The organism is Paracoccus alkanivorans (assembly GCF_003697785.1).
GTDB lineage: Bacteria > Pseudomonadota > Alphaproteobacteria > Rhodobacterales > Rhodobacteraceae > Paracoccus > Paracoccus alkanivorans.
The window spans coordinates 165,779-280,022 of sequence record NZ_QOKZ01000002.1 but is presented as its reverse complement, the minus strand read 5'-3'; the positions used below and the strand labels follow the sequence as shown (position 1 = coordinate 280,022).

Here is a 114,244-nt window from a genome sequence, read left to right as displayed (position 1 = left end):
CACGGCCTGACCGTCAGCGGGAGCGGACAGATTGGCACGCTCCAGCGCCGAGATATGCAGGAACACGTCCCGCTTGCCGTTTTCCGGTGCGATAAAACCATAACCTTTGGTGGCGTTGAACCATTTCACGGTGCCGTTGGCCATCGTGAGATCTCCTATAGTAATGTCGTCCGCTTGAGTGCGACGAACCCGGCCTTGTCAGTTCAAACTCTAAGACTGAAGCCAGATGAAGGAGACAGGTCGAAGAAGCGATAACGTAGCGCCTCCCGTCTAAGCTGTTTTCTCCGGGATCGCAAGAAAATTCGCCGAGCGGCGCGCCGCCCCCGGATCAGCGACCGCCGTCATCGCTGCCGAACAGGCCCCGCAATCCGCGCGCGACCAGATTGCCGACCTTGGGACGGGGTTGGGCGAGGAAGGGCAGGGGGCGGCAGACCTCCATCGCGGCGATGCCGACGCGGGCGGTCAGTGCGCCATTGACCACGCCTTCGCCGAAACGGCGCGACAGCTTGGCAAGCACACCGCCGCCGGCAACGGTGTGGATCAGGTCGTCACCGGCCGCGACGGCGCCTGTGGCGACCAGATGGGTCATCACGGTGCGCGCCAGCCGCCAGCTTCCCACCGTTCCCGCGCGGCCGCCATAAATCTCGGCCATGCGGCGGATCATCCGCAGATTGGCGGCCAGCGCCGCCGCGACATCGGCCAGTGCCAGCGGGATCAGCGCGGTGGCGGCGGCTACGGTCCGGGCGGCGGCCTCGATCTCGCGGCGGGCTTCCTGGTCCAGTTGCGCCATCAGCTCGGTCTCGGCCATGGTGATCAGACTGCGGGCGTCATAGGCTTCGCCACGCGCCTCGGTCACGCGCTGATGACCCCATTTCAGGTCAGGGCGCGGGCGATACAGCGACAGCAATTGATCGATCACGCGCCGCGCCTTGTCGGTGCTGTTCTCGGCCAGCGCCTGCCCGGCCTGCCGCTGGATCGCGTCGATCCGGGCAAAGCGTGCCCATGCGCGGTACTCCCGCCATGCCATCCCAAGACTGGCCAGCGTGAACAAGCCCAGCAACCCGATGCCGATCCAGCCAAGCAGCGGATAGCTGTCCAGCAGCCCGCCGATGAAATCCAGCGCCGCCATGGTCAGCAGGAACACGAACAGCGCCACGCCGGAATTGATGAACAACCGGGTCATGGGCGAGGGCGGGCGGCCCACCAGCCGCGTCACCATCTCCATCGTGCGCGGGCGGGGCAGCGGAGCGTCCGGGTCGCCGATCGGCGGAGCGTCGGCGGGGTTGGGTTGGGCATGGCCCGCCTCGTCGCGGGTCTCGTGCCGGGGGCCGGCCGCGGAATCGGCGGGCGCGGGGCTCTCCAGTTCGATCAGCACGGGGCTGCGCTTGGGATTGTCGCTCACAGCATGTCTCCGATCAGGAATTCGGCGGCGCGGTCCAGCCGGATATGGGGCGGACCGTCCCCGGGACGGCGGGTCATCGGTGCGGGGGCGAAATTCATCACGGCATAATCGGCATCCAGCCAGTCCCTTGCCCCGTCGCGGGCCGGGTTCAGCAATTGCGACGGGTCGGAGGGCAATTCGCCGGGATAGAATGCCGCCTGCCGCCCGTCGGTCAGCCGCCCACGCACGGCGGGCAATTCCTCGCCCTCCTGCCGGATCACGTCCTCGGTCGTGGCGCGCAGGGCGGCGATGGCCATGGCCTCGGTCCGCGCGCCCGAGAAATCGGCGCGGTCGCGGGCCTCGCGCAGCGTGGCCGACAGGATCGCGGTCAGCCGGTTATGCTGAATATGATGCAGATGATCGGCCTTGGTCGCGGCAAACAGGATCCGTTCGACCCGCCGCGTGCCAAGCAGCTGCGCCAGCCATCCCGCGCGTCCGGGGCGGAAGGCGGTCAGGATATCGGCCATCGCGCGGCGCATATCCTCGACCGCCTGCGGACCCTGGTGAATTGCCCCCAGCACATCGACCAGCACCACCTGCCGGTCGATCCGGGCGAAATGATCGCGGAAGAAGGGCTTGACCACCCGGGATTTGTAGGCATCGAAGCGGCGCCGGAACTCCTTGTAAAGCTTGCCGCCCTGCAAACCCTCGGGCAGGGGCGCGAATGTCAGTGCCGGAGAGCCCGCCAGTTCGCCGGGGATCAGGAAGCGGCCGGGGGTGCAGTCGGACCAGCCCGCCGCGCGCGCGGCTTGAAGATGGGCGGTATAGGCTTCGGCAAGGCGCTGCGCGGTCGGCTCGTCGAGCCGGTCGACGGGATCGAGGCCGGATAGCGCATCCAGATATTCCCCCGCGCCGGGGCGGCCATCGATCCGCGAGAGGACTTCGGCGGACCAGTCCCCGAAATCCTTCTCCATCAGCCGCAGGTCCAGCAGCCACTCACCCGGGTAATCGACGATATCCAGATGCACGGTCTGCGGTCCGCGCAAGCCGGAAAAGAGCCCCCGTGGCTCGATCCGCAGCGACAGGCGAAGCTGGCTGACATGGCGCGTGCTGTCGGGCCAATGCGGGTCAGGGCCGGTCAGCGCAGCGAGATGACGCTCGAAATCGAAACGCGGCACGGTGTCGTCGGGCTGGGGCTGCAGCCACGCGGTCTTGAGGCTGCCATCGGCGGCGGCGCGCAGGGCATGCATCCGCCCGCGATCCATCAGGTTCGCCACCAGCGAGGTGATGAACACTGTCTTGCCCGCCCGCGACAGGCCGGTGACGCCCAAGCGGATCACCGGATCGCCAAAGCCGAGCCCGCGCATCAGATCACTGCCGATTCCCATTCCGCCCGTTATCCTTGCCCCGTTTTACCGGAAGATATGTCGGCCATGCGGCTTTGCATAGGTCGCGACCGTCTTTCGCGTCATTCGCGCTTCTGTCATAACGCCGCAAATGCTTGAAAAGTTGCCCATAGACGATGCAATTCCCGCCCTGTGCCGTGCCATGTCCGCGCATGGCCGGGCGGTGCTGGTCGCGCCGCCGGGGGCGGGCAAGACGACGCGGGTGCCATTGGCCCTGATGGACCAGACCCTTGGCAAGATCGTGATGCTGGAGCCGCGGCGGCTGGCTGCACGGGCGGCGGCGGAACGGCTGGCCTCGGGATTGGGAGAGGAACCCGGCGGTCAGGTCGGCTACCGCATCCGGGGTGAGGCGGTGCCGGGCAGCCGGATCGAGGTCGTCACCGAGGGAATCCTGACCCGGATGATTCAGTCGGATCCGTCGCTGGAGGGTATCGGCTGCGTGATCTTCGATGAGTTTCACGAACGCAGCCTGAACGCCGATCTGGGCCTTGCGCTGGTCTGGGAGGCGCGGGGCGCGCTGCGCGAGGATCTGGCGGTGCTGGTGATGTCGGCCACGCTGGAGGCCGAACCGGTCGCGGCGCTATTGGACGATGCGCCGGTGCTGCGATCCGAAGGGCGGGCCTTCGAGGTCGAAACCCGCTGGCTGGAGCGGCCCTTGCCTGCGCGGGTGCGGCTGGCCGACGAGGCGGCGCGGCTGATCCTGCGGGCCGAAGAGGAGACGCGCGAGACTGGCGGCACGGTCCTCGCCTTCCTGCCGGGAGAGGGAGAGATCCGGCGTGTGTCCGGCATGCTGGGGACAACGGGCTGCGAGGTGCTGCCGCTTTACGGGGCGCTGGATGCCAGGGCGCAGCGGGCGGCGCTTGCCCCGCCGGGGGGCAGGCGGCGGATCGTGCTGGCGACGGCGATTGCCGAGACCTCGCTAACCATCCCCGAGGTGCGGGTGGTGGTGGATGCCGGCCGGGCGCGGCGGGCGCGTTTCGATCCCGGCAGCGGCATGTCCCGGCTGGTGACCGAGCGTGTCAGCCGCGCCGAGGCGGACCAGCGCCGGGGGCGCGCGGGGCGCGTGGCTCCGGGGATCTGCTATCGCATGTGGGCGCGGGCCGAGGAGGGGGCACTGCCCGCCTTCGCCCCGCCCGAGATCATGGTCGCCGATCTGGCCGGTTTGGCGCTGGAACTGGCCGCTTGGGGGGCGGAGCCCTCCGATCTGGCCTTTCTGACGCCGCCGCCCGAAGCGGCCTTGGCCGAGGCGCGGACGTTGCTGACGGAACTCGGGGCGCTGGACCGGGCAGGGCGGATTACCGGCCATGGCAAGGCGCTGGCCCGGCTGCCCCTGCATCCGAGGCTGGCGCATATGCTGCTGCGAGCCGGGCGCGGAGCGGCGGATCTGGCGGCGCTTTTGTCGGATCGCGATCCCCTGCGCGGCGCGCCCTCGGACCTGGCGCTGCGGCTGGCGGCGATCCGCGACTCCAAGGCATTTTCGGACCGCTACCCCCATGACCTGAATCGCCCCGGATTGCAGCGCATCCGCGAGGAGGCGCGGCGGCTTCGGAAACTGGTTCCCGAATCCGAGGTGATGACGGCGGGAGCGATGGCCGCATTGGCCTATCCCGACCGGATAGGACTGCGCCGCAAGGGCGAGGCGCCGCGCTTCGTGCTGTCGGGGGGCAAGGGGGCGGTGCTGGAAGAGGGCGATACCCTTGCCGGACAAAACCTGATGGTGGCGGTGGATCTGGACGGCGATCAGCGCGAGGCGCGGATTCGCATGGCCGCCGCGCTGGACGGGGCCGAATTGCGGGCGCTTTACGGTGGGCAGATCGAAGAGGTCGCGATCTGCGAATGGTCCCGGCGCGAGGCCCGCGTATTGGCCCGTCGGCAAGAGCGTTTCGGGGCGCTGGTGCTGTCGGACCGGATCTGGAAGGACGCGCCGGAGGATGCCGTGGCGTGCGCGGCGCTGGAGGGGTTGCGGCAGGACGGCTTGCCATGGACTCCCGCCGCCGCCCGCCTGCGCGCCCGTATCGCACTGGTCGAGGGGTTGGGGCCGGTGGATGATGCCAGCCTGCTGGCCGATGGGGATTGGCTGCTGCCATGGCTGGGGCGGTGCAGGACTCTGGCCGATCTGCGCGCACTGGATCTGACCGAACCCCTGAAGGTGCGGATAGGCTGGGACGGTCAGCAACGCCTTGCCACAGAGGTGCCGGGGCATTTCATCACCCCGCTTGGCCGCAAGATACCGATCGATTACGACCACGAGACGCCTTCGATCGAGCTGCGCCTGCAGGAACTCTTTGGCGTGACCCGTCATCCGGTGGTGGGCGGACGCCCGCTGCGCATCTCGCTCCTGTCGCCGGGAGGGAAGCCCGTGCAGGTAACGACGGACCTGCCCGGTTTCTGGGCGTCCTCCTATGGCGATGTCCGCAAGGACATGCGTGGCCGCTATCCCCGTCACCCTTGGCCGGAGGATCCGACCGAGGCCGCTCCCACGATGCGTGCCAAGCCGCGCGGGACCTGAGCGGTTTCCGGATCAGGCGGAATTGCCGCCGGTTCGGGAATTGCCAGGAATCCATCGCGCCGGGCCGGAAGCCCTCGCACGCTCTCTGCCTGCGGGTTCGTCGCTTTGATGTCAGACCGGCAGGGCGGTGGTATGTTTCACCCGCCGCAGCACGAAGATGCTGGATGTGGCCGCCACGCTGTCGTGATCCAGCACATGCCCCATCAGGATGCGCTCGTAATCCTGCATGTCGTGAACGATCAGGTGAAGCAGGTAGTCCCACTCGCCCGAGATCGTGTAGGCCTCGAGTATGGTCGGCTCGGCCTCCAGCGCCTGCTGGAAGCTCGCCCGGGCCCCGGCCCCCTGCGACTTCATCCTGACATGGCAGAACACGTCCAGCGCCCGGCCGATCGCCGCCGGATTGACCAATCGGACATTCGAACCCAGCACCCCCGCCTCTTCCAGCGCGCGGATGCGGCGCCAGCACGAACTGGCCGAGGCGTTCACATGTTCCGCAAGGGCGTTCGTGCCCTGTGACCCGTCTTTTTGAAGTATGGTCAGGATCCGCCGGTCCAGATCATCAAGCTGAAATGTATCATTCATGAATCGAATTTTCTCGAATAGTTTTCATCATATTCATAATCACTTCCGGATATTCTGGTCAAATCATATCGGCCGCGATGGTGTATACTGTGAATGGGTCAACCACGCCGTGTGCGGCCGGAGCGGGGGCCGCTGCGGAAACGCAGCTGAGAGGAGGAGTTCGATGACTCGGAATATCGTCCGGAACATCCGTCATAACGCACCCGATCCGGGCATTGACTGGTCCCGGACCCTTTCCACGATGGCCTTGTCCCGCGCGCTCGACGCGATGGAGGAAGAGCGGCTCGTCCCGGAAAGGAAGGTGCTTTACCAATTCTCGGCCCGCGGCCACGATATGGCGCAGATCCTGCTGGGCCAGCAACTGACCGGGCGGCATGACGCGATCTGCGGCTATTACCGCTCGCGCCCGATCCTTCTGTCGCTCGGGGTCGATCCGGCCGAGGCGCTGGCCTCGTCGATGGGCCGGGCCGGAGGGTATTCCGATGGCCGCGATATCGGCGTGGTCTTCAACCATCCCAATCCGGAGGGCGCGACGGCGCTGCCCATGTGCGGCGGCGTGGGGGCACAGTTCACACCAACCGCCGGTTGGGCGCAGGCGCTTGACTATTATGCCCGGCGCATGGGGTCCGGGGATCACGGCAGCTCTATCGCCGTGGCCCTGGGCGGAGACGGTTCGGTCGCGACCAACGGCTTCTGGTCGGCGCTGACGATCGCCACCACGCAGGCCCTACCGATGCTGTTCTATATCGAGGATAACGGCTTCGGCATCTCGGTTCCGTCCTCCTTCAACACCCCCGGCGGGGATATTGCCTCGAATCTTGCTGCGTGGTCAGGATTGACGGTCTTTTCGGGCGACGGGACCGATCCCGCCACCGCCGCCCATCTAACAGCCGAGGCCGTCTCCCATGTCCGTGGCACCCGCACTCCCGCCCTGCTGCGGCTGACCGTTCCGCGCCTGCAGGGTCACAGTTTCCAGGACACGCAGGCATATAAATCCGACGAGGTCATTGCCGCCGAACATGCCCGCGATCCGTGGAACAAGCTGAAATCCCATCTCGTCCCCGCCCATATCGAAGCGGGCGAGTGGACAGGTCTGGTCGAAGCAGCGCGGGCGCGGGCCGAAGCCGCGCGCGAGGCGGCAGAGGCGCGCGCCACCCCGGATCCCGAAACGATGACGCGGCACGTGTTTTTCGAGGGTGAGATGCAGCGGATGGGCGGTCAGCATATCCATGGCTTTGTCCCGCCCGAAACCACCGATAAGCCCGAGCCGCAGGGGCAGCGGCTTAACATGGTGACGGCGATCCGCCGGGTGCTGGATCAGGAGATGGCCCTGAACGAGCGTGTGGTCCTGTTCGGCGAGGATATCGGCCCCAAGGGCGGCGTGCATGCGGTGACGCTTGGCTTGCAGGAGAAATACGGGACCGACCGGGTTTTCGACACCAGCCTGTCCGAGGAGGGAATCGTCGGCCGCGCCGTCGGCATGGCCGTGGCCGGGCTGATGCCGGTGCCCGAGATCCAGTTCCGCAAATATGCGGAGCCCGCGACCGAGCAGATCAACGATTGCGGCACGATGCGCTGGCGCACCGCCAACGCCTTTGCCGCGCCCATGGTGCTGCGCATGCCCGGCGGTTTCTTCAAATGCGGCGATCCGTGGCACAGCCAGACCAACGAGGTGGCGTTCCTTCACAATCCCGGCTGGAAGGTCGCCGTGCCCTCGAATGCCGAGGATGCCGTCGGGCTGTTGCGCACGGCGCTTCGCGGCAATGACCCGGTGATCTTCTTCGAGCACCGGGCGATGCTGGATTTGCCGTGGGCGCGGCGGCCATGGCCGGGGGATGCCTATGCGCTGCCCTTTGGCCGGGCCAGGATTACCCGCACGGGAGGGGCGCTGACCATCGTCACCTGGGGCGCCATGGTGCCCCGCTGTGAAGAGGCCGCCGAGGGGCGCGATGCCGAGGTGATCGACCTGCGCACGCTGATGCCCTGGGATGCCGGGACGGTGCTGGACTCGGTTCGCCGGACCGGGCGCTGCCTGATCGTGCACGAGGATCTGCGGACTGCCGGTTTCGGGGCCGAGATTGCGGCCCGTGTCGCGGACGAGGCCTTCATGGATCTCGACGCTCCGGTTGCGCGCCTGACCATGCCGGACATCCCCTCGCCGCACAGCCCGGTGCTGCTGAACCATGCGGTTCCTTCGGTCGGGCGCATCGCCGCGAAAATCGACGAGTTGAAGGGGTTCTGAGCCATGCACGACGTGATCGTTCCGCTGGAGCAGGAAGGGACCGAGGCGAAAGTGCTCGACTGGTATGCAAAGCCCGGCCAGCGGGTGGCCGAGGGCGACCCGCTGGTCGAGCTGGAGACCGACAAGGTGACGATGGAAGTGCCCGCGCCTGTCGCCGGGATCCTGCGCGAGATCCTCCTGAAGCCGGGGGCGGAGGCGCATCCCGGAGAAATCCTCGCCCGGATCGATGCGGGTGCCGTAAACGATACGGGCGACGCGCCGGAGGCGGTGGAGGAGCAGGTTGCGCGGGTGGCCACCGGCAATACATCCGCCCCTAGTATCCGGCAAAAGGGAGAGACGCGGCATTCCCCCGCGGTCCGCAAGGCGCTTGCCGAGACGGGGCTGGATCCGGCAGGCATTACCGGAACCGGCAGGGATGGCCGCCTGACCCGCGACGATGTGCGCCGCGCCGCCATCGAGGGGACGACCCCGCCCACGGAAACGCCCGGCATCACGTCCCCTGCCGATATGCCCGCACAGGCCAGCGGTGAACGGGGTTCGACCTTTGTGCCGCATGACCGCATGCGGCTGCGCATCGCCGAGAACATGCTGGCATCGGTTACGCAGGCTCCGCAGGTCACTGCCGTTTTCGAGGCCGATTTCGGTCCGATCATGGCGCATCGCGCCGCCCATAAACAGGCAATCGCGGCTGACGGCGTCCCGCTCAGCTATACCGCCTATATCGTTCATGCCTGTGTCGCGGCGATGGCGGCGGTGCCTGCCGTCAACAGCAGGTGGCATGAGGACCGGCTGGAGATCTTCCGCGATGTCAATATCGGCATCGGCACGGCTTTGGGCGACAAGGGGCTGGTCGTTCCGGTGATCCGGCAGGCCCAGGCCCTGTCGCTCAGGGGGATCGCGGCGCGGCTCCACGATCTGACCGCCCGCGCCCGCGAGGGCAAGCTGGCTGCGGCAGAGATGAAGGGCGGCACCTTCACCATCTCGAATCACGGGGTTTCCGGTTCGCTATTCGCCGCGCCGATCATCATCAACCAGCCTCAATCGGCGATCCTCGGTGTCGGCAAGCTGGAAAAGCGGGTGGTCGTGCGCGAGGTGGACGGTGCCGACTCGATCCAGATCCGGCCCATGGCCTATGTTTCGCTGACCATAGATCACCGCGTTCTAGACGGGCATCAGACGAATGCCTGGCTTTCGGCATTCGTTGGCGCGCTGGAAGGATGGCGCGTCTGAGCGGGCTGGCCCGGACGCATAAAGATCGCGCGTGACCGTCAATCCAGCGTCACCATGTAGCCCAGCCTGTCCGTGCGATAGATGCTGTGCCGCCGTTCTATCGTGCGGCCAAGAATGTCACGGGCCAGCCGCTCCACCTGCAGAAGCGGCGTGCCTTCTCCGATCTCCAGGATTTTCGCCTCTTCAGGACCGGCGGCAATGGCGACGATGGTCTCGTCGGCATGCAGCACGATGCAGCCATAGGCCTGCTGATAAAGGACGTAGAGCGCGCTTGGCAAAGGCGCGCGGCGTTCGATCCCGGAAAACAGGTCCGCTGGCACGACGGCGGTTTCGATCGCGCTGGCGACGCCTTGCAGGCTGCGCACACGGTTGATCTCGATCACAGTCTGGGGGGCGCCCTGCAATGTCGCCCGCTCGATATCGGTCGCGGGCCGCTGGCAAAGCCGTTCGTCGATCAGTTCGGGCCGGATCACCTCTCCGTTCCGCTCGCGCAGGCGAAAGAAATTGAAAAGCGAACTGTCCGGTGTCCGCGCCGTGACGAAGGTGCCGCGGCCCTGTTCACGGCGGAGGATGCCATGCTGTTCCAGCATCATCAGCGCCTTGCGCGCGGTTCCCTGCGAAACGCCGGTTTCGCCCGCCAGCTGGGTCTCGCTTGGCAGCATTCCTCCGGGGAGCAGTTCGCCCGCGGCGATTCGCGCGACGATCGTGTCGATGACTTTCTGATAGAGCGGAGAACCCATTGGCGATGCCATCCCTTCTGTTTTTTCCACGTTATCACGAGCTTGCGCGGCATGACAATAAGGATATATTTATTCTTGTATAAGAGTTGATGTATATGTTACCCCTGCCGCGAGGATTTCATGCCATCATCGAAAGGGAGGGTCCTTTGAGCATTCCGCAACTTCTGGTCCACGATCACGAGGACAATGTCGGTGTCGTCGTCGTCGAGAATCTCGGCGCGGGCACCGAGATGCTATGTGTCGTTACTGCCGACAATTCCGATTTCCGCCTGACCGCGCAAGCCGATATCCCGATCGGCCACAAGGTCGCGCTCAAGCCGCTGAAGGCGGGCGATACCGTGATCAAATATGGCGAGGACATCGGAAAGATGGTCGGCGATGCCGAGGTCGGCGGCCATGTCCATACCCACAACTGCAAAACGAAACGGTGGTAAGCGATGGCTCTTGATTTCAGCAATATGGCGGTAAAGGCATGGCGCCGCGAGAATGGCCGTGTCGGCGTGCGCAACCATGTCCTGATCCTGCCGGTGGACGATATTTCGAACGCGGCCTGCGAGGCGGTCGCCAACAACGTCAAGGGCACGCTGGCTATCCCGCATGCATATGGGCGCCTGCAATTCGGCGAGGATCTGGACCTGCATTTCCGCACCATCATCGGCACGGGCGCGAATCCCAATGTCGCGGCGGTCGTGGTGATCGGCATCGAACCCGAATGGACGCAGGTGATCGTCGACGGCATCGCCAGGACGGGCAAGCCCGTCACCGGCTTCTCGATCGAGCAGAAGGGCGATTTCGAGACCATCCGGCAGGCAAGCTGGAAGGCCAAGGAATATGTCCATTGGGCGACCGAACTGCAGAAGGAGGATTGCCCGCTTTCGGATCTGTGGGTTTCGACGAAATGCGGCGAGAGCGACACCACGACCGGCCTGTCCTCCTGCCCGACGGTCGGCAACATGTATGACAAGCTGTTGCCGCATGGTCTCTATGGCTGCTTTGGCGAAACATCCGAGATCACCGGGGCCGAGCATATCTGCGAAAAACGCGCCGCTACCCCCGAGGCGGCGGCCAAGTTCAAGAAGATCTGGCAGGCCTACCAGGATGACGTGATCGAGGCCTACAAGACCTCGGATCTCTCGGACAGCCAGCCGACCAAGGGCAATATCCTGGGCGGGCTGACGACCATCGAGGAAAAGGCGCTCGGGAACCTGGAGAAGATCGGCCGGACCTCGACCTATATCGATGCGATCGGGCCGGCCGAGTCCCCTGAAAAGGGGCCGGGGCTTTATTTCATGGACAGCTCTTCGGCGGCGGCGGAATGCGTCACGCTGATGGCGGCGGGCGGCTTTGTCATCCACACCTTCCCCACGGGGCAGGGCAATGTGGTCGGCAATCCGATCGTGCCGGTCATCAAGATCTCGGGCAACCCGCGCACCCTGCGCACCATGTCGGAACATATCGACGTGGATGTGACCGGCGTGCTGACCCGCGAGATGACCATCGACGAGGCCGGCGATTCCCTGATCGACATGATCGTCCGCACCGCGAATGGGCGCGCGACGGCTGCCGAAGCCCTGGGGCATCGCGAATTCTCGATGACCAAATTGTATCGCAGCGCCTGATCGCGTTGCCGACCCGCCGCCCATGGGGAGAGGGCGGCGGGACCCGTCACGGCAACCGGGCGCCATCGTGCCCGATGCCACGCAACATGCAGGGAGGAAGACAGCATGCTTGGTAAGATGAAACTTCGTCATTGGGTGACAGCGGCGATGGTTGCCGCGACGATGTCCGGTTCTGCCGCATTGGCTTATCCCGATGGGCCGGTGAACTATATCATCCCCTTCAACGCCGGCGGTGAAAGCGATGTCACGGCGCGGTATCAGCAGCCTTATTTCAAGGAGCTCACGGGCCAGGACATGATCGTCCAGTACATGCCCGGAGCGGGCGGCGCGCAGGCATGGTCCGGGCTGAACGGCTACAACGGCGACGGGCTGACCATCATGGGCACCAATCTGCCTCATATCATCCTGCAGCCGATGCTGCAGGATCCCGGCTACGCGACCGAGGACATCACCAATATATACATGTTCCATTTCACCCCGGATGCGTTGCTCGTGCGCAAGGACAGCCCGTATCAGACGGTGCAGGATGTCATTGATGCCGCCACCCAGAACCCGGGCCTGGTCACCGCGGGCGGAAGCGGGACGAATTCGGCCAATCATGTCGCCAATCAGCGTTTCATGAATGAAACCGGCGCGGTCACGACCTATATTCCCTATAGCGGAACCGGGGCCACCGAATCCGGGCTGCTTGGTGGCGAGGTGGACATGCTCTGGGGATATACGACCGTGGCGGCCCGGCAGGCCGACGGCGTCCGCATGCTTGCCGTCGCGACCGAGGAACGCCACCCGCTGTTCCCGGATGTGCCGACCTTCAAGGAGCTTGGAATCGACATGGTCGGCGGGGCCTATAGAGGCATCGCAGTGCCGTCCTCGACGCCCGAGGAAACCCGCAAGCAGTTGTCGGACATCATTGGCCAGATCAACGCCAATCCCGAGTTCCGCAAGCGGATGGAAAACGACGGCTACGCGCTGATCGACGTTCCCTACGAAGAGATGTCCGACTTCATGGCAGAGCGCAAGGCGGCCTATGAGGAGGTTACCGGGCAGCTCAAGGCCCAGAACTGACCCGGACGGCCAGCCGGGGCGGGTTTCACCGCGCCCCGGGCGACGCGATCATTCTCGTAACATCGGGGGACTGTCATGGCTGACCCGCTCAGCATCATCTTCGCGGCCTTTAGCCCAATCAATCTTGGACTCGCGCTGGCTGGTGTGCTGGCCGGAACCATCATAGGCGCATTGCCGGGCCTGTCGGCCACGATGGCGATCGCGGTTCTGGTGCCCTTCACCTTCGTCATGGAACCTGCCTCCGGGCTGATCATGCTCGGCGCCATTTACACCGGGGCGATCTATGGCGGCGCATTCGCCGCCATCCTCGTCAATACACCCGGCACGCCCTCGGCCATCGCGACCACGTTCGACGGCTATCCGATGGCGAGGCGTGGCGACGGTGACCTGGCAGTGACGCTGGCGACGATCGCGAGCGTCTTCGGCGGGCTTGTCGGGGCGATCCTGCTGATCACGCTTTCGCCATCGCTTGCAAAACTCGCCCTCGCTTTCCAGTCGACCGAGTATTTCTGGCTGGCGATCCTGGGGCTGACCCTGATCGCCACCCTGTCGCAGGGCAATGTGCTGAAGGGGATGATCGGCGGGATGTTCGGGCTGTTCCTGTCGATGATCGGCGTTGCGGTCATCGGCGGCGATGTCCGTTTCACCGCGGGGCTTCCCGCGATGATGGGCGGCATCGACATCGTTGCCGCGCTGATCGGTCTTTACTGCATTCCGGTTCTTATCGGTATGGTTGCCGATGCGGGCAGGCATCTCGAACCCGCGCCCGCGCGCGGTTTCCGCTTTTTCGAAGCCCTGACCATTGCTTTGCGCGACTGGCTGAACCTGCTTCGCTCGTCGGTGATCGGAACGCTGGTCGGTATCCTGCCGGGAGCGGGAGGGTCGATCGCCTCGCTGATCGCCTATGCCGAGGCGCGGCGCGCCTCGCCCCGGGCGGATAATTTCGGCAAGGGAGAGCCCGGCGGCATCCTGGCCACGGAAAGCGCGAACAACGCCACCGTGGGCGGCGGGTTCATCCCGACGCTGGTGCTGGGGATCCCCGGCACGCCGCCGGATGCGGTCATCATGGGCGCGCTGATGGTGCAGGGCATCCGCACGGGGCCGGCGCTGTTCCAGGGAGGGGATGGCACGGTTTATGTCTTCATGGTGGGCCTGCTGATCGCGACATTGCTGATGCTGCCGACCGGGCTGGTCGTCGGGCGCTATGCCTTCCGGTTCATCGCCAATGTGCCCAAGGCCATGCTGGTTCCCCTGATCGCCTATATGACCATCGTCGGCAGCTTCGCGATCCATTCCAACCCGCATGACGTGCTGGTGATGGTGGTGATGGGGCTGATCGGCTGGCTCGCGGCGCGCGCGGGCTACGGAGCCTCGCCGATCGTGCTGGGGCTGGTGCTTGGCCAGATCGCCGAACAGGGTTTCATGCGGGCCTGGATGATCGGAGGCGCGCGCGGCGATTTCATGGGCCAGTTGCTGCTCGACCGGCCGATCAGCTGGGGGATCGTCGCACTGATCGCTGTAACGCTTTTCATGCCGCTGCTGCGGCTGCGAAGAGCGCGGCGGCTGGTGGTCGCCGATAGGCCCGGCGACGCCGCGATCATGGGCGGTGGGGGGGGGCATTCGCCAAGGCGGATCGATCTGCCCGGCCTGATCGGAGCCGCGTTTTTCATCCTGCTGGGGCTGGTGATCGTCCTTCAGTCGCAACAGCTCAGCACACTCGCTGCCGCGTTTCCCCTGACCGTCGGGATCGCGATGATCCTGTTGTCGGGCCTGCAGGTCCTGCGCTCGTTACGCGGTGGGGGAACCGACTCGCTGGAGGCATCGACGGATGACGGAACCGGGCGCGGGCTGGTCCTTGCGCTGACGATGCTGGCCTGGGCCGTGATCTTTCCGCATCTCGGCATGTTCACGACATCCATCGCCGCCTGTGTGATCCTGATGCTGACCGGCCAGTTCGGCCCTCTTCGGGGGCTGCGGCTGCTGGTCTACCTGCTCGGCATCCTTGTGATGGTGAGCGCATTCTATCTGCTGATGGTGCGGGTGCTGAACATTCCCATGCCTGTCGGCCTGCTGTTTTGACTTATGGAAAGGAAGCGAATGTCACGTGTCGTCATCACCGAGTTCATGGACGAAACCGCCGTCCAGCGCCTGTCCGTGGCAGCCCCGACACGGTATGAACCCGATCTGGTCGATCGCCGCGAAGAACTGATTGCGGCGGTCGCGGATGCCGAGGTGCTGGTGGTTCGCAACCGGACGCGCGTCGATGCGGCGTTGCTTGATGCGGGCAAGGGGCTTCGCGCCGTCGGGCGATTGGGCGTCGGGCTGGACAATATCGATCTGGAGGCATGCAAGGCAAGAGGCGTGCAGGTCTGGCCCGCCACCGGGGCGAATGATCTGGCGGTGGCGGAATATGTGATCACCACCGCCCTGATGCTGCTTCGCGGCGCTTATCTGAGTTCGGATCAGGTGGCGGCGGGCGACTGGCCGCGACAGCACCTTATCGGCGGGGAACTGTCCGGCCGCGTGATGGGACTGCTCGGTTTCGGCGCCATCGCGCGCGAAGTCGCGGCAAGGGCGGGTGCGCTCGGCATGACCGTTATCGCGCATGACCCGCATCTGGATAGTTCTGACCCGGCCTGGGCGAAGGCAGAGCCGGTATCTCTCGACGATCTTCTGACGCGGTCCGATGTGCTCAGCCTCCATGTTCCGCTGACATCGCAGACGCGGCACATTATCAACGCGCAAGCCCTGTCCGGAATGCGCGCCTCGGCGGTGCTGATCAACGCGGCCCGTGGTGGCGTGGTGGACGAAGATGCGCTGGCGGATGTGCTGAGATCCGGTCATCTGGCCGGTGCCGCACTGGATGTTTTCGAGACCGAGCCCCTGACGGCGGAGGCGGGGGGACGGTTTGCCGGGCTTACGAATGTCATCCTCACGCCGCATATTGCCGGGGTCACGGAGGAGTCGAATGTTCGCGTCAGCAGCCTGATCGCGGACAAGGTCCTGAACCACCTGCAGGAAAAGGTCTGATCAATGCCGCGTCTCAGCTTGTCGCAAACGCATCGGCTTGTCGCCGATACCCTGACGCGCTGCCGGACCTCGTCCGGGAATGCCGAATCCGTCGCCCGCGCGCTTGTCGCCGCGGAGGAGGCCGGGCAGGCCGGTCACGGGCTGCGGCGCGTGCCCTCCTATGCCGCTCAGGCGCTCAGCGGCAAGGTTGACGGACAGGCGATACCGGCCAGCCGTCAGGAACGGCCCGGCGTGCTTGCCGTGGATGCCTGCAACGGGTTTGCCTATCCGGCCATCGACCTGGCCGTGGACTGGCTGACCGGCACGGCCCCGAAACAGGGCATTGCCCTGGCCGGGATTACCCGTTCGCATCACTGCGGGGTCGCCGGCGTGACGGTGGAGCGTCTGGCCGATGCCGGGCTTGTCGCGATCATGTTCGCGAACTCCCCGGCGGCGATGGCGCCATGGGGCGGACGCAGGCCGTTATTCGGCACCAATCCGATCGCCTTCGCCGCGCCGCGACCCGGAGGACGGCCCGCCATCGTCGTGGATGTGTCGCTGTCGAAAGTCGCGCGCGGCAAGATCATGGCGGCCGGTCAGCGGGGTGAAGAGATCCCCGAAGGCTGGGCGCTTGACGCCGAAGGCCGGGCGACCACCGATCCCAAGGCCGCCCTGGCGGGAACGATGGTTCCGATGGGGGACGCAAAGGGCACGGCGCTTGCGCTGATGGTCGAATTGCTGTCCGCTGGTCTGGTCGGCGCGCATTTCGGTTACGAGGCCTCGTCATTCTTTACCGCCGAAGGACCGGCCCCCGGAGTCGGGCAACTGATCCTTGCCATCGACCCGGGCGCCTTTGGCTTCGCCGGCGCGGATGGGGGGCAGGGCGCGCTTGGCCGTATCGAAGAACTGGCCGCGGCGATCGAGGCCGAGCCCGGAGCGCGGCTGCCCGGCGCCCGCCGGACGGAGTTGAAACGGAAGGTTGCTGCGGACGGTGTCCCCGTCGATGATGCCTTGCTGGCCGAGATCGAAGCGCTCGGGCGCAATGAACCCGCGTAGGATCGTGATGAATACCCGGAACCTGACCGCCGCGCCACGTCGGCTGATTGCCCGTTTCGGCCTGCCCGACTCGGATTGCTTCAAGCGGTTGTTCCCGGGACTGGCCGTATCGGTGCTGATCGCGGTAACCGCCCAGTTCCTGTCGGAGCATTACGGGGCGCCGGCGATGCTGATGGCGTTGCTGCTGGGCCTCGCGCTGAACTTCCTGGCCGAAGAGGGCACCCGCACGCTGCCCGGTGTCGAATATTCCGCAAAGACGGTGCTTCGCCTTGGCGTCGCCTTGCTGGGCGCGCGCATTTCCGCGGATATGCTGGCCGAACTTGGGGCCGCGATGATCGCGCTGGTCGTTGCCGGAGTGGTAATGACGATCCTGTTCGCCCTTGTGGTGGCGCGATTTTTCGGCCGTGGCTGGAGGCTGGCGCTGCTGACCGGCGGGGCCGTGGCCATTTGCGGCGCTTCGGCTGCGATGGCCATTGCGGCGGTGCTGCCCAAGACCGATAAATCCGAGCGGAACCTTGCCTTTACCGTCTTGTCGGTCACGCTTCTCTCGACGATCGCAATGATCGCATATCCGCCCCTGTCCGGGTTTTTCGGCTTCTCATCGCTTGAATCCGGGGTGTTTCTGGGCGGCACGATCCATGATGTCGCGCAGGTGGTCGGAGCGGGATTTTCCGTCAGTCCCGAGGTGGGAGAAACCGCCACCCTGGTCAAGCTGATCCGCGTGTCGATGCTGGCGCCGGTCGTGCTGATCTTTTCGCTGTCGATCAGGGCCAGCGGATTGTCCGATCAGGTCGCCGATGGCAAGCGCCCACCGCTTTTGCCGGGATTCGTCCTGGGGTTTCTGTTGCTGGCGATACTGAATTCCTTCGGGCTGATACCCGCTATCGTCTCGGATATCGCGGAAACGCTCAGCCGTTGGGCGTTGCTGGCCGCGATCGCCGCGGTCGGGATCAAGACCTCTCTCGTGCGCATGCTGGAGGTCGGCGGCACCGCCATCGCGCTGATCGTGGTCGAGACGGTCATCCTTGCCGCCTTCATCCTGACCGGCGTCCATCTGATCAAGTGACCGGGGGCGGGATGCGCTTCCCGGGTTCAGGTTTTCGGCGGAGGGGCGGTGGATTCGCGCAGGACCAGCGAAAAATCCACCTGCTGATGCTTGATCGGCGCCTGTCCGGCCAGCAGGTCAACCAGGTATCGCCCCGCACGCACCCATATCTCGTTCGTGGGCATGTGGATGGTGGTCAGGCTGGGCAGCAGATGGCGGCTCCAGTCCAGATCGTCGAAGCCAACCACCGACAGATCGCGCGGCACGTCGCATCCCATCCGGATCGCGGCAAGCATGACGCCATAGGCAATGACGTCATTGCCACAGATGATCGCGGTTGGCCGGGATTCGCCTTGCAGCAGGATCCTGGCGGCATCTCCGGCATCGGCGAGGTTGTAATCGACCTGCAACTGCCAGCCTGGCCCTGGCGCGCATGCCTGCTGTTCGAGAACCTCGATGATTCCCCTCAGCCGGGCCTGGGCGCGGTCGTTGTTGCGCTGATGGGCCGCCACCACCGCGACCCTCCTGTGCCCGAGATCGGTGATATAGCGGGCAAGCACGCGGCCCGCCTCGTAATTGTCGACGCCGACCGACGGATAGGGCTTGGCGGGCTCGCAGAGGCCGACATTCACGAATGGAATGCCGTTGGTTTCGAGCAGGCGCCGCAGGATCGGGTGACGTTCGTCGCCGCGCAGTATCAGCGCATCGATTCCCCGTGCCACGAGGTTCCGGGCCTGCTGCAACTCGACATCGATATCATATTCGTTCGTTGCAAGAAGCAGAAGGTAATCCTTTGTCGCCAGGTAGCTTTGCAGCGCCTGAAGCCCCTGGGCGAACATGGCGTTGTCCACGGTCGGAACGATGGCCCCGATCGTGCGCGTGCGCCGCGAGGACAGGGCCCGTGCCGAGGCATGTGGTATGTAACCGGTTTCATCTATGACGCGGCTGATCTTGTCGCGCAGGTCCGCGCCGACCGATTCGGGCTTGTTCAGGAAACGCGATACCGTGGCGGTCGAGACACCGGCGCTGCGCGCGATATCCCGAATACCTATGGAGCGTGCGCCAGACGCCGATTTTTCCGATTTAAATCTGCTCATTCATACCTCCCTAGCCTTTCTACTCGGCATTTCCCCGGCAAGACAACTCTGATTGCTGCAATCCGGCCGGCATGAATCGTTGACGCCTTGTCCTGTCGATGATATGTAACCGGTTACATGCCTTGGAGGAAACGGGCAGGGAGGAGAATCATGGATATCACGCGCAAGGGAATCGCCTGCCTGATGGCGGCAGCGGTCACGGGTCTGGCGACGGCGGCGGCTGCGCAGGAATTCGACTGGAAGGCGCATTCGGGCGAGACGGTCACGTTTCTGGCCAACAGCAATCCGTTGGGGCAGTTGCTGATCGACCATGCCGACGAGTTCAAGGAACTGACCGGGATCAACCTCGTGATCGACAGCTATCAGGAGCAGCAGATGCGCCAGCGCCTGATGACCGTCATGAATGCGCGCAGCGACGAGGTGGATGTCTTCATGACGCTGCCCTCACGCGAGGGGATGCAATTCGCGGCGGCGGGCTGGTACGCGGATCTGACGCCCTATATCCAGAACAATGTTTCACCGGATTACAACGCCGACGGCCTTGGCAAGGCCCTGCTGGAGGCCGCGACCTTCGACGGCAAGCTGACCGGGGTGCCGCTGAATATCGAGGGGCCGCTGCTATACTACAGGACCGACATCTTCGAGGAATGCGGGGTCGAGGTTCCGTCCTCGCTTGAGGGTCTTTCCGACACGGCTGCCAAGCTCAAGGAATGCACGGATGCCACCCCATTCGCGTCCCGGGGCCTGGCCGCCGCCGCGCCTTATACTTTCTCCGGGTTCATGCATAATATGGGCGGACAGTATATGGTCGACGGAAAATCCGCGATGTGTTCTCGCGAGGCCAAGCAGGCGCTGAGCCTGTATTCCGATCTTCTGAAGAATTACGGGCCGCCGGGCGTGGTCAATTACAGCTTCCAGCAGTTGACTGCATTATATCGCGCCGGTCGTTCGGCGATGTCCTTCCAGTCCTCGAACGAATTCGGGGCGGTCATGGAGGGCGGGGATCGCATGGACGATACCGCCATCGTTCCGCTGCCGGAGGGTCCGGGCGGTTCGCATCCGACGGTGATCGGTTGGGGCCTGGCGATCTCGGCTCATTCGGCAAATCCCGACGCGGCCTGGTATTTCCTGCAATGGGCATCCAGTCCCGAGATGCAGGCCAAGCTGGCGCTTGAGGGGATCGCCCCGCCGCGCGAGGCCATCGCGGAATCCGCCGAATACAAGGCCTGGCTTGACGAAAGCCCGGTGCGCAAGCAATGGCACGAAGCGCTAGCCGAACTGGCAGAGACCGGCACATCCGAGATTGGCTATCCGATCATCGCCAATCCGGAATCGCGCCAGCATGTCGGCCAGGCCATCGGAGACCTGCTGCTCGGGACCGTCTCGGTCGACGAGGCCTGCGCCACGGCGGATGCCGCGCTGAACGAACTGATCGCCCGCGATTAGACAGATCACGACCGGCGGCGGGATGCCGCCGGCCATTCCCCTCGCCTTTATCGATTGAAGGGATCATCTCCGTGTCCTCGGAATCTTTCCAACTGCCGTCTGGTTTCCGCGTCGCCGTGATCGGCGGAACCGGCGGGATCGGCGCCGCCATCGTCAGGGAGTTTCTCGACCTTGGCGCGCATGTCACCGCCACCGGCGCGACCGGGGACGAACTGGCCCGATGCCCGCTGGCCGGTCACGACCGCCTGACGCTTGCCACGCTGGACGTTACGGACGAATCCGCCGTGCGGGCCTTTGCCGCGGGTTTCGACAGGCTGGATGCGCTGATCAACGCGGCTGGCATCCTGCGGCGCGATGCCGAGTTCGACATACAGGTCTTCCAGCAGGTGCTGGACGTCAACCTGACGGGTGTGATGCGGTGCTGCACGGCCTTTCGCGAGGCGCTGGCCGCAGCGGGCGGATGTATCGTCAACATCGCCTCGATGAATGCCTTCGCGGCCTTGCCGCGATTGCCGGCCTATTGCGCCTCGAAGGGTGGGGTGGTGATGCTGACCCGTGCGCTGGCCCATGCCTGGGCCGCTGACGGCATCCGCGTCAATGCCGTGGCGCCCGGATATATCGAGACGCCGCTGAACGCCGAGGGCCGCAAGGATCGCGCCCATTACGACCGGATCGCCGGACGAACCGCGTTCGGACGATGGGGGCAGCCGGAAGAGGTTGCCGGAACCGTCGCCTATCTGTGCATGCCCGCAGCCCGCTATGTGACCGGCAGCGTGGCGGCGGTCGATGGCGGCTTTCTGGCGGGCTGAAAAGGGAATGCCATGAAGGTTGAACACGATCATCGCGGACAGATGGCGGCGATGTCCATGCCGGCGCTGGTCTTCACGATCGGCATGATCGCCTTTCCGTTCCTCTACACGATCTGGATGAGCTTCCAGAGCTATTCCTCGACAGGACAGGTTACGGGGTGGGGAGGCGAAAACTATCTGCGCATGGTCGCGGACGGGGAATTCTGGAACGGCATCTGGATTACCTTTTACCTTTACGTGCTTTCGCTGGTCATGCAGCTTGTGCTTGGCACGTCACTGGCGCTTTTGCTGTTTCGGGCCAAGCGGCTGCCCGGTATCGTCCGCTCGCTGTTCATCTCGCCCTTCATGATGCCTCCGGTGGTGGCGGGGATGATGTGGCTGGTGATCCTCGATCCTTCCCTTGGGGCGGCAAACTGGATCCTGACATCCCTGGGACTGCCGCCATCTGCCTGGCTTGCCTCGCCTGTTCTCGTGGTGCCGACCCTGGCGCTGATCGATACATGGCAATGGACACCCTATGTCGCGCTGATCGTGCTGGGCGGGCTGCAATCCCTGCCGCCCTCGGTCTATGAGGCCGCCGAGATAGACGGAGCCTCGCGCAGGGCCGTGTTCTGGCGGATCACCCTGCCGTTGCTGTTGCCGACCCTCGTGACGGCGATGGTGCTGCGCTCGGTCGATCTGCTGCGCTTTTTCGACCTGATCTACATCACCACGCAGGGCGGGCCGTCGAACCATTCGATGACGTTGAACATCTATGGTTTCCGGACCGGTTTCGAGTTTTTCCAACTGGGTTATGCCGGCGCGCTGATGGTCACGTTGTCGGTTCTCGTCCTTGGCGCGGTGATGGCGTTCAACCGGCTGCGCAACGCGGTGGAGTGGTAGCATGGCGACGAAACCCTCGGATTCCCGCTGGCTCGACTGTATCAATGTGATCCTGCTGGTGCTGGCCGGTGTGATCGTGATGACGCCGACCGCCTGGATGGTCCTGTCCTCCTTCAAGCCGTCTCACGAAGTGACCGCCTATCCGCCGACGCTGATCTTTGCCCCGACGGTCGAGAACTATGTCACCCTGAGCGAGCAGACGCCGTTTCTCAGCTATGCCGTGAACTCCCTGATCGTCACGGTCGGCTCGACCCTGTTCGGTCTTCTGTTCGGCGCGCCCGCGGCCTTCGTCGCCTCATGGACCCGCATCACGTGGCCCGCCGTGGTCGCGCTGATGGCCCGCATGGCGCCGGGAACGCTGTTTCTGCTGCCGTGGTATGTGATGTTCCGGCAGGTGGACATGATCGGCAGCTATTGGGCGCTGATCCTGACCCATGCGGTCATCACCCTGCCGATCGTGATCTGGGTCCTGTTGCCCTATTTCGACAATATCCCGCGCTCGATCTTCGAGGCGGCGCAGGTCGATGGTTGCTCGCCCTTTCGCATCTTTCGGCGGATCGCCCTGCCGCTGGTGGCGTCGGGGCTGGCCGTATCGGCGATACTGGCCTTTGTTTTCTCGTGGAACTTCTTTCTCTTTTCGCTGGTGCTCAGCAACTCGCAGACGAAAACGCTGATCGCGGCCTCGTTCAATTTCATCGGCGAAGGCTCGACCAACTGGGGCGGGTTGATGGCCGCCGCGACGATTATCGCGCTGCCGCCCCTGCTGCTCGCCGCGATTGTCCAGCGCTGGCTGATTTCGGGCCTGACCCTTGGAGCGGTGAAAGGATGACCATGATACCGAACGAGAAAACCATGCAGGCCGCCGATTTCCGGGGCGGAGACCGGATCGACATCGTTTCCCGCCCGCTGCCAGAGCCCGCCGCCGGAGAGGTGCTGCTGCGCGTGGCCGCGACGGCGCTGTGCGGGTCGGACCTGAAGCCGTGGCATGCCGGTGCACAGCATATCGCCGGGCACGAGATCGCGGGATGGGTGCAGCAACCGGGCCATGATCTGGACGGGCAGCTTTGCGCCGTCTACATCCCGCTGCATTGCGGTGAGTGCGAAATTTGCCTGCGGGGCGATACGCAGAGCTGCATCACCATCTCGTCGCTGATCGGCTGGAACCGGGATGGCGGTTATGCGCAATACCTGACCGTGCCCGAGAACTGCCTGCTGCCCGTGCCCGGCGATATCGACGCAACCCTTGCGCCGCTTTTGCTGGATACGATCGGCACCTCTGCCCATGCCTTGCGCGAGGCGGCGCGCCATCTTGTCACCCGGTCGCCCTCGGTCCTGGTAACGGGGGCGGGGCCGGTCGGTCTGGGCGTGGTGCTGGCCGCACAGGCACTGGGATATGCGCAGCCGGACGTGGCCGAGCCCAATCCGGCCCGTGCAGCGATGGCCCGGCAATTCGGCGCGAATATCGTGCCCGTCGGCAGCCGCGACAGGCGCTATGACCTGATCGTCGAATGCTCCGGCAACCATGCCGCGCGCGACCTTGCCATCCATCTGGTCCTGCCCGGGGGCGTCATCGTCCTGATCGGCGAGAATGCCGCGCCGTGGAGCGTCACCGAGGACAAGGTGTTCCGGCGCAAGGATTTCGCCCTTTTGCGGACATTCTATTTCCCCAAGGGCGATTTCGCCGCCAATATCGAGTTGCTGCGCGCCAATCGCGAGAAATACGCGCAGCTTGTCGATGACGCGTTCCCGATAGGGGAGTTGCCGGGCAAGTTCGCGGCTTTCGCCGAGGGTAAATCCATCAAGCCCATTCTGTCTTTCATGGGAGAGCAATGATGGCGTCCATCACCATGCGCAACCTCGTCAAGAATTACGGCAATGTAACGGTCATTCCCGGGCTAGATCTCGAAATCGCGGACGAGGAGTTCATCGTCCTTGTCGGTCCGTCGGGCTGTGGCAAATCTACCCTGCTGCGCGTGCTGGCCGGGCTGGAGGCGATCGACGGCGGCGATCTGATGATCGGCGACCGAAGGGTGAACGAGCTTCCAGCCGCCAAGCGCGATATCGCGATGGTGTTTCAGGATTACGCGCTTTACCCGCATATGACGGTGCGCCAGAACATGGCATTTGCGCTGGAGATGCGCGGGCTTTCCGCCGCCGAAATCGCTCCCAGGATCGAAGAGGCGGCCAAGCTGCTGGACATCCAGCCCTATCTGGACCGGCGCCCCAAGGCATTGTCGGGCGGCCAGCGCCAGCGCGTCGCGATGGGGCGGGCCATCGTGCGCGACCCGCAGGTGTTCCTGTTCGACGAGCCTCTGTCGAACCTGGATGCGAAGCTGCGCGGACAGGTCCGTGCCGAGATCAAGACATTGTCGAAAAAACTGAGGACGACGATGGTCTTCGTGACCCATGACCAGATCGAGGCGATGACCATGGCCGACCGGATCGTGGTGATGAAGGCCGGGATCATCCAGCAGGTCGGCACGCCCGAAGAGGTCTATGAAAACCCGGCAAACCTGTTCGTCGCCAGTTTCATCGGCTCGCCATCGATGAACTTCCTGCCGGTGGAGGTTCAGGCCGACCAGCTTCGGCTGGTCGATGGCAGCCTGCTGCCCACCACGCTGATGGCCGGTCAAGCTGCTGGTCACAAGTCGCTGACACTGGGTATTCGCCCCGAGCATTTCGAGGTGGTCGGGGAAGGGCAGGGCATTGCCGCCGATATCCGGCTGGTCGAGCCACTGGGGTCGGACACGCTGGTCCACGCCTTTGCCGCGGGGCAAGAGGTGATCGCACGGGTATCGCCCGATCTTCGCCCCGTGACCGGACAGCGGCTCTGGCTGTCGCCCGCCTCGGGCAAGGCGCATCTTTTCGATCCGGAAACCGAAGTCCGGATCGATGGCACCGGAAAGGTGAATTGAATGACATCGGTCACGCAAGATCCGCCGTTATCTGACGCAAGGGCTTTCACCGGCTTTATCGGCCGATCCGTTCCGGGTGGCCAGGGAGTGCACACTTGCGCAAGGGAATATGCAGGGACGGAATATCCCTGCATCGCGGGATTATGAACGCGCTTCCCCCGGGATGGGCCCGAAGGGACCCGGCGGTGATCTGCCTTGGCCTGACCGCGATGGACCAGGTCTGGACGGTCGAAGCCCTGCCTGACCGCGCCGGCAAGACCCGGGCCGCCGATCATGCCTCCGGTGGCGGCGGCATGGCTGCGACGGCGGCTGTGGCCGTTGCGCATCTGGGTGGTCAGGCCCGGTTCTGGGGCCGTGCGGGCAAGGATGCCGCCGGGCTGGCCATGCGACGGGAACTGGCGCTCGAAGGGGTGGATGTCGAACAGTTCCGGCTGTTTCCCGGCGCCCGGTCATCCGTGTCCTGCGTGCTGGTCGATCCCGCCGGCGAGCGTCTGATCGTCAATTTCCGTGGCGCGGATCTGCCGAACGAGGCCGATTGGCTGCCTCTGGACCAGGTGTCCGGCGCCGGTGCGGTGCTGGCCGATCCGCGTTGGGTCGACGGTGCGGCGGCTGTCTTTGCGGCGGCACGCAAGGCGGGGGTGCCGACTGTGCTGGATGCCGATGTGGCCGAGGCCGCTGTGTTCGAAAAGCTGTTGCCGCTGACCGATCACGCGATCTTTTCCGAACAAGCGCTGCACGCCTTCGCCGGATCCGTGAACGCGTTGGAGCACGTTGCCGGGTTCGGATGCGCAGTATCGGCGGTCACGCGCGGTGCGGACGGTGTCAACTGGATAGAGGACGGGGCGCATCACCACCGCGCGGCTTTTCCCGTCGAGGTCGTCGATACCAATGGCGCGGGCGACGTGTTTCACGGTGCTTGGGCGATGGCGATCGCGGCCGGTGCGGACACCGGTTCTGCGGCCGAATTCGCCTCTGCCGCCGCGGCCCTGAAATGCACCCGCAGGGGCGGCCGTGCGGGAATACCCGATTTTACCGAGACCCTGGAATTATGGAGATCTACAAGATGACAAGCATTGGGAAACAGCGCGGACTGGCTCGGCTGGCCGATGAGGACGGACATTTCACCATGGTCGCCCTGGATCAGCGCCCACCCCTGCTGCAGGCGCTTGCCAAGGCGCGGGGGATTCCGGCCGACCGGGTGGATTTCGCCGACATGCTTGCCGCAAAGCGTATGCTGGTCGAGGCATTGGCGCATGAGGCGTCCTCGATGCTGCTGGATCCGAATTTCGCCATGCCCGCCGCGATCGACGTGCTGCCCGCGCGCACCGGGCTGATCGTGACCTTGGAGGAGCATCGGTTCGAGGACACCCCGGGCGGCCGGAAGTCGCGTTCCATCGACAATTGGAGCGTCGAGAAGATCCGTCGTCTCGGGGGGGATGCCGTCAAGGTGCTGGCATGGTATCGCCCGGATGCCTCGGACGAGGTGCTGCAGCACCAGAAGGACTATGTCCGCACCATCGGCGCCGAGTGCCGCCGTCACGATATCCCCTATGTGCTGGAACTGCTGGTTTATCCGTTCCCCGACAGCGACCGGCATACCACCGACTATGTCGAAAGCGCCGACAAGCGCGCCGATCTGGTGATCGAGAGCGTTCGTGAATTCGCGAAACCGGAATACGGTGTCGACCTCTACAAGCTGGAGACGCCGCTGCCGGCCGCATCCCTGCCGGCGATGGATGGCAGCGCCGAATCGCGGGCGGCGGCCTCGCAATTCGCCGAGATCGGCAAGATCTGCGCGGATGCCGGGATTCCCTGGGTGCTTTTGTCCGGCGGTGCCGCGCCCGAACAGTTCGAACGGGTGCTGAGCTATTCATACGCCGCGGGGGCGCAGGGTTTCCTTGCGGGCCGGACGATCTGGCTGGACGCGGTTCAGGACCATTTCCCCGATCGCGAAGCGGTGCTGACCGCCCTGAAGGGGGATGGTATGAAAATCCTGCGGAACCTTGGCCGCCTGACCCGGGAAAACGCCCAACCCTGGAGACCGGCCTTCAACCTGGGGCAGGTCAATCGGGAAGGCGCGTTCTCATGCGCCTATGCCTGAGATCGAGATGCCATATCGCGTCGCACGCATCCAGGCCTGGGCGCTTCGGGTTCCGATAAGGACGCCGGTCGCGACCTCGTTCGGGGTAATGCATAACCGGCCTGCGGTCTTCCTGCGTATCGAGGATGCGGAGGGTGCTGCCGGTTGGGGAGAGGTCTTTGCCAACTGGCCCGCCGCCGGGGCCGAGCATCGCGTCAACCTGCTGATCGACGATGTCGCCGGACTGGTCCTCGGGCGCGAATGGAGCAGCCCCACGGATATGTTCCACGAATTAAGCCGGGCGACGCATATCCGTGCGCTCCAGTGCGGCGAGCCCGGCCCGTTCAGGCAGGTCATTGCCGGGCTGGATATCGCTGCCTGGGACATGACGGCGCGGCGGGGCGGGCTGCCTCTGGCGAAGCTTGTGTCATCCGGGGCACGCGACCTCGTGCCGGTCTATGCCAGCGGGATTCACATCGACGCCGCTGGCGCGATGATTGCCGCTGCGCGCGCGGCTGGCTTTCGGGCCTTCAAGGTGAAGGTCGGTTTCGATCCCGGCGCCGATCCGGGCAAGGTGATCGAATGCTCCCGGCAATTGCTGCCGCAGGAAGCCCTTTATGCCGACGCCAACCAGGCATGGACGCGAGAGGAGGCGCGGCGGTTCCTGAAATCGGCTGCCGAAGCCCGTCTTGGCTGGATCGAGGAACCGATTGCCTGCGATGCCCCGGATGGTGACTGGCTCGATCTGGCCGGTCTGGATGTGCCGCTTGCCGCCGGCGAGAATATTGCCGGAGCGGATGGTTTCGACCACGCGCTGTCGCTTGGGGCCTTGCGCTTCGTGCAGCCGGATGTTTGCAAATGGGGCGGTGTTTCGGGCAATCTCGCGGTGGCGCAGGATGCCTTGCGACGGGGCTTCGTCTATTGCCCGCATTTCCTGGGCGGAGGCATCGGGCTGATGGCATCCGCCCATCTCCTTGCCGCGGCGGGTGGGTCCGGATTGCTGGAGGTGGACGTGAATCCGAATCCGCTGCGCGATGCTTTGGCCAGCAGCGGTGATTTCGTCCGGGACGGCAATTGGCATTTGTCCCGCGAACCGGGCCTGGGGATCAGCGGTATTCCGGCGGAACTGCGCGATCATGTGACGCTGACGCGCGAGGCAGGCTGAAATATCCGTTGCTCAGGAACCCGGGGGGCTGAGTGTCGCCAGCCAGGCTTCGTAATCCTTCTGGCTGTTCTGGATATGCGTCGTCAGCGCGGCGCGGAATTCCTCCGCTTCCGCGCTTTCAAGCAATCCGAGCAATCTCTGGTGGAAGGCGAATGACTTGTGGACGACATAAGGATCCAGAAGCCCGCGGTTCCGCAGAACGTTGATCTTGAATGAAAGGGGCCGGTAGGTTTCGGATATCAGGCTGTTGCCCGCGCCATCGATGATGGTCTGGTGAAAGTCGGAATCCAGTGAACGATAGCCCTTGTAATCCTCGTGCTCGACGGCGCGCCGCATTTGCTCGACCACGGCGCGCATCCGGAGAACGGATTGCTCCCTGTTCCTTTCGTAGAGCCGTTCGGCCGCACCGGTTTCCAGCAGGATGCGCATGTCGAACAATTCCGAGAGTTGCTGCGAGTCGGGCTTGAACACCGTGGTTCTTTTCCTGGGATCGATCTGAACCAGCCCTTCGCGGCGCAATTCCTGCAGCGCCTCGCGCACCGGTGTCTTGCTGATGCCCAACTGCTCCGAGATCCGGGTTTCCGAAATCTGCTCACCTATTTCGATGGTTCCGTCGATGATCGAGGAACGGATGCCTTCCAGGGCCATGTCATACAAAGAGACGGGACGTTTAAGTTTTTGAAGAGTCATTGTTATCCGCCATGAACCCAAGTCGATCCGAATGTCCCTGTGAACCATAACTTCACGTGGCTGTAAAGAATTGACATCTAAAATATGATGTTCAGTATATCAGATATAATTCTGTAGAAACTCGCTACAGGCTTGGGAGGAGAGAATGGGTTTGCCGAAAAGACTCGTATCCGCGGCACTGATTGCTTTCGTCGGGCTTTCCGGCACGGTGCATGCAGAGCAGGTCACATTGAAATTCGCCAACTGGGCCACCGCCGAAGGCGCGACGCGCGACGGGATGGAGCAGGTGATCAGCGCCTTCGAGGCGGAGAATCCGGATATCAAGATCGAAAGCGAGAGCATCGCATTCGCGGAAATGGCCCGCCAACTGGTCCTGCGGCTGCGCTCCGGCAATCCGCCGGATGTCGCGCAGGTCGCGGGCAATGATACATTCGCCCTGTCTTCGACCGGCGGGTTGGAGCCGTTGCAGGGCTATGCCGACAAGGCGTTTCTCGATACGCTGAAACCCGGCGCCTATGAGCCGCTGATGGTTGGCGAGGATCTGATTGCCTTTCCCTGGAACCAGGCACCGGCAGGGCTTTGGTACAACAAGAAGCTGATGGAAGATGCCGGGCTCGATCCCGAAGACCCGCCCGAAACCATCGATGAATTGAACGAAGCCATGGCGGCGATCCGGGAAGCCAACCCGGAGGTGATCGTCCTGGGGATCGATACCACCAACCGCGCTTTCGCACTTCAAGCGAACTGGCCCTGGATCCGGGCCTTCGGCGCGGATCCGGTTGCCGCCGGGGGCGCGGAAAGCGAAGAGATGCAGGCTTACCTGGGCTGGCTGCGGGATATCTCGGAAAAGGGGTATATCGATCCCGGCCGCAAGATCGGCGAATTCCGGCCTCTCTTCGCGCAGGACCAGGTGGCGTTCCTGTGGGACCAGGTGCTGGTGCAGGGCGTCATCCAGTCGACAAACGGCATGAGTGCAGAGGAGTTCAACGCGCATTACGGCGTTGTCCCGATGCCCGCCGGGCCGGGCGGAAAGGGATATTCATTCGAGGGCGGTCACCAACTGGTGATGTTCAGGGACTCGCAGCACAAGGAGGCGGCCTGGAAATTCATGAAATACCTCGCCACCAACGAGGCTGCGGTCAAGACCTACACGATCGAGACCAACCGCTCGATCCCACCGGCGAAATCCGTCGGGGATCCTGCGGTGGCGGAGCTGCTTGATACACCGGTCATCGAAGCCTTCTCGAACGATATCATCCCCACCATCTCTCCCATGCCGTTCGGGCCGGAATTCGCCGAATATGCGACGGTGATCATGGCGGGCGTTCAGGAGGCAGTCACCAGCGACCGCCCGGTCGCCGATATCGCATCGGACATCCAGAACCAGATCGGCAACTGATCCATGCCCGCTCATTCGAAACAGGCTTCCTCCCGCCGGGCCGGCGGGAAGGCGCCGTTCCTGCACTGGATGGTTCTGCCGACCCTGCTGGTTCTTCTGGCAATCATCGGTTATCCCGTGGTTTCGACGGTTTACCTGTCCTTTTTCGAGTATAATCTGCTTGACTTCACCCCTCCGGAATATCTGGGGCTGGACAATTTCGCGCAGATGGCGAGTGACCGCATATTCTGGATCTCGCTGAAGAATACCCTTTACTACACCGGCGGAACGGTTCTTGTCTCTATGCTGATCGGGACCGCGGTCGCCCTGCTTCTGGAAAATCTGAAGGGCCCCGTCTGGACCGCTGTCCGCGCCCTTGTCGTATCCCCATGGGCGGTGCCGTTCGTGGTCGTCGCGTTCCTGTTCCGCTTCATGTATATGCAGAATGGCGGGATCGTGAATGACATCCTGCTCGACCTCGGCGTGATCGGCAATCCGGTCTCGTGGCTGAACAGGGCCGACATTTCGCTTGGCGCGATCATCGTCGCCAATATCTGGGCGACGACGCCTTTCTTCTTCCTTCTGGTCTCCTCCGCGCTGTCCGGTATCCCGGACGCGGTGCTGGAAAGCGCACGGGTGGACCGGGCCGGCCTGTGGTCGACCATCTTCCATATCAAGCTGCCTTTCCTGCGCAATCCGCTGGTGGTCGGCAGCTTGCTTATGGTGATCTCCAATTTCAACGATTTCGCCAAGGTCTGGGTGATGACCCAGGGCGGTCCCGGATACGCGACGACAACGCTTGTCGTCTATGTCTACCGGATGGCGTTCGAGCGCTTCGAGATCGGCTATGCCTCGGCCCTCGGGCTGATCTGGCTGCTGCTGCTGCTTCTGGTCTCGGTTTTCTACATCCGATTGCTGTGGAACAGGCAGAATGACTGACAAATCGCATCGCACAGCCGGCAGCAGGGGCACCTTCCGCGCAATCTCGGGCAGGGCGCTGCAATATATATGCATTGCCGTTGCGCTGTTCTGGACGGTTGCACCGATCTACTGGATGATCAGCACCTCGCTCAAGAGCGAGTTGGAAGCGACCCGGCTTGAGCCGACCCTCATTCCCGAAAGCCCGACCTTCGGCAATTATGTCAGGCTGTTCCAGGGCGATCTGCCATTCGTCTCGTTCTTCATCAATTCCGTGATCACCTGCTTTCTGGCCGCGATCGTTTCGGTGGTCATCGCGGTCCCGGCGGCCTATGCCCTGTCGCGCAGGAATTTCCGGACCGCCGACCAGACGGGTTACCTGGTTCTGGTGGTGCGGATGTTTCCGATGATCGTCCTGCTGGCGCCGCTTTACCTGATCCTGCTCAATACCGGTCTTCTGGACACGATGTTCGGCCTGATCCTGGGCTACACGACCTTCGGTCTGCCTTTCGCCGTCTGGATGCTGAAGGGCTTTATCGACGCGGTGCCCGTGGAAATCGAAGAGGCCGCGCGCGTCGACGGCTATCGCCAATGGGAAATCCTGCTGAGGATCATTGTCCCGCTGATTTATCCGGGCCTCGTGACCACCGGCATCTTCGTGCTGATGGAGGCCTGGAACAACCTCATCTACCCGCTGACCTTCATCACCAGCATCGAAAAGCAGTCGCTGCCTGCCGCGCTGGTCCTGACCTTTACCGGCCAGTTCAAGACCGATTGGGGAGGGATGATGGCCGCTTCAGCCATCACCACGCTTCCCCTGATGATCGCGTTCTTCGCCGTTCAAAGGTCGATGGTGCGCGGATTGACGGCCGGTTCGGTGACGGGGACCTGAGCATGACGGACAAGACCATAAAACCAGGCGTGCTCGTCACCGGTGCAGCCGGTGGCATCGGACGGGCCGTGGCCGAGCTTTTCGCCAGTCAGGGTCATCCGGTCACACTGACCGACCGGGACGAAGCCGGGTTGGAACGTATCGGCCGCCGGTTGCGTGATCGCGGCTGCAAGGTGGACATGATCGCGCGGGACCTGCTGGATCCGGAGGCGCCCGGGGCGCTGGTCGCCCGCACCGTCGAAAGCTGGGGCGGGATCGGCATCCTCGTGAACAATGCTGCCCATCACGGTACGCGCCAGTCGGTGCTGGCCTCCGGCCCGGAAGAATGGAGGGAGGTTTTCGAGGTCAATGTCATCGCCGCTGCCGCCCTGGCGAGGCATGCCGCTCTGGACATGGCCCGCCGCAAGGAGGGAGCGATCGTCAATGTCGGCTCCATTCAACAGGCGCTGCCGGTTCCCAGCTATGCCGCCTATGCCGCAAGCAAAGGGGCGGTCGCGGGCATGACCCGTGCCCTTGCCGTGGAACTCGGGGTGCTTGGCATCCGCGTGAACAGCGTTTCCCCCGGAGTGATCGGCACCGAGAATTTCCACCGGGAACTGGAAGCACTGCACGATGGGGCACCGGTTGCCTCCTGTCCTTCGCTGCTGGGGCGGGCCGGCACGCCCGAGGATGCCGCCCGGGTCATCGCGTTCCTGGCCGGTCCGCATTCATCTCATGTGACCGGCGCGGACTACCCGGTGGATGGCGGCAGGAGCATCAGCCGCCGCAGCGATCCTTTCCTCGCCGAAATCACGCATCCAGTTTCAGGGACATAGCCGCATGGCACGCATCCGGATCTCCAATGTCGAGAAAGACTATGGCAACCTCACGGTCCTGAAGGACTGCAACATCGATATCGCGCATGGCGAATTCGTCGTTCTCGTCGGCCCGTCCGGTTCGGGCAAGACGACGCTGCTGCGCATGATCGCGGGGCTCGAGACGATCTCTCGCGGTGACATGATGTTCGATGACCTGTGGGTCAACAATGTCGATGTCGGGGACCGCAATATCGCGATGGTGTTCCAGAATTACGGGCTTTACCCCCATATGACGGTCTATGACAACATGGCCTTCGGCCTCAGGCGCCGCAGGTTGTCCAAGGCCGAGATCGACGGAAAGGTAAGGCGGATCGCCACGCTCCTCAGCCTTGACGGGCTGCTCGGGCGGCGTCCCAGGCAGCTTTCGGGCGGTCAGCGGCAACGGGTCGCGCTTGGCCGTGCGATCATCCGGGATCCGGAGGTCTTTCTGCTGGACGAACCGCTGTCGAATCTCGATGCGCAGTTGCGGGTGCAGATGCGCTCGGAAATCATGAACGTTCACCGCAGCGTGGACGCGACGGCCGTATATGTGACCCATGATCAGGTCGAGGCGATGACCATGGGCGACCGGATCGCGGTCATGAACCAGGGGCGGATCCAGCAGATCGGCACGCCGGAGGATCTGTATGACCGGCCGCGAAACCTGTTCGTGGCGACATTCATCGGCACGCCTTCCATGGGCATCCTGCGCTGCGACGTGGATCATGGCGGTTCCGGGCTGGTTGTCCGGAATACTGGGGAGGCGATCGCCCTATCCCGCGAGCAGCTTGACCGGATCGGCGGGCGGCGCGAGGTTCTGGCCGGCATCCGCCCCGAGCATCTGCACCTGCCGCGCAGGGACGCGCAATCCATCCTGAAGGGCGAAGTCGAGTTGGTCGAGATGCTGGGATCGGAGCAGTATCTATATCTCGGGAACGGAGCGGCGACTTTTACCGCGCGGATGGAGCGCGGGCATCGTTTCAGCCCCGGCGAAACGGTCGAGCTGGAAATCGATACGGAGGCGCTGCACCTCTTCGATATCGATACGGAGGAGGCGCTGTAAGATGGACAGGATCGCGGAAATCACCAGTTTCACGGTTCCGCCACGCTGGATCTTCGTTCGCGTCCGGACGGCGCAAGGGCTGGTCGGTTGGGGAGAGGCCATCATCCCCAAGCGCAAGAATGCCGTCATCGGGGCCATCGCGGATTTGACGAATGTCGTGCTGGGCATGGACCCCGCGCGGATCGAGGATATCGCCTCTTCCCTGCGCAAGGGCGGCTTTTTCAGAAATGGCCCGATCCTCGGAACGGCCACAGCCGCGCTTGAAATAGCCCTGTGGGACATCAAGGGCCAGCGGGCGGGCATGCCGGTCTTCGAGTTTCTCGGCGGCAGGGTGCGCGACAATATCCGTTCTTATACCTGGATCGGCGGGGACGATCCCGGCGATGTGGTGCGCCATGCGAAAGAGCGCGTGGAACAGGGTTTCGATGCGGTCAAGATGAACGCGACGCCTGCCGTAGCGCCATTGGAATGGCGCGAGGCGACCGAGAACCTCGTTCGGCGCATGGGCAGCCTGAGGGACGCTTTCGGCGGCAGTATCGACATCGCCCTGGATTTTCACGGCCGTGTGCCGCGTTTGGTGCTCAAGCAGATGATCCGGGAAATCGGGCAGTTCGATCCGCTCTGGATCGAGGAGCCCTTCCTGCCCGAGCATGCCGGGACCGATGACTTGCTGGCGCGGATATGTCCGCATATCCCGATTGCCACCGGCGAACGAATGCTCCACCGGTGGGATTTCCAGCGTCTGCTGGAACGTGGAGGCGTGGATGTCATCCAGCCCGACATCTCCATCACCGGCCTGTTCGAGATGGAAAAGATCGCCCGTCTGGCGGAAATATACGATGTGGGCGTTGCGCCTCATTGTCCCAATGGCCCGATCTCCCTGGCGGCCTCGCTGCAGGTGGATTTCTGCTGCGCCAACACGGTCATCCAGGAACAGGGCCTCGGGCTTCACTACAACCAGGGATATGCCGGGCTGCCCCCCGCCGACATCCTGGATTACCTCGAGGATACCGATGTTCTGACGACCAGGAATGGCAGGTTCGACTGCCCGGCAGGCCCGGGACTTGGGCTGACCCTGAAAGGCGACGCCATCGAGGCCGCCCATATGGACTGGTCCTTGCCCGATCCCGACTGGCGTCATCGCGATGGCGTTTACGCCGAATGGTGATCAGCGGCGCGAAATTCCCATGGGCCACCGTTCCCCCGGCGAGGGCTCTTTCTGAACAAGGTGGAAAAGGCATATGACAATCCAGGATAATTTCGAGAATCCGTTCCGCAAGGCATTGGCCAAAAAAGAAGTTCTGACCGGCATCTGGTCGATGCTGAACTCCACCAATGTGATCGAGGGGCTTGGCTGGGCCGGGTTCGACTGGCTGGTGATCGATGCGGAGCATTCGCCGGTCAGCCTGCATGACGCCATGGCGCATCTGCGCGCGCTCAGCGCGACCCCGACAATTCCGGTGGTGCGCCTGCCATGGAACGACAATGTGCTGATCAAGCATTACCTGGATATCGGCGCGCAGACCATCATGCTGCCCCTGGTGCAAAACGCGAAAGAGGCGCAAGCTGCCGTCAGTGCCATGCGCTATCCGCCCGGCGGGATGCGCGGCTTTGCAGCCATGCACCGCGCGAGCCGTTACGGCCATCTTCCGCGCTACGTGGAACGGGCGGAAGAGACATTGTTCGCCATCGTGCAGGTGGAAACCGTCGAGGCGTTGGAACGGCTGGACGAGATCGCATCCGTGGACGGGGTGGACGCGGTGTTCTTCGGTCCCGGGGATCTGTCCGCAAGCATGGGGCTTCTGGGCAAGCCCGATCAGGCGGAGGTGTTTGACAGAATCGTCGAGGCGTCGCGGACAGTGCAGAAGCTTGGCAAGAGCACCGGGGTTCTGGCGCCGAACACCGATCATGCCCGGCGCTATTGCGGCGCCGGTGTGAATTTCGTGTCGGTGGCGACCGACTGCGCCCTTCTGTTTCGCAATGCCGACGCGCTGGCCGCCGATTTCGCAGCCATTACAGCACCGGCGAAATAGGCATGGCGGGCGTTTCGCGCCCATCCTTTCCGGTGAAGCCCGGTCACAGGCCGGACAGCGTTATCGCATGTATTTTATGAACCGTGTCTGCTTCCCGATCCGGTCGTACAGCAGCCGGGCAGTCGCGTTGCTGTCTTCCGTCAGCCAATAGGTCTGCGCCGCCTCGTGACGGTCGGCCTCGGCATAGACCGCCTCGATCAGCGCGCGCCCGATGCCCTTGCCACGGATATCCGGATCGGCGAACAGATCCTGCAGATAGCAGCGCGGGTTCCAGTCCGAGGTGGAGGGCTGAAAGAAATAATGCGCGAACCCGCAAAGCCTGCCATCGACTTCGGCCCCGAAGCCGAAAGGCTCGCCGGTGCCGGCGGTCAGCCGGTCCCAGAGGCGCGCCGTCACCCGTTCCTCGACACTGCGCTTGTAAAACCGGTTATAGCCTTGCCAAAGCGCGCTCCAGCGTTCCCTGTCGCCCGGGGACAGACGACGGATATCAACTGCTGTCATGTCTTCACCATTTGCCCATTGATCCGGCGCCGAGGCTATCCCCGAAACGGGAACCGCGGCAAGGCCGGTTGAAACGCTCAGAAACCCTCTTTCCATCGTCGCGCCCATGTGGAAGGAATTGGGGCAAGACCCCGAACGGGCGCAGCAGGGACGACGCAATGGCGAAACGTGGAATGGATGCCGAGGCGAGACAGGGCTTTACCCTGATTGCGCCGCCATTCATTTATGCGCTGGCGATTCTCGCCGCGCCGATCCTGACGATCCTGAGCTACAGCTTCCTGACCGATGGCTATCTCGAAGTCGTCCGCGAGTTCACGCTCGACAATTACCGGCAGGTCTGGACCGATCCGATCGTGCGCACCGTCATGCTGCGCTCGCTGATGGTGTCGGCTCTGGTGACGCTGGTCACGGTCGTGCTGGCCTTTCCCGTCGCCTATTATGTCAGCTTCATGGTTAGGCCCGAGCGGAAATCCATGTGGCTGTTCCTGATTACCATTCCATTCTGGACCAGCTACCTGATCCGGGTGTTTCTGTGGAAGGTGATCCTTGGCTATAACGGCGTTATCAACTCGTCGCTGACCGGACTTGGCATTATCGACGAGCCGCTGACCTTCATCCTCTACAACGTCAACTCCATCGTGCTGACGCTGGCCCATGCCTATGCGCCCTTCGCGATCCTGCCGATCTTCGTGGCGCTGGAGAAGATCGACCGGTCGCTGCTGGAGGCGGGCAGGGACCTGGGAGAAAACCGTCTGATGACCTTCTGGCGTGTGACGTTGCCTCTGGCGATGCCGGGGGTAATCGCGGCGGTGCTGATCGTCTTTATCCCGACCATCGGTGATTACGTGACGCCCGAACTGATCGGCGGCGGCAAGATCCCGATGATCGCCAACCTGATACAGGTGCAAATGCTGGCGCTGGACAACCGGCCGCTCGGCTCGGCGCTGGCCGTGACGGCGATGCTGGTCGTGGCGGTGGTCAGCCTGCTGTTCCTGGCGCTCAACCGTCGGTTCCTGAAGGTGAAGCAATGAGTGCGGGGCGGTTCCAGGGCGGGGGGCTGCGCGCCTATACGCTGTTTTACCTGCTGTTTCTTTACGCGCCGATCCTGCTGCTGCCGTTGTTCGCCTTCAACTCCGGCACGATCATCGCCTTTCCGCTGAAGGGGTTCACCACCGACTGGTTCGTGCAGATGTGGGGCAATGCGACGCTGCGCCGGGCACTGACGAATTCCCTGACCATCGCCATGTCGGCCTCGGTGCTGGCGACCTGCTTCGGCATTTTCGCCGCCCGCGCCTCCACCCGTTTCGAATTTCCGGGCAAGACCGGCATCATGGGCTTCATCATGCTGCCGATGGTCCTGCCCGAGATCATCGTCGCCATGTCCCTGCTGGTCGTGCTGCTGGGGGTCGGGGCGGAATTGTCGATCCTGACGGTGATCATCGGTCATACGCTGATCTGCATGCCCTACGGGATCGCCATCCTCTCCACCGCCTTTGCCAGCCTCGACCGATCGCTGGAAGAGGCCGCCTATGATTTGGGCGAGACGAAATGGAGCGCCTTCCGGCTGATCACCCTGCCGCTGGTGATGCCGGGGATCATCTCATCGCTGCTGATTTCCTTCACCATCAGCCTGGACGAATTCATCATCGCCTTCTTCCTGGCGGGGAACGAGCCGACATTGCCGACCTATATCTTTAGCCAGCTGCGTTTTCCCAAGCAGATCCCGATGATCATGGCGCTCGGCACCGTGCTGGTGGCGCTGTCGATCATCCTTCTGGCGATCGGCGAATATTTCCGCCGCCGGGGCATTGCCCGGATCGGCGGCAAGGATAGCGGAGGCTTTCTGTGAGCGACGATTCAAGCCCGATGATCGAATGCCGCGAGCTGCAGAAATATTACGGCGATTACCACGCCCTGCGCGGCATCGACCTGAGCATCCGCGAGGGCGAGTTCTTTTCGCTGCTGGGACCGTCGGGCTGCGGCAAGACCACGCTTCTGCGCGTGATCGCCGGTTTCGAGGATATTTCCGCGGGCGCGGTGCTGATCGATGGCAGGCATATGGAGGATGTGCCGGCGAACAGGCGGCCCACCAACATGGTGTTCCAGTCCTACGCCATCTTTCCGCATCTGAGCGTGGCCGAGAACGTCGCCTTCGGTCTGCGCCGCGACCCCCGCCCGAAGCCCGAGAAAGCCGCGATGGTGGAAGAGGCGCTGGAGATGGTGGGCCTCAGGGGCTATGGCGGGCGGGCGGCCCATGCGCTGTCCGGGGGACAGCGGCAGCGTGTGGCGCTGGCGCGCGCGCTGATCCTCAAGCCCAAGGTCCTGCTGCTGGACGAGCCCCTGTCGGCGCTTGACCGCAAGATGCGCGAGCAGATGCAGGTGGAACTGATCAAACTGCAGCGGCAGGTCGGCATCACCTTCGTGCTGGTCACGCATGACCAGGAAGAGGCCTTGGTGATGTCGGACCGCATCGCGGTGATGTTCGAGGGCGAGATCGCCCAGCTTGACGAGCCCGAGGCGCTTTATGCCCGTCCGGCAAGCCGCCGCGTGGCGGATTTCATCGGCGTGATGAATTTCCTGCCCGCGCGGATCCTGGACGAGGCCGACGGCCGCGCGACGGCCGATATCCCGGGGCTCGGTGTCGTGGACTTGCCCGAAGGGCAGATCAGCCGCGCCGATGCCGATGACAGTGGCCCGATGATCGGTTTCCGCCCCGAGACCATGACCCTGCTGAGACCCGGTCAGACCAGCCAGCAGGCCCGTGAAACCGGCGCGGTGATCGATGAGGTCGTCTATTACGGCGACATGACCTATTACGACCTGCGCCTGGACGGTTCCGCCCGTCTGGATGGCAAGGCGAGAACCGTGCGAATCTCGATGCGCAATGTTTTTGGGCGCGATGTGCCCTGCGTCGGCACGGCCGTTCGGCTGGCATGGTCGCCCGGTTCGCTGGTGCTGTTCCGTTGACCCGGTTTCAGGCTTTTGGTGCTGCCGTCAACGATTGGCGGCAGCTATACCGAAGGCGGACTGATACGGCGTGATGCTTGCAGAGATTGCAGCCAGGCGCGAAAGCCTCGGCTTCACGGACACCGTTCCCCGTTCGCGTCACGATCCGCCGGATGTCCCGCCATGCAGCTTCTGCCATAATTGCTCGGCATAGGGCCAGCTTGTCCGCTGCATGATGCCTGACAGCTTGCGGGCGGCCTCCTGAAGGCGGACAAGGTGGAAATGCAGGTTTTCCTGTATCTCCCGCGTTTCCACGATCATGCAGAGAGAGGCGAGGATGCGGCCCTGTCCATCCACCAGCGGGCAGGCCAGCGTGGTCACCGTGCCCTCCAACCAGCCCGTCACGGTGACATAACCCTTGACCTGACCGGCTTTCATCTCGGCAAGAAAGCTTTCCCAGCTGACCGGATTTCCCGCGACATCCCGCATGTCGTCATCTGGAATATTCCGCCGGATCGTCTCTTCGGGCAGTTCTGCCAGCATCACCCGCGCCGCGGCGGTCGGCATCAGCGGCAGGCGCGCGCCCTCGATAGGGCGCAGATAACCCTGCGCCATCCGTCCCTCGCTAAGCGCGACGACATGCACCCAATCCTCGACCACGTCGATTTCGGTCAATGTTCCCGTCGCCGCGGAAAGCTCGGAGAGGATCCGGCGGGCAAGCTGTTCGAAACCATGCTGGTGCAGATAGGCGTTGCTGAGGAAACTCGCCTGCGGGCCAAGCTGCAATGCGCCGCCGCCTTCCTCCAGCCAGCCGCGCTGCAGCAAAAGATCGGTCAGGGCGTAAACGGTCGAGCGCGGCATGCCGGTCCTTTCCGTCAATTCGGCGCGGCTCATCTGGCGGTTCTCGCGGGCGAGGCATTCCAGGATATCTAGAATGCGATCAGTTCCCCTTGCGCGCTGCATGGCCGGACTCCCCCTTGGGTGGTAACGCGGGTTTTTTCTTGACAACCGGGCAGGTGCACCGGGCATAATCCATTATAGAGTACACAAATACACTATAGTGGACAACATGAACGAAAAGGCGAGCGGGAAGGGCGCGGAATTGCATGTGATCGTTCTTGGTGCCGGCATGGTCGGCGTATCCACCGCCCTGGCGTTGCAGCAGCGGGGGCATCGGGTGCTGCTGGTTGACCGCAGCGGGATCGGGCGCGAGACGAGCTATGGCAATGCCGGGGTGATCCAGACCGAGGCGGTCGAGCCTTACGCCTTTCCGCGTTCCCTGCATGCGCTGGTCAATATTGCCCTGAAACGCGGCAGCGAGGTGAACTGGCATCTTGCGGCGCTGCCGGAACATGCGCGCCCATTGCTGAGCTACTGGCGGAACTCGGCTCCCCGGAACCATGCACGGGCAACTGCGCAATACCGGCACCTCATCGCCGATGCCGACCGGTATCACGCGCCGCTGATCGAGGCGGCAAAGGCGGATCACCTGATCGAACGCAAGGGATATCGTTGCCTCTTCCGGACGGCAAAAGCCCTTGATGCGGCTTGCGCTAAAGCCGAAGCGGTGCGGCGCGACCATGGCATTGCGTTCACAGCCGAGGATGGCACCATGCTGGCGGTGGCAGAGCCCGCGATGAAGCTGCGGGCGGCCGGGGCGCTGCGATATCCGCAGGTCTGGACATGCCGCGATCCCGGCGCGCTGACGGCCAGCTATGGTCGGCTGTTCATGCAGCGCGGGGGAGAGTTCAGCCATGGCGATGCGCAGAGCCTGCGGGCCGATGGCCATGGCTGGTCGGTGCTGACCGAGGATGGCCGCCAATCGGCGGAACATGTTGTTCTGGCGCTCGGCCCATGGACGCGGCACCTGACCGAGCGGCTTGGTTATCGCATCCCGATGTTCCGAAAGCGCGGGTATCACCGGCATTTCGCCATGAAGGAGGGGCCGGCAGGCCCGATGCTGGATGCCGAGCGGGGGGTGTTCCTGGCCCCGATGGAGCGGGGGCTGCGCGTGACCACGGGGGCCGAGTTCACCGCGATGGACGCACCGGCCGACAGCCGCCAGATCCGCCGTGCCGAGGCATCGAGCCGCGAGCTTTTCGACCTTGGCGAGGCGGTCGAGGCCGCGCCCTGGTTCGGTCATCGCCCCTGCATGCCGGACATGTTGCCGGTTCTGGGTGAGGCGCCCCGCCACAAGGGGCTGTGGCTGCATTTCGGCCATGGCCATCATGGCTTCACCGCCGGGCCGGCCTCGGCGCATATCCTGGCCGAACTGATGTCCGGCAATCCGCTTGCCGTCACCCGCGCCCTGGATCCGGCGCGTTTCAACTGAATACAAAGGGGGGCCGTCAAGGAATCGCATGATCGCAGGAACCGGCATGACGCAACGGCCCGGCTGCGAAAGCGCGGGCGATGGCCGGAAGTTAATCTGACATGAAACAACAGGAAGGAACTGGAACAATGAACAATATGTCACGGATCTTCGCGATGTCGGCACTGGCCGCCCTGCTGCCGCTTTCCGCGCTGGCGAACAAGGCGGATGACACGGTTCGGATCGCCTTTGCGAAAGAGCTCGACAATGCCGACATCTATTTCAGTTCGGCGCGCGAGAGCACGATCTTCGGCTATGCGGTATTCGATTCGCTGGTCGAGCACGATCCTGAAACGGGGGAATGGGTCGGCAATCTGGCGGAAAGCTTTGAATGGGTCGACGACCTGACACTGGAATTCACGCTGCGGCAGGGCATCACCTTTCACAATGGCGAGGCGTTCGACGCAGACGACGTGGTGTTCACCTTCAATCATTTCGCCGACCCGGCAACCGGCGTGGCGATGCCCAACACCGTCGGCTGGATAAAGAGTGCCGAGAAGCTCGACCAATATACCGTCAGGGTCCATCTGAAAGAGCCATTCCCCGCCGCGCTTGCCTATGTCGACAGCGCGATGCCGATCTATCCCGACCAGTATTACCAGGAGGTCGGGTCCCAGGGTTTCGCGCAGAAACCTGTGGGCACCGGCCCCTATCAGCTTGAATCGATCACGCCGGGCACCGGTTTCACGCTGACGGCCTTTGCCGATTATCACGCCGAGGGGCCGCGCCAGAAAGCGCAGATCGGCACCGTCGAGGTGCGCAGCATCCCCGATGTGAACACGCAGATCGCCGAGCTGTTCTCGGGCTCGATCGATTTCCTCTGGCAGGTTCCCGAAGAGCAGGCGCAGAAGATCGCCGAGCAGGGGCGTTTCACCGTCACGCAAGCCCCGACGATGCGGTTCGGCTATGTCTCGCTCGATGCCTCGGGGCGAACCGGGGAGGATGTGCCGACAACCGATATCCGCGTGCGCAAGGCAATCAACCATGCCATTGACCGCAAGGCGATCCGCGACGCGTTCTTTTCGGAAAGCTCCGAGATCATCAATTCGATCTGCAATCCGCTGCAGTTCGGATGCGAGCAGGACGTGACGGCCTATGAATATGACCCGGAAAAGGCCAGGAAACTGCTGGCCGAGGCGGGCTATGCGGATGGTTTCGAAATCGAGCTTTATGCCTATCGCGACCGTCCTGCCGCCGAGGCGATCGCGCAGATGCTGGCCGAAGTCGGAATCACGGCAAGGCTGAACGTCCTGCAATACGCCGCGCTGGCCGAGAAGGTGCTGAAGCAAGAGGTGCCGACGGCATTCATGACATGGGGATCGGGATCGGTCGCCGATGTATCGGCCTCGACATCGAAGTTCTTCGACGGCTCCGAGATCGACTATGCCCGGAATCCGGACCTGACCGCCTTGCTGAAAGCCGGGGACACCACGACCGACGACGCGGCGCGGAAGGAGAGTTATTCCAAGGCGCTGAAACTGATCGCCGACGAGGCTTACTGGGTGCCGCTCTGGACCTATACCGCGAATTACGTCATGTCGCCGGAACTGGACTTCACGCCGACGCCGGACGAATTCGTCCGCTTCTTCGACATGAGATGGAAGTGAACCAACCGACCCGCAGCACCTGGAACCGGAGGAACAGGATGACCGACCCCGCTGATCTGACCGCCTGCGAGGCCCGCGCCCTTATCGGCCGCCGCGCATTGTCGCCGGTGGAACTTGCCCGAGCCTGTATAGAGAGGGTGCGCAGCCTCGATCCGGCCGTCAATGCCGTGGTGGCGATGGACGAGGAGGCGGTGATGGCCGAGGCGCGCGCCTCGGAGGCGCGGCAGATGTCGTCCGAGCCGTTGGGGGCGGTCGAGGGGCTGCCCTTTGGCGTCAAGGACATGATCGATGTCACCGGCTTGCCGACGACATTCGGTTCCTTGATCTACAAGGACAATATCGCCAGGCGTGACGATCCCATCGTGTCCGCCATGCGGCGCGGGGGGGCGGTGGTTCTGGGCAAGACGAACAATCCCGAATTCTCGCTTGGCGCCAATACCCGCAATGCCGTCTATGGCGCGACCGGCAATCCGCATGACCCGGCAAAAAGCGCCGCCGGTTCCTCGGGCGGTTCCGCCGCGGCACTGGCCTGCGGCATGGCGCCGCTTTGCACCGGCTCGGATACCGGCGGCAGCCTGCGCAATCCGGCGGCGTTCTGCGGGGTGGTGGGATACCGCCCTTCGCCGGGGCTCGTGCCGGGTAACGGGCGCGGGATCGGCATGTTCCACCTGTCGACCTCGGGACCGATGGCGCGAAGCGTGGACGATACCGCGCTGATGCTGTCGGTCATGGCCCGCCCGGACCGGAACGATCCGCTGACCCCGGTGCTGGATGGCGGCACGATCTGGAATGCGGCGGAACTCGCCCGTCCTGCACCGACCGATGCCGCGCAATGGCGGGTCGCCTTCACGGCGGATTTCGGCTTTGCCCTGACCGAAGGGATCATCCGCCGCGCCTTTACCGGGCGCATCGACTACCTGCGTTCCCATCTGGGCCGCCTTGAGGAAAGCCATCCCGATTGCAGCGATGCCGATCGAATCTTTGCCGTCCTGCGCGGGGTGGCCATGCTGGGCTCGCATCTGGACGGGGTAAGGCGGACTCCGGAAAGCTATGGCCCGAATGTGCACGCCAATATCGATGAGGGGTTGTCCTTCTCGGTCGAGGACGTGACCCGGGCGCTGACCGCGCAGACCTCTTACTATCGCCGCTGGCAAGATTTCTTCGGGACCACGGATTTCATCCTTTCCCCGGCTGTCACCATCTCGCCCCGCGACTGGCACGAGCTCTACCCGACCGAAATCGACGGCCAGCGGACCGAAAGCTATTACCACTGGCTGTCGCTGGCCTATGCCGTGACGCTTGCCGGGCATCCGGCGATTACCCTGCCGGTCGGGCGGGACGAGAAGGGCATGCCCTTCGGCCTGCAGATCATCGGACGGCGGAACGAGGACGCGAAACTGCTGAGCTTCGCCCGCGAGATCGAGGCGATCTGTGCCGCCGATCCCGCGATGGCGTTTCCCCGGGCCGATATCGCGGCGCTCGCCAAGGCGCCGCCCATCTCGGGAATGCCGGGTTTCAAGGGGTTCGAGTAGCTGCTGCGTGCTTTTCTTCTTTGTTCAAATACCTATCTGTTGCACCCGCATGCGCTCTTGCCGGTGCAACAGGCGGGCCGTGACGAAGCCGGCCTAAACCATCTCGCCGATATCCCACCACAGCCCGGCCATGACCCGCAACGCATCGCGGCATAGCGGCTTGAGCACATGCTCGTTCGGGGCGTGCTGCGAGCAGCCGCGATAGGAATGCGGCACCCAAATCGTCGGCAGGCCGAGAATATCGGTAAAGCTGTCATTGGGCAGCGACCCGGCGAGATTGGGCAGGACATGCGGCGCCTTGCCCGCCGTGCGTTCGAGCGAGGCGGCGGCAAAGCGGACCCATTCGTGATCGGGATCCAGCCGGGTAGCCCGGAAAAAGCCGCGGTCATGGGGAATGATCTGCACCGCCTCGAAACCATGCGCGTCCAGGTGGCGGCGCAGCGCGGGCAGGATGTCGTCGGGATCGGTGCCGACGACATAGCGCAGCTGGCAGGTGGCCCGTGCCCGGGCCGAGATGGCGTTCACCGGCGCCTCGGGCACGCCCGAACTCATCGCGAGGATCGCGAAACTGTTCCAGCCATAGACGCGCTCTGCCGGGGTCAGATCTTCTTCGCCCCAATCGGTATCGACCCTGGGTCCGTCTCCGTCCTCGACCGGCAGACCCCTGAGAGCCTCCCGAACCTTGGGGGTCAGGCTGTCCGGGCGCCACTCGGGGATCCGGATCTGGCCGCGCCGGTCGCAGATCGAGCTCAGCGCGTGCGACAGGATCATCGCCGGATCGGCCAGCAACCCGCCCCAATTGCCGGAGTGATGCGCACCCTCGCGCAGAACCAGCACCAGGTCGAAGCTGGTTCCGCCGCGCGATCCCATGAACAGCGTCGGGATCTCCGGCTGCAGTCGCGGCCCGTCCGACGCGATCAGCACATCCGCCTCAAGTTCCTGCCGGTGCTCGCGAAAGAATTCGGGCAGTCCGACAGAGCCGGTCTCCTCGGACATCTCGACCACGATCCTGACATTGAAGCCCAGCTTTCCGCGCGCCGCGATCACCGCTTCGAGCGCGGCGATATTGATCAGGTGCTGTCCCTTGTTGTCGGCGCTGCCGCGACCGTAAAGCCGTTCGCCCTCCTCCACCAGCCGGAAGGGATGCAACCCGTCGCGCCATTGCTCGGTCTGGGCACGGATCACATCGCCATGTCCATAGGTCAGCACGGTCTGCAGGGCGGGATCCTCGATCCGCTCGCCGATCAGCAGCGGGCCACCCTTTGGGTCGGGGTTGTCGTGGATCCGGCAGGTGAAACCCGCCGCCTCCAGTCTCGGTAACATTGCCTGTTCGAGATAGCGGTAAAGCTCGGGGCGTTGATCGGGGTTCTGGCTTTCGGTCTCATAGCCGACCAGCGCGCCAAGATCGGACTGGAACGCGCCGCTGTCAAAATAATGTTCGGCGTTGGCAAGGGCGGTCTGGCGGGTCATGCCTCGGTCTCCGGTTCGGTGATGGCGTCGCCCCATGGCGACATGATCTCGGTGCAGCCGGTATTGGTGTTTCCGTCGCGCATGACCCCGGCGGGGCAGGCGAAGGCAAAGGGGAACACGGTTCGGGGAAAGCGGGTCACGGGGTGATCGGCGGCAACCGCGTCATGGACTGGCTGGGGCAGAGCGTCGTCGATCGTCACCACATCGCCGCCCGACAGGTCGATACGGCCGTGATGGAACGCGGCATCCAGATCCATGCCGAAATCCGCCACGAAAGAGGACAGTTGCGCCACCGCGCCGACGATCTTGCGCCCGCCCGAGGCGCCAAAGGCAAAGCGGCGCGTGCCGTTTTCGCCGATGACCGGGCAGACATTCATCAGGCAGCGCTTGTCCGGAGCCAGTGAATTGGGCCGGCCGGGAACCGGATCGAACCACATGATGCCGTTGTTCAGCAACAGCCCGGTCGAGGGCGACACCACCTGCGAGCCAAAGGCCGAAAGCAATGTCTGCGTCATCGCGACCATGTTGCCGTCGCGGTCCACGATGGAGAAATGCGTGGTGCAGCCCGGCGCATCGGGGCTTTCGCCATCATCGCCCATGCTTGACAGGCGCCGCGCGTAAGCCGCCTTCAACGCTCCCGCATAGGCCGCGAAAGCCTGTGCATCGGGCGTGCCGGTCAATGGCGGCAGCGCGGCGAAAAGGTCGCAGAACGTGGGGCCTGCGGTCAGATGCGGGGTCACGTGGAAACGCGCCTTCCCGCGCCCGAAAGAAAGCGGCGTCTGGAACTCGGCCCGGTAGCTGCGCAGATCGTCATGCGAGAGGCTGCCGCCCTTGGCCTGGATATCGGCGGCAAGCGCCGCGCCGACATCGCCGTCATAGAATTCCCGCGCACCCTTTGCAGCGATCTCGGCCAATGTGGCGGCCATGCCGTCCATCGCCAGGGTTTTGCCGGTGGTGCTGGTCCAGCCCGCGATGGTTGGCCATTGCCCGTCCTCCAGGAACATCGCGGCGGCATCCGGATCGGCGGCCAGCCCGCGCGTGGCCGAGGCGATCATCAGCGCGGCATACCAGTCGACCGGCAGCCCCTCGCGGGCGAAACCGATCGCGGGGGCCAGCAGCTCGTCCCAGGGCATGCGGCCATAGCGCGCATGGGCCTGCCCGATACCGTCCACCACGCCCGGAACCGCGACTGCCGTCGCCCCGCGAATATTCCGGTCGTCCACGACCGCTTCCCACGGGAACAGGTCGCTGGCCTTGCCGGTGCCCGCCAGCGGATAATCCGCCGGATCGAGCCCTGCGGGCGAGCGCATGCCGTAATACATCGTCTCGGGGCGTTCCTCATCCGCGTGCCACAGCATCATGACGCCGCCGCCGGCCGGTCCGCTCATCCATGGCTCCAGCACGCCGATGGCGAAAGAGACCGCAACCGCCGCATCGATGGCATTTCCCCCGGCAGCCAGCACCTCGGCCCCGGCCCGGGCTGCGCGCGTGTTCTGTGCGGCGACGACGCCACCGCGTGTTTCAGGGACGGTCTTGCGCACTTTCTGCGTGCGCGAATGAGAAGAGATCATGGTCATTCCTCAGCTTGCGGCCCGTATCGGCGCGTCGTCGTAAAGATGGCATTCCACATGGCCGTCCGATGTCGCGATCGGCTTGGGTGCGATTTGCGAGCATTGCGGCATTGCGCTTGCGCAGCGCGGATGAAAGGCGCAGCCCGAGGGCGGAGAGATCGGGTTGGGATAGGCCGCGCCAAGCTGCGTATCCGGCACGCCGAGACCGGGATCGGGGGTCAGCACCGATTCCAGCAGGGCGCGGGAATAGGGATGGCGCGCCTCCTCGAACAGTGTGGCCACGCCGGCCTCTTCCACGATCCGGCCCAGATACATCACCGCCACGCGAGTCGCGAGATGCTCGACCACGGCAAGGTTGTGGCTGATGAACAGGTAGGTCAGCCCGAACTCCTGCCGCAGGTCGCCCAGCAGGTTCAGGATCTGCGACTGCACCGAGACATCCAGCGCCGAGGTCGGCTCGTCGCAGATGACGATCTCGGGATTCATGATCAATGCGCGGGCGATGGCGACGCGCTGGCGCTGGCCGCCCGACATCTGGCTTGGATAGCTGCGCGCCACCCGCGAGGGCAGGCCGACGATATCCAGAATCTCGCGCACCTTCTTTTGCTGGCTGGCGGCGTCTCCGATGCGGTGGACCCGCAGCGGCAGGCTGACGATATCCTCGATGCTCTTGCGCGGGTTCAGTGAGGAATAGGGGTCCTGGAAGATCGGCTGGATGCGCCGCGACAGGGCGATGCGGTCCTGACCCGTCATCGCCCGGCCATCGACCAGGACCTGCCCCTCTGAGGGCGCCTCCAGCCCCAGCAGGATCTTGGCGAGCGTGGATTTTCCGCAGCCGGATTCGCCGACCAGCCCCAGCACCTCGCCACGTCCGAGGCTGAGCGAGACATCGTTCACCGCGCGCAAAGGCCTGGGTTTGCCGAAGATGCCCTGCTTGACCGTATAGGTCTTGGAGACGTTCCTCAGTTCCAGAACGGGAGTATCGCTCATGCTGTCACCTCCTCATGGCGATGTCCGTCGGGATGGACGCAGCGCAGCTCATGCGTATCGTCATCAAGCTGATGCAGCGGGATCGCGTTTGCACATGCGTCCACCGCCTGATCGCAACGTCCGCGGAAGGGGCAACCGTTCACCTCGCCGACCAGAGAGGGCACGATGCCGGGAATGGTGCCGAGGCGTGCGCCCCGCTCGGTCCGGCCGGGAACGGGGATGCAGTTGATCAATCCGCGCGTATAGGGATGCGCGGGCTGGCGGAAGATCGCCTTGGCAGAGCCGGTCTCGACCAGTTCGCCCGCATACATCACCGCGACCTTGTCGGCGACGCGGGCCACCACGCCCAGGTCATGGGTGATCAGGATCATCGCCATGTTCATCTCTCGCTGAAGATCGACCAGCAGCCGCAGGATCTGCGCCTGGATGGTCACGTCGAGCGCGGTGGTGGGTTCGTCCGCGATGATCAGTTCGGGCTCGCACATCAGCGCCATGGCGATCATCACCCGCTGCCGCAACCCGCCCGAAAGCTGATGCGGGAACTGCGACAGGCGGCTTTCGGCGGCGGTGATGCCGACCTTTTCCAGCAGCTCTACCGCCCGGGCGCGGGCCTGCGCGCGGCTGACCTTGCGATGCAGCAGCAGCGTCTCGGCCAGTTGGTCGCCGATCGTGTAGGCGGGGTTGAGCGAGGTCATCGGCTCCTGGAAGATCATCGACATGCGCGCGCCCCGCAGATGTCGCAGTTGGCGGCGCGAGGCCTTCAGCAGATCGGTGCCATCGAAATCGATCCGGGCGGCGCTGCGCTGGATCTTGGGTGCCAGAAGCCCCATCAGCGCCAGCGAGGTCAGAGATTTGCCCGAGCCGGATTCACCCACGATGCACAGGGTCTCGCCCCGGTGCAGGTCGAAATCGATACCCCTGACCGCGTGCAGCGTGCCGCCCGCCGTGGGAATATCCAGCGTCAGGTCGCGAACGGAGAGTATGGGATCGTTACTCATGTCTTGCCCTCTCAGTTGCGGTTCTCGGGCGCGGTGACATCGCGCAGCCCGTCGCCCATCAGGTTGATCGCCAGCACCAGCAGGAACAGCACCGCACCGGGGATCAGCACCAGCCACGGCTCGAACAGCATCATGTTCTTGCCCTCGGATACCATCAGCCCCCAGCTTGGCGTTGGCGGCTGCACGCCCAGGCCAAGGAAGGACAGAGCCGCTTCCAGCAGGATTGCATGGGCCATTTCCAGCGTGACGACGACGATCAGGTTGTTGAAGATATTGGGCAGGATCTCGGACAGCAGGATGCGCGGGGTGGAACAGCCGATCGCTCGGGCGGCGGCGACGAATTCGCGGTTGCGGATCTGCAATGTCGAGGCGCGCATGACCACGGCGAAGCGGTCCCACAGCAGCAGGCCCAGAACCCCGATCACCACGTTCAGCGACCCGCCGAGGATCGCTACGACGGCAAGCGCGACCAGCACCACCGGCATCGCCAGCCGGACATTGATGAGAAAGGTCACCACCGCATCGACGCGCCCGCCGAAATAGCCGGCGGCGACCCCGAGCGTGGTGCCGATCAGGCCCGAGATCAGCGCCGCGACCGTGCCGATCAGCAGCGAGATCCGGGCGCCATAGATCAGTCGCGACAGGTAATCACGGCCCAGATGGTCGGTGCCGAGCGGATGTTCCCATGTCCCGCCCATGAAGACCGGCCGCACCATCCGGTCGCCAAGGCTTTGCGAATAGGGATCATGCGGGGCCAGCACCGGCGCGAGGATCGCGATCAGCACCAGGATCACAAGGAAAACCGCCCCGATCATGAAGCCCTGATGGCCGAACATGCGCTTGCGCAATTGCTGGCCGGGCGTCGGGCCGGTGATTTCGACGATGTCGGGAAGAGCCGTCATCTCAGCTGCTCCTCATCCGGGGATCCAGCCATGCGTTCAGCACATCGGCCAGAAAGGTGAATATGATATAGAAGAGCGCAAAGACGAGGATCAGCGCCTGCACTGTCGGCAGGTCGTTCCGGCCGATCGATTCCCAGGCCAGGAAACCGGCCCCGTGCAGCGCAAAGATCGACTCGACCACGATCGAGCCGCCTAGCATGAAACCCATCTGCACCGCCGCCAGCGACACGACCGGGATGATCGCGTTGCGCAGGGCGTGCTTGAACATCACGCGCCCCTCGGACGCCCCTTTGGCGCGGGCGGTGCGGATATAGTCTGCCGACAGCACCTCCAGCATTCCGGCGCGGGTCAGGCGCATGATCGCCGGCATTGCGTAATAACCCAGCACCACCGTCGGCATGATGAAATGCCGCCAGCTCGATGCGCCGGAGGCGGGCAGCCAGCCTAGCTGAATGGCAAAGACCACGATCAGGATCAGCCCGAACCAGAAGCTGGGCATCGCCTGTCCGGCGACCGACAGGAACAGGGCGATCCGGTCGATCAGCGAATTGGGACGGATTGCCGCGATCACGCCCAGGGGCACGGCGGTCAGCAGCGCAAACAGGATACCGCAGACCCCGAGGGTCATCGTGACCGACAGCCGCTCGGCGATCAGGTCGGCAACCGGCAGCCGGAAGTAATAGCTTTGCCCGAAATCGAACCGCAGGGCGTTCCACAGCCATTCGGCATATTGCACCAGCATGGGCCGGTCGAAGCCGTATAGCTCGCGGATCGCGGCGATGTCCTCGGCATTGGCGTTCTCGCCCGCGATGGCGATGGCCGGATCACCGGCCAGAAACAGCAGGCTGAAGCTGATGAAGGACACGGTGAAGGCGACGAGGATCGCCAGCCCAAGCCGCTTGAGAATAAAGCGAAGCATCTGAATTCACATCCTTGCTTGCGAAAGCCGGGCAAATCGCGCCGGGCAGGGGATGGCCGGGGCGTCCGGCCATCCGGGAAGCGGGCATTGGATGGACCCGGCTCAGTTCCAGGTCATGGCATGGAAGCGCAGAACCTCGTCCGGAGTCGGCGTGTAGGACACTTCCTTCGAATACACGTAATTGGTGTTATACGAGAACAGCGGCGCCCAATAGGCCTGATCGGCGATCCGCTGCAGCGCGGTGCGGTAGTGCTCTTTCCGCTCCTCCGGGTCTATCGAACTGTCGGCGATATTGAGCTCTGCCAGAACCTCGTCGTCGCGGGCATCGTCCAGTTCTCCATGCTTGAAGAACTGGCTGACCATCGCCGAGGCGTCGTTGATCGAGAACGAACCCCAGGTCTGGAACGAGATCGGCACCTCGCCCTTCATGTTCTGTTCCCGCAGGGCCGAATATTGCAGCATCTTGAAGTCGGTCTTGATGCCGACCGCGTTCAGGTAGCTGGCGATGGCCTCGGCATAGGGGCGGTCGCGATAGGCATAGAATTCGGTCGTGAAACCGTCCGGATAACCTGCCGCGGCCAAAAGCTCCTTGGCCTTTTCCGGGTCGTAAGGATATTCGGTCACGTCCTGATCGCAGCCGAACTGGCTGGGAAAGCAGGCGGTATGGATCGGCTTGGACTTGCCCTTGAGCAGTTCGTTGACCATCGCCTCGCGGTCGATCGCGAGGTTCACGGCCTGCCGGACCTCCAGCTTGGTAAAGGGGCTGTCCGGATCGGAGCGCCCGGCGGCGTCCATGTTCAGATAGCCCACCCGCATGGTGCTTTCATTGGTGACGGTGAACTGTCCCATTTCGCCAAGCCGCTCGGCCTGGTCCGTGGGCACCTGCCAGATCAGGTCAAGCTGGCCGCTGAACAATTCGGCCATCTGCGTGTTCACGTCCGGGATCGTGCGGATGTCGATCTTGCCGATGGCGGGCCGGCCCTTTGGTCCGTCGAAATATTCCTCGTTCTTCTCCAGCACGAAATGCTTGCCCGGCTCGACGCTGACGGCCTTGTAGGGGCCGGTGCCGACAGGCTTCAGCCCCATACCCTCGGGTCCAACCTCTTCGTAGTAATCGGAAGGATACATCGAGACCGGACCGGCCAGATATTCGATTGCGGCGGGAAACGGTTCCCTGGTGATGATGCGGACGGTATAATCGTCAACCTTCTCGGCGTGATCCATCCAGTTGACGTTGCGCTGCGTCTTGACGCCGTTTTCCTCCTTGGCGACGAAATCGACCGTGTAGACCACGTCATCGGCGGTAAAGTCGCTGCCATCGTGGAATTTCACGCCCTCGCGCAGCTTCAGCTCCAGCGTGGTGTCGTCGATCCATTTCCATTCGGTCGCCAGATTGCCGGAATATTCGCCGGTCTGCGGGTCGGCATAGATAAGCCCGTCCCAGATTGCGCGCTGCAACACGACCCCTTCGCGGGCCGAATTGAAATAGCTGTCGACGCTCTCAAGCTCCTTGGTGAATGCCACGCGCAAGGTGTCGCTGGCCTTCTCCGCATAGGCGGCACCGGCCGCCAGAACGGCAATCACGGCCACGCCGTTGCGTAATGTCTTGCATGTCATTGCAAATCTTCCCCCTTGTTGGTCCCTTTCAGGTTTATCGTATTGCATTGCGATACATGAAACCTTATTGTGATTAGGTAAGCAGATGAATCGCTCATGCGTCAAGCATTTTGACAAGGTAGAGGGTCCGGGATGTCCGATGGCGGCAAGGCAAGGCGTGATACCCTGTTCGTCGGCGCGCTTGCCAAGGGCCTGCGGGTCCTGCGCGCCTTTGACGAAAGCAAGTCGGAAATGAGCCTGGGTGAGTTGTCGCAGCGCACCGGCATGGACAAGAGCGCGATTCAACGGCTGGTCAATACGCTGCATCACGAGGGGTTTCTGGACAAGGATCCGGTCACGCGGCGGCTGCGCCCCTCGCATGCCTGGCTGGAACTGGCCTATTGCTATTACTGGTCGGATCCGCTGGTGGGGGCGGCATTGCCCAAGCTGATCGACCTGTCGCGGCAATTGGGCGAGACGATCAATCTGGCCGAGATTTCGGGCGATCACATCATCTATGTCTCGCGCCTGCCCTGCAAACGCACCTATTTCGCGGCATCCATCATCGGGCGCCGCTTGCCGGCGCTGTCCACCTCGGCCGGGCGGGCGATCCTGTCCACATGGTCCCAGGCAGAGCGTGAAGCCGCGATCGAGACCTGGCCGCTGAAGGCATTCACCCCGCGCACGACGCTGGACCGCGACCAGATCCGCCGCCATATCGACGAGACCGTGGCGAATGGTTTCGCGATGTCACGCGACCAGATGCTGTTGAACGAGGTCGCCATTGCCGCGCCGATCATCGGACCGGACGGGCGGGCCTTTGCGGGGGTGCAATGCTCGGTTTCCGCCTATACATGGGACGATGCGCGGGTGCGCGAGGAAATCCTGCCGTCGCTGCTTGACACGGCGAACTCGATTTCGCCATCGCTGCGGGGCTGATGTCATATCCGAACATCGGCAGCCGGCGCCAATACGGGATCAGCGCCGGGATAGTCATTCGCCCTTACTGACCCAGCCAGTGCCCCAGGCCAAGCAAGACCAGAAGAATCGCAAGCAGGATGAGCCAGTGAACAAGGGTTCGCCACCCGGTTGAGACATGGCCCCGGGTCCGCATGCAAATTGCGCACAGGGTTTCGGTTGCCGGAATCTCGGTCTGGCAACCCGCGCAAGCGGCAGGCGCTCGATTGGCCTTGCTCTCGGCTTCATCGGGCTTCGCCCTGTCGGGCAGGATGCCGGATGATGGCTCTGCAACCGGTGCGTTTCCGAATTGACCGCCCGGATGTGCCGGGTCTGGCCAGGCGTGACGGTTCGTTCCGCGAAGGCGCATTGGCTTCGCGGTGTTTCGTTCGACAGGTGGCGGGGTGCTCATGTCTTGTTCCCGGGCTCGGAGCCACCGTCGATCCGCGGAGGCGCTTTCTGTGGATCGGCGGTTTCGGAAACCTCACCGTCCCGCAAGCCGCGACGGAAAGCCGTCAGGCCATTGCCCAATTCCCCCATCAGGGAACTGATCTTGCCGCGCCCGAACAGCACAAGGGTTACGGCCACGATCAAAAGCAGCCCGGGAAGGCCGATATTGTTCAGCATCTTTGAAATCCTCGATTTTACGCATCGGGATGCCGCGCACCGCGAGGGTGGCCGCAAATCCCTGATTATCCGCAGTCATGCGGATGGTTCGTCGGACTATGCGATGGCAGGAGGAGCCCGCGACAAGGGGCGGAGGTGATGCCGGAATATGGCGCATGTATCGCCTGCAACCGTTTGGGACAGGCAAAGCCGCTCCGGCCGAACCACCCGGGCGATTTCAGCCGAAATCGCGGGCGGCGTATTGTCCGGTTTCGGTTCCAGCCGCAGATCCTTGTTGCGCAGGGCAATCTCGGTCTGCGGCAGGATGTGCAGAGATGGCTTTTCAGCCGCGAGAACGATCTCTCCCTTGTGCCCGGCTTCGATCCTTGGGGCAGAATGGAGAAGCAGGCCGAACACAAAAAGAAACGCGACCAGCGCCCGGAAAACTTGCGCGGAGGTTCCTTTTTGCAGATATATCGCCTGTCTGGTCATCGCGGCAATTTAGGCCGTGCCGTATGATGGTGCAAGTTCAGGTTATGAGAGCCGGGCGCGGGCCATTCGGGCTGTGAATGGCCACTGGCGAAAACCGGCATTGACCGGGCGCCGCATCATCAACTCCGTTCCAATACGAACAGCTTACGCTATTATCGGCGCATGAGCGAAACTGTTCCGCCTTCCCTGACCCGGCGCATCTGGATGCGCATATTCGCCGCAACCGGCGTGATAGCGGCGGTCGTGGCCAGCTACTGGATAAAGGTGGACAATGCGCGGCAACCCGAGGAACCGCCCGCCACGGCGTTCGGACAGCCTGTAGATACCGGGCGGGCCCTGCTGACACCCCGTGCCCTGTTCGTGCTGTCTGCGGATCCGGGCGATCCTGGCGTGGAACCGGGCACGAAACTGCTCGCCCTCACCGCGCGGATCGAGAATATCACCAGCCAGACCCAATCGGTGATATTTGCTTCTCCACCCATGGCCGCGACCGGCGATCTGGAACTTGCCGAGCCGGAGGTAATTCTCGACCGGGATGGAGAGGTCCTGCAGCAGCTTCAACCCCGTCTGCCGGAGGATGTGACAATCCTCTGGACGTTGCCCGGGACATGGGAGGCGCAGCAGGTGGAGATCACCTTCTTTGCGCAGATATTCAAGCTGCGCGACAATCTATATGGGCAGAGCAACTGGCTGGGAACCTATCCGGCAGGGTCGCTGCTTGCCACGCCCGAGATCTCGTCATGAGCCGGGGCGCCGCCCTTGCCGCCGTGCTGGCCGGAGTGGTCCTGCTGGGCGGGATGATGAACACGAAGCCTGACTATAACAGCACCTTCCAGCCTTTTGTGACCAACACGAATCCCGGTGAAGAGGGCATGGGACGGCTGTTCACCGCCCGCATCACCGAAGCCCATATCGCCAGTCAGATCGAGTTTGACCATTGGGGCGAGCAGCTCCGCCGCGACAGTGCCGGCGTTTTCCTGATCGTGCGGCTTTCGGCCTCGGGAACCGCGAGATCGACACGGCTGACTGCCATATGGCTGGGGGCGAGCGGCCGGCAATATTCCGTATCCAGCCGGGTCGAGCTTCCGTCGAGCGGGATCGAATACAAATGGTTTCAGCCCGGGCTCTTCCAACGGGCCGTCGCCGTTTTCGAACTGCCCGAGGACGAGATCAAGGGTGGCAGGCTCGCACTGATGGCAGCAGGGGATGCAAGGCTCGATAGTGCGGTCCAGATTCCGCTGCAGACGCTTGGCCCGAAACAGGACGTGACGCGGATCGGACCATGACACGCTTGGCCTGGATCGCCATCACCTTGCTGCTTTTGCTCGCAACCGTGGGCTTGGACAGCCATCTCGATATCCGCGAGGTCATGCGTGATCGCGAATGGTTCCTGACCCGGACCGGCCCCGAGGGCGCAGAGTTGCAGGGCGTCAGGGGCGAGGTGAAGGCAATTACGGCGATTATCGCGCAAGACGCGCCAGACCGGGCGCTGGTGCATGTCCGCCTTGGCCTTGCCGGCCCGAAAGAAGCCCGGGAGGCATGGGTGGATTGCCGGGTTTCCCTGCGTGACGGGCAGAACCGCGTCTGGCTTCCCCTGCATGCCAATGCGGCAGACAAGATGATCGAAATGCTGGCCCCCGATGGCGTCAATAACCGGCTATGCGGTCCGGGGCTGGAGGTTGCGCAAGCCGACAGGACGATTGTTTCCGATCAGCTTTTCCTCGTTCCGGTTGCGGTGACAGAGGAATTGACCGTGCATGTCTCGGGCTTCGGCACCCGACCTGAGGCGCTGGCCATGAAGGTCGCCCCCAGCATCCGCATGCTTCCCTAGGCGGGTCTGGCCGCGGCGCTTTGCGCCCGGCTGGCGAGTTCCAGACCGGCGACGAGGACGCAGAACTGCATCACGCAGACGACCACCCCGGTCTGCGGCTGTCCCGGCGTTCCGAACAGCAGGCTCAGCGGAACGGCCAGGACGCGCCAGATGAGCGGATCCTGCGGGCCGATCAGTTCCGAGGCGAATATCCAGCTCCACCGTCCAAGCCAATCGGCGAACCGCCAGAGCAACAGCACCGAAACGGTCAGCGCAAAACCCGCCGAGGCGGCCAGCCAGATCCCGTTCACAATCGCATGCCAGCGCTTGGCCAGCCCGATCCAGCCTGCCCAGAATTTGGTGATGAAATCGATCACGGGCTTGGGCAGGGCCTGATATCGATCCAGCACGCGCCCGGCCGCGCGTTTCGTCGGCTCGCCCATCAGGTCGAGATCGTGGCCATAGACAATGGCCCCCAGGTTGAACCAGATCAGCGGCAGCACGGCATACCAGAACAGCGAGTTCAGCCATGGCCAGAGCGAAAATCCGGGCGGCCAGTCTACCGGGTGCCGCGCGGCATCGGTGACGGCCGCCTCGGCCGGTTTGAAAATGCCGCGGATGAGTTCCTGCGGGCCGGGAAACTGGGCCAGCCAGTTGACGAATTCGCCCTGCAGCCCGGTAATTACATGCAGCGCCAGCAATGCCCATGTCGCATCGCAGGCGACGACGACCATGGGCCATGTTCCGCCCTCGATCCGGGCATGCCTGGCCTTTGCCCTGCGGCGGATTGCCCAGATGACCAGCACGGCGGCAAGAACCCAGATGGTGCTGCCGACCTCCAGGGCCGACGGGCCGAGATCGGGGTTCAGGAAATCGATCCGGCTCCACTGGGTATCGAGGAAGATCTTCGAATAATCCCGCAGCGTATTCGACAGCAGGCCCCAACCGGCGTAATAGCCGTAAAAGGGAATCAGAACCGCCAGCAATGCGCCCGCCAGCGCTCCGGTCGGCGGCTGTTCCGGGGCGCTGGCGGCCTCGATCGCCTCCTGTCGCCTGATCCGCAGCCGGATACTGGGCAGCCCGTCACGCGGGATGACGAACATCACGACGAATACCAGAAGCTGCAGCAGGATGACGGGGGAGAGAGCGATCAGACCGGCCATGCGGTTCAGCAGCCCGATCTCGACCGCCAGTTTCATCAGGACGAGGTTGAGAAATATCCCTGCCATCCAGATAGCCGACATCGCCGCTCCATAGCGCCACAAGAGGCTGGCGCTGAGCTGTGCATGTTGACCAATGATGCGCACACTGTCCCGCATATGACCGAAATTGCGGGATGTCATTTATTTTGACAAGATCGGAACATCGGGCGCATGCCCGCGATACCGGTCAGGTGCGCGGATGTCGATGGATTGGCGGGATCACTCCCACTCGATCGTGCCCGGGGGTTTCGAAGTGATGTCATAGGTGCAGCGGTTGATGCCCTTAACCTCGTTGATGATCCGCGTTGCGGTCTCGCCCAGGAACTCGTGGCTGAACGGATAGTAATCCGCCGTCATCCCGTCAACCGAGGTCACCGCGCGCAACGCGCAGGCATAATCATAGGTCCGCCCGTCCCCCATCACGCCGACCGTGCGCACCGGCAGGATCGCGACGAAGGCCTGCCAGATCTCGTCATAGAGGCCGTGCTTGCGGATCTGGTCGATGAAGACCGCGTCGGCCTTGCGCAGGATCTCCAGCTTGTCGCGGGTGATCTCTCCGGGGCAGCGGATGGCGAGGCCAGGGCCGGGGAAGGGGTGGCGGCCGATGAAGCTTTCGGACAGCCCCAACTCGCGGCCAAGGGCGCGGACCTCGTCCTTGAACAGTTCCCGCAAGGGCTCGACCAGTTTCAGCCCCATCTTCTCGGGCAGCCCGCCGACATTGTGATGCGACTTGATCGTGACCGAAGGACCGCCGCTGAAGGACACGCTTTCGATCACGTCCGGGTAAAGCGTGCCTTGCGCGAGGAATTCCGCCCCCTCGATCTCATTCGCGTATTTCTGGAACACGTCGATGAACAGCTTGCCGATGGTCTTGCGCTTGACCTCGGGATCCGAGACGCCTTCCAGCGCGCCCAGGAACAGCTCGCTCTCATCGGCATGGATCAGCGGGATATTGTAATTGTCGCGGAACATCGCGACGACTTCCTCGGCCTCGTTCAGCCTGAGCAGCCCGTGATCGACGAAAACGCAGGTCAGTTGATCGCCGATCGCCTCGTGGATCAGCACCGCCGCGACCGAGCTGTCCACGCCGCCCGACAGGCCGCAGATCACCTTGCGGTCGCCGACCTGTTCGCGGATCTTCGCAATGGCCTCGTCGCGATAGCTGGCCATCGTCCAGTCGCCGGTAAAGCCCGCCATGCGCACGAAGTTTTCCAGCATCCTGCGGCCATGCGGCGTGTGATGCACCTCGGGATGGAACTGCACTGCGTAAAAACGCCGCGCCTCGTCGGCGATCATCGCCATGGGCGCATTGGGCGAGGTGCCGATGATCTCGAAGCCCGGAGCCAGTTCCGTCACCCGGTCGCCATGGCTCATCCAGACTTCTTCGCGGCCGGTTTCGAACAGCCCGGCAAAGATGCCGTCACCCCTGTGCCCCTGCGCGGGAGAGATGAATGCGCGGCCATATTCGGCGTGATGCCCGGCTTCGACACGGCCGCCGAGCTGCTCCATCATCACCTGCTGGCCATAGCAGATGCCAAAGACCGGCACGCCCATCTCGAACAGCGATTGCGGGACGCGGGGGCTGCCTGCCTCGGTGACGCTGGCCGGGCTGCCCGACAGGATCACTGCCTGCGGAGCCATCTCGCGCAGCGTGTCGGCTGTCACGCTGTTGAAGGGACGGATTTCGGAATAGATGTTCAATTCACGCAGCCGGCGGGCGATCAATTGCGTCACCTGCGAGCCGAAATCGATGATGAGAAGGCGCTGATGCTGGGTCATGAATGCGCTTTAAGCGCGGATCATCAATGGTGCAAGTGGTCCGCTGCGCCTTTCCCCTCGGTGGAACCGGGCCGGTCCGTGATACGTTGGAAAACAAAAGCCGAAACAAGTCCCTGCGTTGAGGTGCGTCATGAATCTTCGTCCCGTTTTCACTTTCGCCCTGTGTCTGACCGCACTGACGGCCTGTCAGCCGAGGGGTGGTTTCCTGCCTTCGGGCGCGGATGATTCCCCGGTTGCGCAGGCCGGACAGGAGATCCCGGGTGCGATGTGCTCCGGCGATCCGGCACTGGGTCAGCGGATGATCGAAGCAGTCAACGCGGCGCGGGGGCGCGAAGGCAAGACACTGCTCGAATCGGACGAGACGCTGACATCGATCGCCCAGTCCCATGCTTGCGATATCGCGGCGACCGGGCGGGCCTCGGTGGCGGGATCGGACGGCTCTAACGTGGTGGAGCGGGCGCGGGCGGCGGGTTACCGGGCCTGCGGCGTGGCGCAGCTCGTCTCGGCCGGCGGCTCGCCCGAGGCGACTGTCGGAAGCTGGATGCTTTCGAATCCGCACCGGACACAGCTTCTGACACAGCTTACCGAACAGATCGGCGTCGGTGCCACGCGGGGAAGCGACGGCCGCATCTGGTGGAGCGTCGTTCTGGGCGAGGATTGCCGTTAAAGCATTTTCAGCAAAAGTGGATACCGTTTCGGCAGAAAAACAGTCCTCCGGACTGTTTTCGATCCTGCCTCAATGCGTCCGGAAATGGGTAAAAACAAAAACCTGCATCGTTTGGGTGTTTCAACGAAAAACCGAAACGATGTAAAGCGTCTCAGGCTGAAACCTTACGAAACAGGTTCAGCCACCGGTGCCGCATCCAGTTGCCGGCATGCCGTTTGAACCGGCAGCCCGATAACCGGCAATCCCGAGGAACATGAAAAGGATGCGGCCACATCCAGGCCGCACCCGGCCTATTTCTCGGGCACCAGTCCGCGTGGCGCGAAGCGCAGGACCGCCAGCAGCACCAGCCCCATGGCGATAAAGCGCATATGGGCGGCGCTGCCCAGAAGATGCGCTTTCAGATCGCCGTCCGGCATGGGCGAGGTCAGCACGCCGATCAGTTGCGGCCCCCAGATCTCGGCCTTGATCCACAGGAACCAGATCAGCACCGCGCCCAGCACGGCGCCCCAGTTGTTGCCGGAACCCCCGACGATCACCATCACCCAGATCAGGAAGGTATAGCGCAGCGGGTTGTAACCGACCGGAGCCATCAGTCCGTCCAGCGTGATCATCATCGCGCCCGCGATGCCGATCACCGCCGAGCCGAGGATGAACACCTGCAAGTGCCGGGCCTTGACGTCCTTGCCCATCGCCTCTGCCGCCGTCTCGTTGTCACGGATGGCGCGCATCATCCGGCCCCAGGGCGATTTCAGCGCCAGTTCTGCCAGCAGGATGATCGACAGCAGCACGACAAGGAACAGCAGCATGTAGCAAAGCTTGACCCAGACACCCGAGCCCGCCGCGGCAGTGAAGCCCCAGCTTTGCGCGAATTCTACGAATTCGGGGTTGCGCTGCAGCTGGATCTCGAAAGGGACGGGGCGGGGGATGCTGGTGACGTTCTTGACGCCACGCGCCAGCCAATCCTCGTTCTTCAGCACCGCCACGATAATCTCGCCGATGCCGAGCGTGGCGATGGCCAGATAGTCGGAACGCAATCCCAACGCGACCTTGCCCACCGCCCAAGCGGCGGCGGCGGCAAAGACACCGCCCACGGCCCATGACAGCAGCACCGGCAGGCCCAGCCCTCCGATATTGCCGTGCCGCGCGGGGTTGTTTGCCTCGATTGCCGTAACGGCCGGATCGAAAAGCCAGCGATAAAGGACAAACCCTCCGATCAGCACCAGGGTCACGGCAAGGCTGCGCCATCTGGGCAGGCGCTTGCGGGCCTGCGCCGCCAGCGCCAGGGTGCCGATGGCCACTGCCAGCGCGATCAGCACGCGTGTTCCCCCGGCCTGCCAGGCGCCTTCGACCGGCTGCGTCGAGATCAGCACCGGGGCCAGACCGCCAAGGGCGAGAAAGCCCACCACGCCGACATTGAACAGCCCGGCATAGCCCCATTGCATGTTGACGCCGAGGGCGGTGATGGCCGAGATCAGCCCCATGTTCAGCATCGCCAGCGAGGTGTTCCAGCTTCCCGAGAACATCCCGTTCCTGACCGTCCCCTCAAGGACGAAAAGTGCCGCGAGGATGGCGAAGAGCACGGGCGCGCGCCAGATGCTGGCGCTTGCGGCTTGACGGTTCGTGGACATGCGCAGGCCCTCCCTTACACCGATTTGCCGCGGAACAGCCCGGTCGGGCGGAACAGCAGCACCACGATCAGAATGACGAAGCTGACGGCGAATTTATATTCCGTTCCCAGCAATTGCAGCAGCCCGCCGGGCTGCCAGTCGGGGAAGAGATAGCCGGCGATCTTCAGCCACGGATAGGTGATCGCAACCTCCGAGAAGGCGACCAGGAAGCCGCCCGCGATCGCGCCCACCGGGTTGCCGAGACCGCCGACGATCGCGGCGGCGAAGATCGGCAGCAGGATCTGGAAATAATTGAAGGGCTTGAAAGCCTTGTCCAGCCCGTAAAGAGTTCCGGCGATGGTCGCCAGCGCGGCGGCGATGATCCAGGTCATGCGGACGACCTTTTCGGGATCGATACCCGACAGCAGCGCCAGATCCTCGTTGTCGGAATAGGCGCGCATGGCCTTGCCCGACTTGGTGCGGTTGAGGAACCAGAACAGCGCCCAGACCACGATCACCGCGATGACGATCGTCAGTCCCTGCGTGGTCTTGAGGGCGAGTCCCTCCTGCAGCCCGGTCATTTCACGGAAATCACGCACATTGATGATGAAGCGTTCGCCATCAGCAAAGCGTTGCTCGTCCACGCCGATCAGCAGGCGGGTAAAGCCGTTCATCAGGAACATCACGCCGACCGAGGCCATCACCAGGATGATCGGCTTGGCCTTTTGCGCCCGGTAGAACCGGTAGACCGTGCGGTCGGTGGCAAGGACCATGGCGGCGGTTGCGGCAATGCCCACGGGCAGGGCGAGCAGGGCGGTCGGCAGTGGCCCCAAGGTGATGCCAAGCGCTTGCAGCCCCCATGTCGCAAGGATGGTGACGGCGGTGCCGAATGCCATCGTGTCGCCATGGGCAAAATTGGAAAAGCGCAGGATGCCATAGATCAGCGTCACGCCAAGCGCGCCAAGCGCAAGCTGTGCCCCGTAGGCGGCGGCGGGAATGACGACGAAATTCAGGATCGCGACGGCGGCGTTCAGGATATCCATCTCTCAGCCCCCCAGGAATGTGCGGCGGACCTCGGGATCGGCCAAGAGCGCCTGCCCGGTGTCGGTGTAACGGTTGGCGCCCTGCACGAGAACATAGCCGATATCGGCGATCTCCAGCGCCTGCCGCGCGTTCTGTTCGACCATCAGGATCGAGATGCCGGTGCGGGCGATCTCGATGATGCGGTCGAAAAGCTCGTCCATGACGATGGGGCTGACGCCCGCGGTCGGTTCGTCCAGCATCAGCAGCCGGGGCTGGGTCATCAGGGCGCGGCCCACGGCGACCTGCTGGCGCTGTCCGCCCGAGAGCTCCCCGGCGGGCTGGCGGCGCTTGTCCTTGAGCACGGGAAAGAGGTCGAAGACCTGCTCCATCGTGGTCCTGATGTTATCCTCGCGGATGAAGGCGCCCATTTCGAGGTTTTCCTCGACCGACATCGAGGGAAAGACATTGCTGACCTGCGGCACGAAGCCCATGCCCTTCCGGACCCGGTCCTGCGGGGACAAGGTGGTGATGTCCTGGCTGTCCAGTGTCACGCGTCCCTGGCGCAGGTGAAGCATGCCGAATACCGCCTTCATCGCGGTGGATTTTCCAGCGCCGTTCGGCCCCACGATCACCGCGATCTGGCCCTTGTTCACGGTCAGGGTGCAATTGTCCAGAATATCGGCCTTGCCATAGCCGCCGCGCATATCCGTCGCGGAAAGATAGGGGCTGTCACTCATGCCTCGGCCTCTGCTTTTATCTTGTTTTTCAGGCCGGTGCCCAGGTAAGCCTCGATTACGGCCTCGTTCTGCATGATCTCGTCGGCGGCGCCCTCGGCCAGCACCTGGCCCGCGGCCATGACGATCACCGGATCGCAAAGCTTGGCGATGAAATCCATGTCATGCTCGATCACGCAGAACGTATAGCCGCGCTCGCGGTTCAGCCGCACGATGGCGTCGCCGATGGTGCTCAGCAGCGTGCGGTTCACGCCGGCGCCAACCTCGTCGAGAAACACCACCTTGGCATCGACCATCATGGTGCGGCCCAGTTCCAGCAGCTTTTTCTGTCCGCCCGACAGGTTGCCCGCCTTTTCATGCGCCAGGTGACGGATGGTCAGGAACTCCAGGACCTCGTCGGCCTTCTTGCGCAGTTCTGCCTCCTCCCGTTCGATCCGGGCGCGTTGCAGCCATGTGCTCCAGATCGTTTCGCCGGTCTGCCCGCCCGGAACCATCATCAGGTTCTCCCGCACCGTCATCGAGGCGAATTCATGGGCAAGCTGGAAGGTGCGCAGGAGGCCGCGATGGAACAGTTCGTGCGGCGACAGGCCGGTGATATCCTGCCCGTCCATGAAGACGCGCCCGGATGTAGGGGGTAAAACCCCCGCGATAACATTGAATAACGTGGATTTTCCGGCGCCGTTCGGTCCTATCAACCCGGTGATCGAACCGGTTTCGATGGTCAGGCTGGCGCCATCGACGGCACGGAAGCCGCCAAAATGCCGGTGTAGGTCCTCGACCTTTATCATTTATACATCCCTGTCTTCACACGATCGGCGAAGTTAATCGTAAAACCGGTTGACCTCCGGTTAAAATCAAATGACCCGGCACTCGCGAAGAGTACCGGGCCCGCTTGTCAGGACGGCTCAGCGATAGCCGATGACCTCCATCGTACCGTCATTGAAGGCGACCTCGCGATAGACGCCCGCAGATTCGCCGGCACCGACCAGCTCGACCGAGGTGGCGCCGACATAGTCGATATCGCCGCCGCCATTGATGATCTCCAGCCCCTTGGCGAGCTCGCCCGGCAGGATTTTCTCGCCCGGCTCGTTGGCGATATCCATGATCTTGTCCTTGTAGGTGCCCGGATCGCTGGAACCCGCAGCGGCCATGGCCAACAGCATCAGCGCAGCGGCGTCATAGGATTCGGCCGAGAATGCGCCGGTGCCGTCGAAGCCCACCTCTTCGGCCATCGCGACATAGGTATCGCGGCCCTCGCCCTCGGCTGCGGGGTTCTGGCCGAAGCTGCCGTCGATCTCGGCACCGAAATTGTCGACCAGCGCCTGACCCACCATGCCGTCAGGGAACACGAATGTGTCGAAGGCGCCGGTATCCAGCGCGGCTCGCACCACGCCCGAGCCGCCCTGGTCGACATAGCCCGCCACGACCAGCGCATCGCCTCCGGCCGCGGCCAGTGCCGCCACCTCGGCCGAATAATCGGCCTTGCCATCCTCATGGGCGCTGTTGACGGTTACCGTGCCGCCCTTTTCCTCGAACGCGGCCTGGAAACTCTCGGCAAGACCCTTGCCGTAGTCGTTGTTGGTATAGGTCACGGCGACGTTCTGGATGCCCTTGTCCATGATGATGTCGGCCATCACCTCACCCTGACGCGCATCCGAGGGCGAGGTTCGGAAGAACAGCCCGTTATCCTCGATGGTGGACAGCGCCGGCGAGGTGGCCGAGGGCGAAACCATCACGATTCCGTTGGGCACGGCCACGTTTTCCAGCGAGGCGATGGCTTCGCCCGAGCACATGCCGCCGACAATGCCCTTGACCTTTTCGGCGGTAATCAGGCGCTCTACGGTGGCGGTCGCGGCAGCGGCGTCGGCGCAGGTCGAATCGCCCTGGACCAGCGTCACGGTCGAGCCGTCCAGCAGCAGGCCGGAATCGCTGACTTCCTTGACGGCCAGTTCGGCCCCGGCCTGCATTGCAGGCGCCATGGATTCGAGCGGCCCGGTAAAGCCGAGCGATGTGCCCAGCTTGATTTCCTCGGCACTGGTTACGCCCGCCGCAAGCGCAGTCGCAGCGGTTGCAAGAAGAAGTTTTTTCATCGATTTGTCTCCCGGTTGGAACAACATCCTGCACATCAGGTTAAAAGGGCCTCGTGCAAAAGGAAAGCGGCTTGTGGCAAGGAATTTCACGCTTCTGGCAAGAATGTCGTGATGTTTCAGCGCCAACCCAACGGGTCCTGGCGGCGGTGGAAAAACAAGCCCGGCAAGCCGGATATCAGCCAGCCCAGGACCAGGCCGATGGCGGCCGCGACGAAGCCCGATCCGGTGACCGGAAGCGCCGGGCGAAAATCGCCCCAGGTGGCGGCAAGGGTTTCCGGATCGCGCAGGCGGTGGGGCAGCAGAAGCCGTTCCAGCGGATCGGCGAGGCGCAGCATCTGCAGATCGGCCCGCGCGCGTTCAAGCCGGACAAAGACCTGCTGCATATCGGCCCGATGCGCCTCGCGGAACCCGCTGCCGGACAGATCGGCAAGCGCCTGTTCGCGCGTCAGCCCGACCTCGCGGGCGCTGTCGTCGAAATCCTCTGCCACCCGGGACAGGGCATCGACCTGTCCGCCGAGGCGCTGCAGATACTGGTCGGAGAATGCCGGAAACTGCGACAGGAGGGCGGCGCTGGCAAGTGCCGCCGACAGCCGCAGGAGCCGGATCATCTGTCGACTGCCGCCGGGTCGAGCACCGGCGCATAGATCGAGACCAGCCGGGCCACGGCATCCTTGGGCGACATCTCTTCGTTTTCGCCGGTGCGGCGATTGGTCAGTTCGACCATGTTGTTGGCCAGCCCCCGCGGACCCACCGTGATCCGCCAGGGCAGGCCGATCAGGTCCATCCTGGCGAATTTCGCGCCCGCCCGCTCGTCGCGGTCATCGTAAAGCGGATCCAGCCCGCGCGCCCGAAGCTCGGCATAGATCGCTTCGCAGGCGCTGTCGGTCGAACTGTCGCCCTGTTTCAGGTTCACGATCCCGGCATGGAACGGGGTCACGCCCTCGGGCCAGATGATGCCCTTGTCGTCATGGCTGGCCTCGATGATCGCGCCCAGAAGGCGGCTGACCCCGATGCCGTGGCTGCCCATGTGAACTGGCACCCGGCTGCCGTCCGGCATCGCGACCGTCGCCCCCATCGGCTCGGAATACTTGGTGCCGAAATAGAAGATCTGGCCGACCTCGATCCCACGCGCGACGCGGCGGCGGGACTCGGGGACCTGCTGGAACAGGGCGTCGTCATGGGTCTCGTCGGTGCGGGCATAGCGGCTGGTGAATTCCTCCAGCACGGCCTGGCATTCTTCCTTGCTGTCATAGTCGATCTGCCGGTCGCCAAAGGTCAGATCGGTGATCTCGCTGTCATAAAAGACCTCGGACTCGCCGGTTTCTGCCAGCACCAGGAATTCATGCGTGTAATCCCCGCCGATCGGCCCGCCATCGGCGCGCATCGGGATCGCCTGCAGGCCCATCCGCTCATAGGTGCGCAGATAGGTCACCAGGTGCCGGTTATAGGCATGCAGCGCGTCTTCCTTGGTCAGGTCGAAATTGTAACCGTCCTTCATCAGGAACTCGCGGCCCCGCATGACACCGAAACGCGGGCGGATCTCGTCGCGGAATTTCCACTGGATGTGATACAGCGTCAGCGGCAGGTCCTTGTAGCTGCTGATATTGCTGGACCGGAAGATGTCGGTGATCATCTCCTCGTTGGTGGGGCCATAGAGCAGATCCCGCTTGTGCCGGTCGCGGATGCGCAGCATTTCCTCGCCGTAATCGTCGTAACGGCCGCTTTCCCGCCACAGATCGGCCGGCTGCAGGGTCGGCATCAGCAGCGGGATATGCCCGGCGCGCTGCTGTTCTTCATGCACGATCTGCTCGATCCGGCGCAGCACCTTGTAGCCGAGCGGCAGCCAGGAATAGATCCCCGCTGCCTGCTGCCGGATCATGCCGGCGCGCAGCATCAGCCGGTGGCTGACGATCTGGGCTTCTTTGGGGTCCTCTTTCAGGACGGGCAGGAAATAGCGCGACAGACGCATGAGGTGGTCCTTTGGGTTCGGGTCGGGCGAGGGTTAGCGGATCGGAATGCGCTTGCCAAGAACTTGCCGCGAAGCCCGGCATGATCACGAAGCCATGGCTTGCAACCACCCGCCAAGACCGCCACATTCCCCCCGTATCATTCATGCGGAGAAACGCGATGAGCGTGCCGGTGCGGAAACAGGTGATGTGGTGGGGGATCGCGGCGCTGGTGCTGTTCGTGACCATGTGGTTGCTGGGGCAGGCGATCCTGCCGTTCCTGCTGGGGGCGGGCATCGCCTATATGCTGGATCCCATCGCCGACCGGCTGGAGCGGATGGGCCTGTCGCGGACCATGGCCGTGGTGGTGATCACCGCCGGAGCGGTGCTGATGCTTGCGGCCGTCATCCTGCTGATCGTGCCGATCCTGCTGCGCCAGGCGACGGCGCTGATCGAGACCGCGCCGGAGATGTTCGACCAGGCAAGGATTTTCGTCACCTCGCGTTTCCCCGAAATGGTCCCCGAAGGCGGCACGGTCGGTTCGGCCCTCAAGGATTTGCGGGAATCGATGGGCGAGCAACTGGGCAAGCTTGCGAGCACCCTGCTTGGATCGGTTCGCGGCGTGCTCGGGGTCGTCGCGCTGTTCGTGATCGTGCCGGTGGTCACCTTCTACCTGCTGCTGGACTGGGACCGGATGGTGGCGAAGATCGATGGGCTGCTGCCGCGCGAACATGCCGCCACGATCCGCCGCCTCGCCACCGAGGTCGATGGCGCCCTGTCGGGATTCGTGCGCGGGCAGGGGCTGGTGATCCTGATCCTCGGAACATGGTATTCGCTGGCGCTGGCATTTGTCGGGCTGCCATTCGGCTTTTTCATCGGGATCATGGCGGCGGTGCTGTCATTCATCCCCTATGTCGGCGTCCTGATCGGCGGCGCCACCGCCATCGGAGTCGCCCTGTTCAGCTTTTGGGGCGATCCGGTCTGGATCGGCGCGGTTGTGGTGATCTTTGCCATCGGACAGGTGGTGGAGGGCAACTACCTGCAGCCCAAGATCGTCGGCGGCCATGTCGGGCTGCATCCGGTCTGGCTGCTGCTGGCCCTGTCGGTCTTTGGCGCGCTGTTCGGCTTTGTCGGGCTGGTCCTGGCCGTGCCCCTGGCGGCGGCGGTGGGCGTGCTGGCGCGTTTCATGACCGAGCGCTACCTGGAAAGCCCGCTCTATACCGGCAAGTCGCCACCGCCCGAGCCGGCGCCGCCGCTGCTGGTCGAGCTGGCACCGCGCGGCACATTGGCCGCCGAACTGCACGAGGCCTATCTGCGCGAGGAGGAAGAGGACGAGCGGATCGCCGATGCGCAGGGCGGCATGGCGAACAGGCAGGGCTGAGATATCGTTTTGTCCCGCCAACTGACCCTCGATCTGACCACGCAGCCTGCCTATTCACGCGCGGATTTCCTGCCCGCCGCGGCGAACCGGGCGGCGCTGGCCATGCTGGATGCGCCGCAGGAATGGCCGCAGGGGCGGATGCTGCTGATCGGGCCGGAGGGCGCGGGCAAGTCGCATATGGCGGCTTTCTGGGCGGCCGGGAACGGTGCGCGCAAGGTTGCGGCGGCCGGGCTCAATCCCGACGCCGCCGATCACCTCGTTGCCGAGGGCGGGGCGCTGGTGGTCGAGGATGCCGATCACGCGGGCTTTGCCGCCGGGGCCGAGCAGGCGCTGTTTCATCTGTGGAACATGTGCGCCGCGCGTGACTGCCTGTTCCTGCTGACCGCCCGCAGCGCCCCACGCGATTGGGGGCTGGTGCTGCCCGATCTTCGCTCGCGCATGGACGCAATGGCACAGGTCAGGCTGGGACCGCCAGACGAGGCGCTGCTGGCCGCGGTGCTGGTCAAGCTGTTCGCTGACCGGCAGTTGACCGTTTCGGCCGGGCTGATCGACTGGCTGGTGCTGCGCATGGACCGGGACCTTGGGCTTGCACGGCGGCTCGTGGCCGCGATGGACCGGGCGGCGATGGCGCGCAAGGGGCCGGTTACCCGCAGGATCGCTGCCGATCTGCTGGACAAACTGACCTTGGCCGACGCATGATCCGCCACCGAATTTTCACTCGATTCTTCTCCGGAAACCATGACACAGGCCAATTTCCTTCGAAATCCGTTCCCGGAACCCAAGGAACTGCCATCGGGCGTCCCCGTCGGCTCCGCGCGGTTCTTCAATCGCGAACTGAGTTGGCTCAGCTTCAACTGGCGGGTTCTGGACGAGGCCCGCAACGCCCGTGTCCCGTTGCTGGAACGGCTGCGCTTCGTGTCGATCAGCGCCGCCAATCTGGACGAGTTCTATACCGTCCGCGTGGCGGGCCTGCGCGAACTGGTGCGCGAAGGCAATACCACGCCTTCGGATGACGGGCTGACCCCCGCCGAGCAGCTTGGCCTGATCAATGCCGATGCCCGCCGCCTGATGAGCGCGCAGCAGGGCGTCTGGAACCGCTTGCGGCGCGAGATGGAAGAGCAGGGGATCATGATCCTGTCGCGCAGCAATATCACCCGCGCCGAAGAGCTGTTCCTGCATGATCACTTCGAGAACAACGTGCTTCCGGTGCTGTCGCCGCTGGCCATCGACCCCGCGCATCCCTTTCCCTTCATCCCGAATGCGGGCTTTTCGCTGGCGCTGGAACTGGCGCGCGAAGCGGGCGGACAGCAGATGCAGGCATTGCTGCCGATCCCGGCGCAATTGCAGCGTTTCATCCCGCTTCCCGGCGGCCAGCGTTTCCTGCGGCTCGAGGAACTGCTGCTGATGCATCTGTCCAGCCTGTTTCCCGGCTATCGCGACACCGGCCATTGCGCCTTCCGGGTGCTGCGCGACAGCGACCTGGAGGTCGAGGAAGAAGCCGAGGATCTTGTCCGCGAATTCGAGACGGCGCTGAAACGCCGCCGCCGGGGCAGTGTCATCCGGCTCAAGATCACGGCGGGCGCGCCCGACCGTCTGCGCCGCCTGATCATGGACGAGCTGGAGGTCACCCCGGACGAGGTGATCGAGGTCGAGGGGCTGCTGGGCATGGCTGACCTGGGCGAACTGGTGCTGGACAACCGCCGCGACCTGCTATGGCCCGGTTTCACCCCGCGCGTGCCCGAGCGGGTGCAGGATCACCACGGCGACATGTTCGCGGCGATCCGGCAAAAGGACATGCTGCTGCATCACCCCTACGAGACTTTCGACATGGTGGTGCGCTTTCTTCAGCAGGCAGCGCGCGATCCGAATGTGCTGGCGATCAAGCAGACGCTGTATCGCACCAGCCGTGACAGCCCCATCGTTGAGGCGCTTTGCGAGGCTGCCGAGGCGGGCAAATCCGTGACCGCCCTTGTCGAACTGAAGGCGCGTTTCGACGAGGCGGCGAATATCCGCCAGTCGCGGCGGCTGGAGCGGGCGGGGGCGCATGTGGTCTATGGCTTCGTGAACTACAAGACCCATGCCAAGATCAGCACCGTCGTGCGGCGCGAGGGCGATTCGCTGGTGACCTATACCCATTACGGCACCGGCAATTACCACCCGATCACGGCACGGATCTACACCGACCTGTCCATGTTCACCTGCGACCCCGCCTTGGGGCGGGATGCCACGAAGGTTTTCAACTACTTGTCCGGATATGTTCAACCGGACGGGCTGGAGAATCTGTCGATCTCGCCCATCGACATGAAGGAAAACCTGCTGGCCCTGATCGCCCGCGAGGCGGAGTTCGCCCGCCAGGGGCGCCCCGGAGCCATCTGGGCCAAGATGAACTCCATCATAGAAACCGATGTTATCGAAGCACTTTACGCGGCCAGCAATGCCGGGGTGAAGATCAGCCTCGTGGTGCGGGGTATTTGCGGAATAAGACCTGGAATTAAGGGATTATCAGATAATATTCGCGTAAAATCCATTGTCGGACGTTATCTCGAACATTCCCGTATCGTCTGTTTCGGCAATGGCCACGGGCTGCCGTCGAAAAAGGCGCGGGTGTTCTTTTCCTCGGCCGACTGGATGGGGCGCAACCTGTCGCGCAGGGTCGAAACGCTGGTCGAATGCCATAACGAAACCGTCAAGGCCCAGATCACCAGCCAGATCATGGCTGCGAACATGGCCGACGAGGCGCAAAGCTGGCTCTTGCAGCCGGATGGACGATTTGTCCGCTACCTGCCCGACGGGCGCGAGGATCTGTTCAACTGCCACCGCTTCTTCATGGAGAATCCGTCTCTTTCGGGGCGCGGAACTGCGGGCGCGCGTGACGTACCGGCATTAACCCATTCTGCCGATTGACGGGCCGGACGGATCACGCCATTAACGGGGCGATGCGCAAGCAGGGGGCTTTGCAATGAACGGCGTCCGCACTTCGACCGGGCAGATGGTAGAGCCTTTCGGCGACAATTTTTTTGCCAAGCTTCCCAAGCGTGCCCTGTCCCGGGTCGGGGTGGTCGATGTCGGTTCGAACTCGATCAGGCTGGTGGTGTTCGATGGTGCAGCGCGGTCCCCCGCCTATTTCTACAACGAAAAGATCATGGCCGGGCTGGGGCAGGACATGGCCACCACGGGGCGGCTGAACCCGGCCGGGGTGGAGCGCGCCTTCGCGGCGCTGCGGCGTTTCGCGGCGCTGGCGAAAGGCATGGATATCGAGCCCCTGACCTGCGTGGCCACCGCGGCCGTGCGCGAGGCCGAGGACGGGCCGGAGTTCCAGCGGCGGGTGGAGCGTGAAACCGGCCTCAAGCTGATCGTGATCGATGGCGAGGAAGAGGCACGGCTGTCGGCTCAGGGCGTGTTGCTGGGCTGGCCCGAAGCCAGGGGGCTGGTTTGCGATATCGGCGGCAACTCGATGGAACTGGCCGAGGTGGAGGGTGGCAGGGTCGGCCGCCGTGCGACTTCGCAGCTTGGCCCTTTCCGGCTGCAGCAGGTGCAGGGCGGCAAGGACGGGCTGCAAAAGCATATCCGCAAGATCATGGCGGAATTGGCCGAGCAAATGGGCACCGGTCACGAGCGCATCTACCTGGTCGGAGGCTCGTGGCGGGCCATTGCCCGGCTGGACATGGAGCGGACCGATTACCCCATGACGGTGCTGCATGAATATCGCATGACGCCCGAGGCCGTGGCCGAGACGGTGGACTGGATCGCCGAGAACGACCTGAACCAGCTTCGTGGCCGCGTCGGGATTTCATCCTCGCGCATGGAGCTGGTGCCGCTGGCATCGAAGGTGCTGTCGGAGCTGATCGCGACCTTCCGGCCCGCCGAACTGGCCGTTTCCAGCTATGGTATCCGCGAGGGTCTGCTTTACGAACAGATGTCCGACCGGCTGCGCAGGCGGGATCCGCTGATCGAGGTTGCCCGTTTCACCGAAAGGCAGATGGCGCGGATGCCCGGCTTCGGCAAGAAGCTGTATCATTTCCTCCTGCCGATCTTCGAGAATGTCCCGCCCGAGCGCGAACGCCTGATCCGCGCCGCCTGCCTGCTGCATGACACCACCTGGCGTGCCCATCCCGATTACCGCGCCGAGGTCTGTTTCGACAATGTGACCCGCGCCAACATGGCGGCGCTGAGCCATCAGGAGAGGGTCTTTCTGGGGCTGGCGCTGCTGCATCGCTACAAGAACAGCCGCTCGAAATCGCCGATGGCGCCGCTGTTCAGGCTCCTGTCCAAGGAAGAGCAGCGTGACGCCGAAATCCTCGGCAAGGCGATGCGTTTCGGGGCGATGTTCTCGATCGACGATCCGTCCGATGCCGGTGTGCTGAAATACCAGCCCGACCGGGGGCAGCTTGAACTGACGCTGACGCCCACCGGACGGCAATTGGCCGGAGAGGTGGTCGAGGTGCGGTTCCGGTCCCTGTGCAACTCGATGGGAGTGGAGCCCGTGGTCAGCGCCTGAGAGGTTCAGGCGGTATCCGCTCTCAGGGCAGGCAGGCCCACACCGGTCGACTCGAAGCCGCCATCCACGGCCAGGACCTGCCCGGTAATGTAGCTGGCTTTCTCGCTTGCCAGAAAGACGATCGCCTCGGCCAGCTCCTCTTCGGTGCCATAGCGGTTGAGCGGGATCGCATCGTGATAGGCGGCGATGATTTCCGGGCTGTGCACCGCCATGGCCAGCTTGGTGCGCACGGGGCCGGGCGCGATGCAATTGGCGCGAATCCCGTATTCGCCCAGTTCCGCCGCTTGCTGGCGGGTCAGTTGGATGACGGCGGCCTTCGAGGTGCCATAGGCGACCCGCAGGGTCGAGCCGCGCAGCCCCGAGATCGAGGCGATATTGACGATGGCGCCGCCCTGTTTCTTCAGCGCCGGAATGCAGGCCTGGCTGACAAGGAATGTTCCGTCCAGATTGGTGGCCATGACGGCGCGCCAGCGGGCGAAATCGGTTTGCCCGATGGGGCCGAAATCGGCGACCCCGGCATTGTTCACCAGCGCGTCGATACGGCCGGTCCGGGCCAGGACCCCGGCAACCATCGCCTCGACCTGACCGGGATCCGAGATGTCGCAATCGATGGCGAAACCCTGCGCGATCCCCGGTGCGGTCCTTGCCAGTTCCTCGCTGTCGCGATCCACCAATGCAACCTGCCAGCCCTGACGGGCAAACAGCCCTGCCGTCGCAAGACCGATCCCGCGTGCCGCTCCGGTGACGATTGCCGTTTTCATTGTATCTCCTCCTGCTCGATTGCTGCCATTCATAGCCCTGTCACCGCAAAAGAAAAGGGCGCCCGAAGGCGCCCTTTCCATATCTGCCAGAGGGCAGGGGGCTGATTACATCATGCCGCCCATGCCACCCATTCCGCCCATGCCATCCATGCCACCGGCACCGCCGGCGCCTTTCGGCTCGGGCTTTTCGGCGATCATGGCTTCGGTGGTGATCAGCAGGCCGGCAACAGAGGCCGCGTCTTCCAGCGCGGTGCGGACGACCTTGGCCGGGTCGATGACGCCGAACTTGAACAGGTCGCCATATTCCTCGGTCTGGGCGTTGAAGCCGAAATGCTTGTCGTCGGATTCGCGGATCTTGCCTGCAACGACGGCACCGTCGACCCCGGCATTCTCGGCGATCTGGCGCAGCGGAGCCTCGAGGGCGCGGCGCACGATGGCGATACCGGCATCCTGATCCGAGTTCTCGCCTTTCAGGCCTTCCAGCGTTTTGGCACCCTGAACCAGCGCGACGCCGCCACCGACCACGACACCTTCCTGCACGGCAGCGCGGGTCGCGTTCAGCGCGTCATCGACGCGGTCCTTGCGCTCTTTCACCTCGACCTCGGTCATGCCGCCGACGCGGATCACGGCAACACCGCCGGCCAGCTTGGCCACGCGCTCCTGCAGTTTCTCCTTGTCGTAATCCGAGGTGGTTTCCTCGATCTGCTGGCGGATCTGGGCAACGCGGGCCTCGATCTCGGACTTCTCGCCATTACCGTCGATAATGGTGGTGTTGTCCTTGTTGATCTGGACTTTCTTGGCGGTGCCGAGCATGTCGATGGTGACATTCTCCAGCTTCATGCCCAGGTCTTCGCTGATGACCTGACCGCCGGTCAGGATGGCGATGTCCTGCAGCATGGCCTTGCGGCGGTCGCCGAAGCCCGGAGCCTTGACGGCAGCGATCTTCAACCCGCCGCGCAGCTTGTTGACGACCAGCGTGGCCAGGGCCTCGCCCTCGACATCCTCGGCGATGATCAAGAGCGGCTTCTGCGACTGGATCACCGATTCCAGCAGCGGAACCATCGGCTGCAGCGAGGACAGTTTCTTCTCGTGCAGCAGGATATAGGCGTCTTCCAGCTCGGCGACCATCTTGTCGGGGTTGGTCACGAAATAGGGCGACAGGTAGCCGCGGTCGAACTGCATGCCTTCGACGACCTCGACCTCGGTCTCCATGCCCTTGTTCTCTTCGACGGTGATCACACCCTCGTTGCCGACCTTCTGCATCGCGTCGGCGATCTGGCGGCCGATCGAGGCTTCGCCATTGGCCGAGATGGTGCCGACCTGCGCGACTTCGTCGCTGTCATTCACGGGGCGCGAGGCGGCCTTGATGGCCTCGACGACCTTGGCGGTGGCGCTGTCGATGCCGCGCTTCAGATCCATCGGGTTCATGCCGGCGGCGACCGCCTTCATGCCTTCGCGAACAATGGCCTGGGCCAGGACCGTCGCGGTGGTGGTGCCGTCACCGGCCTCGTCATTGGTGCGCGAAGCGACTTCGCGGACCATCTGGGCGCCCATGTTCTCGAACTTGTCGGTCAGTTCGATTTCCTTGGCGACCGTCACACCGTCCTTGGTGATGCGCGGTGCGCCGAAGGATTTGTCGATCACCACGTTGCGGCCCTTGGGACCAAGCGTCACCTTCACCGCGTCGGCAAGGATGTTGACGCCTTTCAGCATCCGGTCGCGGGCATCAGTACTGAATTTGACTTCTTTACCAGCCATTTGATTCTCCTGGAATTTCTATCGTGAAGTTGCGTGTCCGGGGCGGCTGGATCAGCCGATGATGCCCAGGATGTCGCTTTCCTTCATGATCAGCAGCTCTTCGCCGTCGATGGTGACTTCAGTGCCCGACCACTTGCCGAACAGCACGCGGTCGCCCGCCTTGACTGCCGGTGCGATCAGCTCGCCCGAATCCTTGCGCGCGCCCTCGCCGACCGAGATGATCTCGCCCTCGGCGGGTTTTTCCTTGGCGCTGTCGGGGATGATAAGACCGCCCTTGGTCTTTTCGTCTGATTCGACGCGGCGGACCAGCACGCGGTCATGCAGCGGTTTGAATGCCATTGGTGAACACTCCGATGTTTCAGGTTGCAGTGTCATTGTTGGCACTCACTTGGTATGAGTGCCAACAGCGCTGATCTAGGCAAGTGCCGCGCGGGTGTCAACGGGGAGTTAAGACAATTTGCAGGACATTACGGTGGCGTGCGGTGTTGAAACATGCCAGCCTGTCCCGCATATCCCGTTTAACAGGTGAAAGGTGGTTTTCGGATGCGTGTTTTTCTGGCGGGAATCTTCGCTCTCTGGGCAGGGGCGGCCGGAGCGGCGATATGCGAGGGCAGGAACCTCATCGATGCCCTCCCGACGGATACGCGGACCCGGCTGGATGCGGCGGTGGCCGAAATTCCCTATCATAGCGGCATCCTCTGGCGGGCCAGCAAGGACCGGGCGCGGATCACGCTGGTCGGCACCTATCATTTTCCCGATCCCCGGCATCAGCGGATGCTGGAACGGCTGGCCGGGCCGCTGAAAGAGGCTGCCGCGCTGTTTGTCGAGGCCGGACCCGCAGAGGAGGCACGGCTGACCCGGGAACTGGCCGAAGATCCCTCGCTGATGGTCAACCAGTCCGGGCCGACCCTGCCCGAACGGCTGAGCGAGGCGGAATGGGAAACCCTTTCCAGCGCCATGACCGAACGCGGCCTGCCCCCCGTCGTTACCGCCAAGCTGCGCCCCTGGTATGTGGCCATGATGATTGGTGTTTCGCCATGCGTGCTGCGGGATGCCGGGCAAACGGGTGATCTCGATGGGCTCGACCATCTGCTGATCGAGAAGGCCGAGGAGGCGGAGCTGCCCATCCGCGCGCTTGAGCCGTGGGATACCATCCTGACCCTGTTCTCGGGCATGACACCCGAAGAAGAAGAGGACATGATCCGCTCGGCCCTGCCCGCAGCTGCCTATGCCGACGATTATGCCGTTACGCTGACGGATGCCTATTTTTCGGGCGAGGTGTGGGAGATCTGGGAATTCGGGCGCATCGATGCCTATGAGAACTCGGGGCTTACCAGGGAGGAGGTGGACCAGCAGTTCGCCTTTGCCCAGACCCGGCTGATGGATCAGCGGAACCAGGACTGGATCGGACGGCTGACCCAGGGGGCGCGGGATGCGGCCCAAGAAGGCAAGGGGATCGTTGCGGGCTTTGGCGCGCTGCACCTTCCGGGAGAGCAGGGGGTGCTGCGGCTGCTGGAAAAGCAGGGCTGGGAAATAGAGCGGCTGGACGGATAACAGGCGCTGCGCCGCGCGCGGTTTCCGGCGATTTCACCTCTTCTGCCACGACTGCTGCGTTTCGCCATGAGTGAGGCTTTGGGGCCTTTCGGCCGGGTGGCTTGAGCCGCCGGGCAGTCCGGTTCAGCGTCCGTCGGGTCGCTGCTCGCGCGAAGGGCGGGAGGGCGCTTGCCCCGGTTCCTTTTCTTCCGGTGGGGAACTGTCCGGCTCATTGGCAAAGCGGTTCATCAGCGCCGTTTCCAGGGTGCGGTTCAGTTCCTGGCTGCGCTGGATATATTCGGGGTTCTGCTCCAGCGGAACGCCGGGTTTCCATACCTCGGCCAGTTCACGCAGCGAGGCTCGGTCGAGCCGGTAGAAAATCTTTGCCAGTTCAGCGGCCTCGAACTCCGACAGGCCCGCATTCTCCAGAACGTAACGCCCCGCACGCAACGAGCTGTCGAACAGTTCGCGGATGATGTCATTCGCCCCGGCGGCATAAAGCTGATAGACATTCACCCGGTCCCGTGCGCGGGCGATGATATGCAGATCCGGGCGGCGTTCCCGGGCATAGGTGATCAGCTTGAGATTGGCGGCCGGATCGTCCAGCGCGGCGACGAGGATGCGGGCCTTGTCCAGCCCGGCGGCGGCGAGGATCTCGGGGCGCGTCGGATCGCCGAAATAGCCCTTGAAACCGAAGCGGCGCATGACCTGAATGACCTTGAGGTCGTGATCAAGGACCGTGGTCTGAAAGCCCGACATCGTGACCATGCGGTTGATGACCTGGCCAAAGCGCCCGATCCCGGCAATGATGATCGGTTGCTGTTCGTCGATATCGTCGCCGGGAATGTCCGGTTCCGCGCCCTCGCTGAGACGGCGCCTTATCTGGCTGTGGATGATGAACAGCAGCGGCGTGACCAGCATCGAAAGCGCGATGACCAGCAGGAAGCCCTGGGCGAGATCGCGGGGCAGGATCGCCAGCGCCACCGCGTAAGAGATCAGCACGAAACCGAACTCTCCCGCTTGCGCGAGCGACAGGGTGAACAGTGAACGATCCTTTCGCTCCATCTTCGTCCAGCGGGCGATCAGCCACAGCACCCCGGCCTTGGTCGCGATCAGCGCCGTCGTGATGCCGATCACCGGGACCGGCTTGTCGAACAGAAGCTGGAAATCCATCCCCGCCCCGACGGTGATGAAGAACAGCCCCAGCAGCAGCCCCTTGAAGGGTTCGATCTGCGACTCCAACTCGTGCCGGAATTCGGATCCGGCCAGCATCACGCCGGCAAGGAAGGTGCCCAATGCCGGGGACAGGCCGACAAGGATCATCAGCGAGGCGATTCCGACAACGATCAGCAGCGCCATCGCGGTCTCCATCTCGCGCAGGCGCGAAGAGACGACGAAACGGAATACCGGGCGGATCAGATATTGCCCCAGCAGGATCACGGCGCCGACTGCGGCCAGGGTGGCCAATGTCGCCGCCCATCCCGGCAGATTGGCCATCAGGGCCTCGCCGATATGCTCCTCGCCATGCTCGCCTCCTCGTGGAGTGAGAGGGGCCAGCAGGGGCATCAGCGCGATCATCGGGATGACGGCGATGTCCTGGGTCAGCAGGACCGCGAATGCCGATCGTCCGCCACCGGTCTGCATCAATCCCTTCTCGGTCAGCGTCTGCAGCACGATGGCGGTCGAACTGAGCGACAGGATCATCCCGACAGCCAGCGCCACCTGCCAGTCGAGGCCAAGGCCGACGCCGATCAGCGCCAGCAGCAGGATGGTCCCGAGGATCTGCGCGCCGCCCAGCCCAAGCAGCTTGCGGCGCATGTTCCACAGGCTGCGGGGCTCCAGTTCCAACCCGATCAGGAACAGCATCATGACCACGCCGAATTCCGCGAAATGCTGAAGATCGCTCATTTCCGAGCCGGTCAGGTTCAGGACCGGGCCGATCAGGATGCCGCAGATCAGGTAGCCCAGGACCGAGCCCAGCCCAAGCCGCGCCGACAATGGCACGGCGATCACCATCGTGATCAGATAGACGGTGGCCAGCAGCAGGAAGTTTTCCATTACTGTCCGCTTAACACCGAAAGCTGTTTCGCCTGCCCGCCTTCGACATAGGTGATCTTGCTGTTTCCGATCTCGGTGATCTGGCCGCCGTTGATCTTGTCGCCAAGGCGCAACGTGATGACCCGGCCATTGGACAGGCGCACCAGCGCGCGGCTGGCTTTGCCCGCGCCAATCGTGCCGATGATCTGGGTGCGGTTGATACGGATGCCGTCTTCTACCGTTGCGGCCGAGGCGACGGAGGCCGGGGTGCGGCCCGCCGGAACCTGGTTGGCAACCTCGGGCTCCTTCTCGGCTTCGGGCGGAACGTATCGCTGTTGCTGCGCGGCGGCGGCTCGGGCCTCGGCCTCGGCCTGCGCGCGGGCGCGGGCTTCGGCGGCGGCGCGTGCCTGCGCCTCGGCGCGCGCATCGGCGGCGGCGCGTTCGCGTGCGCGGGCCTCGGCCTGTGCCTGCAACTCGGCATCCAGGCGGCGCTGTTCGGCAAGGGCGGCTTCACGCTCCTGCTCGGCCTGCTGTTCCTTCGCGGCTTCACGCAGATCGTCTGCGGTCGGGGCGGAGGGTGTGGCGTCGCCGCGTCTTGGCGGGATCGCGGATGAAGTAAGCGCCGTCAAAGCGACGGCGCCGGGAGAGGCAGTGCTGTTATCGACGGCGGTAGCGATGGCGTCCTCTATCGCATCCCTTGACAGGCTTGGATTGCCCGGGTCGGAACCGCTTCCGGCCCGGGCGGCGACCGAACCGGGGCGCGTGGCCGGCCTGCCGGATCGTTCCAGCCCCGCGAGGCCGCCGGCGACGCTGCCGGTTGCAGTGGCATCGTCTCCGGTGCCCGCGTCGTTATCCGCACGGGGGGCGGGGCGCTCGGAACTCGACATGGCAGTGGCGACCGCCGCGCGCACCGCGTCCTCTGTGGGGCCTGCGACGGCAACGGGCCTGCGCTGTGGCCGCGCCTGAGCGAGCAGGATGACCGCGCCATGTTCCGCCTCCGATAATCCTGCCGCGCCTGCCTGCGCCGTTCGCAACTCTTGCAGCAGCCCTTCGAGGAACAGCCGTTCCGACCGGGTCAGCCGGGTCCCGGCCCCATCCTCGGAGATGCTGCCCTCTTCCAGCAGGGTCAGGTTGTCGGGACGGGAAGGCGGACGTGGCGAGGACGCGGGCGCCGCCGACCTGGCGGTGGTGGGTGTGGTGGCCGGAGCCGGTTGCGATGCCGGTTCCACGCTGGCCGGAGCCGGGGCAGCGGCGGGTGTGGTGCTGCGATTGGCGGTTGCGGGGCGTGACGGGGGGCGCCGGCCGGTCAGCCGTGGGGGTTCGGGCTCGGCTCTCTGCTCATAGGGTTGCGGATCGGTGGGCAGCACCGGGCGCCGATCGCTCGAAGCCGGGGCCTGCGTCCGCTGAGGGGCCGCGCGCGGCGGACGGGGCGAGTTGCTCAGGCCCTGCGTGTCCGACGGGGAGGCAGCGGCCTCTGTGGCCGTATCCTGTGTTGTCCCTGTCGGCTCCGGCGTTTCGGCGGGAGAGGACGCCACGGCCCGCTCGACCGCCTGTCCGGCGATGATCTGCGCGGCTTCTCCCTGCAGGACCCGCGGCGAGGTTTCAGAGGTGGTTTCCCTCTCAGCGGTGCCCGCACCCGGTTCCGCGTCAGCGGTAGCCTGTTGCGCTGCGGAGCTGTCCCGCATTGCCTCTGTCAGGGCGGCGGTCAAGGCATCCTGCGGCACATCCCCGGGTGTTGCCGACGCGCTGTTGTTGTCGGTGGGCCCATCGGCGGCCGCGGATTGCTGCGAAGCTTCTTCCGGTAATGCATCGGAATCCGTCGCCGCCCCGGCCGGGAGGTCCTGTTCCGCCGCGCCTGCCTGAGACCCGGCTGCTGCCTGAACGTCCGGAGCGGCGGGAGGCACCTGCTCCTTCGCCTCGGTATCGGCCCCGGCCATTTCATCTGTTTGGGTCCGGGGGGCGGGTGTTTCTGCGGTTTGGGGGACATGATCCTGCGATCCGCCCAGGAACAGGAATGCCGCCAGCATGATGACAACCAGCAGGCCGGTCAGGACGGTCAGGGTGCTGGGCGCGGAATCCTGCAGATTTTGCAGGGTCTGGAGCAAACCGCCGGCCTTCGCCGAACCGGTATCCCCGGAGGCTGCCTGTTTCTGGCGGGCTTCGGCGGCCCGTGTGTGAATGGCTTTCGCATGAGGGGACAGCCCCGCGGGAGCAGCTTCGCCATGACGAATGACTTTCGGGGCCACGGGGCCCGAATAGCCGCCTTTTCCCTCGGCTTCTTCCGTTTGCGGTGCGGCGGCGGCAACCTCCTGCCGGGGTTCGGGCGTGTCCGCAACTTCCGCAATTGTCGGTGCCGGTGCGAAATAATGCGGCGGAATGCGCGAAATCACCGGCTGTTGGGTCACGGGTTCGGGAATTTCTATCCGCTCCGAGGTGATCCCTACCTGCTGCAGATCGGCGCTGCTGAAGGGTGACACGGCGCGTTCCTGCCGCGCCAGTTCGGAAGCGCCGAAATCCGGCTGGCCGTCGAAACGCTCATCGCCGGGCCGGGCCAGGAAGCCGGAAGGGCGAAAGCCCTGAATGCGCGCGAAATCCTCTGCCTCCTGCAGCGTCTTGCGGGCGACGGCGGCAACGCGCAGGCTGTCGATCCGGCCATCCTCGTCAGGGCACCAGTCAAAGGCAAGCTCCTCGGCCTTGTATGGCGTCATCCCTTCCAGCGCACGGGCGATCGCGGCCGGCACATCCGAACCGGGAGATGCCGTCAGCCGGGTATAGAGGATCTGGTCGTCGGGAATCACCAGAACGGTATCCGGCTCGGACGAGGGGCCCGCATCGTCGCCGCGCAGCGCATTGAGTTTGGCGGCCACATTGCCTTCGGAAAACGGCGCCCGCCCCAGGGGCTGCCAGTCCAGACCCTCGCGCCGCTCCAGCAGCACGGCGTCCTGTGTAAAGCTCATTGCGAATTCGGGGGCGGCGTGTTTATTCATATTTCGGTTTCGTCGCTCAAATATGGTTGCGGCGTCCCTTTGCCGCGATGTGGTGGAGTCTAGCATGAACTACCCCAATTTGTAGTGTGTGAAAAGCGAAACTGGCGCATCTGTGAACGCTTTCTGCCGAACGGATTCGCCACGGGAGGCGTTACGGCATAGTCTTGCATCTGCAATAGAAGGAATATCGGATGAACCACCATTCCCCCCGTTTCGGCCGCGCCCTGATGGCCGTCACCACGGGCCTTGCCCTGACCTTTGCGACGACGGCTTTCGCTGCGCCGGGCAGCGGCCACGGCAAGGGCATGAAGGGCGGGCATCACGGTTGCCGGATGATGATGTCGCGTCTGAACGTGACGGGGCAGGGCGAGTCGCGGATCGCTCCCGATCTGGCCGAGATTCAGCTTGGCGTGACCTCGCAGGCGGATAGCGCCGCGGCGGCGATGGAGCAGAATGCCGGGCAGCAAACCGCCGTGATCGAGGCGCTGAAGGGCGCGGGAATCGCGCCCGAGGATATCCAGACCTCGGGGCTGAACCTGAGCCCGCGCATGGAATATCCCGAAAATGGCGCCCCGACCATCAATGGTTACGAGGCGACGAACATGGTCTCGGTCCGGGTTACCGACATCCCGAAACTGGGCGAGGTCCTTGATGCCATTGTCGCGGCGGGAGCCAACCAGATCAACGGCATCAGTTTCCAGCGTGAAGAGGCGGGCGAGGCCGAGGACGAGGCCCGCCGTGCCGCGGTCGAGGATGCGCGCCACAAGGCGGAAGTGCTGGCGGAGGCCGCGGGGCTGAGCCTTGGCCCGGTGATCGTGATGCGCGACGCGCCGGTGGCCGAGGGGCCGGGGCCGATGATGATGCGCGCCGAGGCCGCCAGGGATGCCTCGACCCCGGTCGAGGCGGGCGAGCTGTCGGTTTCGGCGCAGGTGCAGGTCGAATATGCGTTGCTGACCGAAGAGGGACGCAAGGCTTGCGGGGCGCATGGCGGCAAGCGTGGCGGCGATGATGCGAGTCATGAGGACGGCGAGGCTGGCGGCCAAGCCGCACCGGCAGACGGGGCCGGTGAGGCCGGTTCCGAAGCCGAGGCGGATTCCGCGGCGCAACCCGGAACCGATTCGCAATCGGGCGAGGCTCCGGCGGCCGATTGACCGGTGGTGCGGGACGAATGGGGGCTCGGGGTTTCCGGCGGGAAACCGGCTCTCATCGTCCTGAATCGCATGGGGCGACGGACCGGATCGCCGATAGCCGCCGCTTGACATCGGCGCGCGCCCAAGACGTGATCCGGTCTCTTCGTCCGGCGCCCCGCTGGCCGGGGCAGGAACTTCGTCATGATGGCCTCATTCGTGACGGGATCAGCCGGTCGGATTAAGGTTAATTCGTTGCATTAACGTTAATCGATACGGGTTGCTGCCTGATCATCCATGCCGCGGGGGAGGCCGTGATTGGGCCTTCAGAATGCCGGGCAGGCCTTCTGCGCAGGCATTCGCGGAACGGCCCGGAGCGCGGGGGATGGATTTTCTTGACCCCCGCGAAAGCTTCACGCATACCCCTCGCACATTCCAAAATCGCCGGAAAACCGGTGGCCCCGTGAATGCGGGGGTGATTTCGAGGGAGGGAATCATGGGCGGCCTTCTGGCCTTGTCGCGCGGGATAGACCGAGCGAACAGTCTCATTGGACGAAGCGTGTCCTGGCTGATCCTGCTGGCGATTTTCGTCAGCGCCGGAAACGCGATCATCCGCAAGCTGTTCAGCATTTCGTCCAATGCCTGGCTTGAATTGCAATGGTATCTTTACGGCGGGGCCTTCCTGCTGGCCGCGGCCTACACGTTGCTGGAGAACGAGCATATCCGCATCGATATCCTTTATGGCGGCCGCTCGCGGCGAACCCAGCACTGGATCGACCTGATCGGGCATGCCTTCTTCCTGTTGCCGATGGTGATCCTGTCGCTTTGGCTGATGTGGCCCTGGCTGCTGCGCAGCATCCGCCTGGGCGAAATGTCCATGAATGCCGGGGGGCTTATGCTGTGGCCCGCCAAGGCGCTGCTGTTCGCAGGCTTCGTGCTGCTGCTGTTGCAGGGGATCTCGGAAATCATCAAGAAAATCGCCGTGATGCGCGGGCTGATCGAGGACCGGCACGCTTCTTCTGGTCATCATGTCCCCCTGGAGGTCGATCCCGACCTTCTGGCGCAGGCCGGTTTCGAACTTCCGGATCGCAAGGAAGACAGCGGGAAAGACAGCCCTGAGCGGGAGACACGCAAATGATGGAACTCATCGCCCAGAACATGGCGCCGATCATGTTCCTGTCGCTGATCATTTTCCTGATTCTCGGTTATCCGGTCGCCTTTTCGCTGGCCGCCAACGGATTGCTCTTCTTCGTTATAGGCGTCGAGCTTGCGCCATTGTCGGGTGGCAGTATCCATCTCGACTGGCCGTTGCTGGGGGCGATACCCGACAGGTTCTTCAACGGGGTGGTCTCGAACGAGACATTGCTCGCGGTGCCGTTCTTCACCTTCATGGGGATCGTGCTGGAGAAATCCGGCATGGCCGAGGACCTGCTCGACACGATCGGCCAGCTTTTCGGGCCGGTGCGGGGCGGGCTGGCCTATGCGGTGGTGATCGTCGGCGCGCTGCTGGCCGCGACCACCGGCGTCGTGGCCGCCTCGGTGATCGCGATGGGGCTGATCTCGCTGCCGATCATGCTGCGCTACGGCTATGACCGCAGGATCGCGACGGGGGCGATCGCGGCATCGGGGACATTGGCGCAGATCATCCCGCCCAGTCTCGTGCTGATCGTGCTGGCCGACCAGTTGGGCCGTTCGGTCGGGGACATGTACAAGGGCGCGCTGATCCCCGGACTGGTATTGACCAGCATCTATCTGGGCTATGTCTTCGTCATGTCGATCATCCGCCCGAACGCGCTGCCCGCCCTGCCGAAAGAGGCGCGGACGCTCGGATCCGGGATCCCCTCGCTGCTGGTGGCGCTGGCGGCGGGTGTCGGGGTGTTCTACCTTGCCTGGAAATGGCTGCATCCGGCGCATGGGACCGATGCCGATATTCTCGCCGCAGCCCTGGCCGTGATCGTCGTCTATGCCGCGGCGGTGCTGGACAAGTTTCTGAAGACCGGCGTGATGTCGCGCCTGGCCCAGCAAGTCATCATCGTGCTGATCCCGCCGCTTGCGCTGATCTTCCTTGTTCTCGGCACCATCTTCCTCGGCGTTGCCACCCCGACCGAGGGCGGCGCAATGGGCGCTGTCGGCGCGCTGGTCCTTGCCGCGGGCAAAAGGCGGCTGAACATGCGTGTCATCAGCCAGGCGCTTGCGGCGACGACCCGGCTGTCATCCTTCGTGATGTTCATCCTGATCGGCGCCCGGGTCTTTTCGCTGACCTTCTACGGCGTCAACGGGCATCTGTGGGTCGAGCATCTGCTGACCTCGCTGCCGGGGGGCGAATACGGCTTCCTGATCGCCGTGTCGCTGCTGGTCTTCTTCCTCGCCTTCTTTCTCGATTTCTTCGAACTGGCCTTCATCATTGTTCCGCTGCTGGCACCCGCAGCCGAAAGCCTTGGCATAGACCTGATCTGGTTCGGCGTCATTCTGGGGGTGAACATGCAGACCAGCTTCATGCATCCGCCCTTTGGCTTCGCGCTGTTCTATTTGCGCTCCGTGGCGCCGCGAGAGACCTATACCGACCGGATCACGGGGCAGAGCATCGCGCCGGTCAAGACCAGCCAGATCTACTGGGGGGCCGTGCCGTTCGTATTCATCCAGATCCTGATGATCGCGGTGGTCATCTGCTTTCCGCAGATGGTCATGCATTACAAGGGCGCGCCGGTGGATACCTCGAATATCAGGATCGAGATTCCCTCAAGCGGATTCGGTTCCGGGGACGGGAGCGGCTTCGGCCAGCTTGGCGGTTTGGGAGGATCGCCCTTCGGGCAATCGGGTGAAAGTCAGGAGCCGTCATCAGGCGAGCCGGGTGGCCTGGACGGCCCGCCCGATTTCGGAGCATCGACAGGCGGGCCTGACGCCCCGGCAGGGGGCGAGACCTCCACGCCGCCGGCGGAGGAAAGCTCCGGCAGTGGCCTGGGCGGCGGATTGGGCCTTGGCGGCCCGCCGCCGGGACTCGATGGAAATTAGGTGGAGGGGATGACCCTCCCGTTGACGGTATGTGGATGATTCTGGTGGAGCCGAGGGGAATCGAACCCCTGGCCTCATCATTGCGAACGATGCGCTCTACCGACTGAGCTACGGCCCCACTGGACCGCTATTTGAACTCGGGAAAGCGCGATGTCAAGCAGGGGCCGGAACGCGGGAAACCCCATGCGTCCGGCACTGTCGGCATCCCTGCTCGTGGAAACACCCGTCAGGATGTTTCCTTGGGATCCAGGGTGATCGACCACAGCTCGTTATCGGCGCGATCCATCAGCCGGACCGTCATCTGGCCGCTATCGCCCGCAATATCGACAAGGCCGAAGAACTGCAGCCCTGCCGAGGGCGGCAGGTTCGCCTGCCCTTCGGGCGGAGCCTTCACGAACTTCACCTCGGGACCGAAAGTCATGTCCAGATCGTTCGGGCCAAAACTGCCTGAATGGAGCGGGCCCGACACGAATTCCCAGAATGGCTCGAACTCCTGGAACGCGGCCCGGTCGGGATGATATTCATGCGCGGCCGTATAATGAACATCGGCGGTCAGCCAGACGGTGTTCCGGATGTCTTCGTCGCGGATGAAACGCAGCAACGTGGCGAATTCCAGCTCGCGCCCTTTCGGAGCGCCGGAATCGCCATTGGCGATGGCCTCGACGAATTGCTGGTCCTCGGACACCTTGTCCCAGACACAAAGACCGATGGGCATGTCGCAGGCAATCACCTTCCATGTCGCCTTCGATGCCTTCAGTTCGGATTTCAGCCAGTCAAGCTGCGCCTTTCCCAGAATCTGCGACTGTGCCGTGACCTCGTCCTGCATTCCCTCGCTATTGGCACCGCGATAGCTGCGCAGGTCGAGGAAGAAGATATCCAGCAGCGGACCATAGGCGATCTTGCGATAGATGCGGCCCGGCTCGGTCGGGGTATAGCTGATCGGCGTCATCTCGTGGAAGGCGCGGGCGGCGCGGGCATGCAGCAGGGCGATGGATTTCTCCGTGTAGCGGTCGTCGCCGGTCAGGTCCTTGCCCGGGGACCAGTTGTTGACCACCTCGTGATCGTCCCACTGGAACAGGGTCGGGCAAACCGCGGACAGGGCCTGCACATGCCGGTCCATCTGGTTGTATTTCCAGCGGCCGCGGAATTCATCGAGTGTTTCGGCGACCTTGCGGACCTCGTCGATCAGCACGGTGTTCTTCCACAGCCCGCCCTCGATCTCGGCCTCTTCCTCCATCGGGCCGTCGGCATAGATGGTATCGCCCGAATGGATGAAGAAATCCGGCTCATGCCGGGCCATGGTGGCATAGGTCCGCATTCCCTCGTCATCGATGCCCCAGCCTTGTCCGGCGGTGTCGCCCGACCAGACAAAGCGGATGTCGCGGCGCTCGGTCGGGGCGGTGCGGAAACGGCCGGTAACGGGCTCGCTGACGGCATTCACGTCCGACAGGTCCGTCGCGGTCATGCGGTAGAAAACGCTCTGGTCCGGTGCCATGCCGTCGATCAGCGCCTTGACCGCGAAATCGCTGTCGGGCAGCGCGTTCATCCGGGCGATCAGGCGGGCATCCGCGAAATCCTCTGACGTGGCGACCTCCAGCGCGATGCTGGAGGGCCTGTCGGCGCGAGTCCAGACCATGCCGCCCTGTGCGTTGACGTCGCCCGACTGAACCCCATGACCGAAGACCGGGCGCGAGGCGGCGCGGCTGATCGCCGGCATGGCAAGGATAGAGGAGGTGGCAAGGCCCGATATCAACAGGCTGCGGCGCGTCATGCGGGGGCGGATGAGCGGCATGGTCTGGCTCCGGTATATGGCTGGATGTGGCGCTTGGGGTAGTCAGATAACATGACGATGACATGTCGCGCGCGTTTCGGTTCCGTGACAGGTCTGCTGCAACTAAGCGTGAGATCTTGGAACCCTCACGGCCATGCGGGCGTTCGCCGCTGACAGTTCCATCAGACGTGATGTGCAGTCTGAAACGAAAAGGATATTATCGGCGCCATGAACATACGCTCTATCGCACTTGCGCCCGCCCTCGTCCTTGGCCTCGCCTTCCCGGCATTGGCCGAGAAAATCCCGCTGAACGAGATTTCCAGCTATCTCAACGGCCTGAAAACGGTCACTTCCGAGTTCACGCAGGTGAATAACGACGGTTCGATCTCGACCGGGACCGTGTTCATCAGCCGTCCGGGCAAGGTGCGCTTCGAATACAACAACGATTCGACGCTGGTCCTGGCATCCGCGGGCAATGTCGCCGTTTTCGACCCCAAATCCACAGGCGGGCCGCAGCAATACCCGCTGTCGAAAACACCGCTGTCGATCATCCTGGACGCGAATGTCGATCTGGGGCGTGCGAATATGGTCACCGGATATACCGAGGCCAAGAACTCGACCGTGGTGACGGCGCAGGATCCCGCGCATCCGGAATACGGCAATATCCAGATGGTCTTTACCGGCGGACCGACCGAGTTGCGTCAATGGGTCGTCACCGACGACAGCGGCGAGAAAACCACCGTCATTCTGGGCGAGATGCGCAAGGGCGTCTCGATCCCGGACTCGCAATTCTCGATCCGGAACGAACTCGCACGCCGCAACTGATTGGCTGCCGTGTATCAACCGGGCTGTTTCATCAGCCCGGTTGATGCGTTCCATCATGAATCCGGGCTTGATCTTCTTGCCGCGAAGGGCCAACGCTGATCGCGACTTTTTGCCCTTCAGGTATTTTCATGTCGACCCAAGCCCGGATTTTCACCCCCATCCTGATCGGGGGCTCCCTGATCCTGCTGATCAATTTCGCGATGCGCGCCAGTTTCGGCGTGTTCCAGATCCCCATCGGCGAGGAATTCGGCTGGCCGAGGGCTGAATTTTCACTGGCAATCGCGATCCAGAACCTTGCCTGGGGGATCGGGCAGCCGATCTTCGGCGCCCTGGCGGAGCGTTGGGGAGACCGTATCGCTATCATTCTGGGCGCGATCCTGTATTCGGCGGGGCTGGTGCTCAGCGCCTATGCGACCACGCCGGCCACCATGCAATTGCTGGAGGTGATGGTCGGCTTTGGTATCGCGGGCACCGGTTTCGGGGTCATCCTGGCGGTCGTCGGGCGCGCCGCGAGCGACGAGAACCGCAGCCTTGCCCTTGGCATCGCCACCGCTGCGGGATCGGCGGGGCAGGTCTTTGGCGCGCCGCTGGCCGAGGTCCTGCTGGCATTTTACACGTGGCAAACGGTATTCATCATCTTTGGGGTGATCGTTCTGGCCTGCATGGTTTTCCTGCCGATGCTGGGCGATGGTAAACCCGCCACCCGGTCCGAGCTGGAAGAGAGCATGGGCAGCGTGTTGCGGCGTGCGTTCCGTGATCCATCCTATCTGATGATCTTCGCGGGGTTTTTCTCTTGCGGCTATCAGCTTGCCTTCATCACGGCACATTTTCCCGCCATGGTGACCGAGATGTGCGGACCGATCAGCCCGATGGGCACGCTCGCATCGATCGGGATCACCACGACCTCCGCGCTCGGTGCGGCGGCGATATCACTGATCGGTCTGGCCAATATCGCGGGATCGATCTTTGCCGGATGGCTGGGCAAGCGCTACAGCAAGAAATACCTTCTGGCTGGCATCTATACGCTGCGCACCATCGCTGCCGCCGCCTTCATCCTGATGCCGATCACGCCGGGCAGCGTCGTCATCTTCTCGCTGGTCATGGGTGGGCTGTGGCTGGCGACCGTTCCGCTGACCTCGGGGCTGGTCGCCTATATCTACGGGCTGCGTTACATGGGCACGCTATATGGTTTCGTATTCCTGTCGCACCAGATCGGCTCGTTCCTGGGCGTGTGGCTGGGGGGCAAGCTGTATGACATCTACGGTGACTATACGCTTGTCTGGTGGGTCGGAGTAGGTGTCGGTGCCTTCAGCGCCCTGATCCACCTGCCGGTACGCGAAGCGCCGTCGCGCCTGCCGCCGGCGGCTCCGCTGGCAGCCTGAAAACAGGGGCGGATTGCGCCGTCCACCCCTAACAATGGCAGTGGCGAAAATCTGCCAAGCGGATTCTCGGGCAATTCTCGCAGATAGCACTGTTGCCGAAATGCAGCTATCATGCCGCCAGATGGACAGGCGAATGATAAACCCGTGCCGGATGCAAACAGGTGCGGGCAGGAAAAAAGAAACATAAGGCGGAACATGATGGGCAGTGCATCAAGGGCGTGGCTCGTCTCGGGCCTGTGCGCGGGCGTGATGCTCGCGGGCTGTTCGGGCGGCGACAGCAGTCGGGGTTCTCATCGATATACACAGCGGGATGTGGAGTGCATGGAGCGCGCCATCTTCTTCGAGGCCAACAGGTCGAGCCGCGAAGGGATGATTGCGGTCGGCACGGTCGTCATGAACCGGGTCGCGTCGGACGAGTTTCCGAACACGGTCTGCGGTGTCGTGGGCCAGAAGAACCAGTTCGCGCCGGGCGTGCTGACCCGGCCCATGAACTCGAAGGCGCTTCCCGATGTAAGGGAGGCCGCGCGCGCGGTCCTGAGCGGAGAGCGCCAGGCCGGAGTTCGGAACGCCAGGTTCTTCCATACCGCAGGCTACAGTTTCCCCTATGACAACATGCATTATGTCCTCGTTGCGGGCGGCAATGCGTTTTACGAAAAGCGCAAGAGCCATCTGGTGACTCAGCGCGTTCCGCCTCCGCCAATTGACCGGTAAAAGCGACGCCTTGGCGGGCATGGGATTTTCGTTTCAGACAGACGGCGCCGCGGTGGACAGAATCGACTCGCGGTATTAGAACCCTGTCAATTCGGCGCAATGCCATGAATACTGAGGGATCGTTACGCATGCAGGTGCAGAACCGCGTCGCGAAATATTGTCTGGGACAAGTCGTCCGGCACAAGGAGCGGCCGTTCCGCGGGGTCATTTTCGACGTGGACCCGCAATTCGCAAATACCGAGGAATGGTACGATTCCATTCCCGAAGATGTGCGGCCATCCAAGGATCAGCCGTTCTATCATCTTTATGCCGAAACCGAGGCGACCTATTACATAGCCTATGTGTCAGAGCAGAATCTGGTCCCTGATTCCTCGGGCGAGCCATTGAACCACCCCGAGGTGATCGAGATGTTCGGGGATTTCGAGGATGGCCGCTATCCTTTGCAGGAATTGCTGAACTAGGCGGGCTGCGCGGAGGCAATGCTGAAGGCCAGGCAGTTCCTGTCTTCCGCGCGATGGTAATACAGTGTCTGGGTCAAGCTCTGTATCATGAACCAGCCAAACCCCCCCTCTGGCGGCCCCGAATCTTCGGAGTCCGGCAGATCATGAGGCACCAGACATCCGTTCGGCATTGATTCACCGTCATCCGTGACCGCACAGGCGAAACCATGCCTGGTGCGAAGGATGGAAAGATGAATGGACAGCGGCTTCTGCGCAGGAAGTCCGCCACTCTGCCGGGCTGCATGCTGAACGACATTGTTCAGCACTTCCGCCATTACCAGTTCGAGTCGTCCGAGCGTGTCGGGAGGGGCCGACCTCGCGAAGCGGGCGCGGACATCGCAGAGCGTGTCGCGCACGGCGAGGGGACTTGCCGGCAGGACGCGGTGAAACACGGGCGGAAGCCTGTAGCCCACAGGTCTGCCGGAATCGGCTTTCTGCCGGTCGGTAGGGTTCATTATCCGGTTTCATCCTGCTTGTGGGAGGGCAGGATCCGGAACACGGAATCCATCCGCGTCAGCTTGAAAACCCGCTGGACATTGGATGTCGCATTGCAAAGCGTCAGGGTCAGCCCGGGCGGCATTCCCTTGAGCACCGCGATCAATGCACCAAGTCCCGAGCTGTCCATGAAGTCGACCCGGCAGAGATCAAGCAGAACCGGTTTGCCGTGATCGGCGATGACTTCGCGCATCCTGTCCTTGAAATATGTCGCATTCGCCGCGTCGATCCGCGTTTCCTGCAAGGTGATCAGGGTCGTTTCCCCGTCATCCGTGGCGGCAAGTTCCATCGCATTCCCCATCAAAGAGATCCGGCAGACTGGCTAGACGGAAAAGGTTACAATCGGGTAAGCGATAACCTGACCGGCAAGGGGGAGATGATGGCTGTTCGGGAACTGTTCGTATCGGGGGCCGCACGCACCCCCATGGGAGGCTTTCAGGGCGCGCTGTCCAGCCAGAGCGCTGCGGAGCTGGGCGGCGTGGCTATCCGTGCCGCGCTGGAGCGGGCGGGGCTCGCTCCCGACAGGCCCGACGCCCTGTTCATGGGCTGCGTCCTGCCGGCGGGGCAGGGACAGGCTCCGGCGCGTCAGGCGGGGTTCAAGGCCGGATTGCCGAAATCCGTGCCCGCCACGACGCTGAACAAGATGTGCGGCTCGGGGATGCAGGCGGTGATGATGGCCGCGGACGCGATCCGCGCGGGCAGCGCCGATCTCATCGTCGCCGGTGGCATGGAGAGCATGACCAATGCTCCCTACCTGCTGCCCAAGATGCGCTCGGGCGCGCGTTTGGGACATGGGCAGGTGGTTGATCACATGTTTCTCGACGGGCTCGAGGATGCCTATGACACGGGCCGCCTGATGGGCACCTTCGCCGAGGATTGCGCCGCCGAGTTCGGTTTCGACCGCGAGGCGCAGGACGCCTATGCCTTGGCCAGCCTAGACCGCGCGAACGAGGCCATCGCCTCGGGGGCCTTCGCTGCCGAGATCGCTTCGGTTACGATCAGCGGGCGCAAGGGCGAAACGGTGGTGGATACCGACGAGCAGCCGGGCAATGCCCGTCCCGACAAGATCCCCTTGCTGAAGCCCGCCTTCCGCAAGGACGGCACGGTGACAGCCGCCAATTCCAGTTCCATCTCGGACGGGGCGGCGGCATTGGTGATCGCCGCAGACAGCACGGGCGCGATCGCCCGGATCGCAGGCTATGCCAGCCACGCGCAGGAACCGGGCCAGTTCCCCACCGCCCCGGTGCCCGCCGCCGAGAAACTGCTGGAAAAGCTGGGCTGGCCGAAAGACAGCGTCGACCTGTGGGAAGTGAACGAGGCCTTTGCCGTCGTTCCCATGGCCTTCATGGCGCGGATGTCGGTTCCGCATGACAGGGTCAATGTCAATGGCGGGGCCTGTGCGCTTGGCCATCCGATCGGCGCGTCCGGCGCCCGGATCATCGTGACGCTGATCCACGCTTTGCAAGCACGGGGCGGCAAGCGGGGCGTCGCGGCTATCTGTATCGGCGGCGGCGAGGGCTCCGCGATCGGGATCGAACTCGTCTGAAACATGTTCCGGGCGGCCTGGCCGCCAGAGCAGTTTGCAGTTGATCGGGTTCAGTTGCGAGTTACGTCCCGCGATGACAGGGGCGCTGCCCCCATCCGGCCCATACGGGCCGGATTCCTCCGGGATATTTGCATGAAGAAGAATGGGCCGGGGTGGATTCGATCAGGCGCATACTGCTCTGGCAGCCGCCCCTACCGCGTCAGGCGCGCGATCAGCGAGGAGGTGTCCCAACGCCCCCCGCCCATGGCCTGCACCTCCTTGTAGAACTGATCGACCAGCGCGGTGACCGGAAGCGAGACCCCCACCTCGTCCGCCGCCGCAAGGCAGATCGCCAGGTCCTTGCGCATCCAGTCGACCGCGAAACCATGCTCGAACTCACCCGCCGCCATGGTCTTGTGACGATTCGCCATCTGCCAGCTGCCGGCGGCGCCCTGGCTGATCACCTCGACCACCTTGTCGATATCCAGCCCGGCCCTTTGCGCGAAGGCCAACGATTCCGACAGCCCCTGCACCAGCCCGGCAATGGCAATCTGGTTGCACATCTTGGTCATCTGGCCCGCACCGACATCGCCCAAGCGACGGCAGATCTTGGCATAGGCATCGATAACCGGCGCGGCGCGGTCGAAATGCCCCTGATCGCCCCCGCACATCACCGAAAGCTGGCCGTTCTCGGCCCCCGCCTGACCACCCGAGATCGGCGCATCGACATAGCCCAACCCGGCCTGCTCCGCCGCCTCGGCCAGTTCGCGGGTCACGGCGGCGGAGACGGTGGTGTGATCGACAAAGACCGCGCCCCCGGCCATGCCGGCGAATGCTCCGTCCTCGCCCAGGCAGACCGAGCGCAGGTCGTCGTCATTGCCCACGCAGGCCATGACGAAATCGGCCCCCTCCGCCGCTTCACGCGGGGTAGCGCAGGCATTGCCGCCATGTTCGGCCACCCATTTGCGCGCCTTCCCGGCGGTCCGGTTATAGACGGTGACCTCGTGCCCCGCGGCTTTCAGATGCCCGGCCATCGGATAGCCCATCACACCCAGTCCCAGAAAAGCGAGTTTTGCCATATTCATCCCCCGTTAATGATCGCCGCGATAATGTTGCATCCGGCACTCGTTGAAATGCACACGCGGCTGGCTTATGCAGCACACCACCACCCCGGCGCATCATGGTCAAGCGCCAATGGAACAGCCTGAGCCGACCGACACGCGACCTAGATGGAACCTCCCCTCCGATGCTGACACTCTTTCGCTGGCTTCTCAGGCTGACCGTCGCGATGATCCTGCTTCTGGTAACAGGGACGGTGCTGATCTGGTATTTCGCGATACGCTCGTTGCCGGATTATGATGCCGGTTACGAGATGGCCGGTCTTTCAGCCCCGGTCGAAATCGTCCGCTCGACCGAGAATGTGCCCCATATCTTCGGGCAATCCGACGAAGATGTGTTCTTCGCGCTTGGCGTGACTCATGCGCAGGACCGGCTGTTCCAGATGACCGTGCTGCGCCGGGCGGCACAAGGGCGGTTGTCGGAGATTTACGGCTCCTCGGCCTTTGCGCTGGACGATCTGGCACGGCGGCTTGGCCTGTATGACCGGGCGGCGGCGTCGGTCGAGGCACAGGACCCCGAAGCGCTCGCCGCGCTGGAGGCCTATTCGGCGGGGATCAACGAATGGATACGGCAGGTCAATGAAGGGGCGATGGGCAAGGGTGCACCCGAGTTCTTCCTGTTCCCCGACCAGATCGCTTACTGGCAACCTGCTGATTCGCTGGCGATCCTGAAGCTGCTGGCGGCAAGCAGCAGCCGCTCCATCGAGGAAGAGGTTCTGCGCGCGCGCCTGTCGCTGGCATGGCCGGAGCACGGGCCGGAACTGCAATCTCCGGACGGCACAGCCCGGCCCTCCTATTCATCCCTGTTTCCCGGTGCCCGGCTCGGGATCCCGCAATCCCGCCGCACGCCCGGCCATCCCATGGACCTGCGCGGTTTCCTGCGTCCCGGCATGGGATTGGGTGCCAATGGCTTCGCCGCCGCCAGCGAACGCACCGCGGCGAATGGCTCCTTGCTCGCCAATGATCTGCAAGCCCCGCTGACGGTGCCCTCCCTGTATTACCTGGTGCGGCTTGAGTTGAGCACGGGCGGAGCGATCGGCGCGACCATCCCCGGCATTCCGGTGCTATGGTCCGGCCGCAACCAGCACCTGGCCTGGGGGCTGACCCCTGCTGCCGTCGATGACGCCGACATCTATATGGAAGAGGTCAAGCCCGGCGCTTCCGACAGTTATCGCGGCGTCTCGGGCTGGACGCAGTTCCAGACCGAAAGAACGCTGATCCGTATCATGGATGGCCAGAACCAGACCATCACCTTGCGCGAAACCGAAAACGGCCCCCTGGTTCCCCTGATCGATCCGGGATTGCAGGACGTGACCCCATACGGACATGTCGCCTCGCTCCGCTGGACAGGGCTTTCGCGGCAGGACCGGACCATCTCCGCCCTGATCGGCCTGATGCGGTCGGGCGACCGGGCCTCGGCGATGGGTGCGATGGCTCAGACCGTCGCACCGGCAATGACGGTCACGCTGGCGGATTCCGGGGGCGTCCAGCAGTTCACGGCGGGTGCGGTGCCGCAGCGTGCCGCCGAGCATCCGACGGGCGGCGGGATGCCTGCTCCCGGGTGGTTGCCCGAAGCCCGGTGGACAGGCATCGCCCAGGCAGCGGATCTTGCGCCCGGCACGCCCTCTGGCCAGGACATGACCATCGCGACCGAGGAGGCGCGGGACGGCACAAGATACAAGCGGCTGAGCTACCTGCTCGAGGATCGAGAAATTCATTCCCGCGACAGTTTCATCGCAACGCAGCTGGATGTTGTCAGCCCGGCGGCCCGCGCCCTGCTGCCGCTGGTCGGCGCCAATCTGTGGTTCAGCGGGGAGCCCGCCGCCGCGGGAACGCCCGAGCGTCAGCGTCAGGACGCCCTGAACCTGCTGGCCGAATGGGATGGCGAGATGAGCGAGCACCTGCCGGAGCCGCTGATCTATGCCGCATGGATGCGCGAATTGCAAAAGCGCCTGATCCAGGACGAACTCGGACCGCTGGCCGACGACATCACGCAGCTTCGTCCCGCCTTCATCGATGCGGTGTTCCGCAACCGGAACGGGGCCGCGCGCTGGTGCAACATCATCCAAAGCGCGCCCGACGAGGATTGCACCACCATAGCGCGCCAGGCATTGGACCGCGCAATCCTGGATCTGACCGACCGTTTCGGCCCGCAGGTCACGAGCTGGCGGTGGGGCGATTTGCACCAGGCCCGGCATGATCACCCGGCACTCGGGCGAATTTCAGGTCTTGGTTGGGTGATGAACCTCACCCAATCGGTCTCGGGCGGAGAGTTCACGCTGGCGCGCAGCGGGCTGCTTGGAGGTGGAGACAACCCCTATGAAGCAGTCAGCGGAGCGGCTTATCGCGGGGTTTACGACCTTGCCGATCCGGACAGCTCGGTGTTCATCATCTCTACCGGGCAGAGCGGGCATCCGTTTTCGCGTCACTATGACGACCTGGCGGAATTGTGGCGGCGCGGAGAATATATCGGCATGTCGCTTGATCCCGACCTCGCCCGCGCCGCAGCCGTGGGCGTCACGGAACTGATCCCGGCGAAATAGGCAAAGCCTGCTCCGGCCAGCGCGGCCGGCCCGGGCAGGCTACCACTCGGCTCGCGCCACCATCGCCACGGGACCGTCACTGTAGGAGGTCCACAGCTTCAGCGCTGCACCATCCTCGGTTGCGTTCAGCGTGAAATCGGCGTCATCGAATAATGGCGACAGGCTGCGGAATTCGAACAGCGCGGGGCGGCTGCCCCGGATCTTCCCGGCCAGTTGCACCAGCATGGTGGCCTGCATCGGGCCGTGAACGATCAGGCCCGGATAACCTTCTTTCTCACGGACATAGGGCGCATCGTAATGGATCCGGTGCCCGTTGAAAGTCAGGGCCGAATACCGGAACAGGAGCGCGGCCGAAGGCTCGACCGTCACGCGATATTCGCCTCTGGCAGCGGCGGAGACGGGTTTTGTCACCGCGCCGGGGCGATCCGCGCCGCGATAGACGATATCCTGCCGTTCGGTCAGAACCAGGCGGCCATCGCTGTCGATCCGGTGCTCGACGGTCACGAAGCAGAGCGTTCCCGTGCGCCCCTCCTTGACCATCACATCCTGAATGACCGAGCGCCGCGTGACCGTCTCGCCTACCCGGATATCGTCGTGGAATGTGAACGCGCCACCCGCCCACATGCGCCGCGGCAACGGAACGGGCGGCAGAAAGCCGCCGCGCGCCGGATGCCCATCGGGGCCAAGCTCTTCGGTCGGCACCGCCGGCGGCGCCAGGCAGAGATGGATCATCACCGGCGCGATGGCCCCGTTTCCCGTGTCATCCCGGCGATTGAACGTTGCGTTGAAACGCTCGGCCACAGCCGGGGTCAGCATTTCCGATTGCCGTTCTTCGCGTCCGATCCATTGCCGCAAATGGCCGATATCGATCATGCCCTGGCCTCCTGCACCGGCAACGCGGGAACCGGGCCGTAGCGCCTTTCCACCCCGGTCACGACAGGGGCCGGAGCCGGGATCGAGACCGGACCGTTCGGCGTATCGACAGTGATCCGGCGCAAATGCGGATGGGCTGACAATTGCGCCATATCGCTGACCGAGGCCAGCGCGACATCGGCTTTCAGCAGCGCGGCGACGGCCTGATCAGCATCCATCCGGGCAAACCCTTGCGCCACCGCCGCATCCGTCAGGGTCCGGTTCTCGACCCGCGCTACATTGGTGGCAAAGCGCGGATCTTCGCCCAGTTCGGGACGTTCGAGAAACAGCTTGCAAAGGCTGCGCCATTCTCGGTCGCTCTGAACCGAGATCAGCATTGCCCGATCGTCCCGCGTCCGGAACACGCCATAAGGAGCGATCGACGGATGCGCCATGCCGATACGCCTAGGCGTCCTGCCGCCCTCGTGATTGAGCAGCGGCACGGTCAGCCAATCGGCCATGACATCGAACATCGACACTGAGATATTCGCCCCCCGGCCGGTCACGCTGCGCTGGATCAGCGCTTCGAGTATCGCCGCATGGGCCGTCGCCCCGGTGGCGATATCGACGATTGAGATTCCCACGCGGGCGGGCTCATCCGGTCCGCCGGTAATCGAGCATAGCCCGGATTCCGCCTGTATAAGCAGATCGTAGGCCTTGCGGTCGGCCATCGGGCCATCCTCGCCATAGCCGGTGATCGAACAGGTGATCAGCCGCGGGAAATCCTGCGCCAGCCGGTCGAAGCCGAAACCGAGGCGCGCCAGCGCGCCGCGCTTGAGGTTCTGCAACAGCACATCCGCGCCTTCCAGCATCCGCCGCAACTCGGCCTTTCCCTCGGGCGAGCGCAAATCCAGCGCAACCGACTCCTTGCCCCGGTTCAGCCATATGAAATAGCTCGACTGGCCCTTTGCCACGGCATCGTAACCGCGCGCGAAATCCCCCTCGGGCCGCTCGATCTTGAGCACGCGCGCCCCTGCATCGGCCAGCCGCGAGCTGGCGAAGGGTGCCGCGACAGCCTGCTCGATGGCGATGACGGTCAGTCCTTCCAGCGGCAGCCCGCTCATCAGAACGACCTCGGCAGGCCCAGCACATGCTCGGCGACATAGGACAGGATCAGGTTGGTCGAGATCGGCGCGACCTGATACAGCCGGGTTTCGCGGAACTTGCGCTCGATATCGTATTCGCAGGCGAAACCGAAACCGCCATGGAATTGCAGGCAGGCATTCGCGGCCTCCCAGCTTGCCTTGGCGGCCAGATACTTGGCCATATTGGCCTGTGCCCCGCAAGGTTCCTGCGCGTCATAGCGGCGGCAGGCCTCGAAGCGCATCAGGTTTGCGGCCTCGACCTCGATAAAGCTTTCGGCGATGGGGAATTGCACGCCCTGGTTCTGGCCGATGGGACGGCCGAACACATTGCGCTCGCTGACATATTTCGTGACGCGATCCACGAACCAATAGCCGTCGCCGATACATTCGGCGGCGATCAGCGTCCGCTCGGCGTTCAGCCCGGTCAGGATATATTTGAAACCTTGCCCCTCCTCGCCGATCAGGTTCTCGGCGGGGATCTCGAGATTGTCGAAGAACAACTCGTTGGTTTCGTGATTGACCATGTTGAGGATCGGGCGGACCTGCATGCCCTTCTGCATCGCCTCTTGCACATCGACGATGAAGATCGACAGCCCCTCGGTCTTTTTCTTCACCTCGGCCAGCGGCGTGGTGCGGGCCAGCAGGATCATCAGTTCGGAATGCTGGACCCGGCTGATCCAGACCTTTTGACCGTTGATGACATAGCGGTCGCCTTTGCGAACCGCGGTGGTCTTGATCCTCGTGGTATCGGTACCCGTGGTCGGCTCGGTCACGCCCATGGATTGCAGGCGCAACTCGCCCGCGGCGATCCGGGGCAGGTATTTCTGCCGCTGCTCTTCCGAGCCGTGCCGGATCAGCGTGTTCATATTGTACATCTGACCGTGACAGGCGCCCGAATTGCCGCCTGCGCGGTTGATTTCCTCCATGATGACCGAGGCCTCGGTCAGCCCCAGCCCCGAGCCGCCATATTCCTCGGGGATGAGCGCCGCCATCCAGCCCGCCCGCGTCAGCGCGTTCACGAATTCCTCGGGATAGCCGCGCTGCTCGTCGACCTTGCGGTGATATTCGTCGGGGAACCCGGCGCAAAGGGCGCGCACCGCGTCGCGGATATCCTGAAACCGGTCGGAGCCAATATTCTGCATCTTCGATCCTCGCCTAATCGATTCAAAGACTGGCGCTGCCCAAACCATAATGCAAATATATATAAGTTCTGATCTCCATATAATAATGATATAGGAAGGTGCAGCATGGATATCAGGCAACTCCGTTATTTCCTCGCGATCGTCGAAGAGGGGTCGTTCTCGCGCGCGGCGGAACGCCTGCATGTCGCACAGCCCGCGCTCTCGCTGCATGTCCGCAAGATGGAGGAGGCGCTTGGCACGCCGTTATTGCTGCGCCATTCCGGCGGAGTCAGCCCGACCGAGGCGGGCAGGTTGCTGGTCGAACGCGCCCGCCCCCTGCTGGCCGGGTTCGATCACATGCGGGAAGAGTTGCACCAGGTCGGCAAGGAACCCGGCGGCACGGTGCGAATCGGGTTGCCGGGCACGATCAGCGGCATCCTGTCGGTTCCCCTGATCGCCCGGCTGCATCAACGCCATCCAAGGATCAAGCCAGTTGTCGCCGAGGCCATGAGCGGCTTTGTCGGCGAGTGGCTGGAAGAAGGACGGATCGACCTGGGCGTCCTATATGGCAGCGCGAATAACAGGCAGATACGCCTCGACCCGTTATTGCGCGAAGAACTGGTCATCCTGTTGCCCCCCGATGCCTCACACTCCGCACCGGCCACGCTGGAGGCGCTGATCGACATGCCGCTGATCCTGCCCAGTGCCTCGCACGGGTTGCGCCGGATGATCGAGCAGCGGATGCAGGAGGCCGGCCTGGTCTTCGATCCGGCCATCGAGGTGGACAGCTATGCCAGCATCAAGCAACTGGTCCGGGACGGTTTCGGCTGTTCGGTCCTGCCCATCCACGCCGTCGCCGAAGAGTCGGGGCGCGGGTTGCTGCAGGTGCAGCCATTCGTCGATGACCGGTTCTGGCGCACCGCCTATCTGGCCAGCCATGCGACCCGGCCCCTGTCGCGGGCAGCCTCTGCCGTCAGCCAATGCCTGCAGGACGTCACCACCGAATTGATCGCCCGGGGCATCTGGCTGGGCGCAAGCGACGCGCATGATACAGCGGAAGCGCCCTAGCGCAGTTTGCGTTTGATCGAATCTACCCCGGCCCATTCTTCTTCATGCAAATATCCCGGAGGAAGCCGGCCCGTATGGGCCGGATGGGGGCAGCGCCCCTGCCATCGCTGGATGCTGTTCGCGACTGAGCCCGATCAACTGCAAACTGCTCTGGCCTGTAATGTTCGGCTGGTTGCGGGCGTTCAATGGAAATTCCGCCCTTTCGGCAGCACGCGTATATTTCGAGGATGCCGCCAGAGATTTTGCGCGGGCATCGGCTGTGCGCCTGCTTCCATGGCGTCCATGAGCTCGGGCGTCAGGTCGACGAGCCTGTGGGCGATCACATGGATGACCTCCTGCTCTTTCTGCAGGACGCCTTCCACCCCGGTCATCCGGGCACCGAAAACGATGCGCCGGAATTTCCTGAAGATATTCTTCCAGATGACGACATTGGCGATGCCGGTTTCATCCTCCAGCGTCATGAAAATGGTGCCTTTCGCCGTGCCCGGCCTCTGCCGGACAAGGACAAGGCCCGCTATGCGCACCGGCTGTCCGTTCGGGATATCGGCCAATGTCCCGTTCGGCTGGACGCGCTGCCTGACCAGACGCTGACGCAGGAAGGATACTGGATGCGCCTTGAGCGACAGCTTGAGCGTGCTGTAATCCTCGACCACATGCTCGCCCGGGGAAAGCCGGGGCAGGATGACGGTCTGCTCGGCCTGGAATGAGGCGCCACCGGGCGTCTGCGCGGCAGCAAAGAGCGGCAGGTCCTCGGCTGCCGCCCGCGCGCCCTGATGCCCGCCCAGCCCCCGCACTTCCCAAAGCGCGGCACGCCGGTCAAGCCCGACAGAGCCGAAGGCATCGGCTTCGGCCAGGCGGCGCAGCGAGAACATGTCTACCCCCGTCCGGAAATAGAGATCGCGCAGGCTCGTGAATCCTGTGCCGCGCGCCTGCGCGATTGCCCGAGCGGTATCCTCGCGCATTCCCTCGATCTGCCGCAGGCCAAGGCGAAGGGCGAAACGGACAGAGCCCGGTTTCTCCGCCGGCTCCAGGCTGTGATCCCATTCACTGTGATTGATATCGGCAGGCCGCACCTCGCCACCATGATCGCGGAAATCGCGGATGATGGAGGATGCGGAATAAAAGCCCATGGGCTGCGAATTCAGCAGGGCACAGGCAAAGACATCCGGATAACGGCATTTGAGCCAGGAAGAGGCATAGGCCAGCAGGGCGAAGCTGGCCGAGTGGCTTTCGGGAAAGCCGTAATCGCTGAAACCCTCGATCTGCTTGAAGCAGCGCTCGGCGAAATCGGGTTCATATCCGTTTGCGGTCATGCCGTTTATGAAATCCTCGCGAAACCGGTCGATGGTGCCCGTGTGCCGGAAAGAGGCCATGGCGCGGCGCAGCCTGTCCGCCTTGGCGGGGGAGAAACCAGCGGCGACGATGGCCATCTTCATTGCCTGTTCCTGGAACAGCGGCACACCGCAAGTCTTGCTGAGAACTTCCTCCAACTCGGGCTTGGGATATTCGATCTTCTCCAACCCGCTACGCCTGCGCAGATAGGGATGCACCATGTCGCCCTGGATAGGGCCGGGCCGGACGATGGCGATCTCTATGACCAGGTCGTAGAAATTCTTGGGGCGCAAGCGGGGCAGCATCGACATCTGCGCCCGGCTTTCGATCTGGAACACGCCGATCGTGTCGGCCCGCTGGATCATGTCATAGGTCGGGCCGTCATCACGTGGCACGGTGGCAAGCGTCCGGTCCTCGCCGTAATGGTCCCGCAGCAGGTCAAAGGCCTTGCGCAGGCAGGTCAGCATGCCAAGGGACAGGACATCGACCTTCAGGATATCGAGGGCGTCGAGATCGTTCTTGTCCCATTCGACCATGGTGCGGTCCTTCATGGCCGCATTGGCAATCGGCACGATCTCGTCCAGCGGCGAATCCGTCAGCACGAAGCCGCCGACATGTTGCGACAGGTGTCGCGGAAAACCGATGAGCTGCCGGGCCAGTATCAGCGTCTGGCGCAGCCGGGGATCGGCCGGGTCCAACCCGGCCTCGCGTATCCGCTCTGACTCCGGGGTGTCAGAGGAACGTCCCCAGACATGGCTGGTCATGGCGGCGACGACATCCGGCGACAGGCCCATGGCCTTGCCCGCCTCTCGCATCGCGCTGCGGCTGCGATAGGTGATGACGGTCGCGGCCAGCCCGGCGCGGCTGCGGCCATATTTGTCATAGATATATTGCATGACCTCTTCGCGCCGCTCATGCTCGAAATCGACATCGATATCCGGGGGCTCGCCACGTTCGGCAGAGATGAACCGTTCGAACAGCAGGTCGATCTCGTCCGGGTCCACCGAGGTGATGCCAAGGCAGTAGCAGACGATGGAATTGGCCGCAGAACCACGCCCCTGGCAGAGAATGGGCGGCTCTTGCGTGCGGGCGAAATGCACGATGTCATGCACAGTCAGGAAATAGGCGGCATAGTTCAGTTCCCCGATCAGCCGCAGCTCATTGGCGATCTGGCCGCGCCGCTTGTCACTCGGCCCCATGGGAAAGCGTCTCTGTGCGCCAAGCCAGGTCAGGCGTTCCAGTTCCTCTTGCGGGGTGGCGCTTTGCCCTGCGGATTCCGCCGGATAATCCTGTGCCAGCTCATCCAGCGAAAACCGGCAGGCCTCTGCCAGTTCCACCGAGCGCGCGACGGCAGCTTCGTGACCGCCCAGCAGCCGGGCCATTTCCTGCGGTTCCTTCAGGTGCCGCTCGGCATTGCGTTCCAGCCGAAAGCCCGCCTCGTCGATGGTGCAATGCTCGCGGATGCAGGTCAGCAGATCCTGCAATGGACGGCGGGCGGGAGCGTGGTAAAGCACGTCATTGGTCGCGGTAAGGGGCGTGCCGCTGGTATCCGCCAAGGCCGCCAGCCGCTGTTGCCGGGCCCGGTCATTGGCGCGGCGATACGGGGTCAGCGCAAGATGGACGGCACCGGGAAAGAGCGTGGCCAGCCGGGTCAGATGAGCCTCGAAATCCGCGCCGAAATCATAGGGAGGCATGGCGATGAAGCGATGACCTCTTTCAAGCGCGGGAAGATCATCGAGGAAAAGATGGCATTCGCCCTTGGGCGCCCGGCGATTGCCGGTGGTCAGCAGCCGGGTCAATCGGCCATAGGCGGCGCGGCCGGTCGGAAAGCACAGCGTCTCGAACCCCTCCATCAGCACCAGCCGCACTCCGACGACAAGGCGGATACCCTGCGCCTTTGCCTCTACATGGGCCCTTACGGCACCGGCCAGCGAGTTGCGATCGGCAATGCCAATGGCGGCATGGCCAAGCCGCGCAGCCGTCGCCACCAGTTCCTCCGGATGCGAGCCGCCACGCAGGAAGCTGAAATTGCTGGTGACGGCAAGTTCGGCGAATGGAGGTGACGCGCTCATGCGAAGATCCCGTGAATGAACCAGCGCGGTGCATCCCCGGCGCGGTCATACAGCCCGTCGCGGAAAAGCCAGAAACGATGGCCTGCCTCGTCCTCGACCCGGTAATAGTCGCGCGTCGTGCGGCTGGCGCCTTCATGGACTCGCCACCATTCGGGGGCGATGCGTTCCGGTCCCTCGGCGCGGGTGACGCGATGCGGTTCGCGCCGCCATTCGAAACGCGCCGGGGGGCTGTCCGGGGCTTCCGCGATGGCGGTGATGGGTTCGGGCGGGGCGAACAGCAAAAGCGGACGCGCGAAATCCGCGCCGTCCTGAACGATCCGGGCATGCGCGGGCCAGTCGGGGGTGCCGATCTTCTCCAGAACCGAGACGAAGCGAAAGGCGCGCTCGGGGATATGGCTGGGACAGGGCAGGGGGCGGGTGACGTGATCCGGGCCGAAACGGCTGACGAGCCGGTCGAGCAGCGGGGCGATGTCGTCCCGGCCAGAGCCGTGCATGGGGCCATCCATATCCTCCTGCTGCGCGGGCTTGTCCTCGATCAGAACTGCGCTCAGCCGTGCCGCCTCGAAACCGAAACCCGCCCGCTGCTCGATCCGGTCAAGCCGCTCGCAAAGCAGATGGCAGAGATGGCGGGGGTCGCGCGTGGCGGTGCTGGTGGCAAGCGGCAGCGTTTCGAACCAGCCATCGATGCGGAAAAGCCGCAATTCCAGCCGTCGCGCGCCCTTGCCGGCCTTTTCCAGCATATCCGCCAGATCATGGGTCAGTCTCTCGACGGCGATCTCGATTCCCTTCCGGGTTATGACGGGTTCGGCAAAGCGGCATTCCGCGACATGCGAGACCGGGGGGCCGAGCGGGATGAAGCTTTCCTCTTCATGCCCCATCGCCGTGTCCAGGCGGCGCAAGAGCCGTGGTCCGAAACGGGCGGCAAGAGGGGCGCGGGGCTTGTCCATGAGATCGCCGGCCCTCTTCAGGCCGAGTTTTTCAAGCGCTTGACAGGTTTCCGGCGAAAGGCGAAGCGCGGCAACGGGCAGCGGCGCGAGATCGGCGTGAAGTTCCTGTTGGTGGGAGATATGGCAAGGGTCCGGCGCATGGCGGGCCAGACCCCATGCCGCGCCGATGGTGGGGGCGATGGCAAGCCGGGCCGAAAGGCCGAAACCGCTCAGCCGCCTCGACATCTTCTCCATCATTCCGGCCTCGCCGCCGAAAAGATGCGCGCAGCCGGTGATGTCGAGGCTGATTCCGTCAGGAGGATCGGAGCGGGTGAAAGGGCTGTAGCTTTGGCACCACAAGGCGAGCCCGATCAGCGCCCGGTCGTCGCCGGCAGGGTCGGCATGCGCGGTTTGCAGCGCCGGATGGATGGCACGGGCATCGGCCAGCGTCATGCCGGGCCGGAACCCCATGTGATGGGCGGCCGTGTTCAGGGCGGTGATATGCTGACCGCTCTCCGATGTCGTGATCAGCGCCAAGGGCTCGTCCTCACGAAGCCTTTGCCCATCGGCTGTTGTAAGAGCCATGCGCCCATGCCGGCGTTCGATCGGCCAGCGGGGCAGGAAAACGGAAAGAAAGCGTTTCATGATCCCATTCGACCTCCCATTTTCCGGGGGTTCCTTTCCTGCATTTGGTCAGCTCAAGCCGCCATCGCGGCGTGCCGACCGGCCCGGCATGCTGCGCCGGAACACCCGGCATGGCGGCGACCGACCAGCGCGTTTCGGCAGCCGTGGACATGGCCGGATGCGTCTTGTCACGCAGGATCAGGGCGGTCACACCTTGCCTGGCGGCGCGCATGGCAAGGCGGCGGCTGGCGGTGAAATCATAGCTTCGGTCGCGCCCTGGCAGCACGCCGATCACCGCGCTCAGCGCCGGATGTGCCAGCCCCTCTTCCAGCGCCCAGAGGATATCGGTTCCCTTGCGTGCCTCGACCCGGATCAGGCGGGCCGGGTCGAGGCCAAGCGCGGTCAGGCCGTTTGGACAGGGTGTCCCGTCCCGGAACTTGCGATCCATGGGCAGAACCCAGAGGGTAAAGCCCGGCCGCAGCCCTGCGATTGACGCAAGGAGACAGGTTGCGAAACCGATACCGGCCGCGAGATCGCCGGATCTGGCGGGCACGATCTCGTGCAATGCACCGGTGGATAGCCCGCCATCGGCGAATGCCATGTTCATTTCGCCAAGAGACAGGACAGGCCGTCTGGAAGGCGATAACCGCTCTTGTATGGCGATGCGATGGCGCAGGGACTCTATGCTGCCGGGGGCGCTCATGATCCGAATCCGGTCCGGGTGTCACGACAGGCCGCCGGGCGCAATATCGCGTCCGTGACCGGAGTGGCTGCTATGGCGGCTTGCCCATGCGCGAAGCCCGTCCTCAAGGCGCTTACCCCTCATCTGCCGTGAAACGGACCGGCGAGAGGTGGCGCAAAGGGGAAAGAACGGGCAGGAACGGGGGGATGCCTGCACGCAGCAGGTTTTTCCCAACCGCTTCATCAATGCGTAATGCCGCGCCATGTCCGCAGCCCCCCATTCATCCGGCGCCAGATGATTGAGCATCCGCGCGGCATGCCCTGGATCCGCCCTTTCAGGGATCAGCCCCAGGCAGCGTGCCGCACGCCAATGAGCCGTATCGACGACAAGAACGCGCCTTTGCAGGGTGCTGAGATTGAGCGTGGCCGCGCTGATCTTGGGGCCGACGCCATGGAGATTTTCCAGCCAGTCAATCGCGGCCCCGACCGGCCATCCGGCCAGGAAGTCAAGCGTCAGCGCGCCGCGCCGGTCGATGATTTCCCGCAAAGCGCGGGGCAGGGCATTCGCTTTGCGTTCCGGATGGGTGACGCCGTGAAGCAAGGGTTCGATTGCGTCCGGTGCCATCTGGGCCAAGGCTTCCCAATGTCCGCAATGCCGCGCCAGCCGCAGGAACGCCGCTCCGGAAATTTCATCGCGCGTCCTGATGCTGACCATCGCCAGCACCATCTGGCTGACCGGATCAAGCCGCAGATGTTCCGGCGGTGTCCCGAACGCCTTGGTCAGGCATCGGTGAACCGCTGCAAGCCGGTTGAATGACGTAAAGGGCAGACTGTATTGCATGATCTCATGATAAGAACAAAAAGAGAACATTACAAGGGTTCGAAACCGGCCTGCCGCTTTCGGGTCTTGTGTGACGATTTATATTTTGATATTACATGAATTATGGAAAAGTCTGACGCACTCGTATCCCTCTCGGCTTTGGCGCATGATATGCGTATCGACATCTTCCGCCTGCTCGTTCAGGCAGGCCCGGATGGGCTGGCGGCCGGTGAAATTGCGGATGCGCTGGAATTGCGGGCCAGCACGCTGTCGAACAACCTGACGATCCTGACGCAGGCCGGCCTGATCCGCGGGCAACGGGAAGGCCGCTCGATCCGCTATTTCGCTGAAATCGAGGGCATGCGCCGCCTGCTGAGCTTCCTGATGGAGGATTGCTGCGGTGGGCGGCCCGAGCTTTGCCGGCCCGTTCTCGAACAGATCGCCTGCGATTGTGCGCCTTGCGGCACTTCGGAAAATTGAGGATGAAATGACGGATATGACCGCTTCCGAGGCCGGCAGCCTCGGGATTTTCGAACGTTATCTGACGGTTTGGGTCGCGCTGGCGATGATCGCGGGGCTGGTGATCGGTGCGGTCGCGCCGGGCCTGGTCGAAGCGGTCGCGAGTGCCGAGATCGCCTCGATCAATCTGGTCGTGGCCGTGCTGATCTGGGCGATGGTCTATCCGATGATGGTCGGCGTGGATTTCGGAGCAGTCGCCAATGTCGCCCGCCAGCCGCGCGGATTGCTGGTCACACTGGCGGTAAACTGGCTGATCAAGCCCTTTACCATGGCTGTGCTGGCCGTATTGTTCTTTGAGCATGTTTTCGCAGCCTGGATCGCGCCTGACGACGCGGCGCAATATATCGCCGGGCTGATTCTGCTGGGCGCCGCCCCCTGCACGGCAATGGTTTTCGTCTGGTCACAGCTTACGCGGGGGGATGCGACCTATACGCTGGTGCAGGTCTCGGTGAATGACCTGATCATGGTCGTGGCTTTCGCACCCATCGTCGCCTTCCTGCTGGGTGTCACCGATATCATCGTGCCATGGCAGACGCTTGTGCTGGCGACCCTGCTTTATGTGGTGCTGCCGCTGAGCGCGGGGCTGATCACCCGGCGTATTCTTGGAAGCGAAGATGCCATCGAGGCGTTCTCTGCACGGGTCAAGCCCTGGTCCGTCATCGGGCTGATCGCCACGGTCGCGATCCTGTTCGGACTTCAGGGCGAGGTGATCCTGAACCGTCCCTTCGTGATTGCGCTGATCGCCGTGCCGATCCTGATCCAGAGCTATGGCATCTTTGCCATCGCCTATGCCGCGGCTTTCGCGCTGAAGGTGCCGCATCGCATCGCCGCGCCTTGCGCATTGATCGGCACGTCGAATTTCTTCGAACTGGCGGTTGCGGTCGCGATCAGCCTGTTCGGCCTGAATTCGGGCGCGGCACTGGCGACGGTGGTGGGTGTTCTGGTCGAGGTGCCGGTGATGCTGTCGCTGGTCGCTTTCGCCAACCGCACCCGCAGCCGTTTTCCGGAAACGCAACCCTGATCGCCCTGCCGAGCCAAAAGATCAGACAGCTTGATGACCGACCTGCCCAATATCAACCCCGATTGCTTTCGTCCTGCCGATCCCGATGCGCTGTTTCCGGCAGACCGCAGCAGTCACCCCGCGCGTATCCTGCTTCTTTACGGTTCGCTGAGGCAACGCAGTTTCTCGCGCCTTGCGGCGGAAGAGGCCGGGCGCATCCTGGAGCGATTGGGCGCCGAGATCAGGTTTTTCGATCCCCGGGGCCTGCCCCTGGCCGATGCCGTGGAGGCGGATCATCCCAAGGTCGCCGAGCTGCGCGAACTGGTCGGCTGGTGCGAGGGCATGGTCTGGTCCTCGCCCGAGCGGCACGGCGCGATGTCAGGACTGATGAAAACACAGATCGACTGGATTCCGCTGTCGCTAGGCAGCGTGCGGCCCACCCAGGGCAAGACGCTGGCCGTCATGCAGGTCTGTGGCGGCAGCCAGAGCTTCAACACCGTCAACCAGTTGCGCATTCTCGGGCGCTGGATGCGGCTGCTGACCATCCCCAACCAGTCCTCGGTCGCCAAGGCCTGGAAGGAGTTCGACGAACAGGGCCGCATGAAGGCTTCACCCTATTATGACCGGATCGTGGACGTGATGGAGGAACTGACCCGGTTCACCCTGTTGACCCGTGACATTCGCGCGCATCTGGTGGACAGGTATTCGGAACGGGTCGAGAGTCACGAGATGCTGTCGAAGCGGGTAAGCCAGGATCGCGCCGTATGAGCCTGGTCCGGCAGTGACCGGTGGTGTTACGGTTCATCACAGGAGGGCCGGTGTAAGTGGTTTTCGATCCGGCGATTCCGGGGGTATTGCATGAGCGCGCGGCCCGACATGGCAAGGGATCGGGCTGCCCCGGCTGGTTACCGGGACAAGCCGCCGCTTATGCTTGGGACATCGCCGGCGGCAAAGCCGTAATGGCGCAGCCAGCGCAAGTCGCTTTCAAAGAAGGCGCGCAGGTCGGGGATGCCGTATTTCAGCATCGCGATACGGTCGATCCCCATGCCGAAGGCAAAGCCCTGCCATTTGTCCGGGTCGACCCCGGCAGAGCGCAGGACATAAGGATGAACCATACCCGAGCCGAGAATTTCCAGCCATGAATCGCCCTGACCGATCCTGAGCTGCCCGCCCTCCCAGGAACAGCGGATATCCACCTCGGCCGAGGGTTCGGTGAACGGGAAATGCGAGGCGCGGAAACGCAGCTCGATCTCATCGACCTCGAAATAGCTCCGGCAGAATTCCTCCAGCACCCATTTCAACTGCGCCATCGAGATGTCGCGATCGATGGCCAATCCTTCGACCTGATGGAACATCGGCGTATGGGTCTGGTCCATGTCCATACGATAGACCCGCCCCGGGGCGATCACCCGGATAGGAGCGCCCTGTTCCTGCAAGGCGCGGATTTGCACCGGGCTGGTATGGGTGCGCAGCACATGCGGCGGGCGATTGTCGCCCTCGGCGCGATGCATGTAGAACGTGTCCATTTCCTGCCGTGAAGGATGTTCGGGCGCGATATTCAACGCGTCGAAATTATACCAGTCGCTTTCGACCTGCGGTCCCTCGGCCACGGCAAAGCCCATATCGGCGAAGATCGCCGTGACCTCATCGGTGACCTGGCTGATCGGGTGGATCGTGCCGCGTGGCCGGGGCCGCCCCGGCAGGGTCACGTCCAGCCACTCCCCGGCCAGACGCTCTTCCAGCGCCGCATCTTCCAGCGCCAGCTTGCGGGCGCGCAGGGCCGCGTCGATCTCGTCCCGCAATTCGTTCAGGGCGCGGCCCGTGGTCTGGCGCTCTTCGGGCGTCATCCTGCCCAGCTCGCGCATCCTGAGGCTGATCTCGCCCTTCTTGCCAAGGGCGGCAAGGCGCACCTCCTCGATGGCGGCGGGATCGGCCGCGGTTTTGATACGGTCAAGCCATTGCTGGCGAAGCGGGGTCAGATCATCCATCGGAAAGCCTCGGCGTCATGTCGGGGCTCGGGTTAGCACTTGTCGCGGCGATGGGAAAGCCTCGGTCGCATGTGAAAGGCAGCCGGGATGCGCTTATCCGTGTATCGGCCCATCCCGCGGGGAAACCTGCAGCCAGACACCCCCATGCGGGCGCAATGTCAGGATCATCCGGGGCTGCGGTTCCCGGCCGGGCACGGGATCGAAGCGGAACCGGTTCAGCAATGTGGCAAGGATGATGACTGCCTCCTGTATCGCGAAATTGGCGCCGATGCAGATGCGCGGGCCGGCACCGAAGGGCAGGAAGGCAAAGCGGTCGGGCGTGGTTTCGAAACGGTCGGGGTCGAAGGCATCGGGGTGCTCCCACAACAGGTGATGCCTGTGCAGCGCGTAGATCGGCAACACGATGGTATCGCCGCGCCGCACCTCCCGCCCGCAGAGCCGGTCAGGCACTTGTGCGGTGCGCGAGAGGAACGCGGCAGGGGGATAGAGACGCAGCGCCTCGTTGACCACCCGCCCGATATAGGGCAGGGCGCCGACATCCCCGGCAGTGGCACCGCGACCGTCCAGGACCGTGCGGGCCTCTTGCGCGGCGCGTTCCTGCACCGAAGGGTCGAAGGCACAGAGATATAGCGCCCAGGCCAGCGTCAATGCGGTGGTCTCGTGCCCCGCGACGATGAAGGTCAGCAGGTTGTCGCGAAGTTCCTCGCGGGTCATGCTGCGTCCCGTCTCGGGATCGGCGGCGTCCAGCAGCAGATCCAGAAGATCGGGCGGGCCGTCCTTGGCAGCAGCCCGGGCCCGTTCGGCGATGGCCTGATCGGCGACCTGCTTCATGCGCTTCAGCCCCTGGCCTGCCAACAGCCGGCCCGGGCGCGGCAGCCATGCGGGCAGCCCCAACACATCCATGACCGACAGCTTGGCGGTCTGGGCGATATAGCCGTCGATGGCATGATGCACCGCGTCGCGGTCGAAACCGCCGCCACCCGAGAAGGTGACGTCTGAGATGACCTCGAATGTCGCCGCGACGGTCTCGGTGAACATGTCCACCGGTCCCGTTGCCGTTGCAAGCCGCCTGCATGACGCCTCGGCGGCGGCCGTCATCACCGGGCCCAACGCGGAAATGTGGCGGGCGGCAAAGGCCGGGGCGGCGGCGCGGCGCTGCCAGCGCCAATGCGCGCCCTCGGCCACGAACAGGCTGTCGCCGATGGCCGGATTCAGGATCAGCTTGGTGGTGACGGATTTGGGATAATCCTCCACCCGGTCCTTGAGGATATGGCACAGGCTTTCGGGATCCATCACCATATGCCAGCGCAGCCCCGTTCTGCCCGACACGATGGGCTGGCGCAGGGCGATGCCGGGGATCAGTTCCAGCACATTACGCCGCGCAGTCGCCACTGTGCCAAGAATGCCCATCGGGCGCATGGTCAGCGGAACCTTGACGGGCTCGCGCGCGGTCATGGCTCCAGCACCAGCATGAGATAGGCCAGGAACAGGACCAGATGCACCGCGCCATGCAGGACATTGGTGCGCCTCGTGCCGAATGTCTGGACACAGACGATCAGGGTCAGCGCCAGCATCACCTGCATCTGCGGGCCAAGCCCCAGCACCACTTCCTGCCCGGTGGTCAGGGCGATCACCAGAACGGCAGGCACTGTCAGCCCGATCGTGGACAGGGCCGCGCCAAGGCACAGGTTGACCGCCCTTTGCAGGCGATTGGCCAATGCGGCGCGC

The 114,244-nt window shown here is 63.9% G+C and carries 100 protein-coding genes and 1 tRNA gene (2 of these 101 cut by a window edge); 55 read left to right on the top strand and 46 right to left on the bottom strand.

What is annotated here, in order from left to right:
* From C9E81_RS06045 to C9E81_RS06035, 3 genes are all read right to left on the bottom strand, one after another.
* On the bottom strand, positions 1 to 144 hold the 5' portion of the coding sequence (locus C9E81_RS06045; protein ID WP_122111414.1) for a cold-shock protein. It extends 63 nt beyond the left edge of the window; the window shows 144 of its 207 coding nt (coding positions 1-144); the start codon lies at positions 142 to 144; the stop codon falls past the left edge of the window.
* A 184-nt stretch (positions 145 to 328) separates the two neighbouring features.
* Positions 329 to 1,402, bottom strand: coding sequence for a YcjF family protein (locus C9E81_RS06040; protein WP_122111413.1), 1,074 nt, complete (start codon positions 1,400 to 1,402; stop codon positions 329 to 331).
* On the bottom strand, positions 1,399 to 2,769 hold the full coding sequence (locus C9E81_RS06035; protein WP_122111412.1) for a YcjX family GTP-binding protein: 1,371 nt from the start codon (positions 2,767 to 2,769) through the stop codon (positions 1,399 to 1,401). Before C9E81_RS06035 ends, C9E81_RS06040 begins: the two co-directional genes overlap by 4 nt.
* A 109-nt stretch (positions 2,770 to 2,878) precedes the next feature.
* Between C9E81_RS06035 and hrpB the strand changes: the two genes are divergently transcribed.
* Positions 2,879 to 5,296, top strand: a complete 2,418-nt coding sequence (gene hrpB, locus C9E81_RS06030) for an ATP-dependent helicase HrpB (RefSeq protein ID WP_122111411.1) — start codon at positions 2,879 to 2,881, stop codon at positions 5,294 to 5,296.
* Between the two features lie 111 nt (positions 5,297 to 5,407).
* Here hrpB and C9E81_RS06025 read toward each other — a convergent pair whose 3' ends face one another.
* Positions 5,408 to 5,878: an Lrp/AsnC family transcriptional regulator gene (locus tag C9E81_RS06025; protein ID WP_122111410.1), complete on the bottom strand. Its 471-nt coding sequence runs from the start codon at positions 5,876 to 5,878 to the stop codon at positions 5,408 to 5,410.
* Positions 5,879 to 6,041: 163 nt separating this feature from the next.
* On the opposite strand from C9E81_RS06025, the gene C9E81_RS06020 reads away from it, so the two are divergent.
* Positions 6,042 to 8,120 carry a transketolase C-terminal domain-containing protein gene (locus C9E81_RS06020; RefSeq protein WP_122111409.1) on the top strand — a complete coding sequence of 693 codons (2,079 nt, stop codon included), beginning with the start codon at positions 6,042 to 6,044 and terminating at the stop codon, positions 8,118 to 8,120.
* A gap of 3 nt (positions 8,121 to 8,123) precedes the next feature.
* Positions 8,124 to 9,350: a dihydrolipoamide acetyltransferase family protein gene (locus C9E81_RS06015; RefSeq protein WP_122111408.1), complete on the top strand. Its 1,227-nt coding sequence runs from the start codon at positions 8,124 to 8,126 to the stop codon at positions 9,348 to 9,350.
* Between the two features lie 38 nt (positions 9,351 to 9,388).
* Here the strand turns inward: C9E81_RS06015 and C9E81_RS06010 are convergent, their stop codons facing one another.
* On the bottom strand, positions 9,389 to 10,090 hold the full coding sequence (locus C9E81_RS06010; protein ID WP_122111407.1) for a GntR family transcriptional regulator: 702 nt from the start codon (positions 10,088 to 10,090) through the stop codon (positions 9,389 to 9,391).
* Positions 10,091 to 10,236: 146 nt separating this feature from the next.
* Here C9E81_RS06010 and C9E81_RS06005 point away from each other — a divergent pair, with 146 nt between their 5' ends.
* The 7 genes from C9E81_RS06005 to C9E81_RS05975 all read left to right on the top strand — a co-directional run bounded on the left by C9E81_RS06005 (position 10,237) and on the right by C9E81_RS05975 (position 17,905).
* Complete coding sequence (locus tag C9E81_RS06005; RefSeq protein WP_243698528.1) at positions 10,237 to 10,524, top strand: UxaA family hydrolase; 288 nt, start codon at positions 10,237 to 10,239, stop codon at positions 10,522 to 10,524.
* 3 nt (positions 10,525 to 10,527) lie between these two features.
* A complete protein-coding gene (locus C9E81_RS06000; protein ID WP_122111406.1) occupies positions 10,528 to 11,709 on the top strand; it encodes a UxaA family hydrolase in 1,182 nt (393 codons plus the stop codon).
* A 105-nt stretch (positions 11,710 to 11,814) separates the two neighbouring features.
* Positions 11,815 to 12,774, top strand: coding sequence for a tripartite tricarboxylate transporter substrate binding protein (locus C9E81_RS05995; protein WP_208021121.1), 960 nt, complete (start codon positions 11,815 to 11,817; stop codon positions 12,772 to 12,774).
* Positions 12,775 to 12,849: 75 nt separating this feature from the next.
* On the top strand, positions 12,850 to 14,853 hold the full coding sequence (locus C9E81_RS05990) for a tripartite tricarboxylate transporter permease (RefSeq protein WP_122111405.1): 2,004 nt from the start codon (positions 12,850 to 12,852) through the stop codon (positions 14,851 to 14,853).
* A gap of 18 nt (positions 14,854 to 14,871) precedes the next feature.
* Positions 14,872 to 15,804 (top strand): hydroxyacid dehydrogenase, encoded by a 933-nt coding sequence (locus tag C9E81_RS05985; RefSeq protein WP_122111404.1) that lies wholly within the window; start codon positions 14,872 to 14,874, stop codon positions 15,802 to 15,804.
* Between the two features lie 3 nt (positions 15,805 to 15,807).
* Positions 15,808 to 16,839 carry an Ldh family oxidoreductase gene (locus C9E81_RS05980; protein WP_122111403.1) on the top strand — a complete coding sequence of 344 codons (1,032 nt, stop codon included), beginning with the start codon at positions 15,808 to 15,810 and terminating at the stop codon, positions 16,837 to 16,839.
* Positions 16,840 to 16,846: 7 nt separating this feature from the next.
* Complete coding sequence (locus tag C9E81_RS05975) at positions 16,847 to 17,905, top strand: YeiH family protein (protein ID WP_122111402.1); 1,059 nt, start codon at positions 16,847 to 16,849, stop codon at positions 17,903 to 17,905.
* A gap of 26 nt (positions 17,906 to 17,931) precedes the next feature.
* On the opposite strand, the gene C9E81_RS05970 is transcribed toward C9E81_RS05975, so the two are convergent.
* Complete coding sequence (locus C9E81_RS05970) at positions 17,932 to 18,981, bottom strand: LacI family DNA-binding transcriptional regulator (RefSeq protein ID WP_122111401.1); 1,050 nt, start codon at positions 18,979 to 18,981, stop codon at positions 17,932 to 17,934.
* A 150-nt stretch (positions 18,982 to 19,131) separates the two neighbouring features.
* On the opposite strand from C9E81_RS05970, the gene C9E81_RS23265 reads away from it, so the two are divergent.
* The 9 genes from C9E81_RS23265 to C9E81_RS05925 all read left to right on the top strand — a co-directional run bounded on the left by C9E81_RS23265 (position 19,132) and on the right by C9E81_RS05925 (position 28,278).
* Positions 19,132 to 20,427, top strand: coding sequence for an ABC transporter substrate-binding protein (locus C9E81_RS23265; RefSeq protein WP_122111400.1), 1,296 nt, complete (start codon positions 19,132 to 19,134; stop codon positions 20,425 to 20,427).
* A 71-nt stretch (positions 20,428 to 20,498) separates the two neighbouring features.
* On the top strand, positions 20,499 to 21,236 hold the full coding sequence (locus C9E81_RS05960) for an SDR family NAD(P)-dependent oxidoreductase (protein ID WP_122111399.1): 738 nt from the start codon (positions 20,499 to 20,501) through the stop codon (positions 21,234 to 21,236).
* Positions 21,237 to 21,248: 12 nt separating this feature from the next.
* Positions 21,249 to 22,118: a carbohydrate ABC transporter permease gene (locus tag C9E81_RS05955; RefSeq protein ID WP_122111398.1), complete on the top strand. Its 870-nt coding sequence runs from the start codon at positions 21,249 to 21,251 to the stop codon at positions 22,116 to 22,118.
* 1 nt (position 22,119) lies between these two features.
* Positions 22,120 to 22,947 carry a carbohydrate ABC transporter permease gene (locus tag C9E81_RS05950; protein WP_122111397.1) on the top strand — a complete coding sequence of 276 codons (828 nt, stop codon included), beginning with the start codon at positions 22,120 to 22,122 and terminating at the stop codon, positions 22,945 to 22,947.
* Positions 22,944 to 23,951: an alcohol dehydrogenase catalytic domain-containing protein gene (locus C9E81_RS05945; protein ID WP_122111396.1), complete on the top strand. Its 1,008-nt coding sequence runs from the start codon at positions 22,944 to 22,946 to the stop codon at positions 23,949 to 23,951. The genes C9E81_RS05950 and C9E81_RS05945 overlap by 4 nt, the downstream gene beginning before the upstream one ends.
* Positions 23,951 to 25,033: an ABC transporter ATP-binding protein gene (locus C9E81_RS05940; RefSeq protein ID WP_122111819.1), complete on the top strand. Its 1,083-nt coding sequence runs from the start codon at positions 23,951 to 23,953 to the stop codon at positions 25,031 to 25,033. Before C9E81_RS05945 ends, C9E81_RS05940 begins: the two co-directional genes overlap by 1 nt.
* Before the next feature lie 143 nt (positions 25,034 to 25,176).
* Positions 25,177 to 26,100 carry a PfkB family carbohydrate kinase gene (locus tag C9E81_RS05935; RefSeq protein ID WP_122111395.1) on the top strand — a complete coding sequence of 308 codons (924 nt, stop codon included), beginning with the start codon at positions 25,177 to 25,179 and terminating at the stop codon, positions 26,098 to 26,100.
* A complete protein-coding gene (locus C9E81_RS05930; RefSeq protein ID WP_122111818.1) occupies positions 26,097 to 27,134 on the top strand; it encodes a tagatose 1,6-diphosphate aldolase in 1,038 nt (345 codons plus the stop codon). Before C9E81_RS05935 ends, C9E81_RS05930 begins: the two co-directional genes overlap by 4 nt.
* Positions 27,135 to 27,141: 7 nt before the next feature.
* On the top strand, positions 27,142 to 28,278 hold the full coding sequence (locus C9E81_RS05925; RefSeq protein ID WP_208021119.1) for a mandelate racemase/muconate lactonizing enzyme family protein: 1,137 nt from the start codon (positions 27,142 to 27,144) through the stop codon (positions 28,276 to 28,278).
* Between the two features lie 12 nt (positions 28,279 to 28,290).
* On the opposite strand, the gene C9E81_RS05920 is transcribed toward C9E81_RS05925, so the two are convergent.
* On the bottom strand, positions 28,291 to 28,968 hold the full coding sequence (locus C9E81_RS05920) for a GntR family transcriptional regulator (RefSeq protein WP_166461829.1): 678 nt from the start codon (positions 28,966 to 28,968) through the stop codon (positions 28,291 to 28,293).
* A 145-nt stretch (positions 28,969 to 29,113) separates the two neighbouring features.
* On the opposite strand from C9E81_RS05920, the gene C9E81_RS05915 reads away from it, so the two are divergent.
* From C9E81_RS05915 to sfcE, 7 genes are all read left to right on the top strand, one after another.
* On the top strand, positions 29,114 to 30,367 hold the full coding sequence (locus C9E81_RS05915) for an extracellular solute-binding protein (protein WP_122111392.1): 1,254 nt from the start codon (positions 29,114 to 29,116) through the stop codon (positions 30,365 to 30,367).
* A 69-nt stretch (positions 30,368 to 30,436) separates the two neighbouring features.
* A complete protein-coding gene (locus C9E81_RS05910) occupies positions 30,437 to 31,285 on the top strand; it encodes a carbohydrate ABC transporter permease (protein ID WP_166461828.1) in 849 nt (282 codons plus the stop codon).
* Complete coding sequence (locus C9E81_RS05905) at positions 31,278 to 32,156, top strand: carbohydrate ABC transporter permease (RefSeq protein WP_122111390.1); 879 nt, start codon at positions 31,278 to 31,280, stop codon at positions 32,154 to 32,156. The genes C9E81_RS05910 and C9E81_RS05905 overlap by 8 nt, the downstream gene beginning before the upstream one ends.
* Positions 32,157 to 32,158: 2 nt before the next feature.
* A complete protein-coding gene (gene sfcH, locus C9E81_RS05900; protein ID WP_122111389.1) occupies positions 32,159 to 32,971 on the top strand; it encodes a sulfofucose degradation dehydrogenase SfcH in 813 nt (270 codons plus the stop codon).
* Between the two features lie 4 nt (positions 32,972 to 32,975).
* Positions 32,976 to 34,055: an ABC transporter ATP-binding protein gene (locus C9E81_RS05895; RefSeq protein ID WP_122111388.1), complete on the top strand. Its 1,080-nt coding sequence runs from the start codon at positions 32,976 to 32,978 to the stop codon at positions 34,053 to 34,055.
* 1 nt (position 34,056) lies between these two features.
* Positions 34,057 to 35,223, top strand: a complete 1,167-nt coding sequence (gene sfcF, locus C9E81_RS05890; RefSeq protein ID WP_122111387.1) for a sulfofucose degradation dehydratase SfcF — start codon at positions 34,057 to 34,059, stop codon at positions 35,221 to 35,223.
* Positions 35,224 to 35,296: 73 nt separating this feature from the next.
* Positions 35,297 to 36,088, top strand: a complete 792-nt coding sequence (gene sfcE / locus C9E81_RS05885) for a sulfofucose degradation aldolase SfcE (RefSeq protein WP_122111386.1) — start codon at positions 35,297 to 35,299, stop codon at positions 36,086 to 36,088.
* Positions 36,089 to 36,148: 60 nt separating this feature from the next.
* On the opposite strand, the gene C9E81_RS05880 is transcribed toward sfcE, so the two are convergent.
* Positions 36,149 to 36,589, bottom strand: coding sequence for a GNAT family N-acetyltransferase (locus C9E81_RS05880; protein ID WP_122111817.1), 441 nt, complete (start codon positions 36,587 to 36,589; stop codon positions 36,149 to 36,151).
* A 158-nt stretch (positions 36,590 to 36,747) separates the two neighbouring features.
* On the opposite strand from C9E81_RS05880, the gene C9E81_RS05875 reads away from it, so the two are divergent.
* The 3 genes from C9E81_RS05875 to C9E81_RS05865 are packed head-to-tail and all read left to right on the top strand — an operon-like array spanning position 36,748 to position 39,556.
* Positions 36,748 to 37,620, top strand: coding sequence for an ABC transporter permease (locus C9E81_RS05875; RefSeq protein ID WP_122111385.1), 873 nt, complete (start codon positions 36,748 to 36,750; stop codon positions 37,618 to 37,620).
* Positions 37,617 to 38,438: an ABC transporter permease gene (locus tag C9E81_RS05870; protein WP_122111384.1), complete on the top strand. Its 822-nt coding sequence runs from the start codon at positions 37,617 to 37,619 to the stop codon at positions 38,436 to 38,438. The genes C9E81_RS05875 and C9E81_RS05870 overlap by 4 nt, the downstream gene beginning before the upstream one ends.
* Before the next feature lie 17 nt (positions 38,439 to 38,455).
* Entirely contained in the window at positions 38,456 to 39,556 is a 1,101-nt protein-coding gene (locus C9E81_RS05865) for an ABC transporter ATP-binding protein (RefSeq protein ID WP_122111816.1), read from the top strand.
* A 138-nt stretch (positions 39,557 to 39,694) separates the two neighbouring features.
* Here the strand turns inward: C9E81_RS05865 and C9E81_RS05860 are convergent, their stop codons facing one another.
* Positions 39,695 to 40,498, bottom strand: coding sequence for an IclR family transcriptional regulator (locus C9E81_RS05860; protein ID WP_166461826.1), 804 nt, complete (start codon positions 40,496 to 40,498; stop codon positions 39,695 to 39,697).
* A gap of 106 nt (positions 40,499 to 40,604) precedes the next feature.
* Between C9E81_RS05860 and C9E81_RS05855 the strand changes: the two genes are divergently transcribed.
* The 3 genes from C9E81_RS05855 (at position 40,605) to C9E81_RS05845 (ending at position 45,045) form a co-directional block, all read left to right on the top strand.
* Positions 40,605 to 41,867: an NAD(P)/FAD-dependent oxidoreductase gene (locus C9E81_RS05855; protein WP_122111382.1), complete on the top strand. Its 1,263-nt coding sequence runs from the start codon at positions 40,605 to 40,607 to the stop codon at positions 41,865 to 41,867.
* A 128-nt stretch (positions 41,868 to 41,995) separates the two neighbouring features.
* Complete coding sequence (locus tag C9E81_RS05850) at positions 41,996 to 43,513, top strand: ABC transporter substrate-binding protein (RefSeq protein ID WP_208021118.1); 1,518 nt, start codon at positions 41,996 to 41,998, stop codon at positions 43,511 to 43,513.
* Between the two features lie 38 nt (positions 43,514 to 43,551).
* On the top strand, positions 43,552 to 45,045 hold the full coding sequence (locus C9E81_RS05845) for an amidase (protein WP_122111381.1): 1,494 nt from the start codon (positions 43,552 to 43,554) through the stop codon (positions 45,043 to 45,045).
* A 93-nt stretch (positions 45,046 to 45,138) separates the two neighbouring features.
* On the opposite strand, the gene C9E81_RS05840 is transcribed toward C9E81_RS05845, so the two are convergent.
* From C9E81_RS05840 to C9E81_RS05810, 7 genes are all read right to left on the bottom strand, one after another.
* Entirely contained in the window at positions 45,139 to 46,515 is a 1,377-nt protein-coding gene (locus C9E81_RS05840) for a M20 family metallopeptidase (RefSeq protein ID WP_122111380.1), read from the bottom strand.
* On the bottom strand, positions 46,512 to 48,086 hold the full coding sequence (locus C9E81_RS05835) for a gamma-glutamyltransferase (protein WP_243698527.1): 1,575 nt from the start codon (positions 48,084 to 48,086) through the stop codon (positions 46,512 to 46,514). Before C9E81_RS05835 ends, C9E81_RS05840 begins: the two co-directional genes overlap by 4 nt.
* A gap of 9 nt (positions 48,087 to 48,095) precedes the next feature.
* On the bottom strand, positions 48,096 to 49,076 hold the full coding sequence (locus tag C9E81_RS05830) for an ABC transporter ATP-binding protein (RefSeq protein ID WP_122111379.1): 981 nt from the start codon (positions 49,074 to 49,076) through the stop codon (positions 48,096 to 48,098).
* Complete coding sequence (locus tag C9E81_RS05825) at positions 49,073 to 50,074, bottom strand: ABC transporter ATP-binding protein (protein WP_122111378.1); 1,002 nt, start codon at positions 50,072 to 50,074, stop codon at positions 49,073 to 49,075. The genes C9E81_RS05830 and C9E81_RS05825 overlap by 4 nt, the downstream gene beginning before the upstream one ends.
* 11 nt (positions 50,075 to 50,085) lie before the next feature.
* Positions 50,086 to 50,976 (bottom strand): ABC transporter permease, encoded by an 891-nt coding sequence (locus tag C9E81_RS05820; RefSeq protein ID WP_122111377.1) that lies wholly within the window; start codon positions 50,974 to 50,976, stop codon positions 50,086 to 50,088.
* Between the two features lies 1 nt (position 50,977).
* Positions 50,978 to 51,895, bottom strand: coding sequence for an ABC transporter permease (locus C9E81_RS05815; protein ID WP_122111376.1), 918 nt, complete (start codon positions 51,893 to 51,895; stop codon positions 50,978 to 50,980).
* Between the two features lie 102 nt (positions 51,896 to 51,997).
* Complete coding sequence (locus tag C9E81_RS05810; RefSeq protein ID WP_122111375.1) at positions 51,998 to 53,512, bottom strand: ABC transporter substrate-binding protein; 1,515 nt, start codon at positions 53,510 to 53,512, stop codon at positions 51,998 to 52,000.
* A gap of 132 nt (positions 53,513 to 53,644) precedes the next feature.
* Here C9E81_RS05810 and C9E81_RS05805 point away from each other — a divergent pair, with 132 nt between their 5' ends.
* Positions 53,645 to 54,430, top strand: coding sequence for an IclR family transcriptional regulator (locus C9E81_RS05805; RefSeq protein ID WP_122111374.1), 786 nt, complete (start codon positions 53,645 to 53,647; stop codon positions 54,428 to 54,430).
* A gap of 426 nt (positions 54,431 to 54,856) precedes the next feature.
* On the opposite strand, the gene C9E81_RS05795 is transcribed toward C9E81_RS05805, so the two are convergent.
* Positions 54,857 to 55,075 (bottom strand): twin-arginine translocase TatA/TatE family subunit, encoded by a 219-nt coding sequence (locus C9E81_RS05795; protein WP_122111372.1) that lies wholly within the window; start codon positions 55,073 to 55,075, stop codon positions 54,857 to 54,859.
* Positions 55,076 to 55,708: 633 nt separating this feature from the next.
* On the opposite strand from C9E81_RS05795, the gene C9E81_RS05785 reads away from it, so the two are divergent.
* Genes C9E81_RS05785 through C9E81_RS05775 form a run of 3 tightly spaced genes read left to right on the top strand, consistent with a single transcriptional unit; the run spans position 55,709 to position 57,377 of the window.
* Positions 55,709 to 56,290 (top strand): hypothetical protein, encoded by a 582-nt coding sequence (locus C9E81_RS05785; protein ID WP_147457565.1) that lies wholly within the window; start codon positions 55,709 to 55,711, stop codon positions 56,288 to 56,290.
* Positions 56,287 to 56,832, top strand: a complete 546-nt coding sequence (locus C9E81_RS05780) for a hypothetical protein (protein WP_122111369.1) — start codon at positions 56,287 to 56,289, stop codon at positions 56,830 to 56,832. The genes C9E81_RS05785 and C9E81_RS05780 overlap by 4 nt, the downstream gene beginning before the upstream one ends.
* Positions 56,829 to 57,377 carry a hypothetical protein gene (locus tag C9E81_RS05775; RefSeq protein WP_122111368.1) on the top strand — a complete coding sequence of 183 codons (549 nt, stop codon included), beginning with the start codon at positions 56,829 to 56,831 and terminating at the stop codon, positions 57,375 to 57,377. The genes C9E81_RS05780 and C9E81_RS05775 overlap by 4 nt, the downstream gene beginning before the upstream one ends.
* Here the strand turns inward: C9E81_RS05775 and C9E81_RS05770 are convergent.
* Positions 57,374 to 58,600: a hypothetical protein gene (locus tag C9E81_RS05770; protein ID WP_243698526.1), complete on the bottom strand. Its 1,227-nt coding sequence runs from the start codon at positions 58,598 to 58,600 to the stop codon at positions 57,374 to 57,376. The genes C9E81_RS05775 and C9E81_RS05770 overlap by 4 nt on opposite strands.
* A gap of 177 nt (positions 58,601 to 58,777) precedes the next feature.
* Positions 58,778 to 60,337: a glutamine-hydrolyzing GMP synthase gene (gene guaA / locus C9E81_RS05765; RefSeq protein ID WP_122111367.1), complete on the bottom strand. Its 1,560-nt coding sequence runs from the start codon at positions 60,335 to 60,337 to the stop codon at positions 58,778 to 58,780.
* Between the two features lie 130 nt (positions 60,338 to 60,467).
* Here guaA and C9E81_RS05760 point away from each other — a divergent pair, with 130 nt between their 5' ends.
* Positions 60,468 to 61,004, top strand: a complete 537-nt coding sequence (locus tag C9E81_RS05760) for a CAP domain-containing protein (RefSeq protein ID WP_122111366.1) — start codon at positions 60,468 to 60,470, stop codon at positions 61,002 to 61,004.
* A gap of 290 nt (positions 61,005 to 61,294) precedes the next feature.
* Here the strand turns inward: C9E81_RS05760 and C9E81_RS05755 are convergent, their stop codons facing one another.
* The 7 genes from C9E81_RS05755 to proS all read right to left on the bottom strand — a co-directional run bounded on the left by C9E81_RS05755 (position 61,295) and on the right by proS (position 68,427).
* Positions 61,295 to 62,632, bottom strand: a complete 1,338-nt coding sequence (locus tag C9E81_RS05755; RefSeq protein ID WP_122111365.1) for a branched-chain amino acid ABC transporter permease — start codon at positions 62,630 to 62,632, stop codon at positions 61,295 to 61,297.
* A 14-nt stretch (positions 62,633 to 62,646) separates the two neighbouring features.
* Positions 62,647 to 63,654 (bottom strand): branched-chain amino acid ABC transporter permease, encoded by a 1,008-nt coding sequence (locus C9E81_RS05750; RefSeq protein WP_122111364.1) that lies wholly within the window; start codon positions 63,652 to 63,654, stop codon positions 62,647 to 62,649.
* Positions 63,655 to 63,657: 3 nt separating this feature from the next.
* Positions 63,658 to 64,371, bottom strand: a complete 714-nt coding sequence (locus C9E81_RS05745; protein WP_122111363.1) for an ABC transporter ATP-binding protein — start codon at positions 64,369 to 64,371, stop codon at positions 63,658 to 63,660.
* Positions 64,368 to 65,156: an ABC transporter ATP-binding protein gene (locus C9E81_RS05740; RefSeq protein WP_122111362.1), complete on the bottom strand. Its 789-nt coding sequence runs from the start codon at positions 65,154 to 65,156 to the stop codon at positions 64,368 to 64,370. The genes C9E81_RS05745 and C9E81_RS05740 overlap by 4 nt, the downstream gene beginning before the upstream one ends.
* Before the next feature lie 117 nt (positions 65,157 to 65,273).
* Complete coding sequence (locus tag C9E81_RS05735) at positions 65,274 to 66,458, bottom strand: ABC transporter substrate-binding protein (protein ID WP_122111812.1); 1,185 nt, start codon at positions 66,456 to 66,458, stop codon at positions 65,274 to 65,276.
* Between the two features lie 116 nt (positions 66,459 to 66,574).
* Positions 66,575 to 67,066: a DUF2937 family protein gene (locus C9E81_RS05730; RefSeq protein ID WP_122111361.1), complete on the bottom strand. Its 492-nt coding sequence runs from the start codon at positions 67,064 to 67,066 to the stop codon at positions 66,575 to 66,577.
* The gene (gene proS, locus C9E81_RS05725; protein WP_122111360.1) at positions 67,063 to 68,427 is read right to left on the bottom strand and encodes a proline--tRNA ligase; all 1,365 of its coding nucleotides are present in this window, start codon (positions 68,425 to 68,427) and stop codon (positions 67,063 to 67,065) included. The genes C9E81_RS05730 and proS overlap by 4 nt, the downstream gene beginning before the upstream one ends.
* A 158-nt stretch (positions 68,428 to 68,585) precedes the next feature.
* Here proS and C9E81_RS05720 point away from each other — a divergent pair, with 158 nt between their 5' ends.
* Genes C9E81_RS05720 through C9E81_RS05705 form a run of 4 tightly spaced genes read left to right on the top strand, consistent with a single transcriptional unit; the run spans position 68,586 to position 74,283 of the window.
* Complete coding sequence (locus C9E81_RS05720; protein WP_122111359.1) at positions 68,586 to 69,785, top strand: AI-2E family transporter; 1,200 nt, start codon at positions 68,586 to 68,588, stop codon at positions 69,783 to 69,785.
* A 9-nt stretch (positions 69,786 to 69,794) separates the two neighbouring features.
* Positions 69,795 to 70,484 carry a P-loop NTPase family protein gene (locus tag C9E81_RS05715; RefSeq protein ID WP_122111358.1) on the top strand — a complete coding sequence of 230 codons (690 nt, stop codon included), beginning with the start codon at positions 69,795 to 69,797 and terminating at the stop codon, positions 70,482 to 70,484.
* 39 nt (positions 70,485 to 70,523) lie between these two features.
* Positions 70,524 to 72,689, top strand: coding sequence for an RNA degradosome polyphosphate kinase (locus C9E81_RS05710; RefSeq protein ID WP_122111357.1), 2,166 nt, complete (start codon positions 70,524 to 70,526; stop codon positions 72,687 to 72,689).
* Positions 72,690 to 72,744: 55 nt separating this feature from the next.
* Positions 72,745 to 74,283, top strand: coding sequence for a Ppx/GppA family phosphatase (locus C9E81_RS05705; RefSeq protein WP_122111356.1), 1,539 nt, complete (start codon positions 72,745 to 72,747; stop codon positions 74,281 to 74,283).
* Between the two features lie 5 nt (positions 74,284 to 74,288).
* Here the strand turns inward: C9E81_RS05705 and C9E81_RS05700 are convergent, their stop codons facing one another.
* The 3 genes from C9E81_RS05700 to C9E81_RS05690 all read right to left on the bottom strand — a co-directional run bounded on the left by C9E81_RS05700 (position 74,289) and on the right by C9E81_RS05690 (position 77,141).
* The gene (locus C9E81_RS05700; RefSeq protein ID WP_122111355.1) at positions 74,289 to 75,044 is read right to left on the bottom strand and encodes an SDR family NAD(P)-dependent oxidoreductase; all 756 of its coding nucleotides are present in this window, start codon (positions 75,042 to 75,044) and stop codon (positions 74,289 to 74,291) included.
* 105 nt (positions 75,045 to 75,149) lie between these two features.
* Positions 75,150 to 76,802 carry a chaperonin GroEL gene (gene groL, locus C9E81_RS05695; RefSeq protein WP_122111354.1) on the bottom strand — a complete coding sequence of 551 codons (1,653 nt, stop codon included), beginning with the start codon at positions 76,800 to 76,802 and terminating at the stop codon, positions 75,150 to 75,152.
* A gap of 51 nt (positions 76,803 to 76,853) precedes the next feature.
* A complete protein-coding gene (locus tag C9E81_RS05690; protein WP_119748257.1) occupies positions 76,854 to 77,141 on the bottom strand; it encodes a co-chaperone GroES in 288 nt (95 codons plus the stop codon).
* A gap of 204 nt (positions 77,142 to 77,345) precedes the next feature.
* Here C9E81_RS05690 and C9E81_RS05685 point away from each other — a divergent pair, with 204 nt between their 5' ends.
* A complete protein-coding gene (locus tag C9E81_RS05685) occupies positions 77,346 to 78,356 on the top strand; it encodes a TraB/GumN family protein (RefSeq protein ID WP_122111353.1) in 1,011 nt (336 codons plus the stop codon).
* A 123-nt stretch (positions 78,357 to 78,479) separates the two neighbouring features.
* Here C9E81_RS05685 and C9E81_RS05680 read toward each other — a convergent pair whose 3' ends face one another.
* Entirely contained in the window at positions 78,480 to 80,393 is a 1,914-nt protein-coding gene (locus C9E81_RS05680; protein WP_122111352.1) for a monovalent cation:proton antiporter-2 (CPA2) family protein, read from the bottom strand.
* On the bottom strand, positions 80,393 to 83,359 hold the full coding sequence (locus tag C9E81_RS05675; protein WP_122111351.1) for a hypothetical protein: 2,967 nt from the start codon (positions 83,357 to 83,359) through the stop codon (positions 80,393 to 80,395). Before C9E81_RS05675 ends, C9E81_RS05680 begins: the two co-directional genes overlap by 1 nt.
* A gap of 191 nt (positions 83,360 to 83,550) precedes the next feature.
* Here C9E81_RS05675 and C9E81_RS05670 point away from each other — a divergent pair, with 191 nt between their 5' ends.
* The 3 genes from C9E81_RS05670 to C9E81_RS05660 all read left to right on the top strand — a co-directional run bounded on the left by C9E81_RS05670 (position 83,551) and on the right by C9E81_RS05660 (position 87,498).
* On the top strand, positions 83,551 to 84,510 hold the full coding sequence (locus C9E81_RS05670; protein WP_122111350.1) for an SIMPL domain-containing protein: 960 nt from the start codon (positions 83,551 to 83,553) through the stop codon (positions 84,508 to 84,510).
* Positions 84,511 to 84,982: 472 nt separating this feature from the next.
* On the top strand, positions 84,983 to 85,624 hold the full coding sequence (locus C9E81_RS05665; protein ID WP_122111811.1) for a TRAP transporter small permease subunit: 642 nt from the start codon (positions 84,983 to 84,985) through the stop codon (positions 85,622 to 85,624).
* Positions 85,621 to 87,498: a TRAP transporter large permease gene (locus C9E81_RS05660; protein WP_122111349.1), complete on the top strand. Its 1,878-nt coding sequence runs from the start codon at positions 85,621 to 85,623 to the stop codon at positions 87,496 to 87,498. Before C9E81_RS05665 ends, C9E81_RS05660 begins: the two co-directional genes overlap by 4 nt.
* A 42-nt stretch (positions 87,499 to 87,540) precedes the next feature.
* Here C9E81_RS05660 and C9E81_RS05655 read toward each other — a convergent pair.
* Positions 87,541 to 87,616, bottom strand: a tRNA-Ala gene (locus tag C9E81_RS05655).
* Positions 87,617 to 87,724: 108 nt separating this feature from the next.
* Entirely contained in the window at positions 87,725 to 89,290 is a 1,566-nt protein-coding gene (locus C9E81_RS05650) for an alkaline phosphatase D family protein (RefSeq protein ID WP_122111348.1), read from the bottom strand.
* 207 nt (positions 89,291 to 89,497) lie between these two features.
* On the opposite strand from C9E81_RS05650, the gene C9E81_RS05645 reads away from it, so the two are divergent.
* The 4 genes from C9E81_RS05645 to hspQ all read left to right on the top strand — a co-directional run bounded on the left by C9E81_RS05645 (position 89,498) and on the right by hspQ (position 92,648).
* Complete coding sequence (locus tag C9E81_RS05645) at positions 89,498 to 90,094, top strand: LolA family protein (RefSeq protein WP_122111347.1); 597 nt, start codon at positions 89,498 to 89,500, stop codon at positions 90,092 to 90,094.
* Between the two features lie 128 nt (positions 90,095 to 90,222).
* Positions 90,223 to 91,476, top strand: coding sequence for an MFS transporter (locus C9E81_RS05640; protein WP_122111346.1), 1,254 nt, complete (start codon positions 90,223 to 90,225; stop codon positions 91,474 to 91,476).
* A gap of 249 nt (positions 91,477 to 91,725) precedes the next feature.
* The gene (locus tag C9E81_RS05635; protein WP_122111810.1) at positions 91,726 to 92,187 is read left to right on the top strand and encodes a cell wall hydrolase; all 462 of its coding nucleotides are present in this window, start codon (positions 91,726 to 91,728) and stop codon (positions 92,185 to 92,187) included.
* A 104-nt stretch (positions 92,188 to 92,291) separates the two neighbouring features.
* Positions 92,292 to 92,648 (top strand): heat shock protein HspQ, encoded by a 357-nt coding sequence (hspQ, locus tag C9E81_RS05630; RefSeq protein WP_425010616.1) that lies wholly within the window; start codon positions 92,292 to 92,294, stop codon positions 92,646 to 92,648.
* On the opposite strand, the gene C9E81_RS05625 is transcribed toward hspQ, so the two are convergent.
* Positions 92,645 to 93,142, bottom strand: coding sequence for an ATP-binding protein (locus tag C9E81_RS05625; protein ID WP_122111344.1), 498 nt, complete (start codon positions 93,140 to 93,142; stop codon positions 92,645 to 92,647). The two genes, hspQ and C9E81_RS05625, sit on opposite strands and share 4 nt — an antisense overlap.
* Positions 93,142 to 93,471, bottom strand: a complete 330-nt coding sequence (locus C9E81_RS05620; RefSeq protein WP_122111809.1) for an STAS domain-containing protein — start codon at positions 93,469 to 93,471, stop codon at positions 93,142 to 93,144. Before C9E81_RS05620 ends, C9E81_RS05625 begins: the two co-directional genes overlap by 1 nt.
* 90 nt (positions 93,472 to 93,561) lie before the next feature.
* On the opposite strand from C9E81_RS05620, the gene C9E81_RS05615 reads away from it, so the two are divergent.
* Positions 93,562 to 94,728: an acetyl-CoA C-acyltransferase gene (locus C9E81_RS05615; protein ID WP_122111343.1), complete on the top strand. Its 1,167-nt coding sequence runs from the start codon at positions 93,562 to 93,564 to the stop codon at positions 94,726 to 94,728.
* Between the two features lie 191 nt (positions 94,729 to 94,919).
* Here the strand turns inward: C9E81_RS05615 and C9E81_RS05610 are convergent, their stop codons facing one another.
* Positions 94,920 to 95,786, bottom strand: coding sequence for an NAD(P)-dependent oxidoreductase (locus C9E81_RS05610; protein WP_122111808.1), 867 nt, complete (start codon positions 95,784 to 95,786; stop codon positions 94,920 to 94,922).
* Between the two features lie 167 nt (positions 95,787 to 95,953).
* On the opposite strand from C9E81_RS05610, the gene C9E81_RS05605 reads away from it, so the two are divergent.
* Positions 95,954 to 98,368: a penicillin acylase family protein gene (locus C9E81_RS05605; RefSeq protein ID WP_122111342.1), complete on the top strand. Its 2,415-nt coding sequence runs from the start codon at positions 95,954 to 95,956 to the stop codon at positions 98,366 to 98,368.
* Positions 98,369 to 98,407: 39 nt separating this feature from the next.
* Here the strand turns inward: C9E81_RS05605 and C9E81_RS05600 are convergent, their stop codons facing one another.
* Genes C9E81_RS05600 through C9E81_RS05590 form a run of 3 tightly spaced genes read right to left on the bottom strand, consistent with a single transcriptional unit; the run spans position 98,408 to position 101,507 of the window.
* Positions 98,408 to 99,241 carry an HTD2 family dehydratase gene (locus C9E81_RS05600; protein WP_122111341.1) on the bottom strand — a complete coding sequence of 278 codons (834 nt, stop codon included), beginning with the start codon at positions 99,239 to 99,241 and terminating at the stop codon, positions 98,408 to 98,410.
* On the bottom strand, positions 99,238 to 100,344 hold the full coding sequence (locus tag C9E81_RS05595; RefSeq protein ID WP_122111340.1) for a CaiB/BaiF CoA transferase family protein: 1,107 nt from the start codon (positions 100,342 to 100,344) through the stop codon (positions 99,238 to 99,240). Before C9E81_RS05595 ends, C9E81_RS05600 begins: the two co-directional genes overlap by 4 nt.
* Positions 100,344 to 101,507 (bottom strand): acyl-CoA dehydrogenase family protein, encoded by a 1,164-nt coding sequence (locus C9E81_RS05590; RefSeq protein ID WP_122111339.1) that lies wholly within the window; start codon positions 101,505 to 101,507, stop codon positions 100,344 to 100,346. Before C9E81_RS05590 ends, C9E81_RS05595 begins: the two co-directional genes overlap by 1 nt.
* A 105-nt stretch (positions 101,508 to 101,612) precedes the next feature.
* On the opposite strand from C9E81_RS05590, the gene C9E81_RS05585 reads away from it, so the two are divergent.
* Positions 101,613 to 102,554, top strand: coding sequence for a LysR family transcriptional regulator (locus C9E81_RS05585; protein WP_122111338.1), 942 nt, complete (start codon positions 101,613 to 101,615; stop codon positions 102,552 to 102,554).
* A 182-nt stretch (positions 102,555 to 102,736) separates the two neighbouring features.
* Here C9E81_RS05585 and C9E81_RS05580 read toward each other — a convergent pair whose 3' ends face one another.
* Genes C9E81_RS05580 through C9E81_RS05565 form a run of 4 tightly spaced genes read right to left on the bottom strand, consistent with a single transcriptional unit; the run spans position 102,737 to position 109,030 of the window.
* Positions 102,737 to 105,958, bottom strand: a complete 3,222-nt coding sequence (locus C9E81_RS05580) for an error-prone DNA polymerase (RefSeq protein ID WP_122111337.1) — start codon at positions 105,956 to 105,958, stop codon at positions 102,737 to 102,739.
* Positions 105,955 to 107,469 carry a Y-family DNA polymerase gene (locus C9E81_RS05575; protein WP_122111336.1) on the bottom strand — a complete coding sequence of 505 codons (1,515 nt, stop codon included), beginning with the start codon at positions 107,467 to 107,469 and terminating at the stop codon, positions 105,955 to 105,957. The genes C9E81_RS05580 and C9E81_RS05575 overlap by 4 nt, the downstream gene beginning before the upstream one ends.
* Complete coding sequence (locus C9E81_RS05570) at positions 107,432 to 108,211, bottom strand: ImuA family protein (RefSeq protein WP_122111335.1); 780 nt, start codon at positions 108,209 to 108,211, stop codon at positions 107,432 to 107,434. The genes C9E81_RS05575 and C9E81_RS05570 overlap by 38 nt, the downstream gene beginning before the upstream one ends.
* 21 nt (positions 108,212 to 108,232) lie before the next feature.
* Entirely contained in the window at positions 108,233 to 109,030 is a 798-nt protein-coding gene (locus tag C9E81_RS05565) for an endonuclease III domain-containing protein (protein ID WP_147457564.1), read from the bottom strand.
* A 102-nt stretch (positions 109,031 to 109,132) separates the two neighbouring features.
* Here C9E81_RS05565 and C9E81_RS05560 point away from each other — a divergent pair, with 102 nt between their 5' ends.
* From C9E81_RS05560 to arsH, 3 genes are read left to right on the top strand one after another with little or no spacing between them, the layout of a single operon-like run.
* Positions 109,133 to 109,489 (top strand): ArsR/SmtB family transcription factor, encoded by a 357-nt coding sequence (locus tag C9E81_RS05560; RefSeq protein WP_122111333.1) that lies wholly within the window; start codon positions 109,133 to 109,135, stop codon positions 109,487 to 109,489.
* Positions 109,490 to 109,496: 7 nt separating this feature from the next.
* Positions 109,497 to 110,549, top strand: coding sequence for an ACR3 family arsenite efflux transporter (gene arsB / locus C9E81_RS05555; protein ID WP_122111332.1), 1,053 nt, complete (start codon positions 109,497 to 109,499; stop codon positions 110,547 to 110,549).
* A gap of 33 nt (positions 110,550 to 110,582) precedes the next feature.
* Positions 110,583 to 111,296, top strand: coding sequence for an arsenical resistance protein ArsH (gene arsH, locus C9E81_RS05550; RefSeq protein ID WP_122111331.1), 714 nt, complete (start codon positions 110,583 to 110,585; stop codon positions 111,294 to 111,296).
* A gap of 137 nt (positions 111,297 to 111,433) precedes the next feature.
* Here arsH and pheS read toward each other — a convergent pair whose 3' ends face one another.
* From pheS to C9E81_RS05535, 3 genes are all read right to left on the bottom strand, one after another.
* Complete coding sequence (pheS, locus tag C9E81_RS05545; protein ID WP_122111330.1) at positions 111,434 to 112,516, bottom strand: phenylalanine--tRNA ligase subunit alpha; 1,083 nt, start codon at positions 112,514 to 112,516, stop codon at positions 111,434 to 111,436.
* Between the two features lie 93 nt (positions 112,517 to 112,609).
* A complete protein-coding gene (locus C9E81_RS05540; protein ID WP_122111329.1) occupies positions 112,610 to 113,971 on the bottom strand; it encodes a cytochrome P450 in 1,362 nt (453 codons plus the stop codon).
* Positions 113,968 to 114,244: the final stretch of a calcium:cation antiporter gene (locus C9E81_RS05535; RefSeq protein ID WP_122111328.1), read on the bottom strand. Its footprint extends 827 nt past the window's final position; only the last 277 of its 1,104 coding nucleotides appear in the window; the start codon falls outside the window, past its right edge; it ends in the stop codon at positions 113,968 to 113,970. The genes C9E81_RS05540 and C9E81_RS05535 overlap by 4 nt, the downstream gene beginning before the upstream one ends.

Coding starts and splice junctions, on each gene's coding strand:
- C9E81_RS05750 (WP_122111364.1), bottom strand. CDS start 63,654: ATGGATATCCTGAACGCCGCCGTCGCGATCCTGAATTTCGTCGTCATT.
- C9E81_RS05575 (WP_122111336.1), bottom strand. CDS start 107,469: ATGGCTCTTACAACAGCCGATGGGCAAAGGCTTCGTGAGGACGAGCCC.
- C9E81_RS05950 (WP_122111397.1), top strand. CDS start 22,120: ATGGCGACGAAACCCTCGGATTCCCGCTGGCTCGACTGTATCAATGTG.
- C9E81_RS05605 (WP_122111342.1), top strand. CDS start 95,954: ATGCTGACACTCTTTCGCTGGCTTCTCAGGCTGACCGTCGCGATGATC.
- C9E81_RS05680 (WP_122111352.1), bottom strand. CDS start 80,393: ATGGAAAACTTCCTGCTGCTGGCCACCGTCTATCTGATCACGATGGTG.
- C9E81_RS05805 (WP_122111374.1), top strand. CDS start 53,645: ATGTCCGATGGCGGCAAGGCAAGGCGTGATACCCTGTTCGTCGGCGCG.
- C9E81_RS05675 (WP_122111351.1), bottom strand. CDS start 83,359: ATGAATAAACACGCCGCCCCCGAATTCGCAATGAGCTTTACACAGGAC.
- C9E81_RS05930 (WP_122111818.1), top strand. CDS start 26,097: ATGACAAGCATTGGGAAACAGCGCGGACTGGCTCGGCTGGCCGATGAG.
- C9E81_RS05760 (WP_122111366.1), top strand. CDS start 60,468: ATGAATCTTCGTCCCGTTTTCACTTTCGCCCTGTGTCTGACCGCACTG.
- C9E81_RS06010 (WP_122111407.1), bottom strand. CDS start 10,090: ATGGGTTCTCCGCTCTATCAGAAAGTCATCGACACGATCGTCGCGCGA.
- C9E81_RS05590 (WP_122111339.1), bottom strand. CDS start 101,507: ATGCAGAATATTGGCTCCGACCGGTTTCAGGATATCCGCGACGCGGTG.
- C9E81_RS05645 (WP_122111347.1), top strand. CDS start 89,498: ATGAACATACGCTCTATCGCACTTGCGCCCGCCCTCGTCCTTGGCCTC.
- C9E81_RS05615 (WP_122111343.1), top strand. CDS start 93,562: ATGGCTGTTCGGGAACTGTTCGTATCGGGGGCCGCACGCACCCCCATG.
- C9E81_RS05640 (WP_122111346.1), top strand. CDS start 90,223: ATGTCGACCCAAGCCCGGATTTTCACCCCCATCCTGATCGGGGGCTCC.
- C9E81_RS05710 (WP_122111357.1), top strand. CDS start 70,524: ATGACACAGGCCAATTTCCTTCGAAATCCGTTCCCGGAACCCAAGGAA.
- C9E81_RS05780 (WP_122111369.1), top strand. CDS start 56,287: ATGAGCCGGGGCGCCGCCCTTGCCGCCGTGCTGGCCGGAGTGGTCCTG.
- guaA (WP_122111367.1), bottom strand. CDS start 60,337: ATGACCCAGCATCAGCGCCTTCTCATCATCGATTTCGGCTCGCAGGTG.
- C9E81_RS05925 (WP_208021119.1), top strand. CDS start 27,142: ATGCCATATCGCGTCGCACGCATCCAGGCCTGGGCGCTTCGGGTTCCG.
- C9E81_RS05770 (WP_243698526.1), bottom strand. CDS start 58,600: ATGTCGGCTATCTGGATGGCAGGGATATTTCTCAACCTCGTCCTGATG.
- C9E81_RS05870 (WP_122111384.1), top strand. CDS start 37,617: ATGAGTGCGGGGCGGTTCCAGGGCGGGGGGCTGCGCGCCTATACGCTG.
- C9E81_RS05720 (WP_122111359.1), top strand. CDS start 68,586: ATGAGCGTGCCGGTGCGGAAACAGGTGATGTGGTGGGGGATCGCGGCG.
- C9E81_RS05955 (WP_122111398.1), top strand. CDS start 21,249: ATGAAGGTTGAACACGATCATCGCGGACAGATGGCGGCGATGTCCATG.
- C9E81_RS05815 (WP_122111376.1), bottom strand. CDS start 51,895: ATGCTTCGCTTTATTCTCAAGCGGCTTGGGCTGGCGATCCTCGTCGCC.
- C9E81_RS05665 (WP_122111811.1), top strand. CDS start 84,983: ATGGGCGGCCTTCTGGCCTTGTCGCGCGGGATAGACCGAGCGAACAGT.
- C9E81_RS05670 (WP_122111350.1), top strand. CDS start 83,551: ATGAACCACCATTCCCCCCGTTTCGGCCGCGCCCTGATGGCCGTCACC.
- groL (WP_122111354.1), bottom strand. CDS start 76,802: ATGGCTGGTAAAGAAGTCAAATTCAGTACTGATGCCCGCGACCGGATG.
- C9E81_RS05850 (WP_208021118.1), top strand. CDS start 41,996: ATGAACAATATGTCACGGATCTTCGCGATGTCGGCACTGGCCGCCCTG.
- C9E81_RS05990 (WP_122111405.1), top strand. CDS start 12,850: ATGGCTGACCCGCTCAGCATCATCTTCGCGGCCTTTAGCCCAATCAAT.
- C9E81_RS05940 (WP_122111819.1), top strand. CDS start 23,951: ATGGCGTCCATCACCATGCGCAACCTCGTCAAGAATTACGGCAATGTA.
- C9E81_RS05920 (WP_166461829.1), bottom strand. CDS start 28,968: ATGACTCTTCAAAAACTTAAACGTCCCGTCTCTTTGTATGACATGGCC.
- C9E81_RS06020 (WP_122111409.1), top strand. CDS start 6,042: ATGACTCGGAATATCGTCCGGAACATCCGTCATAACGCACCCGATCCG.
- C9E81_RS05810 (WP_122111375.1), bottom strand. CDS start 53,512: ATGACATGCAAGACATTACGCAACGGCGTGGCCGTGATTGCCGTTCTG.
- arsB (WP_122111332.1), top strand. CDS start 109,497: ATGACGGATATGACCGCTTCCGAGGCCGGCAGCCTCGGGATTTTCGAA.
- C9E81_RS05825 (WP_122111378.1), bottom strand. CDS start 50,074: ATGAGTAACGATCCCATACTCTCCGTTCGCGACCTGACGCTGGATATT.
- C9E81_RS06035 (WP_122111412.1), bottom strand. CDS start 2,769: ATGGGAATCGGCAGTGATCTGATGCGCGGGCTCGGCTTTGGCGATCCG.
- C9E81_RS05705 (WP_122111356.1), top strand. CDS start 72,745: ATGAACGGCGTCCGCACTTCGACCGGGCAGATGGTAGAGCCTTTCGGC.
- C9E81_RS05600 (WP_122111341.1), bottom strand. CDS start 99,241: ATGATCGATATCGGCCATTTGCGGCAATGGATCGGACGCGAAGAACGG.
- C9E81_RS05755 (WP_122111365.1), bottom strand. CDS start 62,632: ATGTCCACGAACCGTCAAGCCGCAAGCGCCAGCATCTGGCGCGCGCCC.
- sfcF (WP_122111387.1), top strand. CDS start 34,057: ATGGACAGGATCGCGGAAATCACCAGTTTCACGGTTCCGCCACGCTGG.
- C9E81_RS05845 (WP_122111381.1), top strand. CDS start 43,552: ATGACCGACCCCGCTGATCTGACCGCCTGCGAGGCCCGCGCCCTTATC.
- C9E81_RS05610 (WP_122111808.1), bottom strand. CDS start 95,786: ATGGCAAAACTCGCTTTTCTGGGACTGGGTGTGATGGGCTATCCGATG.
- C9E81_RS05620 (WP_122111809.1), bottom strand. CDS start 93,471: ATGGAACTTGCCGCCACGGATGACGGGGAAACGACCCTGATCACCTTG.
- C9E81_RS05830 (WP_122111379.1), bottom strand. CDS start 49,076: ATGAGCGATACTCCCGTTCTGGAACTGAGGAACGTCTCCAAGACCTAT.
- hspQ (WP_425010616.1), top strand. CDS start 92,292: ATGAATACTGAGGGATCGTTACGCATGCAGGTGCAGAACCGCGTCGCG.
- C9E81_RS05625 (WP_122111344.1), bottom strand. CDS start 93,142: ATGAACCCTACCGACCGGCAGAAAGCCGATTCCGGCAGACCTGTGGGC.
- C9E81_RS05935 (WP_122111395.1), top strand. CDS start 25,177: ATGAACGCGCTTCCCCCGGGATGGGCCCGAAGGGACCCGGCGGTGATC.
- C9E81_RS06000 (WP_122111406.1), top strand. CDS start 10,528: ATGGCTCTTGATTTCAGCAATATGGCGGTAAAGGCATGGCGCCGCGAG.
- C9E81_RS05915 (WP_122111392.1), top strand. CDS start 29,114: ATGGGTTTGCCGAAAAGACTCGTATCCGCGGCACTGATTGCTTTCGTC.
- C9E81_RS05840 (WP_122111380.1), bottom strand. CDS start 46,515: ATGACCCGCCAGACCGCCCTTGCCAACGCCGAACATTATTTTGACAGC.
- sfcH (WP_122111389.1), top strand. CDS start 32,159: ATGACGGACAAGACCATAAAACCAGGCGTGCTCGTCACCGGTGCAGCC.
- arsH (WP_122111331.1), top strand. CDS start 110,583: ATGACCGACCTGCCCAATATCAACCCCGATTGCTTTCGTCCTGCCGAT.
- C9E81_RS05685 (WP_122111353.1), top strand. CDS start 77,346: ATGCGTGTTTTTCTGGCGGGAATCTTCGCTCTCTGGGCAGGGGCGGCC.
- C9E81_RS05585 (WP_122111338.1), top strand. CDS start 101,613: ATGGATATCAGGCAACTCCGTTATTTCCTCGCGATCGTCGAAGAGGGG.
- C9E81_RS05910 (WP_166461828.1), top strand. CDS start 30,437: ATGGTTCTGCCGACCCTGCTGGTTCTTCTGGCAATCATCGGTTATCCC.
- C9E81_RS05975 (WP_122111402.1), top strand. CDS start 16,847: ATGAATACCCGGAACCTGACCGCCGCGCCACGTCGGCTGATTGCCCGT.
- C9E81_RS05660 (WP_122111349.1), top strand. CDS start 85,621: ATGATGGAACTCATCGCCCAGAACATGGCGCCGATCATGTTCCTGTCG.
- C9E81_RS05775 (WP_122111368.1), top strand. CDS start 56,829: ATGACACGCTTGGCCTGGATCGCCATCACCTTGCTGCTTTTGCTCGCA.
- C9E81_RS05985 (WP_122111404.1), top strand. CDS start 14,872: ATGTCACGTGTCGTCATCACCGAGTTCATGGACGAAACCGCCGTCCAG.
- C9E81_RS05820 (WP_122111377.1), bottom strand. CDS start 50,976: ATGACGGCTCTTCCCGACATCGTCGAAATCACCGGCCCGACGCCCGGC.
- C9E81_RS05945 (WP_122111396.1), top strand. CDS start 22,944: ATGACCATGATACCGAACGAGAAAACCATGCAGGCCGCCGATTTCCGG.
- C9E81_RS06025 (WP_122111410.1), bottom strand. CDS start 5,878: ATGAATGATACATTTCAGCTTGATGATCTGGACCGGCGGATCCTGACC.
- C9E81_RS05745 (WP_122111363.1), bottom strand. CDS start 64,371: ATGAGTGACAGCCCCTATCTTTCCGCGACGGATATGCGCGGCGGCTAT.
- C9E81_RS05875 (WP_122111385.1), top strand. CDS start 36,748: ATGGCGAAACGTGGAATGGATGCCGAGGCGAGACAGGGCTTTACCCTG.
- C9E81_RS23265 (WP_122111400.1), top strand. CDS start 19,132: ATGGATATCACGCGCAAGGGAATCGCCTGCCTGATGGCGGCAGCGGTC.
- proS (WP_122111360.1), bottom strand. CDS start 68,427: ATGCGTCTGTCGCGCTATTTCCTGCCCGTCCTGAAAGAGGACCCCAAA.
- C9E81_RS05855 (WP_122111382.1), top strand. CDS start 40,605: ATGAACGAAAAGGCGAGCGGGAAGGGCGCGGAATTGCATGTGATCGTT.
- C9E81_RS05905 (WP_122111390.1), top strand. CDS start 31,278: ATGACTGACAAATCGCATCGCACAGCCGGCAGCAGGGGCACCTTCCGC.
- C9E81_RS05580 (WP_122111337.1), bottom strand. CDS start 105,958: ATGAGCGCGTCACCTCCATTCGCCGAACTTGCCGTCACCAGCAATTTC.
- C9E81_RS05860 (WP_166461826.1), bottom strand. CDS start 40,498: ATGCAGCGCGCAAGGGGAACTGATCGCATTCTAGATATCCTGGAATGC.
- C9E81_RS05595 (WP_122111340.1), bottom strand. CDS start 100,344: ATGAGCGGGCTGCCGCTGGAAGGACTGACCGTCATCGCCATCGAGCAG.
- C9E81_RS05970 (WP_122111401.1), bottom strand. CDS start 18,981: ATGAGCAGATTTAAATCGGAAAAATCGGCGTCTGGCGCACGCTCCATA.
- C9E81_RS05700 (WP_122111355.1), bottom strand. CDS start 75,044: ATGAAAACGGCAATCGTCACCGGAGCGGCACGCGGGATCGGTCTTGCG.
- C9E81_RS05785 (WP_147457565.1), top strand. CDS start 55,709: ATGAGCGAAACTGTTCCGCCTTCCCTGACCCGGCGCATCTGGATGCGC.
- C9E81_RS05980 (WP_122111403.1), top strand. CDS start 15,808: ATGCCGCGTCTCAGCTTGTCGCAAACGCATCGGCTTGTCGCCGATACC.
- C9E81_RS05795 (WP_122111372.1), bottom strand. CDS start 55,075: ATGCTGAACAATATCGGCCTTCCCGGGCTGCTTTTGATCGTGGCCGTA.
- C9E81_RS05650 (WP_122111348.1), bottom strand. CDS start 89,290: ATGCCGCTCATCCGCCCCCGCATGACGCGCCGCAGCCTGTTGATATCG.
- pheS (WP_122111330.1), bottom strand. CDS start 112,516: ATGGATGATCTGACCCCGCTTCGCCAGCAATGGCTTGACCGTATCAAA.
- C9E81_RS05565 (WP_147457564.1), bottom strand. CDS start 109,030: ATGCAATACAGTCTGCCCTTTACGTCATTCAACCGGCTTGCAGCGGTT.
- C9E81_RS05995 (WP_208021121.1), top strand. CDS start 11,815: ATGCTTGGTAAGATGAAACTTCGTCATTGGGTGACAGCGGCGATGGTT.
- C9E81_RS05895 (WP_122111388.1), top strand. CDS start 32,976: ATGGCACGCATCCGGATCTCCAATGTCGAGAAAGACTATGGCAACCTC.
- C9E81_RS05540 (WP_122111329.1), bottom strand. CDS start 113,971: ATGACCGCGCGCGAGCCCGTCAAGGTTCCGCTGACCATGCGCCCGATG.
- C9E81_RS05560 (WP_122111333.1), top strand. CDS start 109,133: ATGGAAAAGTCTGACGCACTCGTATCCCTCTCGGCTTTGGCGCATGAT.
- hrpB (WP_122111411.1), top strand. CDS start 2,879: ATGCTTGAAAAGTTGCCCATAGACGATGCAATTCCCGCCCTGTGCCGT.
- C9E81_RS05690 (WP_119748257.1), bottom strand. CDS start 77,141: ATGGCATTCAAACCGCTGCATGACCGCGTGCTGGTCCGCCGCGTCGAA.
- C9E81_RS05835 (WP_243698527.1), bottom strand. CDS start 48,086: ATGATCTCTTCTCATTCGCGCACGCAGAAAGTGCGCAAGACCGTCCCT.
- sfcE (WP_122111386.1), top strand. CDS start 35,297: ATGACAATCCAGGATAATTTCGAGAATCCGTTCCGCAAGGCATTGGCC.
- C9E81_RS05635 (WP_122111810.1), top strand. CDS start 91,726: ATGCTCGCGGGCTGTTCGGGCGGCGACAGCAGTCGGGGTTCTCATCGA.
- C9E81_RS05730 (WP_122111361.1), bottom strand. CDS start 67,066: ATGATCCGGCTCCTGCGGCTGTCGGCGGCACTTGCCAGCGCCGCCCTC.
- C9E81_RS05570 (WP_122111335.1), bottom strand. CDS start 108,211: ATGAGCGCCCCCGGCAGCATAGAGTCCCTGCGCCATCGCATCGCCATA.
- C9E81_RS05735 (WP_122111812.1), bottom strand. CDS start 66,458: ATGAAAAAACTTCTTCTTGCAACCGCTGCGACTGCGCTTGCGGCGGGC.
- C9E81_RS05880 (WP_122111817.1), bottom strand. CDS start 36,589: ATGACAGCAGTTGATATCCGTCGTCTGTCCCCGGGCGACAGGGAACGC.
- C9E81_RS06015 (WP_122111408.1), top strand. CDS start 8,124: ATGCACGACGTGATCGTTCCGCTGGAGCAGGAAGGGACCGAGGCGAAA.
- C9E81_RS05865 (WP_122111816.1), top strand. CDS start 38,456: ATGATCGAATGCCGCGAGCTGCAGAAATATTACGGCGATTACCACGCC.
- C9E81_RS05740 (WP_122111362.1), bottom strand. CDS start 65,156: ATGATAAAGGTCGAGGACCTACACCGGCATTTTGGCGGCTTCCGTGCC.